We start from the raw sequence: 109,725 nt of genomic DNA on the forward strand, positions 1-109,725 counted from the left end.
GATGTCGCGAGACCTTCCATCGACGCTGCCGCTCCTGCTGCGCGTGCTCATCCAGCTTGGTGGCGGGTTCGCCGTGCTGCTGCCGTGGCCGATCGTGCCGCTGGCGAGGGCGGTCTTCAAGCGCTCCATCGCGCACCTCGTGCTCGACACCGAGGCGAGAGGGTTCGACGCGAGCCTTGCGTCCCTGCGGCAGCGCGGCATACGCCCGGTGGTCGTGCCATTCGCGTCTGCCGCCCTCGGCTCTGACGAGGCAGACCGGGGGCTCGCGACCGTCATGGACCTGCTCGGCCGGGACGGTGTCGATGCCATCTCGATGCGGCTCGCTGCCGTCGCGCCGCCGCCACACCCGTGGGCACACGATGAGAGTGTCACCCGCATCATCGAGCGGCTTGTGCCGCTTTACGAGTTCGCGGCAGCCTCGACCTCGGCGAAGCTCATCACCATCGATACCGAAGACCCCAGACAGCTCGACCTCACCCTGGATGTGTTCGTTGGTCTGCTGAGCAGGCCGGGGCTCGAAGGCTATGAGGGGGGCGTGACGCTGCCAGCGCCGTCGCCCGAGACGTTCAGCGCCCTGCAGCGGCTCACCACGTGGGCGATCGAACGACGGGCGCGCGGCGGTGCCGGCATCCGGCTGCGTCTCGCCGATGTCGAGGCCGACGCGGCGCTCGTGCACCTGCTCGATTGGGGGCTCATGCCGAGCCACACCGACGCTGTGCGACTCATCATCGGGGGCGACGATCTGGTCACCGCCGCATTCGCCTGGCACTTCGCGGATGCACGCGGGGTCGCCGGCAGGCTGGAGATCGAGCGGATGCTCGGTATCGCAGCGGGCCACACCGAGGCCATCGCCCGCAGCGTCAGTGGCGTGGTGCTTTCGACCCCCGTCATCGTGGGCGATCGAATCTCGTCGGCGGTCGGCCCGCTCGTGCAACGCCTTCACCGACTCTCAGGCGAGGCCGGCGTCGCGAAGGTCGACGATGCGCTCGATCGCTTGCGCGCTGCCGTGGCGGCCCTTGACGCGGCTCCCGCGCTCATCGCTACCCCGGAAGCAGCTGACGAGCCGCCGTCTGCCATCCCCCCTCACCTCGATGGCGCGCGCACCGATGTTTCGCACGCTGAGGGCCGCCAGTGGGCACGTCAGGTGCTCGCGCGGGCCAGGAGTTCTGAGGTCGCCGCTGCCGCGCTCGATGAGGCCGTCGTGCGTGACGTGCCGGCGCTTGACACCCTCATCGAGCGGGCCGGGCTCGCCGGCGACGCCTGGGCGGCCCGGAGTGCGGAGGAGCGGGCGACGGTTGTCGGGGAGTTCGCCGATGTGCTGGAAGCCCTGCATGGACGCATCGTCGAGGTGCTGGTGAGTGAGATCGGTGCGACCTTCGCCGAGGCGGATGCTGAAGCGGTGCGCGCGGTCGCGCTCGCGAAGCGCGCCGCCACGCGGGGCAGCGAACTTGCCACAGTCGACCACGCGGAGTTCATTGCGGCAACGACCGTGCTCATCGCCCCTGGATGGTCTTCGCCCATCGCCGACACGGTCGAGGCTGTCTCGATCGCCATCGTCGCCGGCAGCGCGGTCATCGTGCAGCCAGTGCATCAGGCCCGCCGCGCCGCTGCGCTCGTGATCGAAGCGCTGCGGGAGGCCGACGTGCCCGAAGGCCTCGCGACACTGATCGTTCCAGAAGACGCAGCCGTTGCGCGCGCGGTCGTCGCCCACCAAGACGTTGACCGGGTGCTTTTCGCCGGCGACCGAGACACCGCCATGCTCCTGCGGTCGTGGCGGCCCGACCGGCCACCGCTCGGTGACCTCTCCGGCATGGCATCCGTCATTGTCACCGAGAGCGCAGACCTCGAGCAGGCCGCGGGCGACATCGCGCAGAGCGCGTTTGTGCACGGCGGTCAGCACCCGCAGGGCACACGACTTGTCATCCTTGTCGGCGCGGCCGGGCAGTCCGAAGCGTTCCGCCGCCGACTCGCCGATGCCGTGCGGGCGACGCATCCGGCCCCGACGCTCGAGGCCTCGTCGCGCATCGGTCCGCTCATCGCGACACCGCCAGAACGCGTGCGCCGCCTGCTCGCCAATCTTGAGGCCGAAGAGACCTGGCTCGTGCAGCCGGAGGCGATGGATGATCGGCTCACGCTGTGGCGACCGGGCGTGCGCGATGGCGTGGCCGCAGCATCCGCCATCCAGCGCACGGCGGCGGCACCCGTCATCGCCCTCACGACCGTGCCGGATCTTGGCACCGCGATCGACCTGCAGAATGCTGCCCGCGGCGAGGCCGTCGCCATCCACACCCTCGACCTCGACGAGCTCGCGCTCTGGCTCGACTCCGCGGATGCCGGCGCGCTCCACGTGAACCGGCCGACCGTCGGCACTGCCGGCGACGCACTGCCGTCTGGCGGATGGCGCGGCGCCGGCCAACTCAGGGGAGGGCGCGATCGCATCCTCGAGCTCGGCGACTGGGCCCCCGTCTTCGCCGAAGCGGAGCAGTCGGTGCGCATGGACGGCATTGGTGATCAGACGCGCAGGCTCATCGAGGCCGCCCAGCCGTCAATGCAGTTTCTCGAGTTCGACCTCGTGCGGGCCGGTGCCGTGAGTGATGAACTCGCCTGGGTCACCCACTACCGCGACGCGGTCGAACTCCAGGGCCCGCCGAGCGAGCGGAGCGTGGTGCGCTACCTCGCCACACCAACGACCATCCGGCTCTCCACCGGGGTCTCGAGCGCTCAGCTGGTGCGCGTGCTCGCCGCGGCAACGAGGGCGGGCGCACCGGTGCACGTCAGCTCGGCTACGCCGATCCCCGACGGACTGGTGCAGCTCTTCGGGTCACCGCTCTCACCCCTGCGGGTCGGGAGCGTGCTCGTCGAATCAGAGGCGCGTTGGCACGCCCGGGTGCAGTCGGGGGCGGTGAACACGCCGCACGTCAGACTCATCGGCGGCGATGCAGGGGTGCTCTCGACCGTGTTCGCACAGCAACCGGATGTCGCGCTCTTCGCCACGCCCGTCACCACGGCCGGGCGGCTCGAGCTGCTCCCGTTTGTGCGAGCGCAGGTCGTGAGCATGGCCGCAACCCGCTACGGCATGCCAGACCCGATGATCGGGGAGATCGAGTTCTGAGCCGGTGAGGGCGTGCGCGGCTCAGAGCGGGTGTGTGCGGCTCAGTGCGCGTGCGCTGGTGCCGGCGACTTCGCGAGCTCTGGGTGGTGGATGGCCGCGACATCCGGATGCGCGCGGAGCCGGCTCTTGAGCGCGTTCTCACCGTAGGTGGAGAAAAGCGGTTCGCCGTGCGCGTCGGCCGAGACACCGCCCGCTTCGGCGGCGAGCTCGGGCGGCAGGGGGATCGTCGGGATGGTCGCGTCGAGTGCCGGCGCGTAGAAGTACGGCACGGAGATGCGGTCCTGGCCGGGGCCGGGCGAGATTACGCGGTGCACGGTGGCGCGGAGGTAACCTCCGGTTGCCACTTCGAGCAGTTCGCCGATGTTGACGACGAAGGTGTAGGGGAGGGGTGGCGCGTCGATCCACTCGCCGTCTTTCTCCACCTGCAGGCCGCCCTTGCCCTCTTCGACGTAGAGCAGGGTGAGCACGCCGAAGTCTTTGTGGGCACCGACACCCTGCTGGGGGGTGGGGTCATCTTTGCCGGGGTAGCGCACGATTTTGATGAGGGTTGACGGGTCGTGGGCGAATGCCGCGTCGAAGGTGTCGGGGTCGGCGCCGAGCGATTCGGCCCACGCTCGCATGAGGGTGATGGCGACCTTGTTCATGTTCGCCTCCCACTCCGAGACGACGTCGCGGAGGCCGGGGAGGGCGCTCGGCCACTGGTTGGGGCCCTCGAGGGTCCAGTAGGGGGCGACGCCGTCGGCCTTCTCGACGGCGGCGCGCTCTGGCCCGATGTCGATCTGTTCACGCCAGTCGACCTTGCCCTGCGTGAGTTCGCCGCCAACCCGCGTGTAGCCGCGGAAGTGTCGGCTCTTGACGTTTTCGATCTCGAGTTTGTCGGCATCCGGCAGCTCGAAGAACTTGCGCGCCGTGTCGATGACCCCGTCGAAGAGGGAGGTGGGGATGCCGTGGCCCGTGAGGTAGAAGAAGCCGTACTCGTGGGTGGCTTCGCGGAGGTCGCGACGGAAGGCTGCGGCCTCGGTGTCGCCCTGCTGCAGGCGCGAGAGGTCGAGGATGGGGAGCGTTGCCGTTGTCATTCTCCAGTTCTAGCAAGAGGGAGCCGCCGAGCGCGCCTCGATCGGTGACAGCATTTCGGCGGTATCTCGGTGATAACCTCGCTATTCATAAACTTCTTGTTCTAAAACGTTTAGGTAATGAAGTTGTAGGAGGTCTGTCGCCATGGCCGAAAACCCCGATCTCGATGCTGTCTTCGCGGCGCTCGCCGACCCTACCCGCCGCGCGATTCTCGGTCTCCTCCGCGACGACGACGCGACCGTCGGGCAGCTCTCCGATCACTTTCCCATCAGCCAGCCGGCGGTATCGCGGCACCTCGGCGTGCTCGCCGCGGCGGGGCTGATCACCCGTAGGCCGGCAGGCACCGCGACCGTGAGCAGCCTCCACGCTGACCCCCTCGAGCACGCCGCGCGCTGGTTGCTCGAATACGGGGAGTTCTGGGATCGACGCTACGAACCGGTCGAGCCGCTTCTCAAGACCTTCACGACCGACGACGGCTGGATCATCTGACTCGATCGCCCAGCCGGCAGCGACGGGTCGGTGCCTCAGTCGCGCGCCTTCTCGATGAGCTTTGAGAGCACGATCGAACTGCGGGTGTGGTCGACGTTCGTGGCGTCGCGCACGCGTTCGATCGCGCTCTCCAAGCTCTGGATGTCTCGGCTGCGCATGTGCAGGATTGCATCGGCGCTGCCACTCACGGTGCCCGCGCCGACGACATCGGGGATGTCGGCGAGCATGCGACGCAGCTCGTCGGGCGCAACCGTGCCCCGGCAAAAGATCTCGACATACGCCTCGGTGCCGAGCCCCTCGACGGCGGGGTCGACATGGATAGTGAACCCACGGATGACGCCATCGGCGACGAGTCGATCGACCCGGCGCTTCACGGCTGACGCGGAAAGCCCGATCTGATCACCGATATCGCCGTAGCCGGCCCTGGCGTTCTTGCGAAGGTGGCGCAGGATTCCGTGATCGAGATTGTCCATACGCGCACTCTACGCGTCGATGTTGCATCAGAGCGAGTATTTGCGCAGAATTCGTGCGCAAGTTCGCGAAACGTTGCCAGCATCCGCTGTGACACTGGAGTTATGACCCTCACCGAACCGCTCACCGCCGCCCCTGAGCGCCGCGCCTCCGCCCGCACGGTGCTCATGTGCCGGCCAGACCAGTTCACCGTGAGCTATCGCATCAACCCGTGGATGCACCCGGAAGACCCCACCGACACGTCGCTCGCCGTGCGCCAGTGGGAGACACTGTACGCGACCTACATCGGTCTCGGTTTTGATGTGCAGCTCATCGACTCGATCCCCGGACTGCCCGACATGGTCTACGCCGCGAACGGCGGCTTCGTGCTTGACGGCATCGCCTACGGGGCGAAGTTCACGCACCCCGAGCGCCAACCAGAAGGCCCCGCCTACATGGAGTGGTTCGGCGCGGCCGGCTACGACGTGCACAGCCCCGAGCACGTCAACGAGGGCGAAGGGGACTTCTTGCTCGTCGGCGATGTCATCCTGGCCGGCTCCGGCTTCCGCAGCACGACCGCCAGCCAGCGTGAGCTCGCCGCCGCGGTCGGCCGCGACGTCATCGGGCTGGAGCTGGTAAACCCGAGCTTCTACCACCTCGACACGGCGCTCGCCGTAATCGACCCAGACCCCGCACCAGGGGTCGAGCCGACCATCGCCTATCTCCCCTCAGCGTTCAGCGAGGCGAGCCGTGCGATCCTTCGCGAGCGCTACCCCAACGCCATCATCGCGACCGAGGAGGATGCGGCCGTGCTCGGTCTCAACTCCTTCAGTGACGGCCGCAACGTGGTCATCGCCGCGCGAGCCCTCGACTTCGGCCGCCAATTGCGCGAACGTGGCTACACGCCCATCGGCGTTGACCTGTCCGAGCTGCTGCTCGGCGGCGGCGGCGTGAAATGCTGCACCCTGGAGCTGAGACGATGACGACGAACACGACAGCGCATTCGAACACCGCTTCCCGGTCGACCACCGCGATCGAAGCCGAGGCCACGCACTCGCCGCACAACTACCATCCGCTTCCCGTCGTTGTCACCTCTGGCGACGGTGCCTGGGTGACGGATGTCGATGGTCGCCGCTACCTGGACTGTCTCGCCGCCTACTCGGCCGTGAACTTCGGGCACTCGAACGAGAGGCTCGTGGCGGCTGCCAAAGCCCAGCTCGATCGCATCACCCTGACGAGCCGGGCCTTTCACAACGACCAGCTCGGTGTCTTCGTCACTGAGCTCGCGGCGCTCGCCGGCAAGGACATGGTCTTGCCCATGAACACGGGGGCCGAGGCCGTCGAGTCCGGCATCAAAGTGGCGAGGGCGTGGGGGTACCGCGTCAAGGGTGTCGCGGCCGACCGCGCGAACATCATCGTCATGGCCGGCAACTTTCACGGCCGCACAACGACGATCGTGAGCTTTAGCGACGACGAGGATGCTCGAGCCGACTTCGGGCCGTTCACGCCGGGATTCCGCACGGTCGCCTACGGTGACGTCGAGGCCATTGCGGCCGCGATCGACGAGAACACCGTCGCGGTGCTCGTTGAACCAATCCAGGGCGAGGCCGGCGTGCTTGTGCCACCGGCCGGGTTCCTGCCGGCGTTGCGTGCGCTCTGCACGCGAGAGAACGTGCTCTTCATCGCCGACGAGATCCAGTCGGGCCTCGGCCGCACCGGCGCGACCTTCGCGTGCGACCTCGACGGCGTTGTGCCCGACCTGTACCTGCTCGGCAAGGCGCTCGGCGGCGGCATCGTGCCCGTGTCTGCCGTCGTGGGCAACGAAGACGTTCTCGGCGTGTTGCAGCCGGGCCAGCACGGTTCGACGTTTGGCGGAAACCCGCTTGCGGCGGCGGTCGGCACCGAAGTGGTGCGGATGCTCGCTGACGGTGAGCCGCAGCGACGTGCACAGTACCTCGGGGTGCGCCTCCACGCGAGGCTCGACGCGCTCCTCGGTCGGGGCGTCGTAGCGGTGCGCGGTGCCGGCCTCTGGGCGGGCGTCGACATCGACCCCGAGCTGGCGACGGGTCGCCGCGTCTGCGAACTCCTCATGCATCGAGGCGTGCTTGCGAAGGACACGCACGGTTCGACCGTGCGGCTCGCACCACCAATTGTGATCGATGAGGCCGACCTCGACTGGGCTGTCGACCAGCTCGAAATCGTGCTGGCGGAGCTATTGGAGCGACACCCGGCAGCGTAGGCTCGCCGCATGACGGATGCTAGCCCTCGGGACCGACACATCCTGACCCTCACTATGAACCCGGCCATCGATGTGAGCACATCGACGGCCAAAGTTGAGCCCGAACATAAGCTGCGCTGCGGTGCTACCAGGCTCGACCCTGGTGGTGGCGGCGTCAACGTTGCCAGGGTGGCGCGGCGTCTCGGGGGTCATGTCGACGCCGTAGTCGCGCTCGGCGGCCCGACCGGCCAGGCCTACCGGCATCTGCTCGAAGACGAGGGAATCGTGGCGCGAGTCATCCCGATCGCCGAAAGCACGCGTGAGAGCTTCACGGTCGATGAGACCGAGTCGGGCAAACAGTTCCGCTTCGTGCTTGAGGGCCCGAGTCTCAGCGACCGCGAGTGGCATTCCTGCCTGGATGCTCTCGCCGAGCGCATCCAACCCGGCGGATTCGTGGTGGGCAGCGGGAGCCTCCCGCGTGGGGTGCCGGGGGACTTCTATGCCCTCGTTGCCGATCTCGCGGCGGAGCGCGGTGCCAAGTGCATCGTCGACACATCAGAGCCGTGGCTCGCCGCCGCCCTTGAGGCAGGGGTGTTCCTCGTGAAGCCGAGTCGTCGTGAGCTCTCGACCTACCTCGGTCGGCCACTTGAGACAACGGCCCAGCAGGTGGCTGCCGCGAAAGAGCTCGTCGAGCGTGGGGCAGCAGAGTATGTCGCCCTCACGCTCGGCGGTGACGGTGCCGTGCTCGCAGGCCCCGAGGGGGTCATGACCCTGCCGGTGCCGCGGGTGCAGGTGCAGAGCACGGTGGGCGCGGGAGATTCGTTTCTCGGAGCGTTTGTCACCAGGCTGGCGCAGCGCCGGAGCATCCGTGAGGCGTTTATCGGCGGCGTCGCGGCAGGGTCGGCGACCGCGATGACCCCCGCGACTGAGCTGTGTCGTCGCCCCGATGTTGAGCGATTCGAGACCGAATTGGCCGGGGTGCTCGACTCCTAACGCACGCGGATGGGAGGTCAGTCGAAGATGTCGGCGACGATTTCGCTGAGGAACGCGCTGCCGTCGCGGTTCACCGACGACTGGTAGATCCAGACCGAGTCGCGCGCGAAGATGACCTCCTCCTGCCCCGGGTTCGGGGCCGTGTTCTCGCAGAGGTCACCGTCAAGCTCGGCCGAGGTCGTGCAGGCGTATCCCTCGGACTCCAGACCGTCGAGAGCGGATGCCACAGCATCGGGTGTCGCGGACTGCACGAGCAGCAGCATCCCGGCGGCCTCGCCGACGATCCAGTCGCAGCCGAGCGCGAGCGTGGCACCCTCCGGTGCCGGACGCACGAAGCCCTCCGCGTTGCTCTGCAGGGTCATGTCGCCGACGGCTGCCGTGCGCGTCGGCTCCGACGCGAGGGCGGCACAGTCGCTTGGGAGCTCTGGTGCAGTCGCGGCATCCGTCGGGCTCGGCGAGGGCGACGGGCTCGCCGTCACCGTCTCGGTGGCGGTGGGCGTCGGGCTGTCACTCCCGGCGGCGCACCCAGAGAGCACGAGCGTGGCGGCGGCCAGTACGATGAGTGCGGTCGTCGTGCGGTTGATCAAGCGCTCATTCCTCTCGTGGTGACGGGTGTCTCGTGCGATCCTAGGTCGCCTGAGGTAACGGTGTGAGCGCGGGGTCGCCTCCTATGCCTACTATTCGCCTGGACCCACTTTTCGTTGTGGCAGACAAGGAGGCCGCGATGGTCACGTTCGGCATCGAAGAGGAGTACTGCTTCCTCGACCCCACCACGCTCGAGCCGCGTGATGTGAGCCCGGCCGTCTACCGGGCCCTCCGAGTCGATCGGGTCGAGAGCCGCAACGTGCAGCGCGAGTTTTTGCTCAGCCAGATCGAACGGCCGACCCCCGTGTGTGAGACCGCCGAGCAGGCGCTCGCCGACCTGCACGCGTTCCGGCTTCGGCTGAAAGATGCCGCGACTTCTGTCGGCGTCGTGGTGGCAGCGACCGGCACCTACCCGAGGCGTGGCGCCGGCAGCGCTATAACGGAGAAGCCGCGGTACCACCGCGTGCGCGACGAATACCGGATGCTCGCGAGGGACTACTACCTCAACGGGCTTCACATTCACGTGCATATCGCCGACCGGGAGTCGGGGGTGCGCGCGCTCAATGCGCTTCGCAGCTGGATGCCCGTCATCACGGCGCTCGGTGTGAACTCGCCCTATTGGGATGGTGAAGACACGGGCTTCGCGAGCTGGCGCACGATCCAGCTGCAGCGGTGGGCGACTCGGGGCACCCCGCCCCACTTCGTTGATGCCGCAGACTACGCGCGACGGAGCGAACGGGTTGTCGGCGTCGGCGGCACCTTCGATGACGCGCTCATCGCCTGGAACATCCGTCTGTCGAATCATGTGCCGACGCTTGAAATCCGCACCCCCGATGTGCAACTCGAGGCGTGGCAGGCGGTGCTGCTCGGCCTGCTCTGTCGTGGTCTGGTTGCGACCGCGCTCGCGGGGGGTGAGCAGCCGCAGCCGCTCGACCCGGAACTCATCGACGCGGCCGTCTGGCATGCCGCACGCGACGGCATCACGACGACCCTGGTGCATCCACTCACGACCGACCTCGCGCCGGCGCGTGTTGTGGTCGATGACCTCGTCGACTATGCGGCGGAGGCGCTTGCCGCCGAGGGAGACCTTGATCGGGTGCGCGGATGGGTCGCGAGGCTCTTTGAGGAGGGCACGGGTGCCGAGCGCCAGCGCTCCGCCTACGAGCGTGGGGGGCTGCCAGCGCTCGCGGCCCTGTTCCACGGAGCGGTGGCGCCCGACGAGGCGGTCGTGTGAGCACACGGTAACCTCCGAGGCACCGCGTCCGAAACACCGGCGCAACACCATTTGCATAGGGTCACAGCATGGACGGGTTGTTCGACGGGTACGGCAAGACCTCTGCCCAGCGCGCCGGAACCCCGGCCTGGGACGAGATGTTCGACGCCGAAGGCACCGTGCGGCCCGGTTATCGTGAGCTCCATGCGGCCCTAGACCGGATGACACAGCACGAGCTCCGCGGACGCACAGAAGCCCTCGCCAGCTCGTACCTCGCACAGGGTGTCACGTTTGACTTTGCCGGCGAAGAGCGGCCGTTTCCGCTCGACGCTGTGCCGCGCATCCTGGAGCAATCCGAATGGGGTCTCATCTCTGCGGGGGTGCGCCAGCGGGTGCTCGCCCTTGAGGCGTTCCTCGCCGACATCTACGGTGCCCAGACGGCGGTGCGCGATGGGGTGATTCCAGCAAAGCTCCTCACCTCGTCGAGCCACTACCATCGCGCCGCCGCCGGAATCGAACCGCCGAACGGCGTGCGCATCCATGTCAGCGGTGTCGACCTCATCCGTGACGAGCAGGGCACCTGGCGCGTGCTCGAAGACAACGTTCGCGTGCCGAGCGGGGTGAGTTACGTCATCTCAAACCGCCGCGTCATGACCCAGACCCTGCCGGAACTCTTTGTGCAGATGAAGGTGCGCCCCGTGGGTGACTACCCGCAGAAGCTGCTCGCGGCGCTGCGGGCGAGCGCTCCCGCCGGTGTCGACGACCCCACCATCGTGGTGCTCACGCCGGGCGTGCACAACTCGGCGTACTTCGAGCACACACTGCTCGCCCGGCTCATGGGCGTCGAGCTCGTCGAGGGGCGCGACCTCTACTGCGCGGGCGGCAGCGTGTACATGCGCACGACCTCGGGGCCGACCCGCGTCGATGTCATCTACCGCCGTGTTGATGACGAGTTCATCGACCCGCTGCAGTTTCGTGCCGACTCCGTGCTCGGCTCGCCGGGGCTCCTCCTCGCCGCCAGACTCGGCAACGTCACGATCGCGAATGCGGTCGGCAACGGTGTGGCCGACGACAAGCTCGTCTACACCTACCTCCCCGAGCTCATCCGCTACTACCTCGGCGAAGCCCCCATCCTCCCCAACGTCACAACGTGGCGACTCGAAGACCCCGAATCCCTCGCCGAGGTGCTCGATCGGCTCGACGAACTCGTCGTCAAACCGGTTGACGGATCCGGTGGCAAGGGGCTCGTCATCGGCCCCGATGCATCCGCCGCCGAGCTCGCAACACTGCGCACCCAACTCATCGCAGACCCGCGCGGGTGGATCGCCCAACCCCTCGTGCAGCTCTCCACGATCCCGACCCTCGTCGACGATGGGATGCGCGCACGTCACGCTGACCTGCGACCCTTCGCGGTGCACGATGGCCGCGACGTCTGGGTGCTGCCTGGTGGCCTCACCCGTGTGGCGCTGCCAGAGGGTGAGCTCGTCGTCAACAGCAGCCAGGGCGGTGGCTCAAAAGACACCTGGGTGGTGGGGCAGAAACACATCCCAGAATGGCCAGTCGGGCCCGACCGACACGGTGCCAGCGCAACCGGCCGGGGGCATGACCACCGGCAGGACCAAGCTCCGATCGACGAATCCTCCTCGGGGCATCGACAGCACGAACAGCAACAACAAAGTCGGGAGGCACGGCAATGCTGAGCCGGATTGCCGAATCACTTTTCTGGATCGGCAGATACATCGAGCGAGCGGATGGCACGGCGAGCGTGCTCGACGCACACCTGCAGCTCCTCCTCGAAGATCCGTGGATCGATGAGAACCTCGCGTGCCGTTCGGTGCTCGAGGTGATGGGCGCGACGGCGCCTGAGGGGATCGAGGTCACGCGCCAGGATGTGCTCGCGATCCTCGCTGTCGACCGCTCGAATCCGTCATCCATCGCCTTCTCGCTCGGCGCGGCCCGCGAGAACGCGCGGCGGGCGCGGGAGATCGTCTCGACCGAGCTGTGGGAGTGCCTCAATACGACGCGTGCGCGCACGCCCCGCAAGGTTGCCGACGACAAGGTGCACGCCTTCATCAGCTGGGTGCGCGAGCGTTCGGCGCTCGCCGTCGGCATCATCGAATCGGCGACCCGGCGCGACGAAGCCTGGTATTTCTTCACCCTCGGCCGCAGCCTCGAGCGCGCCGACATGACCGCGCGACTGCTTTCGACCCGCTCGCTCACTGAAGACAGTGGGCCGTCGTGGACGACCATTCTTCGCAGCTGCGGTGCCTACGAGTCCTACCTCCGCACGCACAGCGGTGCCCCGAGCGCGGTGAAGGCCGGGGAGTTTCTTGTGCTCGATCGGCAGTTTCCCCGCAGCATCCTTTTCTCGATTTCGCGCGCCGAGCACTGCCTTGCCGAGATCGAGCCGCGGAGCGATTACGGTGCCCAAGACCAGAGCCGTCGCATCCTCGGCCAGATCCGCAGCGAACTCGAATACCGTCCCATCGGCGAAATCCTCGCCGACCTGCCCGGCCACATGGACACGGTGCAGCTTGCGACGAGCGCCGTGTCGGAGCAGGCCAGGCTGCGCTACTTTCCCAACGAGGCGGCACCGAGCTGGGTGGGCGAAACCACATGAACCGGTTACGCGTTCGACATCTCACAGGGTTTCGATACTCTCGCGACGTCGCAGCCTCCTACAACGAAGCGCGGATGTTGCCCATCACGACCGACGGCCAGCTCGTGTTGCACTCCCTGCTCGAAATCCACCCCGCGTCGAGCCAGCACGAATACACCGACTACTGGGGCACCCGTGTGTCGTCGTTTGAGGCCCTCACGGCGCACACCGAGCTCTCCCTCACCGCGACGAGCCTCGTTGAGGTGCGACCGCGCGAGCACGCCCACCCCATCCTCGACTGGGACGGACTCGCCGTCGAAGCCGCCAGGCTTGTCTCCACCGTCGAACAACTCGATCAGCGCCCACGCACCGACCCGCCCGCCGATGTCGTCGCGCTCGCGACGCGGATCGCCGCCGAACACGACACCCCCTGCGCAGCGGCACTCGCCATCTGTCGCACAATCGGCGAAGAGATCGAATACATGAGCGGGGTCACGGGCGTGAACTCGACCGCCGCTGAAGCCTGGAAGCAGCGCAAGGGCGTGTGTCAAGACATCGCGCACCTTGCCCTTGGCGCCCTCCGCTCGGTCGGCATCCCCGCGCGCTACGTCTCCGGCTACCTCCACCCGAAGCCCAACCCGGCGATCGGCGAGACCGTGCGCGGCGAATCGCACGCGTGGGTTGAATGGTTCTGCGGCGACTGGCGGGGCTACGACCCCACCAACCTCATCGACATCGGCGATCGGCATGTGCTGGTCGCGCGCGGTCGCGACTACGGCGACGTGCCGCCGTTGCGCGGCGTCTACTCCGGTGGAGACAGCACCTCGATGTTCGTGACGGTGGAGATCACCCGCGAGGCGTGAACCTCGCTGTCACGATCGCTGTGTGTTCGCCTCGACCACCGCGATCTCGCTTGTCGCGGCATCCACCGTCATGGTCTCTTCGATCGTCGCCGTGCGACCGTCGCCTCGGTAGTGCGCTCGCAGGCGTGGTCGTGAATCGCGGTAGTACCGCACGCGGAGGTTGCGGTACCGCACCATCCACCACAGCGTCACGGCCCCGGCGATGAGCCCCGAAATTGCCGCTACGCCGAGCGCCCAGCGTGGCCCCCACAGGTTCGCGACCCAGCCAACGAGCGGTGCGCCGAGTGGTGTGCCGCCCATGAAGATCGCCATATAGAGCGCCATGACGCGCCCGCGCATGGCCGGCTCGGTGGTCGTCTGCACGTAGGCGTTCGCGCTCGTCATCATCGTGAGCGAGGTGACGCCGACGAGGATGAGGGCCGCGGCAAAGGTCCAATACGTCGGCATGAGCGCAGCGGTGATGCAGGCGAGACCGAAGCCGGCCGCGGCGAGAGCAACCACGCGCATCCGTGGGCGGGTGCGACGTGCAGCGAGGAGCGAACCCGTGACCGCGCCGATCGCCATGAACGACGACAGGAGCCCGTAGTCGCCGGGGCCGCGCCCGAACTCCACCGTCACCATCGTGGAGATGAAGATCGCGAAGTTGAAGCCGAAGGTGCCGACGAGCGACACCATCACGAGCGTCACCATGATGTCGGGGCGACCGCGGACATAGCGAAAGCCGTCGCGGATTTGACCCTTCGCCCGCCTCACGCGAGGCGAGGCGAGGAGGTCGCCTCGCCTCATCGCGGCGAGCGCGATGAGCACGGCGGCAAAGGTGAGGGCGTTGATGAGGAACACCCAGCCCGTGCCGACGATGGCGATGAGGATGCCGGCGAGCGCAGGCCCGATGAGGCGCGCACTGTGGAACGACAGCGAGTTGAGGCCCACCGCGTTCACAAGGTCCTTCTCCGCAACGATTTGCGACACAAAGGCCTGCCGCACGGGGGCGTCGAAGGCGGCGACGATGCCGAGGCCGAGCGCGAACGCGTTGACGTGCCACAGCTCGGCGACGCCCGAGATGACCATGAGGCCGAGGCCAAGCCCGAGCGCGCCCATCATCGCCTGCGTGAGGAGGAGGATCTTGCGCCGGTCGAATCGGTCGGCGACGAGACCCGTTATCGGCAGCAGCAGAAGCTGCGGGCCCAACTGCAAGGCCATCGTCACGCCGAGCGCTGCGGCGTCGTAATCGGTGAGCTCGGTGAGCACGATCCAGTCCTGGGCCGTGCGCTGCATCCAGGTGCCGACGTTGGAGACGAGGGCGCCGATGAACCAGAGCCGGTAGTTGAAGATGCCGAGCGAGCGGAACATGGTTCTCATGTGCGACTCCGCCCGTCGGAGGTCGCGGCGGTCACTCGTGCGCCAGCTTGCGAAGCACGGGGTCGGCGGCCTCGAGCAGAGCGAGTTCATCGTCGCTCAGGGCGGCGAGGCGCTCGCTGAACCACGCGTCGCGTCGACGGCGGGTCTCGTCGATGAGGCCGTGGCCGGCGTCGGTGAGGTCGATGATGACTTTGCGCCGGTCGTCGGGTGATGCCGTCCTGACGAGCAGCCCGGCGGCTTCGAGCAGGTTGACGGTGCGATTCATGGAGGGGGCGGTGACGCGTTCGTTGACGCTGAGTTCGCTGAGGGTTCGCGGGCCGTGAAGGTTCAGCGCGAAGAGCACGCTCATCTGGCTGTCGCCGAGGTCGGTGTCTGCGCGTTCTTGCCGGATGCGTCGCGCGAGACGGGCGATGGTGATGCGAAGGTCGGAATCCATAGGTCTTTAGCATAACAAATTAGCTACGCTAATAAAAATCGACAATGAGCGCTGAGCCGCGGCGCAATACACTGAGACACCACCCCAACGCTGGAGGCACAGTGGTTCGATTCACGGCGATTCGCGCAGAACGCACCTTCGTCGACGCGCACGGGGTCACCATCCACTTCTACGAATGGAAGGTGGGGGCGCCGCGGGGCATCGTGCAGATCTCGCACGGCCTCGGCGAACACGCACTCCGATACGAGGCTGTCGCTCAAGAGTTCGTCGCGGCGGGCTACACCGTCTACGCCGACGACCACCGGGGGCACGGACAGACCGGGCACACCCAGTGGGGCGGAGACCTCAGCAAGCTCGGCAAGCTCGGGCCCGGCGGCCTCGCCGCAACCGTCGAAGGGGTCCGGAGCCTCACCCGGCTCATCCGCGAAGAGAACCCGGATGTCCCGCTCGCCATCGTCGGCCACAGCTGGGGGTCACTGCTCACCCAGATCGTCGTAAACGATCATCCGGAGGAGTACGACGCCGTCGTGCTCACCGGCACCGCCTATCGCACGCCCCGGCACATGAACGGCGGCGACCTCAACGCACGACACCAGCATCTGGGCTCGACCGGGTATGAGTGGCTCAGCCGCGACCCCGCCGTGGCAGAGGCATTCGCGGCCGATCCGCTGGCGTTTTCGGCATCCGCCATCAAGCAGTTCGGCCTGCGGGATGCGCTGCGGCTGTTCGGCAAGCCGGGCCGGGACCTCGCTCACGACGTGCCCCTGCTCATCCAGGTGGGCGGCGACGACCCCTTTGGCGGCGAACACAGCGCCGAGCTGCTCGCCCAGGCGTACATCAGCCGCTCGGGGCTGACGGATGTCGAGCTCATCGTCTACCTCGAGGCTCGCCACGAGGTGTTCAACGAGACGAACCGCGACGAGGTCATCGCCGACACGATCGAGTGGCTCGGCCAGCGCCTGCCGGAGCACGCGGGGGAGTAGCCATCGATGACGGCTCAGCCCGAGCTGCTCAGTGCGCCACTCGAACAGCTGGTGTGCGCACCGCGCGTCAGCCACACCCTTGACGCCTGGGTCGATCCAGAGCACCTCTTCGTGGCGCTCGCCGAGTCGTCGCCGCATGCGTTCTGGCTCGATGCCGGGCCGGATGCCGAAGCCGGGTGGTCATACATCGGTGACCTCGAAGGCACGGATGGGGTTGTCGCGCGGAGCGAACCCGATCGCGGTGTCGTGACCCTCACGCAGCCCTCCTCTGGCCGAGTGTGGGAGTCGAGCGAGTCGCTCCTCGAGGTGCTTGCGGGGGGACGCAATGAACCAGCGGGCGAGGCGCCCGCCGTGCTCCGGTGGGCGGGGTGGATCGGCTACGAAACGGGGGCGCGCCTCGCGGGGCTCCCGCATGCTCCCGTCGGGGCCGCCGATTCGGTGATGCTGCATTCACCGAGGCAGGTCGCCTTCGATCACCTGCTCCGTCGCATCCACGTTTCGGTCGTGCGTGGAGACGAAGCGTGGTTCCAGCGCGTTGCTTCGCTCGTCGCTGTGCTCGGTGCTGTGCTCGTGGGCAGCGCGACAGAAGCGCCCCCGGCGGCACCGGTTATCGCGGCCGCGCGGCCCCGCCATGCGCCGGATGAATACCGTCGCATGATCGAGCAGTGCCGCGAGCGCATCGCCGACGGCGACGCCTACCAACTCTGCTTGACGAACCGCTTCGAGACCGTGACAGACGAAGCTCCCCTCACGGTCTACCGTCGGCTTCGGCGCATCAACACGACACGCCACGGTGCCTTCATCCGCTCCGGCGATCAATCGCTGCTGAGCTCGTCACCCGAGCTTTTCCTCTCGCTCACCGCGGAGGGGGAGGTCACGACCAGGCCCATCAAGGGCACCCGTCGCAGGGGTGCGGATGCGAGTGAAGACGACCGTCTGCGAGCCGAGCTTCGGGGCGATGAGAAAGAGTTGGCCGAGAATCTCATGATCGTCGACCTCATGCGCAATGACCTCGCCGAGGTCTCGGTGTTGGGGTCGGTGGCGGTGAGCTCCCTCTTTGAGGTCGAGGCGCATCCGCACGTGTTCCAGCTCGTGAGCACGATTGTCGGGCAGCTTCGCGATGACCGAACGCTCGGTGAGCTGCTGGCACGGTCGTTTCCGGCGGGGTCGATGACGGGGGCGCCAAAACTCGCGGCCATGCGCATCCTTCACGAGCTTGAACGGGGTCCGCGCGGAAGCTATGCGGGTGTCAATGGGTACATCGCCGCTGACGGTTCCGCTCGGCTGGCGATGACCATCCGGAGCATTGTGTTCGAGGGGCGCCGCGTTTCGATCGGCGCCGGCGGCGGCATCACCGCACTCTCTCGCCCAGACTTCGAGATCGACGAAGTGTTCACCAAGAGTGCGCCCATGCTCGCCGCGCTCGGGGCCCAAGAGGCGACACCTTCTGGGCGTTAGGCTTACCTAACAACGAGAGGGGCACGGATGCACGGCGAGTACAAGGTTCCCGGTGGCAAGCTCGTTGTCGTCGACCTCGAGGTCGAGCAGGGGCGCATTGCGAACTTCCGGCTCGCCGGCGACTTCTTCCTCGAGCCAGACGACGCCCTCCTCGACATCAACCGGGCGGTCGAGGGGCTGCCCCACGACAGCGACTCGGCGACGATCGCCGCCGCCATCCGCGCCGCCCTGCCGGAGGGCACCCAGATGCTCGGCTTCAGCCCGGAGGCGGTCGCTATTGCGGTGCGCCGTTCACTCGCGCGCGCGAGCACCTGGACCGACTACGACTGGAAGTTGCTGCATCCAGGCCCCCTGTCGCCCCACATGCACCTCGCCCTCGACCAGGTGCTCACTGAAGAGGTGGGCGAGGGGCGCCGTGGGCCGACCCTGCGCATCTGGGAGTGGAATCAACCGGCGGTCGTCATCGGCAGCTTCCAATCACTGAAGAACGAGGTCGACCTCGATAACGCCGCGAAGTACGGCATCGAGGTCGTGCGGCGCATCTCGGGCGGCGGGGCAATGTTCATGGAGGCCGGCGGCATCATCACGTGGTCGCTGTATGTGCCTGGCGACCTCGTGCAGGGCCTCACCTTCGCCGACTCCTACGCGTTTCTCGACGAGTGGGCGATCGTGGCGCTGAAGTCGCTCGGCATCGACGCGAGCTACCAGCCGCTCAACGACATCACGAGCCCCCAGGGCAAGATCGGCGGTGCCGCGCAGAAGCGCCTCGGCAACGGGGCCGTGCTGCACCACGTCACCATGAGCTACGACATGGACCGTGATCGCATGGTCGAAGTGCTGCGTATCGGTCGCGAGAAGATGAGCGACAAGGGCACCGTGAGCGCCAATAAGCGGGTCGACCCGCTCAAGACCCAGACGGGCCTCAGCCGCGACGCCGTCATCGAACGGATGCTCGGCACCTTCACTTCGCTCTACGGGCTCAGCCCTGACGAGCTCACGTCTGAGGAGCTCGCGAAGGCCGAGACGCTGGTCGAAGAGAAGTTCGCCACCGAGGCGTGGCTGCGCCGGGTGCCGTGACCGAGTCACAGCAGAGATCGGCACCGCGCGCGACCGCCTCCCGGCGTGCGCGGGCGATCACGCTCGCCACCGTGCTCGCGGCAACTCTCGTTGGTGGAGTGCTGCTCTCAGCGAATGTCGGCCAGCTCGCCGTCGCACCGAGTGACGTGCTCGGCTCGCTCCTTCGGGCGATCGGCATCGATACGGCACTGGCGCCCGCCGATCCCATCGTCGAATCGACCCTCTGGGCGGTGCGGTTTCCGCGACTCGTCCTCGGGCTCGTCGTCGGCGCGGCGCTCGCCGTGGCGGGTTCCGTCATGCAGGCGATCTTCGGCAACCCTCTCGCCGAGCCCGGCGTCGTCGGTGTCTCCTCCGGCGCCGCGCTCGGTGCCGCCGCAGCGATCGTGTTCGGCCTCACCGCCTTCGGCAGCTGGACGGTTGCGACCCTCGCCTTCGCTGGCGGCCTGCTCTCGGTGCTGCTCGTGTACTTCGTCTCCCGCGCGAGCGGCCGCACCGAGGTCGTCACCCTTCTCCTCACCGGCATCGCCATCAACGCCTTCGCCGGCGCAGGGCTTGCGCTGCTCATGTTTGCCGGCGACAGCTCCAGCCGGGAGCAGATCGTGTTCTGGCAGTTGGGGTCGATGAACGGGGCACGCTGGCACGAGGTCGGCATCGTGGCATCCGTCACCCTCGTCGGCGTAATCGCCGCGATCGTGCTCGCCCGGCGTTATGACCTGCTCGCCCTCGGGGAGCGGGCCGCCAGGCACCTCGGGGTCGATGTTGAGCGCCTCCGCATTCTCTCGATCCTGATCGTGGCGCTGCTCACAGGCGTCGCGGTCGCCTTCTGCGGCATCATCGCGTTTGTCGGGCTCGTCGTGCCACACATCATCCGCATGGCGATCGGCCCCGCCCACCGCCCCCTCATCATCGCAAGCGCGATCGGCGGCGGCGTGCTCATCGTCTTCGCCGACGTGCTCGCCCGCACCCTCATCGCGGGCGCCGACCTGCCCATCGGCATGCTCACCTCCCTCGTGGGTGGGCCATTCTTCTTCTACCTGCTCTACCGGGCCCGCAAGCAGAGCGGGGGGTGGGCATGATGCGCCAACACCGGGCGGGCGACGTGTGCATCGAAGCGCGCGGCATCGTCGTGCACGCCGGCGGCGGACGCATCGTCGACGAGGTGACCCTCTCGATCGTCGCGGGGGAGGTCATGGCCCTCGTCGGCCCGAACGGTGCCGGCAAGTCCACACTGCTCGGCGTGCTCGCCGGCGACCGGCACCCAGACCACGGCGAGGTGCGCTACGACGACCGGCCCATCGGCGAGTACACCCACCTCGAACTCGCGCAGCGCCGGGCCGTGCTCACGCAAGAAAACACCGTGAGCTTTCCGTTCCGCGTCGCCGAAGTCGTCGAGATGGGCCGCAGCCCCTGGGGTCGCGCCGGCGACTTCGACCGCGACCGCACCGCAATCGCCGCCGCCGTCGCCGCCACGGATGTCACCCACCTCCTCGACCGTCGCTACACCGAACTCTCGGGCGGAGAGAAAGCCCGCGTGTCACTCGCGCGCGTCCTCGCGCAGCAGACCGACGTCGTGCTGCTCGACGAGCCGACCGCCGCCCTCGACCTGCGGCACCAAGAGGAGGTCATGCGCACGGCGCGAGTGTTGGCATCCGAAGGCACAGCGGTCGTGGTGGTGCTGCACGACCTCTCCCTTGCGGGCGCCTATGCCGATCGCGTGGCGCTGCTCGCCGAGGGTCGACTCGTGACGGTCGGGTCACCCGAGCAGGTGCTCACGGCCGAGATGGTCGGCGCGGCATACGGGCTCGAGGTGCGCATCGTCACCGAGCCGGGCACCGGGCGACCGCTCGTGCTGCCGGTGCGCGGGGCCGAACGGTGAGGCGGGTCGGCGCCCTCGTGGCAGTGCTAGCGCTCGCGCTTACCGGATGCGCCGCCACCCCCGAGGGGAGCGGCGAGACGACCACCGTGCAGGTGGCGATGGTGGAGGGCCGCTACGTGCCCGACGTGATTGAGGTGCCGCGCGGCGACCGTCTCGTGATCGAGCTGCGCAACGATGACGCCGATCTCCACGACCTCGTGCTCGAGACCGGGCCCGCCACGGAACGCTTCGGGGAGGGCGGGAGTGAGCGCCTCGACGCCGGCGTGATCAGCGACGACGTGGAGGGGTGGTGCTCGATTCCCCCGCACCGCGAGATGGGCATGGTCTTGAGCATCGTGGCGGTCGACTGACGGGCACCCCTGCCTCTGCGAAGATGGGCATGTGGATGCCCCGTGGACGCCTGACTCACCGAATCTCGTCATCCACGGCGACAACCTTGAGGTGACGACCGCACTGCCGGACGAGTCGTTCACGCTCGTGTACCTCGACCCGCCGTTCAACACTGGTCGCAGCCAGACGCGTCAGTCGACGACGAGCGTGCGCAGTGCCACGGGGGGAATCACCGGTTTCAAGGGCCAGCAGTATGAGCGCATCCGCGGCGACCTGATGCAGTACGACGATCACTTTGAGGACTACTGGTCGTTTCTCGAGCCGCGACTCATGGAAGCGTGGCGGCTGCTCGCCGACGACGGCACCCTCTATTTGCACCTCGACTATCGCGAGGCGCACTACGCAAAAGTGTTGCTCGACGCACTGTTCGGCCGCGAGTGCTTTCTCAACGAGATCATCTGGGCCTACGACTATGGGGCGAAGTCGAAGAGCCGGTGGCCGACGAAGCACGACACGATCCTGGTCTACGTGAAGAATCCCGCGACGTACCATTTCGACTCCGAGGCGGTCGACCGGGAGCCGTACATGGCGCCGGGCCTCGTCACGCCGGAGAAGGTCGCACGCGGCAAGCTGCCGACGGATGTCTGGTGGCACACGATCGTGTCGCCGACCGGCCGCGAAAAGACCGGCTACCCGACGCAGAAACCCGCAGGCGTTCTGCGCAGGATTGTGCAGGCGTCGTCGCGGGAGGGCGACTGGGTGCTCGACTTCTTTGCTGGCTCCGGCACGACTGGGGCAGTGGCGGGGGGTCTTGGCCGCCGCTTCGTGCTCGTCGACCGCAGCGCCGAGTCGATCGAGGTGATCCGTGCGCGGCTCGAGCGGGCCGACATCCCGTTCATCGTTCCCGTCGGTTGACCCGCCGTCGCTCAAACGGAGCTGCGCTCGATGAGGGTCGTGGGGATGATGGTGCTCTTGGGCACATCCTCGCCGTCGATGAGCCGCACGAGCACGTCGGCCATGGTCGAGCCCTGCAGCACGGAGGGCTGGTCGACGGTCGTCAACGGCGGCAGGGCGTTCTTCGCGTAGTAGTCGTTGTCGATGCTCACGACCCCGACCTCGTCAGGCACTCGGATGCCAGCGGTGCGGAGCGCGTGGAGGGCGCCGGAGGCCATTTGGGCGCTCGCCGCGAAGAGCCCATCGAAGGGGATGCCGCGGTCGAGGAGACGCTGCATGGCCGCCTCGCCGCTCGGCGGCGTGAAGTCGCCCTCCTCGTGGAGGTCGGCAGCGAGCCCCGCCGCGGTGAGGGCTTCGCGCCAGCCCTGCACGCGGTCGAGCCCTGACGCCATGTCGTGGGGGCCGCTGATGGTGGCGATCCGGGTCTTGCCTCGGTCGATGAGGTGCTGCGTGGCGGTGCGAGCGGCGGCGACGTTGTCGACGTCGACATAGTAGGTTTCGGTGCTGCCGTGGCTCATGGGGCGGCCGCCGAAAACAACGGGCATGCGGCGTGAGAGCTCGACATACGCCTGGTCATCGCTGTGGTGCGAGAGGATGAGCGCCCCGTCGACGTTGCCCCCCTGCAGGTAGCGCCGGGTTTTCTCCGTCTCGGTTTCAGAGGCGATGAGCAGGCTCAGTGTGTATTCGGTTGTCGCAAGCTGCATGGCGACGCCCTGGATGACGGAGGCGAAGTAGGGGTCGGCGAAGAACTTCGCGGTGTTCTCTGGTATGACGAGGGCGACCGCGTGGGTGCGACGACTGGCGAGCGATCGCGCGGCACGGTTGGGCACGTAGCCGAGCTGGTCGATCGCCGCGGTGACGGCGGCAATGACATCGGCGGTGACGTTGGGGCTGCCATTGACCACGCGCGACACGGTCGAGCGGGAGACGCCGGCGACACGCGCCACCTTCTCGAGTGTGGGAGTGCCGCTATCGAAGTCGATGGTCACAGCACGCCCCCCTTTCTTGCGCCGGCGTTGCGTGCCCCCAGTCTAGGCGCGCACGCGCGCATGCTCGGCGATGATTGCCGCATACTCGTGACCGCTGTCTTTTATGGTGCGCACCTGGGTGGTGTAGTCGACGTGCACGATGCCAAAGCGTTTTTCGTAGCCCCACGCCCACTCGAAGTTGTCGAGCAGCGACCACACGAAGTAGCCACGGACATCCGCCCCTTCGGCGATGGCGTCGGCGATCGCGGCGACGTGCGCGCGAATGTAGTCGGCGCGGTCGGGGTCAGCGACGCGGCCGTCGACCACGGTGTCGCCGTCGTAGGCTGCACCGTTCTCGGTGACGTAGAGCGGCGGCAGGGTCGGATACTCCCTGCCGAGCCGCACGAGCAGGGTGCGGAGCCCGTCGGGGTTGACCTCCCAGCCCATCGCGGTGCGGGGCAGGTCGCGACTCGGAAAAGTGAGGTGTTCCGAGCCGACGAAGGGTGATGAGGTGGGGCGCTCGGTCGGCCGGAGCCCGGCAGGGGTGCCAGCCGGCAGCGGATGCCCGCTCACGTTGTCGTCGTGATAGTGATTGACGCCCAAGAAGTCGAGGGGTGCAGAGATGATGTCGAGGTCGCCTGGTTGGATGCGCTCGGCTAGCCCGAAGTCGCGCACGTCATCGAGCAGGTCGACGGGGTACGCGCCGAGGAGCAGCGGCTCGAGGTACATGCGATTCCAGAGGGCGTCGAGTCTCCTCGCCGCCTCGAGGTCGACGGGGTCGCTTGGGTCGTGGGGCACGGCATTGGTGAGGTTGAGCGTGATGCCGACCTGCAGCTCGTGGCCGGCGCGGGCGCCGAGCTCGCGGAGGGCGCTCGCGGCAAGTCCGTGGCCGAGATGCTGGTGGTGCACCGCGGCGAGCGCAGCGCGCGGGTCTTGCAGGCCCGGAGCGTGTTCGCCGCCCGCATAGCCGATGAGCGAGGAGCAGAGCGGCTCATTGAACGTGGTCCAGTGGCTCACGCGGTCGCCGAGCACGTCGTGCACGGCGGCGGCGTAGTCGCGGAACCGGTAGGCGGTATCGCGGTCGGCCCAGCCGCCCTTCTCTTGCACCGCCTGCGGCAGATCCCAGTGGTAGAGCGTCAGCCACGGCAAAATCCCGGCGTCGAGCAGGTCGTCGACGAGCCGACTGTAGAAGGCGAGACCCTGCTTGTTCACGTCGCGGTCGCCGGGCTTGATGCGCGCCCAGCTGGTCGAGAAGCGGTACGACTGGAGTCCGAGCTGCCGCATGAGCGCGACGTCCTCACGGCTGCGGTGATAGTGATCAACAGCGAGCTCGGGAGTGTCACCACCGGCAACCGCGCCGGGAACGCGAGCGAATGCATCCCAGATCGAATCCTCTTTGCCGTCATCATGGGCCGCGCCTTCGATCTGGGCGGCCGCAGTGGCCGACCCCCACATGAAGTGTTCGGGGAAGGCTCCGGCGTTGATTGTGTGTGGCATCTAGCCCTTCACTGCTCCTTGCATGATTCCTGAGATGAGCTGCTTGCCTGCGAGGAGGAACAGCACGAGGAGGGGGATGGTCGAGAGGATGGCGCCGGTGAGCACGATCGAGAAGTCGATGTAGTAGCCCGATTGCAGCTGACCGAGCGCGACCTGGAGGGTTGGGTTGTTGGGCAGCACGAGCATGGGCCAGAGGTAGTCCGTCCAGGCGGTCATGAAGGTGAAGAGTCCGAGGATGGCCATGGCGGGTCGCGCGGCAGGCAATCCCACATTGATGAATGTCACGAACATGTTCGCCCCATCGACGCGGGCAGCCTCAATGAGCTCGTCCGGGATGACATCGATGAGGTACTGGCGCATAAAGAAGACGCCGAAGGCGGTCACGAGGGTGGGCACGATGACGGCGCCGAGTTCGCCAGTCCACCCCCACTCGCGCATGAGGATGAAGAGGGGGATGATGCCGAGCTGCGTTGGGATGGCCATGGTTGCGATGACGCCGACCATGAGTCCGTTGCGTCCTTTGAAGCGAAGTTTGGCGAACGCGTAGCCGGCGAGGGTCGCAAAGCTCACGACCGAGATGGTGATGATCGACGACACGATGAGGCTGTTGGCGAGCGCCTGCCAGAACGGGATCGCGTCGAACACAGCTGCCGCATTGCTCCAAAAGTTGCCGCCGGGGATGAGGGGCGGCCACGCCGAGCCGAGTGCCTGGTTGTCGCGGGAGCCGATGACGAAGGACCACCAGAACGGATAGGCGGAGCCAAGCAGCACGACACAGAGGATCGCGTAGACGAACCAGCCGGGACGCCGATCGAGGCCGAGCGAGCGGCGCTTCGGTGCGCGGCCACCCCGGTCCCCACGGCCGGGGCTCTCGCGGGGCGGTTCGTCGGCCGATGTCGCAGCGGGGCGGGCTGGCTCGGTGCGGCGCTGTGCTGCGCGGATGCGCTGTGCTGCGCGGATGCGCTGTGCTGGTCGGATGCTCATAGCTTTGCGTCCTCTGCGATGGAGCCGGGGGTGGTGACGGTGTGCTCAGCCGGTTCGCCGTTCGGCCGCCGCCTGAGCCTGCGCCGCGGCCGCCCGTCGCTGCCGGTCGCGATGCGCCGCGAGAGCATGAAGTTGATGAAGCCGATGACGATAATGATGAGAAAGAGAAGCCAGGCGATGGCGGCCGCCTCGCCGAAGTTTTGGCGGAAGAACGCCATCTCCCAGAGGTAGAGCACGGTGGTCTGGAACTGTCGGTGCGAGCCGCCGACGCCGCCCGCCGTTGCGGGGTCGAAGAGCCGCGGCTCGGCAAAGATCTGCAGGCCACCGATCGTCGCGGTGATGATGACGAAGATCATGGTGGGGCGGATGCTCGGAATCGTGATGGACGTGAAGCGACGCACGGCACCAGCACCGTCAAGCGCGGCGGATTCGTGCAGCTCACGCGGCACCGCCTGCATCGCGGCGAGGAGGATGAGGGCGTTGTATCCGGTCCAGCGCCAGTTGACCATGGTGGCGATCGCGAAGTGGCTCGCGAAGGTGTCGCGATGCCAGGCGATGGGTTCGAACCCGAAATTCTGCAACAGGTTGTTGATGAGGCCGTAGTCGTCGCCAAAAAGGTTGCTGAAGATGATGGCCACAGCGACGGGGGTCACGACGTAGGGCAGCAGCACGCTCATGCGCCAGAACGTCTTGCCGCGGATGTTGGTGTCGAGTACGGCGGCGATGATGAGGGCCGCCGTGAGTTGCGGGATCGCCGAGAGCAAAAAGATGCTGAAGGTGTTGAACAGGGAGTTCCAGAAGAAGCGGTCCTCGAGCACTGCCCTGAAGTTGTCGAGGCCGACAAACTCGCCCTGACCCTTGAGCAGATGCCAGTCATAGAGCGAGACAACAAACGTGTAAATGAGCGGGAACAGCCCGACGAGCGCGAACAGGATGAAGAAGGGGGCGATGTAGAGATACGGCGACACCTTCACGTCGAGGCGGCTCAACCGCTGGCTTCGCGTCAGTGTGCTCATGGCATTGCTCTCGCTTCGGGGAGGGTGGTGGGGTGGTGGGGGGGGGGGAGGGGGGGGNAGGGGGCGATGTAGAGATACGGCGACACCTTCACGTCGAGGCGGCTCAACCGCTGGCTTCGCGTCAGTGTGCTCATGGCATTGCTCTCGCTTCGGGGAGGGTGGTGGGGTGGTGCGCGGGCCCCCGACGTGCGGGGGCCCGCGCATACTGCGTTCGGGCGCTAGTAGCTACTGCTCGGTATTCGCTACTTCGCGGCGTCGGCTACTGCTCGACGAGCTCGTTGAGCAGCGTGATGGCCTCGTTCCAGGCCTCCTCGCCGTTCTTCGTGCCTTCATCGACCGACTTCAGCGCTGGGCCGAAGACGTTCTCCTGGATGAGCGAGTCATCCGGACCCTTGAACTGGGCCACGACGCCTTCGGCGCGCGAGGCGAGGATCGAGCCGACGGGAGCATCGTTGAAGAACTCGTTCGGGGCGGCATCGGCAGCGAGCTGCTCCTGTGCCTCGGTCGTCGACGGGAACGTGCCAGCGGCCTCGAACTGCTTGACCTGCTGCTCGGGGGCGGTGAGCCAGGCAGCGAGCGCCGCAGCTTCCTCAGGGTGCTCGGATGACGTCGGCACGGTCAGGAATGCGCCGCCCCAGTTGCCGGCACCGCCGGGAAAGACATCAGCGAAGTCCCAGCCGGTGCTTGCGTCGCCGCCGCCGGCTTCAACCTGACCCTCGACGACACCGAGCATCCAGCCGGGGCAGACGAAGGTGGCGAAGGTGCCATCAACGAAGGCCTTGCCCCCGCCCCAGTCCCAGGCTGCCTGGTCGGCCGAGAGGCCGGACTGTGCGGCGTCGGCGAGCTCGAGGAACGCTGACTTGAGCTCGGAGTTGTCTTCGACGTTGAGTTCACCGTCGGCCGTGTAGTAGCCCTCGTCGAGCTGGTTTACGATCGAGTTCCAGACGAAGCCGGAGTGGTCGAACCAGGCCTTGCCGGTCGCGTCGTAATACTGCTCGCCCAGCTCGAAGTACTGCTCCCAGGTGGCGTCGTCTCCGCCGAAGAGCTCCGCGACGGATTCGCGATCGCTCGGCAGGCCAGCGGCCTCGAAGAGCGCTCCGTTGTAGCAGAGCCCCGTCGGGCCGATGTCGGTGCCGTAGCCGATGATGCGGCCATCGGCGTCGGTGCCCTGCTCGAGCTTCCAGTCGACCCAGCGGTCCGAGATGTCGTCAGCACCGTATTCGCGGAGGTCGACGAACTGGTCGGAGACTTCTTGGATGGCACCGAGCCATCCCTCCTCGACCGCGACGATGTCGGAGAGACCGGAGCCGGCCGCGAGCTTCGTGAACGCGTCGGTGCGGGCGTTGCCGCCCGTGTCAATGTTGGTGGCGTTGATGGTGATGCCGGGGTTGGCGTCCTCGTACTCCGCGTAGAGGTCGTCGTATCCGAAGGTGCCGAACGTGGTGATGGTGAGCTCGATGTCCTCGCCATCGGCGCCTCCGGCTGACGATGAGCATCCGGTTGCGACTAGTGCGAACGCTGCGGCGCCGGCGACGACTGCAGCGGTGGTGCCACGTGAAAGTTTCACGGTCACTCCTTTGTGTGCGTGGTGGGTTTGGGCGCTGAGAGCGCTCCCAAACCGGGGTCGTGGGAGCGCTCCCAACGAATCGAGCCAACCCTAGGGACGCAAAATCACTGTGTCAATAACGAATTCGCGCGCCCACGAAAAACCCCAGTTCAGGGGGAGGAAAATTCTTGGGAGCGCTCCCACGCTGGCGCCCAAAACCCCGCCAAACCACCGCCCAATACACTGTGCACGTGACCACGATGCAACACGCCCGCGGGCCTTCGCCCGCCGCCCGCCGCCGCAGAACGGTTGCCGCGATCATCACCGTGATCGCCGTCGCGGGCGCCACCGTTGTCGGTGTCGCGTGGTGGTCGGACGCTCACGAAGATGCGTTGACCGCGCAGCCGGCAGCGTCTGCGTCATCTTCGAGCACGCCCACAGCGTCGCCGAGTGCCACGCCCGCCGATCCCGACGAAAAGCCGAAGTCATTCTTCAACCGCAGCCTGCATTCGATCGACGACGCAAACAGCATCTGGGTCGTCAGTGACAAGCTGCGCCCGCTCAACCCGATCGACTATGTGCCGCAGGATCTCGTCACGGCGAATGTGCCGTATACGGCAAACGCGCTCCTTAGGGCCGAGGCCGCCACGGCGCTCGAGCAGATGTTTGCTGCTGCCCTCGCGGAGGGCGCCGGCCAGCTCGCGGTGCAAAACGCCTACCGCTCATACGAAACGCAGACGTCGCTGCACAACCGTCTCGTCGGGCAGCTCGGCCTCGAGCGCGCACGGGCGCAGAGTGCCGTTCCCGGCTACAGCGAACACCAGACTGGGCTCTCGGCCGACATCATCGCTTCGCCGCAGGTGTGTTCGATCGAAGCGTGCTTCGGGGAGACGGCGCAGGGCGTCTGGCTCGCCCAGAATGCATGGCGGTTTGGCTATCACCTGCGATACCCGGCCGACAAGACCGAGATCACCGGGTACATCTACGAGCCCTGGCACTTCAGGTATGTCGGACTCGAACTCGCCGCCGAGCTCAACGCGACCGGCATCACGACGCTCGAAGAGTTCTTCGGTCTGCCGGCCGCGCCCGACTACGCGCCAGGCGTTTAGGCCGAGCCCGCGAGGGTCTCGTCGACGATCGCCTTCGCCTCCCGCTGCACGCGCTGCAGGTGCTCCTTGCCCACGAATGATTCCGCGTAGATCTTGTAGACGTCTTCGGTGCCGCTCGGGCGGGCTGCGAACCACGCGTTCTCGGTGACGACCTTCACGCCGCCGATGGCCGCGCCATTGCCGGGCGCCTCGCTGAGCTTCGCCGTGATGGGGTCACCCGCAAGCTCGGTCGCCGTGATCGCATCGCCGGTGAGCTTCGACAGCGCCGCCTTCTGCTCGGTGGTGGCGACAGCATCCGTGCGCTCATAGACGGGGTCGCCGAACTCCTCGACGAGCTCGGCGTAGAGCTGCGATGGCGTCTTGCCGGTCACGGCGAGCATTTCGGCAGCGAGCAGGCACAGCAGGATGCCGTCTTTGTCGGTCGTCCAGACGGTGCCATCGAGACGCACGAAGCTTGCACCAGCACTCTCTTCGCCGCCGAACGCGACCGAACCGTCGAGCAGTCCCGGCACGAACCACTTGAAGCCGACCGGCACCTCGCGCAGCTCGCGACCGAGCGAGGCGGCGACCCGGTCGATCATGGTGCTCGACACGAGCGTTTTGCCGATCGCAGCATCCTTCGACCACTGCGGGCGGTGCTCATAGAGATATTTGATGGCGACGGCGAGAAAGTGGTTGGGGTTCATGAGCCCGCCGTCGGGCGTGACGATGCCGTGACGGTCGGCGTCGGCGTCGTTGCCGGTGAGCAGGTCGAAGTCGTCTTTGTGCTTCACGACGGATGCCATGGCCGACGGCGACGACGGATCCATGCGGATCTTGCCATCCCAGTCGAGGGTCATGAACGCCCACGCGGGGTCGACGACGGGGTTCACCACCGTGAGGTCGAGGTCGTAGCGCTCCTTGATGGCCGCCCAGTAGTTCACGCTCGCGCCACCGAGCGGGTCGGCACCGATTCGAACGCCCGCCCTGCGGATGGCCTCCATATCGATCGCATTCTCAAGGTCGGCGACATACGCGCCGCGGAAGTCGTAGGTTGCGACCGCGGTGGGCTCGGCCATAAGCACATCGGCGTTGCCGCCGGCGATGAGTTCGTTGGCGCGCTCGGCGATCCAACTCGTCGCATCGCTGTCGGCCGGGCCGCCGTGCGGCGGGTTGTACTTGAAGCCACCGTCGCGGGGCGGGTTGTGGCTCGGCGTGATGACGATGCCGTCAGCAAGGCCCGGCCCGCTGTTCTTGTGCTGCGACCCGACCGTCGGCCCGCTGCCGTTGTAGTGGAGGATCGCATGCGAGAGCGCCGGGGTCGGCACGTAGTCGGCAAACTCGTCGACCCGCACATCGATGCTGTTGGCGACGAGCACCTCAAGCGCCGTCGTCTCGGCCGGGCGCGAGAGGGCGTGCGTGTCACGGCCGATGAAGAGGGGGCCGGTGATGCCCTGGCTGCGCCGGTAGTCGACGATCGCCTGCGTGATGGCAGCGATGTGCTGCTGGTTGAACGCGGTGTCGAGCGACGAGCCACGGTGGCCAGAGGTGCCGAACACGACGCGCTGACTTGGCACCGTGACATCCGGTGTGAGGGCGTAGTAGGCATGGATCAGCTCGGCGACGTCGATGAGGTCGCTGGGCTCGGCGGGGGTTCCAGAGCGGTGGTTCATTCCTTTACTGTGGCCCACAAATAGACTCTGTGCCATGCCTGATTTGAAGCCACACGAGACCTTCAGCTATTTGGGTCCTGCTGGCACCTTCACGGAGGCCGCCCTCGCGCAGGTCCCCGAGGCGGTCGGAGCGACCTGGCGCCCCGTCAATAACGTTGGCGAAGCGCTGCGCGATGTGCTCGACGGGCGGAGCACTGCTGCGATGATCGCGATCGAAAACTCGATCGACGGCGGGGTGAGCGCCACACAGGATGCCCTCGCGACGATGCCGGGGTTGCGCATCATCGGCGAGTATCTCGTCAACGTGAACTTTGTGCTCGTGGCGCGGCCGGGCACCACTCTCGCCGACGTCAAGGTCATCAACGCGCATCCGGTCGCCTACGCGCAGTGCAGCGTGTGGCTCGGCGCACACCTGCCCAACCACGCGCACATTCCGGCGTCATCGAATGTCGCGGCGGCCGCATCCCTCTTCGACAATGGCACAGCGGATGCCGCAATCGCCCCGCCCGGCATCACCGCCCACCACGGGGTTGAGGTGCTCGGTGCTGAGATCGGCGACAACCCCAACGCGATGACGCGCTTCGTGTTGGTGAGCCGCACGGTGCCGGTGCCGCCGCGCACGGGCGCCGACAAGACGAGCCTCATCGCCGAGCTGCCAGACGACCAGGCCGGCCGCCTGCTCGAAATGCTTGAGCAGTTCGCGACCCGCGGTGTCAACATGAGCCTCATCGAGTCTCGGCCGATCGGTGATGCCCTCGGTCGCTACCGCTTCGTGATCGACCTCGAGGGGCACATCCTTGACGAACGGGTTGCCGACGCCCTGCTCGGTCTCAAGCGTTTCAGCCCCAACGTGATCTTCCTCGGCTCGTACCCGCGGGCCGACCGACAGAAGCCCGTCGTCGTGACGCGATACGAAGACGCAGCGTTCACTGATGCCCGCGACTGGCTTCGGGGGCTCATCGCTGGCGAACCGGCGAAATAGCCGGGGAGAGGCAGACGTGAGCGACGAGACGAATGTCGACCCGAGGTTCCCTGCCGCCTTCCAGCGAGGCTACAGCGGCGGTGCAGAAGAGGGGTTGGCCCAGCGAAGCGTGATCGGTGCCCCGCCAGCCGCGCAGCGTACCGCTCAGCCCGGCGCAGTCGCCGAGACGGGCAGCGAACCGGAGCCGGCTCCTCAGGAGGCGGCGGCACGCGATCGCGCAGAGGTCGAGCACCCCGAACCGCGGCCAAACCCCTTCGTGATCGTGTTGTGGGTGCTTTCGCTCGGGCTGACGCTCGGCGGCACCGCACTGGTCGTCTGGGTGCAGGGCGGCTCGTACGGCTACTCGGCCGACTTCGAGATCACCTACAACGTCGTGTTGATGCAGACGGTCTACATGCTCGGTGCCCCGATCGTCACGGCTGGTCTCCTCGGCATCATCGGCCTGCTCTTCTGGCACGCGGCAGCGTGGCGTCGGCGCGCGATCGCCGAGCGCTCGCAGCCCTCATGATCGACTGCCACCACTTCGACGCCCGCCGTTGCCGCTCCTGCGCCCTGCTTGAGCAGCCCTACCCCGCGCAGCTCGCGGCGAAGCAGCAGCAGGTGCGCAGCCTCCTCAGCGCGCAGCGCGGGCTCGCCTGGCTGCCGCCAGTGCGGAGCGCCGAAATGGGCTTTCGCAACAAAGCAAAACTCGTCGTGGCGGGTTCTGTCGCACACCCGACCCTCGGCATCCTCGACCGTGAGGGGCTCGGCGTCGACCTGCAAGACTGCCCGCTCTACCCAGACGAGCTCAGCGGATGCTTCGGAGCGCTCGCCGAGTTCGTCACGCGCAGCGGGCTCGAACCCTATGACGTGCCGGGTCGGCGGGGCATGCTCAAGTACTTCATCGTGACGGTGTCGCCGGATGCCGAACTCATGCTCCGCATCGTCGTCGCCCACGAGCGCGCGGTCGAGGTGGTGCGGAGTCAGCTCGGTTGGCTCCAGGCGGTCGTGCCGACCCTTGCGGTCGTGTCGGTGAACATCCACCCGGAACACAAAGCCGTGCTCGAGGGGGAGCGTGAGATCGTGCTCAGCGAACGCGACACCCTGCCGATGCGACTCGGCGCTGCTGTTGGCGGCACCAACGCCACCGGCATCGAGTTGCAGCTGCGCACCCGCAGCTTCTTTCAAACCAACACCGAGGTTGCGCGGGCCCTCTACGCGCAGGCGGTCGACTGGGTCGACGACATCGCACCCGCGTCGCTGTGGGACCTCTACTGCGGGGTCGGCGGCTTCGCGCTGCACTGCGCCGCCCCCGGCCGCAGGGTCGTCGGCGTCGAGACGAGCCCCGAAGCTGTTGAGAGTGCGCGGGCGAGCGCCGCGGCATCCGGCATCGACGCAGAGTTCTGGGCGGCGGATGCCACGGCCTTCGCCACTGAGGCGGTGGCAGCGTCACCAGAGCTCGTCATCGTGAACCCGCCGAGGCGCGGCATTGGCGCCGAACTCGCCGAGCTGCTCGAGGGGTCGACCGTGCAGCACGTCATCTATTCGAGCTGCAACGCTGAATCGCTTGCCCGCGATCTTGCCGCCATGCCGTCATTCACGGCTCGGCGGGGGCGGGTGCTCGACATGTTCCCGCACACGAAGCATTACGAAGTGATGGTGCTCCTCGAGCGAACTGCTGCCTCAGGGGCAGGCGCTTAGGAGTCCACCGGCACCCGAATGGTGATGCCGCCGGGAAGCACGGTCGCCTTCAACGCGACGGCCGTGCCGAATTCGTCACCATCGAGCTCAAACGGCTCGGGCCGATTCAGGCGTGCGACAAACGTCGCCCCCTTGACGTACCGAAGCGTGCGCACCTCTTTGGTCTTGCTGAGGAACTTGCGACCCACCTGCGTGCGCCGCAGCACACCGTTCTCCCACACGATCTTCACCCAGATCTGCAGCCAGCCGATGATCCCCTGCGGTCGCAGCGCGACGACGTCGAAGATGCCGTCATCGACGGCCGCCTCCGGCAGGAGCAGGATGTTGCCGGGCAGCGAACCGCAGTTGCCGACGAGCACGGTGTGGGCTGTCATGGTGCGAGCCGGCGAACCGTCGACACTGAAGCGCATGCGTAGGCGGGTATTGCCGCGGAGCGAACGCACGATCGCATCGACGTAGGCGAGCCAGCCGACCTTCTTCTTCAGCTCAGGGTTGGTGTTCGCAATCATCTGCGCATCGAGACCGACACCGGCCATGACGAGGAACATGAACTTCTCGCGGGAGCCATCCGGTCGCTCCGCCACGAGCTCACCGAGGTCGATGGCGCGATCCTTGCCGGTGAAGGCTGTTTCGACCGAATGCTCAAGGTTGTCGAGCGTGAGGCTGAGGTTGCGGGCGAGCAGATTGCCGGTGCCGGAGGGGAGAAGGGCGAGCCGAGCATCCGTCGTATGAATGCCTTCGGCGACACACCGCACGGTGCCATCGCCACCAGCCGCCATCACCACACTGGCGCCCTGCGCCACCGCATCTTTTGCCTGACCGATGCCGGGATCGTCTTCTGACGTCTCGAACCAGAGCGTCGGCTCCCACCCGGCAGATTCCTCGGCGGACTTCACGACCGCGCGGAGGGCGTCGATGTCGACCTTGATGGGGTTGTAGACGACGGCTGCGCGTCGCGGTGAGGTGGCCACGCGTCCAAGGTACGACATGGCGCGCCCGAATAGACTGGGAGTGTGATCGACCCGCAACTGCTTCGTGACAACCCCGACGCCGTGAAAACCTCCCAGCAGGCTCGCGGCTCGTCCGTCGACCTCGTTGATGACGCCCTCGATGCCGACCGGCGTCGCCGCAGGGCGATTGCCGAATCCGAGTCGCTCCGCGCCGAACAAAAGGCCTTCGGCAAGCAGGTGGCGCAGGCGAAGGGCGAAGAGAAGCAGGCGCTGCTCACCCAGGCACAGCAGATGGCGGCGCGCGTCAAAGAGCTCGCGCAAACGGCGACGGATGCTGAGGCCGACTTCACCCGCATCGCGGGCGCCATCCAGAACCCCATTGTCGATGGTGTGCCCTCCGGCGGCGAAGAGAACTTCACGACACTGCGCGAAGTGGGGGAGCGGGCATCGTTCGACTTCGAACCGCGTGACCATGCCGAACTCGGCGAACTGCTGGGTGCGATCGACATCCCACGCGGGGTGAAGGTGTCTGGCAGCCGCTTCTACTTTCTTCGTGGTGTCGGTGCACGCCTCGAGCTGGCCCTCATGAACATGGCCCTCGACAAGGCGATTGCCGAAGATTTCGTGCCGCTCATCACCCCGACCCTGGTGCGGCCTGAGGTCATGGCCGGCACCGGGTTCCTCGGTGAGCACTCGGACGAGATCTACTACCTCCCCGCCGACGACCTCTACCTCACGGGCACAAGCGAGGTCGCGCTCGCCGGCTATCACGCCGACGAGATCCTCGACCTCAGCGATGGCCCCATCCGCTACGCCGGGTGGTCGACCTGCTACCGCCGCGAGGCGGGCTCGGCGGGCAAAGACAACCGCGGCATCCTGCGCGTGCACCAGTTCAACAAGCTTGAGATGTTCAGTTACGTGCTCGCCGAGGATGCCGAAGCCGAGCACGACCGTCTCGTCGCGTTCCAGGAGGCGATGCTGCAGGCCTGCGAGCTCTCCTACCGCGTCATCGACGTGGCCGCCGGCGACCTCGGTTCGAGTGCCGCCCGCAAATACGACATCGAGGCTTGGGTGCCGACGCAGGGCACCTACCGCGAGCTCACGAGCACGTCGAACTGCACCACCTACCAGGCCAGGCGCCTCGACATCCGCACCCGCACCGAGTCGGGCAGGACGACGCCGGTTGCGACACTGAACGGCACCCTCGCGACGACGCGCTGGTTGGTCGCGATCCTCGAAACCCATCAGCAGGCGGATGGTTCGGTGCGCGTGCCCGCCGCCCTGCAGCCATATCTCGGCGGCCTCGAGGTGCTGGAGCCGGTGGCCCGGTGAGCGAACCCTGGCTCGTCGTCCTCGACGTCGACGGCACCATCCTGCTGCAAGACGGGGTCGTGACCGATGCGGTCACCCGCGAGGTCAAGCGCGTGCGCGATGCCGGCCACGAGGTCATGATCGCGACGGGCCGTGCCGTCTCGATGACCCTGCCGATCATCAAGATGCTCGGCATCACCCCCGAATACCTTGTCTGCTCCAACGGCGCCGTGACGATGCGTCGCGATCCGGCAGCCCCGAACGGCTACACCAGGGCGCACCTCGAAACCTTCAACCCGACGAGCGTGCTCACCGCCATCCACAACCGGCTCCAAGGTGCGAGCTTCGCGGTCGAAGATGAAGACGGCCACTATCGCTATGTCGGCGATTTTCCGAATGCCTCACTCGGCATCTCGAGCACACAGGTGCCGTTCGAGCAGCTGCTCGGCCTCGAAGCGACCCGCGTTGTCGTGCTGTCGTTCGAGCACGACCAGGAGGAGTTCCTCGGCATCGTCGAAGAGATCGGCCTGCACAAGGTGAGCTACAACATCGGATGGACGGCGTGGCTCGACATCGCCCCAGACGGTGTCAACAAGGCCACCGGCATGGAGCGCGTGCGCGAATGGCTCGACTGGCCGCGCTCCCGCATCGCCGCGGTCGGTGACGGGCGCAACGACATCGAGATGCTCGAATGGGCCGCCACCCTCGGCCGCGGTGTCGCCATGGGGCAGGCGCCAGACGAGGTAAAAGCCGTCGCCAACGAGGTGACCGGCAACGATCTTGACGACGGTCTTGCGACGACGCTCGCCAGCATCCGCTAGAAGACTTCGAGCATCCGTTAGAATCGGGCTTCGGGGGATACTCCGGGAGGGCTGTCCGAGCGGCCGATGGAGCCAGTCTTGAAAACTGGTGGGCAGAAATGTCTCGTGGGTTCGAATCCCACGCCCTCCGCCACATCGCAGTTGCACGACAGCACGAATGGGGTCCAGTGAGCCGCACACCCACGACACGGCGCGCGCCCAGCGTGATCGCGCAGCACGGTCGACTGCGACGGCCCAACACGATGGTCGGCCTGCTCAAACTCATCGGCGCGGCACTCGTCGTCGTGCTCGTCAGTGGTGTTGCCATTGCGAGCATCACGGTGCAGCAGATCGAGGGCAGCATCACCTCGGTAGCCCTTGTCGGCGAAGAAGACGGCCCGCCACCCGACCTGAGCTCATTTGAGGGTGGCTTCAACGTGCTCATCGTGGGGAGCGACGTCTGCGAGGCGGAGGGCGGATGTCGCGATCGCCAAGCCGAACTCAACGACGTCAACATTCTCGTGCACATCTCCGCCGACCACAGCAACGCGACCATCGTCAGCTTTCCGCGCGACCTCGTCGTGCCCATCCCGTCGTGCCCGCGCGAAGACGGCGAGGGCAACAACTCGGCGATGAGCGCACGCCCCCTCAACGAGGCGCTCTACTACGGCGGCCTGCCGTGTGCCGTGCTCACGATCGAAGAACTCACGGGGCTCGACATCCCATTCGCCGCCATGATCACCTTCAACGGTGTCGTCAACATGTCGACGGCGGTCGGCGGCGTCACGGTCTGCACGACCGGCCCGCTCATCGACCGGCAGGCTGGCATCAACCTGCCGAGTGCTGGCGACTGGACGCTCGAAGGTCACGACGCGCTCGCGTTCCTCCGCAGCCGCTACGGTGTCGGCGATGGCAGCGACCTCGGCCGCATCAGCACCCAGCAGGTGTTCATGTCTGCGCTCATGCGCAAGGTCACCGAGGATGGGGTGCTCAACGACCCGACAACCCTGTACCGCATCGCCACCGCCGCGACCCAGTCGATGACACTCTCGAACAGCATGACCAACGTCTCGACGCTCGTCTCGATGGCCGGGGTGTTCCGCAATATGGATCTCGAGCGCATCACCTTCGTGCAATACCCGTCGACGACCGGCGTCGGTGGGGTGTACGAGGGCAAGGTCGCGCCCATCGAGAGCGTTGCGCGCGATCTCGTCGAGGCACTGCAGGCGGATGTGCCGTTCACCGCCGAGCGCACAGGGGTTGGCTCTACCGACAACCCGGACGCCGAGGCGAGCACTCCTCCCGCCGAGCCTGAGGCCGAGACGCCAGCCGACCCAGACGCTTCGGCCGCACCAGAAGCCTCAGCCGAGCCCGAAGCCTCAGCCGACCCGGAGCCGCAGGTGATCGAGGGGCTGCTTGGCCAATCCGCAGCGCAGAACACGTGCGCGAAGGTCAACAACTAGGCGACTCCGGATGCCCCGTGGGGGCCGTGCTCGCTCGAATCGGTTTGTCGCGAGTGTGCCGCTATGATTGTCGACGTACTGGAGACGTCGCATAGTCCGGCCGAGTGCACCACCCTGCTAAGGTGGAGTCCCCTTAAGGGGACCAGGGGTTCAAATCCCCTCGTCTCCGCAGTTGCCCAGCGGATGGGCGCATGACACCCTTGGGCGACCATGCGATTTCTTGAACGTCCTCCAAGGTTCTTGTTCTTTACCGGCAAAGGCGGGGTCGGCAAGACCTCGGTCGCCTGTGCGACGGCGGTGCATCTCGTCTCTGGGGGCAGCCGGGTGTTGCTGGTGAGCACGGACCCGGCCTCCAATATCGGCCAGGTTTTCGGCATTGCCATCGGCAACACGATCACGGCCGTGACCGAGGTGCCGGGGCTCTCCGCCCTCGAGATCGATCCGGAGCAGGCGGTCGAGGCTTATCGCGAGCGCATCATCGCACCGATCCGCGGCATGCTGCCCGAGCCGGAGGTCGCCGGCATGGTTGAGAGCCTGTCGGGGTCGTGCACGACCGAGATCGCCTCGTTCGACGAGTTCACGAACCTGCTCACTCACGACGACACGTATGGCCACTTTGACCACATCATCTTCGATACCGCACCAACTGGGCACACCATCCGGCTGCTGCAACTGCCGGGGTCGTGGACCGACTTCCTCGCTACTGGTGGAGACGCTTCCTGCCTCGGCCCGCTCGCCGGGCTCGAGAAGCAGAAGGCGACCTACGCGGCAGCCGTCGACGCGCTCACCGACCCCGCGCGAACCAGGCTGGTGCTCGTGGCTCGACCCCAGACATCCGCCCTCAACGAGATCGAGCGCACGTTCGCCGAGCTCGCGACCGTGGGGATGGTCGACGCGCATGTCGTCATCAACGGAGTGCTTCCGTTGGCCGCCGGTGATGAACCGATCGCCGTCGCCCTGCGGAGTCGGGAGACCGCGGCGCTCGCCGCCATCCCGCCAACAGTGGGAACACTGCCTCGCGAGACGATCCAGCTGAAGACCGGCAATCTCGTAGGCCTGGGGGCCTTGCGGATGCTGTTCGCTCCATCCGAACCTGCCGCCGTCGGCGACAACGCAGACGTCGACGAAGACGCATCCGTGCCCGTGCCCGTCGCGCCGCTCGCCGACCTCGTTGCCCAGATCGAAACGGATGGCGCCGGGCTTGTGATGTGCATGGGCAAGGGCGGCGTTGGCAAGACCACAGTGGCGGCCGCGATCGCTGTTGCGTTGGCGCAGCGCGGCCATGAGGTCCTGCTGACGACGACCGACCCGGCCGCACATCTCACGGAGACGCTCGAGGGCTCCGTCGACGGGCTTACGGTGTCGAGGATCGATCCCGTGAGTGCCCTCGAGCAGTACCGCACCCACGTGATGGCGACCAAGGGAAGGGACCTCGACGAGGAGGGGCGCTCGGCGCTCGCAGAAGACCTCATGTCGCCGTGCACGGAGGAGGTCGCCGTCTTTCAACAGTTCTCCCGCGCCGTGCACGAATCACGACGCAAGTTCGTCGTCATCGACACGGCACCAACGGGCCATACGCTCTTGCTGCTCGATACCGCTGGCTCGTACCATCGCGAGATCGCACGCCAGATGGGGGAGGCGAACCTCGGCTTCACGACCCCCCTCATGCGGCTGCAGGACCCGGCCCAGACCAAGGTGATCCTTGTCACGCTGCCCGAGACCACGCCAGTGCTCGAGGCAGAGGGGCTGCAACGCGACCTCGAGCGGGCGGGCATCCACCCGTGGGCGTGGGTTGTGAATAATTCGGTGGCCGCCGCCGGCCCGCGCTCGCGATTCTTGCGCACGCGGGCCCGCGCCGAACTCGAACAGATTGCGCGGGTCGAGCAAGTCGCTCATCGCAGCGCGATCATCCCGCTGCTGGCGGAGGAGCCGATCGGGGTTTCCCGCCTCTCGGCGCTGGTCGGGGACGCGTCATGAAGTCATCGCTCACACCCAAACCGACGCGCGCGCTCGTCGTATTCGAGACGTTGTGGGGTAACACGGAACAGGTCGCCCGCGCGATCGCGCACGAATTGAAGAAGCGGATGCCGGTGGAACTCGTCGAGGCGGATGCGGCGCCGACCGACGTGACCGGGTTTCAGCTCGTCATCGCCGGCGGGCCGACCCACGCGTTTTCGATGACACGACCGAGCACGCGGCGTGGCGCCGTAGAACAGAACAGTGCGCCGAATGCTCCGGAGCGGGGCATCCGTGAGTGGTTGGCGTCGTTGCCGACCCTTGACGCACCAATCCGCGCTGCCGCCTTCGACACCAGGGTCAATGCCCCGCGTCTGCCGGGGTCGGCGGCGAAGGCCATCCGGCACGAGCTCCGGTCACTGGGCTTCGACACGACGGTGAAGGCGAAGACCTTCCGGGTGCACGACTACGCTGGCCCGCTTATCGACGGGGAGATCGAGCGGGCAGGCGAATGGGCACGCCAACTCTGAGGCGTTCGCAGCACTTCTCTCATCTACCTCGTGCTGTGGCTTCTCATGCCGAGCGACGAGCTCTAGCGCGAGACATAGTCGATACTGTCGGTGACGCACGCGGCCCCGGAGAGCGCTGGTGTCTCTCCGGGGCCGCGCAATGCGAATCAGTGTTTCGTGCCTGGAATCAGTACCCTGGGTCGATGTCCGCCGCGTTGGACGGGTCGATGTAGATGCCCGGCACGGTGACGAAGTTCGATTCGAGAGTTCCGCCCTCGAAGTGGGTCGTCATCCCGGCCATCAGCTCATCGACCGCGGTGTCCCAGTCCTGCATCGCCGTCGCGGCGAAGGGGCCACCGCCGGCGATGATCTCGTTGATCGCGCCCATGGTGTCGGCACTGACGACCGTGACATTCTCGCCAGATTCGGCAACCGCCTGGAAGGCGCCGAGGGCCGCTGGTGCCCACCCGGCCCAGACAGCATCCACCGTGCCGGGGTTGGCCTGCAGGTAGTCCTTGACGTGGGCGAGCGAATCGTCGAGCGATTCGCCGATGTGGGCCACTTTGTGCACGTCGACCACGTTGGCGCCCGCTTCGGCGAGCGACTCCTCAAGGATCGCGGTGCGGGCCGAGATGGTCAGCGAGAGGTCGAAGCTGATGAGCGCGATGTTCTTGCCCTCGAGGTCGCCGAGCGCAGACTCGAGCCCCTGGAACGACAGCGCAGCGAGGTCGGCCTGGTCGGAGACCACATCGAGTGTGAACACGTCGTTCTGTTCCGGATCACCATCGATCGCGAACACTGGGATCTCGGCATCGTTCGCCGCAGTGATGCCGACGTTCGAGGCGCGCGGGTCAAAGCCGGCCAAGAAGAACGCGTCGTAGTCCTGGTCGACGGCGGTCGTCATGTAGCTGTTGAGCGCGTCGTAGTCGTCGTTGGTCGTGTTGAGCTGAACTTCCCAACCGAGCGCCTCTGCTTCGGCCTGGAACTGGTCGACGACGTACTTGATGGCGGGGCTCGCGTAGCCGGCGCTGAAGGCGGCGACCCTGATGGTGTCGTCACCAGAGTCATCCCCAGAGCCGCCGCCCGACGAGCATGCGGAGAGTGCGAGAACGGATGCGGCGAGTACCGCTCCGAGTGCGAGTGCTTTGCGTTTCATTAATGAGCCTCCATTGATCATTGGTGATTGCGGGTGCGTACAGCAGAGAGAGCGACGGCAGCGATGATGATGAGCCCAGTGAGTACCTGCTGAACGTATGAGTCGACGCCGACCGTGTTGAGCCCGTTGCTCATGACGCCGATGATGAGCACGCCGACGATGGTGCCGGGAAGGTTCGCCTGGCCGGAGCGCAGCATCGTCATGCCGAGGAAGACGGCGGCGATGGCGAACAGCATGTAGTTGTTCGCTGTGGTCGGATTGGCATTGCCGAGGCGGCTCACGAGGATGATCCCGCCGATCGCCGATCCGAGACCAGCGACGCTGAACGCCACGATCCGGGCCATGGGCACCCCGATGCCAGACAGCCGCGCAACCTCAGCGTTGCCGCCGACGGCATACCATCTGCGCCCCTGATTGGTGAAGCGGAGCACAACCCAGACGAGGAGGGCGAGGCCCACGGCGAAGAAGATCGGCGCCGGGATGCCGAACGGCCGACTCTGGCCGATCACGAGAAACTCCTCGGGGAGGCCGTAGACCGTGGTGCCGTTGGTCACCACGAAGGCGAGCCCGCCGACCGTGGTCATTGAGGCGAGCGTCGCAATGAAGGGCGAGAGCCGCAGACCTGCGACGAGGGCACCGTTGAACACGCCGACGGCGATTCCGGTGAGGATGCCGAGCACGATCGCGAGAGGAATAGACACCCCCGCCACGAGGGCAACCGCGACGACCGCACCACTCAGCGTCGCATTCGCGCCAACCGAGAGATCAAAGTCACCCGCCACCATCACCACGGTCTGCGCCGTTGCGATAATCGCGAGGATGGCGACCTGTTCGAGGATGTTTCGCAGGTTGCTCACCGTGAGAAACACCTCAGGCTTCAGGATGCCGAAGAGGGCGATCAGCGCGATGAGGGCGATCAGCGTGCCGCCCTGTGCGAGCGTGCGGCCCAGGTTGCCGAGCCGAAGCCTGGCGCTCGCGGTCTGGATTTCGGTCATCAGGAGGCCCTTCCGTAGAACTGTGCAATGAGCGTCTCGTGGTCGGCATCTGCCGCACGAAGCTCGGAAACTATGGAGCCGTCTCGCATGACGAGCACCCGGTCAGCAAGGCCTGTCAGTTCGGGCAGGTCTGAGCTGACGATCACGACAGCGGTGCCCTCTTCGGCAAGGCTGCGAATGCGGCGGTATAGGTCGGCGCGAGCGCCGACATCGACACCCCTGGTCGGTTCGTCGATGAGCAGCACCCGTGGTGAGCGGGCAAGAGCCTTTGCGAGCACCACCTTCTGTTGGTTGCCGCCCGAGAGCTCACCGGCGGCCTGCTTGGGGCCGCGGGCACGGATGCCCAGCGAGTCGATCGAGGCGCGCGCGAGCTCGGTCACCCTCCGCTCCGAAACGAATCCGGCGGTGCTGACCGCCGGGAGATTTGCGGTCGCGATGTTGTCTTGGATCGACGTGCCGAGGCTCACGCCCTCGCTGCGACGCTCCTCAGGAACGTAGGCGACCCCCGCTGCGAGAGCACCGCCAACTCCGCTGCGCACCGGCGTTTCGGCTGGCACGCTGACCGTGCCGGAGGTGCGGCGCTGTGCCCCCGCGAGGAGTCGCAGCAATTCACTGCGCCCGGATCCGGCGAGCCCGCCGATGCCGACGATCTCGCCCATCCGCACATCCAGATTCGCCTCGCGCACCCTCGCGCCAGTGAGGTCCTTTGCTCGCAGCACGACCTCGCCCACGGCTGTCGCCCGGTCTGGATACAGCTCGTCAGGTTCGCGCCCAACCATGGCGCGGATGACATCATCGACGGTTGTGCCCGCGATCTCGCCAGTTGCGACGGTGCTGCCGTTGCGCATGACGGTGTAGCGGTCGCAGAGCTCGAAGACCTCCTCGAGCCGGTGTGAAATGTAGAGGACGGCGACACCTTGGTCTCTGAGCGAGTTCAATACCTCGAAGAGCCGAGCCGACTCGACGTCCGTGAGAGCCGCCGTTGGTTCGTCGAGGATGAGGACCCGCGCCTGTCGTTGCAGCGCGCGTGCCAGCGCGACCATCGTCTTCTGCACTGGTGAGAGCGAACCGGCGAGACGGTCGAGTGGGATTCGCTGCCCCAGGCGCTCAAGCTGCTCGCCCGCGATGCGTTTGACCCCACTCCAGCGCACAAAGCCCGCGGTGCTCGGCGAGTGACCTCCGAGCAAAATGTTCTCCGCGACGCTCAGCGTCGGAACGATTGCGACCTCCTGATAGAGCGCAACGATGCCGGCCTGAGCGGCCTGGTGCACAGTGCGGAAGCGCACAGGCTCGCCGTTGACCTCGATGGTTCCCGCATCGGGCGGAAGCAGCCCGGTGAGGATCTTGATCAGTGTTGACTTGCCGGCACCGTTTTCGCCGAGCAGCGCATGGATTTCGCCTGCGCGAAGCTCAAGTCGCGCATCCTGGAGGGCTCGCACCCCATCGAATCGCTTTGCGATGCCGTCGACGGTGACGACCGCTGAGGAATTGTTCACAGACGTCCTTGTCGTGGTCTTACTAGTCGGGTCGCTGCACTATATCGGCAAGAATCGCTGGATGTCACTTCATCGGCACCCCGTGTCAGCTCAGGTCGAGGCAGCGATGTGCGCCCCCCAGAGTTGCGTGGGAGCGCTCCTTACCTTGCGGATGCGAGGCTCAAATCTCAGCGCAACTCTCCCGGCAGGACTTCGGTGCGTGTAGGCTGAATTTGCTGAACGGTTTCGTATCTTCGAGGCGTTCAGTCATGTGTTTGTGCACGAAATTCGCGATACACAACCGTTCTGACGATACTCAGACGATACAGACGAGGATTTTTATCAGGATGACAAAAGTCAAGCCAAAATCCGACGCTGTTGTGCCGCGTTCTCGCGGGCTCGAGCGCAAAGAGGACATCCAGCGAGTCGTCCTCGAACTTGTCGCGGCCCACGGAATCGAAGGGGTCACGATCGACGCGATCGCCGCAACGGCGAAGGCGTCAAAGGCCACGCTCTACAGCCGCTGGCCCACAAAAGCTGACTTGATCCGCGGAGCGATCGAAATGTCGTTCGGCGGCCAACGACCGCACGACCCGGGCGACCTGGGCGGACTTCGGCCAGAACTGCACGTCGTGCTTGAAGCGGCCGCCTCGATGCTGCGCGACAATCGCCGACTCATCATTGCGCTCATGGATGGCGCTCAGCGCGACGAGACGGTGTTTCGTCTGATGCGTCAAGAAACCCAGGAGAACGTGCGCGAGGCAACGCAGCGTCCGATCATGCGGGCAATTGCCCGCGGTGAGGTCGGCCCCGAAGTCAACCTCAACCTGGTTCCCGACGTCGCACTGCCGATCATGCATCACCGTGCGATCTGGAACGAGCCGATCGACGATCAGTTCCTCAACTCACTCCTCGACGACATTCTCATGCCTCTTGCGACAGCGACCGCGACAAACGCGGCAAAGCCCGCCGCTGAGATCACTGCGGCGAAGCCGGCCCCCGAACTCACTGCAGAGTAGCCGAGATCACTGCAGGGGAGCGGGGGTTCTCCTGCCGCCAGTCGCAAGCATTGCTGTGACGAGTTGTTGGGTGTAGCTGTGCGACGGCGAGCGCACGACGTCGTCGGCAAGACCAGTCTCGACGATTTTGCCCTGCTGCAAGACCGCGATGCGATCGGACATGTACCGGACCACCTCAATGTCGTGGCCGACAAAAAGCAGGCTCACCCCGGTCGCGCGCTGGATCTCGCGCAGCAGATTCAACACCTGTGCTTGCACCGACACATCGAGTGCCGTCACTGGTTCGTCGCACACGACGAGCGATGGCTCACTCATCATCGCTCTGGCGATGGCGATGCGCTGTCGCTGCCCGCCAGAGAACGCGGCCGGAAAACTGTCTTCGATACCGGGTGGCAGCCCCATGCGGTCGAGCAGTCTGAGCATCCGCTTCGTTGCGTCTGGACTATTGCGAGGCAAGCCCTCGAGAAGGGCGGTGCGGATGCGCTTCACCGGGTTGAGCGTGCTGTTCGGGTCTTGAAAGACCGCACGGATGTCTGAGCCATATGCCCGGCGACGCCGCGGGCTCAATGACGCGAAATCGACGCCGCGGTAGATGATTCGCCCAGACGTGATCGGCACGAGGCCGAGGATCGCCCGCCCGATGGTCGACTTGCCAGAGCCTGACTCTCCGAGCAGTCCGAGCGTCTCGCCCTCGGCGATCTCGAAGCTCACGCCATCGACCGCCCGGTGACGCCGCCGCCCGGAACCATAATCGATCGTGAGTTCTTCGACGGTGAGCAATGGTGCACCGGTCATCGCAGGACCTCCGCTGGTGTGGCAAGGACTTCATCAACGAACAGGCAGCGACTGGACTGCTCGTCCGTGACCGGGATGAGCGGAACGGGGGCCTCCCGGCAGGTGGGGCGAGCGATCGGGCATCGAGCCGCAAAGCGGCATCCGACCGGCCACGATCCGGGTGGGGCGACCTGCCCTGGGGTCGAGACGAGCGGCAACGAACGATCGGCGTCAGCACGGGGTCGGCACGCGAGCAGTGCCCGACTGTATGGGTGTGCGCTCTGCTCCAGGAGCTCTTCGACCCGACCCTCTTCAGCAACCTGCCCGGCGTACATCACGACGGCACGGTCGCAGAGGTGGCCGATCACTTCCCAGTCGTGGCTGACGATGAGCATCGCCATGCCCATCTCGCTCTGCAGGGAGCGAAGCAGGTCGAGCACCCCGAGGCGAATCGACGCGTCAAGGGCAGTCGTGGGTTCGTCAGCGATCAGCAGGTCCGGCTCACCGGCGATCGCACGAGCGATGGCCACACGCTGCGCGAGCCCGCCAGAGAGCTCGTGAGGATAGCGCCGTGCAATGGTCTCGGCATCTTTGATCTGCACTCGCCGGAGCAGCTCAAGAGCGCGAACCTTTGCTTCGCGGCGGCTCACCTTGTGGTGAAGACGAATGACCTGGGCGAGCAGGGCACCGACGCGCATGGTTGGCTCAAGTGTTGCCATGGGGTCTTGGAAGACGTAGCCGACCGACCCGCCACGATAGGTCTGGAGCGCCTTGCCTTCGAGCTCGAGCACGGCTTCTGACCGAAACCGCACGCCGCCGCCGGTTGTCCGACCGGCGGCGGGGAGGATTCGCGCAATTGAACGGGCGACAGTCGACTTGCCACACCCGGATTCGCCGACAAGCCCGACAGCTTCACCCGGACCGATGTCGAGGCTGACTCCCTCGACCACGAGCACCTCTCGTGCCCCCGCGGTGTAGGTCACGTCAAGGTTGCGCACCGAGACGAGCGCAGCGCCTGGTTCGACCGTCGCGGGTCGTGCGGTCACGGTCTTGCGCCGTGCCGCCCCCGCCCACGGGTCGACCGTGGCTTCGCGGAGCGAGTCCCCGAGAATGTTGAGCGCCAATACCGTGAGCGCGACTGTGGCGCCGGCGACGATCATCGGCCATTGCGAACGCGAGAGCACGAGCACGGCGTCTTGGATCATGCCGCCCCAGGTTGGCTCTGGCGGCTGCGGGCCGAAGCCGAGGAAGGCGAGGCCGACAGTGAAGGAGATGCCAACGCCCGCGAGGAGCGTTGCCTGCACCAGTACAGGGCCGATGACACGCGGGAGGATGTGGGTCGCCATGATCCGCGCGGGCGAGAGCCCGGCGACACGGGCGGCATCGACGAAGTTCTCTCGCCGAATAGCAATCACCGCTCCACGAATATTGCGAACAACCGGGGGGCTCATGAGCACACCGAGCAGCACCATCGCGAGCCAGAACATGTTGTCGAAAACGCTGAGGATGACGATGGTCATGATGAGCACCGGCATGGCGAGTCCGATGTCCGCAATGGTGGTGACAACTCGATCCCACGTGCCACCGCGATACCCAACGAGGATGCCGAACGGAACCCCAAGCCCGAGCGCCACGATCAGCACGAGGCTTGCGTAGCCGAGCGAAGGAATGCCCCCGTGGAGCAGGCGGCTGAGCAGGTCACGCCCCAGCTGGTCCGTGCCTAAGGGGTGGGCGAGGCTGGGGCCAGCGAGTGCATTCAGCAGGTCGTTCTGATTTGGGCTCGGCAACGACAACACGGGCGCGAGCAGGCAGGCGGCAATTATGACGAACAACACCGCGCCCGAGACGATTGCGAGCGGCCGACGAATGAGGCGGGCGAAGGGGCCGCGAACGCCTTTGGCGCGGGGAACGGCGAGCGATTGAGTCAGCGTCATGCGTGCCTTGCCTTCGGGTTGAGCCAGCCGTACAGAAGCTCGAGAACGATGTTCACGATGACAACGCCAAGGCCGATGACCACGACGACGCCCTGCACGAGGGGATAGTCACCGGTGTGTGCCGCGCTGACCACCAACGTGCCGAGGCCGGGGAGCGAGAAGACCGTTTCGGCGAAGACGGTCCCGCCGATCATGGCGATGAAGAATACGCCGACCATGGTGACGATCGGGATCGCCGCGTTTTTGAGCACGTGTGCCCAGATGATGCGGGTCTCAGACATTCCGTCTGCCCTGAGTGCGGCAACGAAGTCTTTTGACAACGCCTCCTGCATCGAGTCTTTTGTCTGCTTGGCGATGCCCATCATCGGGGCGGCAACAAGTGTCACGACGGGGAGGACAAGCGATCGCGCCCAACCTTCGAGTGAGTCATCCGGCTGCACATACCCGGTTGCCGGCAGCCACGCCCTCTGGAGTGCGAACCAGGCGATCAGCAAGAATCCGAGCCAGAACGGTGGGATTGCCGAGAGCACCACTGCGGCCCACTCGAGAACCCGGCTCACCCAGCCGCCGCGAAGCGCTCCGAGCATGCCGATGAGCACTCCGCCGATCGTCGAGATCACCAGTGCGATCAGCACGAGGCTGAGCGTCACCCCGATGCGCTGCCCGATGGTCGCGGCCACCGGCTGTGAGGTGAGCAGCGAGTTGCCCAGGTCGCCCTGGAGCGCCGCGGTCAACCAGTTCCAGTACTGCAGCAGGAGCGGATCATTCAGCCCGAGCTGTTCTCGCACCTCGGCAAGTCGCTCAGGTGTGACCGCGTTTCCGAGCACCGCGGCCGCCGGGTCGCCCGGGGCAATCGCGATGAGCAAGAAGGTGAGAAACGAGACGGTGAACAGCAGCGGCACAGCAAGTGCCAGCCGCCCGAGGAGCAGTCGCATCATTGGCGGGTCACCCTCAGTCTTCCGTGACGTAGGTGTCGTACGGCTTCGGAGGCACAGGGACGAGCTGTGGCGCTCGATTCAGGCTGTACTTCGTCTCGAACGAGACGGGCTCATCCGGTCGACCGGGCCCATTCGGGATCGGCGGTTCCGGCGGCGGCGGGGATGTGAGGATGCTTGTGCCAACCTCGCTCGCCCAGGTCTGGTAGACGTGCAGGTGCCAAATCTTCCATCCGGCCTCGGTCTTGATGAAGTCGACCGAATAGGTGCACCAGTACCAGAATTCAATGCGAGGGCTGTCTTCGACCCAGAAGAACCGGTGTGCCTCATGGCCGGGTGAATTCCACACCGCTTTTGCGGTCTGCCCGTCACCTGCCACCTCGATGACGGGCGTGGTGAGGGTGTGCTCGACGAGCTCTCCGCGCCGGTCGGGCTGCGTGAGCTCCTTTTCGAATGTGACGCCGAAGCAGCGATACGCAGCATCGCGACCGCGCCAGATTCCGGCTGGCATCTCGATGAGGAGATCGTCGACATCGGCAAAGAGTTCGACGATGTCGGCGTTCTGGTACGCAGAGTGAAGATACTCATACGTCCCCATGATGTTCTGCACGGCCTGGACTGCTTCGAGACGCTCAATTCTCAGCAGCAGATCTTCGTTGATCAATGCTTCTCGCTCCTAATACAGCGCGTCGGCGTGGCCGCCGAGGCTCTGACCCAATAAGACCCTGCCGGCCAGCAGCTGTGCGTGCCGTCCATCGAGTGTCGTGTGGTTCCGCATCACCAGGGTATTCCTCGCCATGCGGTCGTAGTCGGTGCCGTCCCGGAGAACGCTCGCACCGGCGGCCTGAATGATCGTGTCGACCGCGTTGAATGCTTCAACGCCACTCGCTGCGACGTCGAGATTGAGCCGAGCGCGCTCCGCCATCGACGGCTCTTCGCTTCCGGGCGCATAGAGACGTTCGGTCCTTGCGACCGCGTCGTCGAGCAGCAGCCTCGCAACGTGCGCCTGCTGGGCCCCAACCCCGTACGCGGACTGGGTTTCAGGCTCCTCAAGGTACGGAACACTGCTCGCCGGGCGAACGCGCTTGCCCATCGCCGCAGGAAAGAGGTCGAGTGCACCCTCAGCCGTGCCGACGGCAACCGCGCCGTGAATGAGCGACAGCACCCGGTACATCGGGTACTGGAGGGCATCGTATGACGGGTAGAGCGAGGCCCCATCATTGTCACGCGATGAGTAACGGATGAAATCGGTCACCCGGTGTGTGGGAATGAACACATCATCGAGGGCGAAGTCATTCGACCCGGTTGCTCGCATCCCAGGCACGTGCCAGGTGTCGTGAATCTCACCCTCGCTGACCTTCGCAACGACGGCGAGCGGACCGTGCTCACCGGCTGCAGCGACAACCGCCCAGTTGGAGTGGAGTATTGCCGACGCGAACCGCCAGCGCCCGGTCACCCGGTATCCGCCGGCGACAGGAACCGCCGAGCCAGGGGGAGCCGCGACCGCGGCAGCCAGCCCGGGGCTGCTGCTGAAAATCTCCTCCTGCGCCTCAGCGTTCAGCCGCGAGAGCAGCCAGTTGTGCGAGATCAGGAAGGCGGCGACCCAGCCGGCAGAGGCGTCGCCGCGAGACAGGGTGCGCACAATGTCGATGAACGCCCCGAAGCTGATCGCTGAACCACCCGCCTCGACCGGTCGCATCGCCGTAAAGAACCCGGCGCGCTCGAACGCGTCAATGACCGAATCGGGGAGCCTGCGGAGCGCCTCCGCTTCGGCCGCCGTTTCGCGCAAGAGCGGAATGAGCTCTTCTGCGCGGGCGAGGAGGGTTGCGGCATCCGGGAGTGCAACGGTGTTGGCTGACATGATCGGCGTCGTCTCGTCGTTGAGGGCTTAGGGAATGCTCGGCAGGCCGCCGGCGAAGGTCGGGTCGATCGTACGACCGAGCGCGTCTTTGCCGGTGAGCTCCGCAAGCGGGTCGAATCGGATGGCCCCGTGCGATGCAAGCATGCGCAGGTCGCGGTGGGCGCGCTGAATCGGATTCGACATCGACGCCACCGAAGAGCCGAGTGCCTCCTCGAGGTCGGCGATCGCATCCCGGCAGAGCCTGATCGAGAAGACGAGCTCCATGTGCAGCCGTGACGCCTCGACCGGCGACAGGTCGAAGCCTTCGGCGGCCAGCACGTCGATTCCCTCGGCCACCCGCTGCACGACAGCGCGGGCGGTGTCGATCGCGGCCTGAGCGCGACCAGCGACGATCTGCGTGCCGGGGGAGTCGGCGATCGACGGGTACGGGAGGTTGAAGGGCGTGCGCTTTGGCGCCGTGCCGAGAAACGATTCGAGCGAACCCTCAGCGAGGCCGAGCGCAGCGGCCGCGAGATTGAGGGTGATGACCACCACTCGAGACTCTGCACCCCACGTGAACTGCGGGCCGCTGAAGCGGTCGCGAAGCCCATTCATGCGGTCGGACATCTCTTGGAGGTCGAAGAAGCGATCAGCCGAAATGTAGACCTCGTCGTCGGCAATGATGGAGTTTGAGCCGGTTGCGGACATCCCGCTGACATTCCAGTCCTTGATGATGCGACAGGATGATGCAGGCAAGAGGGCAAGGCCTCGGCCCGGCGTGCCGTCAGCTCGCTCAAAGTCTGCGCCGACCATGAACCAGGCTGCCGTGCTGCTGCCGGTGCCGAAGCCCCACTTGCCCTTCACTTTCCAACCACCGGGAACCGAGCGCGCTGCACCGACCTGACGGGCGAACACCGAGGCGCCCACCAACCGTGGGCCTGGCACATCCGCGGAGCTCTCGAAGATCTCACGAACCGTCTCGTCGGAGTACGCCAGCGCCAGGTTGTGGTTTGTCGCCGCGGTGCCGGTCAGCCACCCAGCAGAACCGTCGCCCCTGCTCACCGCCTGGATGACCTCTGCGAGGTCCCTGGCGCCGAGTGCAGTGCCACCATGCTCGATTGGCGTGCCGAGATCCCACACGCCAATCTCCTTGAGGCGACCCGTGACGTCGTCAGTGAGCGCGCGCAACCGCTCGGCTTCGGGCCCCTGCCTCTGCATTTCGGGCACGAACTCAAGCAATTCGTCCCGCATTCTGCGGGCGGTGTCGGTCAGTGTTGCACACGGCGCGAAGGCCTCAAGGCCCGACGTTGCGGTTGCGATCTCGGTCACGGTTCTGCTCTTTCTCAGTTCGGAAGTGTCATTGCATCGCTGTGGCGATGACGAGTTAGGGCTTGACGGATCCCGGCGGCGGAGAAGCCGCGCTCCAGTGCTCCGTCATGCGCCCGCCGCCAACACGGAACATCGTTGGGATGTTCTTGCGGCCACCGTCTGGCGTCAACGACTCCAGCAGCAGCGCGGCGATGTCGTCTTCGACAACGACAGCCACGGGCATCGGCGGCCACAGGTCGATACCGGCATTGGCTGCGCCCTTGAAGAATGCGGCCAGTGGCGCCCGACCGTCTGTGAGATGCGCATCGTGCTGCTTGTAGCCCTCATCGATGAACTTCTCGAGGAGTGCATCGATGTTTCCCGGAATGTCGCCGGTCGCCACCACTGCGGCCATCTCGCGCTGGAACTCGACCGCGAGCCGCTTCACCTCGCGCGTGGCGGGATCGTCAGACTCGATGAGACGCTCGATGAAGGCTTCATCAGTGATCCACGTCCGAAAGAATGCCGGGTCATGGATCGTGGCGAGGGGGCCTGCGAACGAGTACGGGGCGGAGGCCGCCGGCGTGCCGGCGACCCCCTCAGTTCCGTTCAATTTCCGCTCCACGACTCGCCAGCGTTCGGCGAGTACGGGTTCGGTTCTGCGGTGACGTAGCTCGTCGCGACATTCTCGACGCCAGGCTGAACGACCGTGATCCTCGGGATCGACAGGATGGTCACAGACCACTGCAGCTCATCGACCGCGGTGGTCACGTCCTTGAGCAGCTCGTCCTGCTCCTCGACGGGGGCTGCGGTGGCTGCGGAGACCGCATCACTCACATTGCTCGGCAGCGCCTCGGCCTTGGGGTTGAGCGGCGCAACGCCCGTCATGCTGCTCGTGACGAGCGTGAAGACGCTCTCGCCGGGCTCGGTGTAGATGTACGCCTCGAAGCCGCCGCCGCCGAGAATCTTGCCCATCAGTGCGGTGAAGGGGTCATCGTTCCGCTCAAGCGCCACCGTGATGCCGATGGCTTCGAGCGCACCTTGCACGGCGAGGCCGAGGAGGTTGCCGGGGTCGCTTGCGGAGGGCGACGTGATGGTCAGTTCGAACCCATCGGGGTAGCCGGCTTCTGCGAGCAGCTCCTTTGCCTTGTCAACGTCGTAGGCGTAGGGGTCTTCGCTGGTGTAGCCACCGACGCCTTCGGGTGTCGCCGAGCTTGTCGCCGTTGCGAGGCCTGCGTAGAGCGACGTGTTGATGTCGTCGCGCGGCATTGCATAGGCAATCGCCTGACGAACTCGAACATCAGCGAGCGGCCCCGTGGTGCGGTCGCCGAACACGAGCATTGCTGTGCCGGAATCACCGATGCCGAGCGCGCCCTTCGAGACCGTCAAACCGGCGTCTTCTGCACTCGCCGCGAGCGGCGCCAGCAGCGAGACTGCGTAGGTGACCTGTCCACTGGTCACGGCATTTCCGAGCGCCGTAGCGTCGGTGAACGGCTTGATGACAACCGAGTCGTAGGTCAGTGTGTCTGGAGCGAAATAGTGCTCGTTGGGCACGTACGTGTACTCGGTGCCGTTCGTCGACTGCTCCGGGTCGAGCACGTATGGTCCAGCGCCCTGTGTCGTCGTGTTGAGCGAGTCGGGGTCTGCTGTGCCTGCCTCGGAGGCGATCATCGCGAAGGCGCTGTCCTGGTAGAGCAGGCTCAGCGCGTATGACTCTGGCACGGCCATCTTGAAGTCGAGCTTGACGGTCAGCTCGTCTGTCGCCGAAACGGACGCGATCTGCGCGCCATATTGCGCGAGCTTGGCGGACGGTGTGGTCAAGAAGCGCGTCATCGAGGCGACCGTGGCATCGGCCGTCACCGCGGTGCCGTCGCTGAACATCGCGTCGTCACGAAGCGTGAACGAGATCGACATCGAGTCTTCGGCGAACTCCCACGATTCCGCGAGGTAGGGGCCGAACTCGCCGTCAGGCGTCTGGTACAGCGGGGTCGCATACGCGAACTGGTTGTAGGTCGGCAAGTTCGAGTACACGGGATCGAACTTTCCGACATCCTGCGTGACGCCGACCGTGAGGACGCCCCCCTCGCTGGAGGCGTCATCGGACGAGGTTCCTGTGCAGCCGACAAGCACGAGGGCCGTGCTTGCGACGACGGCGATCCATGAGGCGCGGCGTCGCGACGACGAGCCCGGGTCCGCCCGGTGTAGTGACTTCATTGTCTACTCCAAGTTTGGTGATGAAGGGGTGCGTGATCCACTCGCCTTGAGGGACCTTCGCCAGTGTACTGTACCGAATCGTTCTGTCTAGCTACAGAGACGAACTCCCGCAAAAATTCGCTGATCTCTCTGATTACAATGGCAAGCGGCGCTCCACGCGCCGAGCGCTTGACGTTAGCGTACTCTTTCGTATCATTCCCAAAGGAGCAACGATGCCCCAATCTTCAGACCAACTGAGCGCCAATAAGCAGGTTGTGCTCGACTACTTCCACGATGTTGTTGCCTCGTTCGACGTGCGTCCGCTCGCGCGATTCATCGCGGACGACTTCGAGTTGCACGGTGCCGACGATCTCGTCGGAATCGACGCATTCAGGGGCATCCTTGAACGTGACTTCGAGGGCCAGCCGCCCCTTGATCCGGCGGACGTGAAAATGTTCCCGCCGGCCTTTGTTGTTGCCGAGGGTGATCTCGTCACGATCGCCTTCTACATGCCGATGGCCGACCCGCAGGTGGAGGGGGGGTCGTACGACTACTACGGCCTCAACACGTACCGCATAGCCGATGGGCTCATTGCCGAGCGGTGGACAAACGAGCACCGCTACGCGCGACCGCAGTTTCTGCCAGAGATGGCGTTCGGCAAGGAGCCGACCGCGCCACAGCATGTCGGTGAGACCGACCTCCAGGCAAACAAGAGCCTCGTTGCCGACTTCTACGCCAAGGTCTTCGGCCCGCTGGATACGGATGCCGTGAAGGATTTCGTCGCCGAGGACTACTTCCAGCACGTTTCGCACATGCCGCAGGGCCGAGCGGGGCTAGAAGCATTCGTCGCCGACCTGGCATCGCACGCACCCGCCCTCCCTGCGGGCGCCGAGCCTCCCGCCCAGCCCGCCCCGTCGGTGCTTCACGCCGAGGGCGACATGGTCGTTATCGCTGCTGAGTTGCCGCAGCCGTTGCGTGACGGCACGGGCGGCACCTGGAACTACTTCGCCTACGACGTGTATCGCGTCCGCGATGGCAAGCTCTCTGAGCACTGGAGCGGGATCGACAAGTATGCCCGCCCGGAACACGGTTGAGTCGCGTCGCGTCACCGCGAGCAAGCTCCGGTTCCTTGCGAATCAGACAATCTCTAGGTACGGTACCGTATCGTACCCATTAGGCAAAGGAGTCGACATGAGCAAGGCACAGGGGCAGGCGGCCGTGGCGGCTGTCGAAGCCGATTCGGTCTCCCCGGCAGGCGAAACCCTGTCGCTGCCAGCCGGGGTCACCGGTGAGCAGTTCAAGCTGGCGTTCCGAAACCATCCGGCGGGTGTCGCCGTGGTGACCGCCGATGCAGGGGACGGCCCAGCGGGGCTCACGGCGACGAGCGTGTTCTCCGCAAGCGCCGAGCCGCCACTCTTGATCTTCTCGCTGTCATCGCTCTCGTCGAGTGCGCCGACCATTGCCGCCGCCGACACCGTGGTGGTGCACCTTCTCGGCGCAGGTCAGCGCGAGATCGCGACGCGATTTGCGACCAGCGGGATCGATCGTTTTGCCGACGCATCCTCGTGGGATCGTCTTGCCACCGGCGAGCCCTACCTCGTCGATGCGCAGGTTCGACTCCGCGGGCGAATCATCGACCGGCTCGCCGCCGGGGGCTCGACCATCGTCGTTGTCCACGTGATCGACACCCACGTCGAGCCTGAGGTCAATGAAGCACCGCTTGTCTATCACAATCGAACCTGGCATCAACTCGGCGACGCGTCGATGTTGAACGACTAACACCAACCCCAACGAAAGCGCTCTATGTCAAAGCTCCTCATCATTATCGCCAGCACTCGCGGAGACGTCCGTGCCGGCAAGCCGATCGGCGACTGGGCGACCGAGGTCGCCCGGGCCCACGCTAATTTCGCCGAGATTGAGGTCGCAGACCTCGCCGAGATCGATCTCCCGTTCCTCGACGAGCAGAAGTCGCCGAGAATGGGCAGCTACGACAAGGACCACACCAAGGCGTGGGCTGCCACGGTGGACAGCGCGGATGCCTACCTCGTCGTCACGCCCGAGTACAACTACGGCCCGCCGGCAAGCTTCATCAACGCGCTCGACTTTCTCTTCTGGGAGTGGACGTACAAGCCTCTCGGGTTCGTCAGCTACGGCGGAATCGGTGCTGGCCTCCGCTCGGTGCAGGTAATCAAGCAGATCGTGACGACGCTCCGAGTGATGCCAATCGCGGACGGCGTCGCAATCCCGTTCGTCATGAAGCAGCTCTCCCCGAACGGATTCGAAGCAAACGAGATGCAGGTGGGAACCCTCCACCAGCACCTCGACGAGCTGCTCCGCTGGGCGAATGCACTCGAGCCACTGCGGGCCCAGGTGCCAGAGCTTCGCAAGATCATGCCGCCAGGAGCCCCGCCCATGGCGCCGCCCGCAGGCGGCCGTCCCTGACGTTGAAGACAAAAGGACCGGGATGGCTGAAATGCCATCCCGGTCCTTTTCGTTGTGCCTGCGTACTACGCGGGAGGCCCTTCCACCACGCCGAACAGGGCGGCGCCCTGCTGGGTCCACGCGCTGTCGTTGAGCGTCGCATGTTGCGAGAGGGTGAGGATGTCGCGGAGCCGCCGCTGGAGCGGTGCGCCGTCGAAGATGCCGCGAGCGCCATAGGTGCGGAAGCAGGTCTCCACGACGTCGATGGAGGCATCAACGGCCCACGCACACGTCGCTGACGCTGTCGTCAGCAGCGCCATGAAGTCGGCGTCGGCGTCGAGGTCACGGAGTGCGGATGCGTCTGCCCGGATGAGGGCTCGCGCTGCGCGGAGCTTGGTCGCGACCTCGCCGATGCGATTCTGGGCGACGGGATCCGCCGCGATGCTGGTGCGGGCAAAAACCCTGGTGCGGCCGGCCGCAGCGTCGGCGAGGTCATCAATGGCTCCCTGGGCGACCCCGATCGCGATGGTCGCGAGTTCGTAGCCAAACTCGATCAGCGGGTACCGGGTGATGCCCTCGATGCTGGGCGTCGCGGTCGAGAGATCGAAACTCAGGTCTTGCGGAACGAAGACGCCGTCGAGCGTGAAGTCTTGGCTTCCGGTACCGCGCATGCCGAGCGTGTGCCAGGTGTCGATCACCTGGGCCGCATCTTTCGGCACGACCATCGCTCGCATGACCGGCTGGCCGCCGGGGCCGCGAACGGGCTCGCCATCCTTGATGAGTGCGCAGTTGGCGAAGAGGTAGTCCCAGTTGTCGCAGCCGCTCGCGAAGCCCCAGCGGCCCTCGGCCCGGTAGCCTCCCTCGACGAGTTCCGCGCGACCATTCGGAGCGAACGACCCGCCGATCGTGACGTCGGCGTCCACTGCGTGGAGACGCTCGAATGCCTCGCTCGAGAGCCACGCCAGCACGGCGGGACTCTGGATGCCGATCGTGGTTGCCCAGGCGAGCGACCCGTCAATCGTCGCCAAGGCTTCAATGACGTCGAGAACTCCTGCGGAGCTTGCTTCGAGCCCGTCATGGCTCGCAGGGAGGAGCAAACGGTAGACGCCGAGCTCTCGAAAGCGCTCGTGGAGGTCTGCGGGCAGGCGGCGCCCCTCTTCATATTCGGGCACGCGCTCGCGAAGCTCATCGCTGAGCTCGCGCAGTGCAGCGAGCACCGTGACGGAGTTGATCGTTGTGTCGGTCAGGCTACTCATCGTTCGGTCGCTTTCCGGATGGCATCGTCGCCACTCCACGATTTGAATCTACTAAACGAAACGGTATCGTACATTTAGCTCATCGAGAATTGAGGGAGAACAATGAAGTTGCTCATTACCGGTGCGTCCGGACAGCTTGGCCGGGCCACAGCGGATCGCCTGCTTGAGTCGATCGATCCGCGCGACCTCATCCTCACCACACGCTCGCCCGAGGGCCTGTCCGACTTCGCGGAGCGCGGCGTCGACGTTCGCGAAGCAGACTTCGCGCGACCCGATACGCTCGCCGCAGCGTTCGCGGGGGCCGATCGGATGCTCCTCATCTCCACCGACGCGATCGGACAGCGAGAGCAGCAGCATCACGCTGCAGTCGACGCGGCGCGCGCGGCTGGGGTCTCGTTCATCGCGTACACCTCATTCCCTTCGTTCGGGCAGGGGGACTTTCTCTCGGCCGAGCATGCCGCAACCGAAGCGATGATTCGGGAGAGCGGCATGGCCTGGTGCATCCTCCGCAACTTTCCCTACGCCGACAACGAAGTTCGAGCGATGGGTGAAGCGATCGAGCGGGGTGAACTCGTGACCAACACCGGCTCAGCGGCGACAGCATATGTCGCCCGCGTCGACTGCGCGGCCGTCGCGGCGGCCGTGCTCGCCGGTGATGGCCACGACGGTCAGGTGTACGACGTGACCGGGCCCGAACTCATCGATGCAACCCAACTGGCGCAGACGTTCGCCGCGGTGGGCGGTGGCGCTGTCGACATCCGTCACGTTGATGACGAGGGGCTCGCACACGACATTTCGAGCAGGGGTGGCCCGCCGTTTCCTGTCGCCCTGCAGATGGTCGGCGCGATCGGCCGTGGCACGCGAGACGGCGTGTTTGCCGTGCAGAGCGACGTCGTCGAACGACTCACCGGCGCGCCAGCGACACCGCTGAGCGCCGTGCTGAGGAGCGCGCGAGCAGCGAACTGATCCTGGCGCCGGCTACGCCGTCACAAAGGTGTTGCGGATCTCCCCGATGCCCTCAACCCAGGTCGTGAGCACTTCGCCCTGCTGAAGGAACCGCTTCGGTTCACGCGCGTTGCCGACGCCGCCGGGCGTGCCGGTGAAGATGACATCGCCGGGCTGCAGCTCGAGCACGCCAGAAAGATGCTCGATGATCGTCGGGATCGAGAAGAGCAGGAGCTCGGTGCGCCCGTCCTGCATCACTTCGCCGTCGATCGCGCAGCCGAATCCGAGATTGTTCGCGTCATCGAACTCGTCGACTGACACGAGCTCGGGCCCGATCGGACTAAACCCTGGAAAGGACTTGCCCAGGCTGAACTGGGGTGGGATTGCGGCCAGCTGCAGCAGACGCTCGGAGAGGTCCTGGCCGATCGTGAGGCCCGCCACGTGATCCCACGCATTCTCTTTGGAGACCTTGTAGGCCGGTTTGCCGACGATGACGACGACCTCGGCCTCCCAATCGGTGTGTCCGCCCTCTGGGAGCACGACCTCCGCGAACGGACCCGTGATCGAGGTGGGGAACTTCGTGAACACTGCGGGCACGGGGGAGACGCCAACTGGGCTCTCGTCGACATGCGACTTGTAGTTCATGCCAATGCCGAAAACCTGCTGGGGGCGCGGTGCCGGTGCACCGAAGACGGCGCCGTCGCGCAGCGGTGCGCCGCCGGATGCAGTGGATGCCCACTCGGTGAACGCAGCCCACTCTCTGTAGAGCGCCTGAAGGTCGGAGGAGAAGCGGCCCGCGCTCGCCTCGGCGACGTCGAGCCAGCCGGTCTCGGTCTTGAGGCTGGCGCGGTTGTCAATACTCGCAATACGCATGGGGTTGCATCTCTCTTAGGGTGTCAGCGGCCGAGCAGCGCGCAGCCGGCGGTCGTCATCAGGGTCGGCATGTTGCCGTCCCACTGGTTCAGCCAGTACATGTCTTCGGGATCCCAGACGAACGCCTCGCGCTCCTTGTCATAGATCCGCTCCAGGTCGGTGTAGAGCTCGATCACGCCGCCATTGGGCTCCTGGTAGTAGGCCGCGATGTTGTGACCGGCGCCGTGTCGGACGGGACCCCAGATGAGACGGGATCCGAGGCTGGCGAGTCGATCGCCGAGGCGACCGAGGTCCGCGATCGACTGGGTCTCCCACGCGTGGTGGTGGAGTCCGGTCCAGGTGCTCTCGATCAGCGCGATGCCGTGGTGATCGGGGTTGCAGCGGAGAAAGAAGCCCTGCGAGACGCCGATCCGGTCAGAGACACGGAAGTCGAAGACATCGACGAGGAACTTCGCGAAGGCGATGGTGTCTTGCACCCGTACGGTGAAGTGACCGAGGCGATCGGGGCCGAATCCGCCAGGACGGATGTCCCACCGGGTCGGGCCGAGATGCACATGAAAGGTGAACCCCTCGGGGCCGATGAACGCGAAGCCGGCCTCGATGAAGTCCTCGAAGGGCTGTTCCGCGATGACGCGGTAGCCGCCCCGGTCGACCTTCTCCCGAATCGCGTGCAGTTCATCCGGGTTCGGCGCGATGAGACCGAAGTGGTCAGCGCCGTCAGTGTCGGAGGCCGTGTAGACGAGGTCACGCGTGCCGGTGCCCGAACCGAAGTAGGCCTTGGTCTTCGTCACTTCGACGGGCGTGAGGCCGAGCACCTTCTCGGCATTGTCGATCGAGGCGCGCAGGTCACGCGTCGCCAACGAAACGTAGCCGATCTCTGAAATCGTTCCGACCGCCATGGTGCTCTCCTCATCCGACGCGGCCGAAACATCGGCCATGGTGCCTACCTAGCAAACAGCGGCCACTGTATCCAGGGCGACGATCGCGAGCTTGCGCGGCTTCCGTTATTCGGAAACGTGCGCGGACGGAGCATCCGATACGGCATTAGATGAGTAGCGATCCAACCGCGGGTCGAGATTCGATCAAGGGAGCACCATCATGGCCTTCGTCTGCAGCGCAACATGGACCGCCAAGCCAGGGGAGGAAGAGACCGTTCGTCGCGCCCTCGAGAACCTCTCGCCCGCCTCGCGCGACGAGCCTGGCAATGTCTACTACCAGGCCTACCAGAGCCCCGAAGAGCCCAGCATCTTCCGCATCTTCGAGGTGTACGTCGATGAAGCTGCCTTCAAGGCGCACGGCACCTACCCGCATTTCGAACAGTGGGCCCTCGGACAGGCGATCCCCGCGCTGGAGACCCGTCAGCGCGAGTTCTACGAGACCTTCGACTTCTAACATGCGCGTCGCTCGGTTTCGAAACGGCGACGCGATCCGCGCCGCGATCGTCGAGGGGGAGACGCTTCGTGCGCTCCCCGTCGGGACTGAGGTCCTCGACGTGCTGAATGCTTCCGTGGCCGAGCGCGAAGCGCTTGCTGCGCTCGCAGAAGCACCAATCCCGCTCGTGCGTTCAGCGCTTGTCGCCCCGCTCGACCCGAAGGCGATGCGTGACTTTGTCGCATTCGAACGACATGTCGAGGGCGTGAACTCGAGCGTCGGCGGCGGCAGCGCTGGGGTTCCCGAGGCGTGGTACGAGGCGCCGGTGTTTCTGTTCATGAACCCCCACTCGCTCACGGAACCCTTCGCCGACATTCCCATGCCGCCATACACGGGGGCGCTCGACTTCGAACTTGAAGTCGCGGCGATCGTGGGCACGAAGGTGCGCGATGTCTCGCCGGACGAGGCCGAATCGCACATCGTCGGCTACGCGATCCTCAACGACTGGTCCTCCCGCGACGTTCAGCGCAGAGAAATGCAGATCCATCTTGGGCCGAGCAAGGGAAAAGACTTCGCAAACACGCTCGGCCCGTGGATCACGACCCCCGATGAGCTTGAGCCGTGGCGAGTCGGGGACCGCTACGACCTCACGATGCGAGTGAGTGTGAACGGCGAGTACATCGGCGGTGACAGCCTCGCGACGATCGGCTGGAGCTTTGCAGAGCTGCTTGTCCACGCATCCCGTGACGCCTGGGTCGGCGCCGGAGACGTGCTCGCGACCGGCACGGTTGGCGGTGGTGCGCTCGCGGAATGGTGGAGTCGCCGCGGCGAACAGACACCGCCCCCTCTGCAGGTCGGCGACGTGGTGACCATGGAGATCGACGGTCTGGGGATGATCGAGAACCGGATCGTCGAAACGACGAGCCCTGGGCACCGGGCGCCGAGCGCGCGTCGTCTGGACAGCAACCTCAGTTAGCGGCGACCGCACCGATTCGACGCGCCGTCACAAGAATCGACGGCACCTGCAGCTGCGCCGACTGCTGGGGAGCCAAGGTCAGTGAGACCGCTCCGATGATGCCGAGACGCCCTCGAATCGGGGCGGCGAGAATCGTGCGACCACCAGAGTCGCGGTCCGATCGCAGTGCCACCCCATCGCTGCGCGCTTGCCGCAGTTCGCGATCGAATGTGCGGGCGTGTGCAGGGCTGAGCGTGGCGCGTCGAAGCGCCGCGACCTCTGGCGGGAGCAGCGCGAGGATAGCGATTCCTGCGGCTGATGACTCAAGAGCGAGCCGTTCCACGCGACCGCTCCATTCTGTCGGCGGTGCATCGGGTGCGGAGAGTCGTTCGATCACAACAAGCGCGTCGCCGATAAATCGCGTGAGCTCGACCGTCGCGCGACTGACCTCGCGGAGGTCGTGGAGGTAGCGAGACGCGAGCAGGCGAACGCGTTCGACTGGCTCAAAGTGGCGGCCAAACTCCCACAGCCGTTCTCCGATCCGCAGGCCTCCGTCGTCGAGACGTTCGATGACGCCTTCGACGATGAGTTCGGCGCACAAACGGTGGGTTGTGGTGAGCGGAAGTTCACTTGCAATGCTGAGCTCACTCAGTGTCAGGGGTCCGGCCGCATCGCGGAGCTCATCGAGCACGCGCATCGTTCGAGCGATTACCGACATCGCGTCCTCCGCGGCGCTGTGCAGCTCACTCGGTGCTGCCATCCGGCGTCAGTTCGACCACGCTCCGCATAGTGCCATCGAGATGCTGCCGGAGTATCGCAGCGGCCTCGCTCGCCCGGCCGCTGAGTGCGAACTCAAGCAACTCGAGGTGCTCCTTATCGACGGTCGCCCGCCGCTCCTCGGTCATCGCGGCCGTCGACAGCTCACGATAGATCTCAGCCTCGTCGCGCAGTGAGCGCACTTCGGCGAGGAGTCGCTCGTTGCCGCACTCCGCGCAGAGGGCATCGTGGAATGCGGCGTGGGCCTCACGCCATCGTGGGGCCAGGCCGGGCCCGCGCGTGCCGGCGGCGGCGGCTTCAAGCTCTCGGTAGGTTGCGCGAAGCCGCTCGGCTGCCTCGGTGGTGGCGTTCAACGCCGATAGCCGCACTGCTTCGCCCTCGAGAAGCTGCCGCATCGCCGTGAGCTCGCGCAGGTCCTGTTGTGACGTGGTGACAACATGAAAGGCTCCCGTTGCCGACTCCCTGACGAGGTTTTGCTCGACGAGGCGGAGCAGCGCTTGCCGCACATCGCTCATCGCGACATCGAGTTCTTCAGAGAGTTCGGCGAGCACGATCTCGTGCCCCGTCCGGAATCGCCCGCGGACAATTTCTGTCTGGACCGATTCTGCAATGCGAGCGACTCCAGCGCTGCGCGGCCCGTTCCAATTCATGACCACGACCCTAGTCGATCAGCGGATGCTCGCTTCCACTATTCGGAATCGACTGGCTCGCGCAGGTGGCGACGCGACAGGATGGGGCTGTGCCAACAACACCGACCGCCGCAGAGCTGTTCTCTCTCAAGGGAACAGTCGCTGTAGTGACGGGAGCGACATCCGGGCTGGGGTTGGCCGCAGCCGAAGTGCTCGCCTCGGCAGGTGCCACGACGGTGCTGAGCGGGCTCGCTCAAGAGCAGCCGGAACGCGTCGCGGCCGAGCTCGCCGCGGAGGGGCTCCTCGTTGTCGGCCGTGTCTGCGACGTCTCGAGCTCGGATGAACTGCGTCGCCTCGTGGAGTGGACTCTCGCCGAGTACGGGCGCATCGACACCGTGTTCGCAAACGCTGGCGTCTCGCTTGAAGATCACCCGAACGGCATGTCGAGCGATGAGCAGTTCGACGCGATGTTCGACATCAATGTGCGCAGCGTTCTTACGCTCGCTGATCTTGCTATTCCGCAGATGGCCGAGCGAGGCGAGGGGTCGTTCATCATCATGTCGAGCCTGGCCGGCATTCGTGGCAACGCGAAGATCAAGCTGTATGGGCTGACGAAGGCGGCGAATGCCCAGCTCGCCCGCAATCTCGCCGTGCAGTGGGGCCCGAATGGCATCCGGGTGAACTCGATTGCCCCAGGGGTGATCAAGACGGAATTCGCCAAAGCGATCACCGAGGGTCCTGGCAGCGAGCGTCGCCTTGCCAAAACGCCCATGCGGCGCTTTGGCGAGCCGTACCACGTGGCTGGGACCGTGCTGTGGCTGGCGTCGAAGGCCGGTTCATTCACGACCGGACAGAACATCATCGTCGACGGCGGCACCGTCATCGGCGACTAAACCCCTGGGAGGGTGACCATGCACGGTCGAACAGTCATGCTTCGCCGCTATCGGCTCGCGCCCGGCACCTCCGAGAAGTTTCTCGCCTGGTGGCAGTCCCATATCCCTGCGCTGAGGGCCGAATCGGGCTTTACCATCGACAGCGCGTACCTCGATCGCGAGGCCGAGACATTCACCTGGGTGCTCAGCTACCCCGGTGATCGGGCGGCATTCGATTCCGCCGATGCCGAGTACGCGGCCCGACCCGAACGTGCCGCGGCCCTGGCACTTGCGCCGCCGCTCGTCGATGTGATCATTGAATTTCCTCAGCGCGTTCTCTAATTCGCACGCACCAACCTCAGGAGTCAAGCATGGCAATTGCGACGACGAACCCGTTTACCGGCCGCACCGAACGCACGTTTGAACCGCATGACGAGGCGGAGGTCGAGCGTCGCATCGCGGCGGCGGCAACCGCGTTTGAGGCGCTACGCGACACAACCTTCCAGCAGCGTGGGGAGTGGATGCGTCGTGCCGCAGCGCTCCTGGAGGCCGACGTTGAGCAGGTCGCGCGACTGATTACGCTCGAGATGGGCCGGCCGATCACGGCGTCGCGCGCTGAGGTGCTGAAGTCGGCTCGCGGCATGCGCTACTACGCCGACCACGCAGAGACGTTCCTCGCTGCGGAATCGCTGCCCGATCCGACCGCGGTGGGCGCATCCGCCGCCGGCACTCGCTATGAACCAATCGGCGCCGTCTTGGCGGTCATGCCCTGGAACTACCCGTTCTGGCAGGTATTGCGGTTCGCGGCGCCAGCACTCATGGCCGGCAACACTGGCCTCTTGAAGCACGCCTCGAATGTGCCGCAGGCCGCGCTCTACCTCGACACACTGTTCGAACGCGGCGGATTTCCCGCCGGTGCGTTCCACGCCCTGCTCATTCCCGCTTCGGGCGTTGAGCGGGTCCTGCGAGACCCTCGCGTCAAGGCAGCCACGCTCACCGGCTCGGAGGCGGCCGGGCGCGCGCTCGCCTCGATCGCCGGGAGCGAGGTGAAGCACGTTGTGCTCGAACTCGGCGGCTCCGATCCGTTCATCGTCATGCCGTCGGCGGACCTGGACAAGGCCTCCAGTGTCGCGGTCGTCTCACGGAACCAAAACAACGGCCAATCGTGCATCGCGGCGAAGCGGTTTATCGTTCATACGGAGGTGTACGACCACTTCGTTGCGCAGTTCGGTGCGAAGGTCGCCGCACTCACGGTGGGGGACCCATTCGATGAGTCGAGCGATGTGGGCCCGATTGCAACGCTTTCCGGGCGTGACGAGATTGCCGCACAGGTCGACGACGCCGTCGCCAACGGTGCCCGCGTGGTCACCGGTGGCAGCATCCCAGATCTTCCAGGGTGGTTCTACCAGCCGACCGTGCTCGAGGGCATCACGAGCAGCATGCGACTGCATCTCGAAGAGGCCTTTGGCCCGGTCGCCACCGTGTATCGGGTGGAGGATCGTGACGAGGCCCTGAAGGTTGCGAACGGCACCACGTTCGGCCTGAGCTCTGCTGTGTGGTCGGCTGACGCGAACGAGCAGGAGTGGTTCGCTCAGCGCCTCGAGGCCGGCGCCGTCTTCATCAACGGGATGACGGCGTCATTCCCGGAGCTCCCCTTCGGCGGCTCGAAGGATTCTGGCGTAGGCCGCGAACTCGCGGCCGCCGGAATCCGTGAATTCTGCAACCTCAAGACCATCTGGAAGCGCTGAGGCCATCACGCGCTGAGCGCAGAAAGCACTGGGCGCCCAGTGCCATTAGCACTGAGCGCCCAGCGAGAGATCAGTTCGCTACCAGACGACAAGCCCTGCCGGCCCATCGGCCCCGGTGATGAAGCTCTGGTTCACCTCAGTGCCATCGAGCAGCGCTCGACCGATGGTGCCGTTGTTGTTCGCCCAGTAGATGTACTCACCATCGACGCCGACTCCGCCAGAAAAGTCGACTCCCTCAATGAAGCTGAAGTCGACTTCGGTGCCGTCGATGTTCGCCCGACCGATCGTGTTGTCCTTGTTGTTCGACCAGTAGAGGTAGTCGTCGTCAACCGTGAGACCCACTGGGAGCGGCGAGAGCACGGCCCCGCTCTGGGCGCCCGTATTGATCATGAAGTTCTCGTTCACGTCGGTGCCGTCGATGTTCGCTCGACCGATCTGACTGGCGACATTCGACCAGTAGATGTAGTTGTCGTCAACGGCGATCGCGTTCGGCATGCGAATGCCAGCGTCGAACTCGATGAAGGTTTCGTTGATGTCGGTGCCGTCGAGGTTCGCGCGACCGATCGTCATGGTGCCGTTGTTGGCCCAGTAAATGTACTCATCATCGACGGCGACGCCGACAGCAAAGTACACGCCGGAGTCGATGAAGGTCTTGTCAACGTCGGTGCCGTCGAGGCTCACTCTGCCGATCGTGTTTTCGAAGACATCGGTCCAATAGATGTAATCGCCTCCGGCAGCCATCCCGCTCGCGAAGTTGACGTCCGTCACGAACTCGTGGTTGACCTGCGTGCCGTCGAGCGTTGCGGAGCTGAGCGTGTGGGCGGTCGCCATGAGCGCATCGGTCTTCTCGATGCCGTGGTTAGCCCAGTAGATATGTGTCGCATCGCGAGGCGTCGAGTCGGTCTCTGACTCCGGCGGCGTCGTTTCCGCGCTCGGTGGCGTCGACGTCTCTGCGCTCTCTGAGCTACAGGCGCCGAGCGAGGCCGCGAGCAATAAGGTTCCGGCAAATGCTGCGAGTCGTTTTGAGAGGCGTGACGCGCGCGCGCCTGCAATTGTGCCGGTCATTGTTTCTTGATTCCTTTCGACTGTGAACAGAGACACTGCACTGCTCACCGCACCGCGAGGCCGGCGGGGGCGTCGGCGCCGGTGATGAAGCTTTGGTCTGGGTCGCTGCCATCGAGTTTGGCCCGCCCGATCGTGTCGCTGTTATTCGCCCAGTAGATGTACTCGTCATCGACGGCAACGCCCGCCGGGAAGTCTGCTCCGGGGAGGAAGTTCTTGTCTGCCTCAGTGCCGTCGATGTTTGCTCGGCCGATCGTGCCGTCCGTCATGTTCGACCAGAAGATGCTCTCGTCGTTCACCGTGAGGCCGATGGGGACTGGCGAGAGCACGGTTTCGCTCTGGGCTCCCGTATCGGTGATGAATTCCTCGTTTGCCTCGGTGCCGTCGATGTTTGCTCGGCCGATTCCGTTGACCCAGTTGCTCCAGTAGATGTACTCGCCGTCGACGGCGATACCGTTCGGGACCTGGATGCCCTTGATGAAGAATCCGTCTGCCTCGGTGCCGTCGAGGTTGGCTCGTCCGATCGAGTTGGTGCCGTTGTTCGCCCAGTAGATGTACTCATCGTCGACCGCGATTCCGTTGGGAAGGCGGATGCCGTCGGTGACGAACTCAAGGTTCGCCTCGGTGCCGTCGAGTTTTGCCCGGCCGATCGAGCTCTCTTCGATGTCGGTCCAATAGATGTAGTCTCCGGAGACCGCCAGGCCGCTCGGGAACGTGATGTCCGCGAGCAGGTCTTGCTGCACTTCGGTCCCGTCAATGTTTGCGACACCGATCGTGTGGGCCGTCGCCATGAGGGCTTCGTTCTGGTGGATGCCATTGTTGGCCCAGTAGATGCTGGTTGCGACCTCGGCAGCATCGTCGCCGCTGGTGTCTCCACCTTCCGCGCTGCAGGCCGCGAGCACGAGGGCCGCCAACACAGAGGTCGCAACGGCGAACGATCGGAGCGTTTTCCGGGTCCGGCGCCGAGGAGCGCTCGAGCCGGATCCGGCCCGGACAGGCCCAACAGTAGACGCTGGAGAACGGAGACTCATCATTGATTCCTTTACTTCGATGCGGGGGCAGTTCGTTGGAGGGGGAGTGGTGCCACGACCGGGACGTGTTCGGGCACGCAGCAGGCGCTCCGTGCCCGAACACGCAGTGACGGAGGGTTACGGCGCTGGGACCGCGGCGGAACCGTCGCTCGGCATCGGGGTGCCATCCGCTGCAAGCACCGTCCACATGCCGTCGCCAAAGTTGCTCGACAGGCCGTGGCCGAGCGCGCTGCCGGGGGTGTCCGCTCCGAAGGTGTAGAGCGGCTGACCGTTGATGGTCAGCTGGTTGATTCCATCGTGGTCCCATTCGCCCATCGTGGCGCTCACTGCGGGGTTGAGCTGCGCTTCTCCCGGGTTGCTGATCACGGGCGGCCAGAAGCCGGTGCATGCCTCATCGATGCAGATCGGGTTTTCGGTGCTGTCGCCGCTGAGCACGTACATCGCGGATCCGGCGTCGTTCACGATAATCGACGCGGTGCTGCCGTCGGCCATCTCGACATCGGCGACGAGCAGCTCCAGGGTCGGTGTTGGTGCCGGCGCTTCGACGGGCGGCGCCGCGGGCTCTGAAGCTTCGGTCGGCGAAGCTTCAGTCTCCGTGCTTTCCGGCTCTGACGTGCAGGCGGCAAGGCTGAAGGCGAGTGCGCTCGCGAGCAGTACTGCGAGCACGGGACGTTGGATGTTCATCATTGCTTTCTTTCTCCACTTCGTTGTGATTACAAGGGCAAACGGGAAGACTCCGGCATGTTCGAGCTAGCGGTAGACCCCTGGTTCGACCACGCCGGCGTAGTACATGAAGTTGGCGTGGGTGTAGTCGCGACTTCCCGCGATCTGGGTGCTGCGGTTTGCCCCGTACTTGAGACTTGAGCCGAGGAAGGGGGTGAAGTCCGGGTCCTGGTTGAGGTAACTACGAGCGTTGTCGCTCATGAGGCCGACCAGGGTCTCAGTCGTGATGCGCCCACCGACGGGTCCGAGTGTCAGACCATCGGCGGCGATGTCGGCTTCCGCCAGTTCGTAGTACCACATGGGTGTCTTCGTCGCGAAGTCCGCGTAGACACTGCCGATCTCCTCAAGATCTTCTTTCGCCAGGGCATCGACGCCCATCTCGCGGGCGACCGCCTGGCCAGACGGGAGTGCCCAGGTGAGCACCCGGAGCAGGTCCCGCTGCGGCAGCACTGTGAACTCGAGCTCGGTTCCAGGGATAGCGGGGATGGGAAGGGTGAAGAGCACGCTCGGGTTCTTCGGGTTGATCTGCCGGTTGTTGATGACCTGGCCATCCCCGAAGTCAAAGAATGACTGCCAGCCGAGGTAACGTCGCGGCGCGGCGTAGCCCCCGAGCATGTCGTCGCGGTCGAAGGTGTTCATATCGAAGCGCCCGGAGGGGAGCGCGGCGTTGAAGCCGAGGCCGTAGAACGGCGCCTTATTGGGGTCTGAGCTGGCGCCGGTGCCGCTGGAGAAGTTCGCGCGGTACGCGGAGTCGGCCTGGGCGTGTCCGAACTTGAACGATGCGGAGTTGAACTCGATCGGCATGTAGGCATTGCCCGACGGCGGGTTGTAGTACTTGTTGCCGTTCTGGATCACGTCGTCGACAACGGACTGTCCGACAACCTGCGGGAGGTACTCGTTAATGATCAGCCAGTGGTAGTGCCACAGGATGATCTCTTTCGCCACGAGATGACGTTCGTTGACGTTGGACAGGTCCGCATCGCGCGCGGTGGGGAACGGCGACAGGTCGATGTCGTTCAGGTCATCGAGAACCTGGTTGTACGCCATCATGTACGCGGCCGTCATGCCTTCGAGCGTGAGCGTCTGCACGTTGCGGCCGTCGGGGAGCAGCGTCTTGTAGGAGCCATCGGCGTTGGCGGTGTGGGCAACGGTCTCGTACACGCCGCCGCTGCCGATCTTGATCTTTGCATCGCCAGACTCGTAGAGGCCATTCGAGTTGCCTGGCCCCCGGCCGAAGATTCCGTCGAGGTCAAGTGCTGGAGTCTGCTCGTTCGGGGTGAGGAGCGGGTTCGCGGGTGCGCCCAGCACGGAGGTCGCATCGAACGAGATGTCGTGCGTGATGAACTGGCCGAAGAACGTCGTGCCGACCGTTTGTGTCGGGTTGAACGGGTTCCTCCCGTGCGCGTTGGTCGCCGTCGGGCTGCCGTTGACGGCGGGGTCGAACAGCAGGCGCTCCGGCGAGACGGACAGGTCATCGAGAGCATCCATGATGCCGCCCTGCTTGCCGACCTCAAGCAGCGCTTGGCGGACGGTGTCATCGGGGTGCGCGAACGGATCCGAACGCAGACTCGGAAACATGATGCCGAACTTGGTGGCGTTCTCTGGAACTCCGCGAGCGGCCGTTGCGGCAAGCGTTTGCGCGGGGGTCGCGGTCGGTGTTCCGCCGCCGAATCCGCCGTTCGATGCAACGGCGGCGACTCCTGCCCCAGCTGCCGCGACACCGACACCCGTTACACCAACGATCTTGAAGAAATCTCGACGAGATGATTTCTGCTTCGTCTGCTGCGAAGGTTCGTCTCCACCTTCTGGCGAACCTGCGTTCTTGTCTTCAGCAACCATTCTTCGGATCCTCCTTGATCACGTTCTTCTTGAAACTCGCGCACGCACAAAGGGCCTCGGCGCACGCGGCACGGGCGTCTTCGCCCTGCCAACTCTGAATATTCGACACGGTACGGATTCGTCTGCCCGAATATTGGAGCAGACGCTATCACACTGTGTCAGTCACCCAAAGGGCTCAAGCGCCGTCGGAGCACTTGAAAACCGCCCTTATGGTACCGTACAGTACCGTTTGTGACGGGCACGAGGAAGTGCCTAAACCCGAGAGCTCGAGCATGCGAACATGCTCGCCAGTCGGGGTCGCGAGACTAAGGGAGCAAACATGAAGAAGTTCCGAATCCAGCGACGCCGCAAGGGAAGTCGGATGCTGGCTGCCGCGCTGGCATTGGGGCTCGTTGCCTCGCTCGCGGCATGTAGTTCCGCTGAAGGTGGCGGCGGAGATGCTGTGGGCGATCGAATCTTCTGGACCAACAGTGGCACAGAGGTCGGCGTGCCCACCCGCGACGAAGGCGTCAATTCCATCGGTGGCGCAAACCTTGACGGCACGGACGTCAATGCCGACTTCATTACCGGAGCCAGCTTTCCGATCGGGGTCGCAATCCAGGGTGAGTTCATCTACTGGAGCAACGGCGATCAGAACACGATCGGCCGTGCGAAGCTCGACGGCACTGAGGTGGACCAGGAGTTCCTGACCGGGCTGAGTTCTCCGGCGGGTCTCGCCGTCGATGACGAGTACCTCTACTGGACCAACGCCAGCCACAATACGATCGGACGTGCGACGTTCGACGGCGAAGACGTGAACGACGCCCTCGTCTCTGGAGCCAACTTCCCGAACGCTGTGGCCGTCACCGGCGAGCACATCTACTGGGCCAACAACGGCAACAACACAATCGGTCGATCCAACCTCGACGGCTCTGAACCAGACCAGGAGTTCATGACCGAGGTGGATTCGCCCGCGGGCATGACGATCACCGACGAGTATCTCTACTGGACCAGCCGCACCGCCGGCACCGTCAGCAGGTCAAGCCTCGAAGGCACCGACGTGGAGCTCGACCTCATCACGGGAGCCAACACGCCAGCGGGTGTGGCGATCAGCGGTGAGTATCTCTACTGGACCGACAGTGACGGCCTTATCGGTCGAGCGAACGTCGATGGCAGCGACCCAGATCCAACGTTCATCAGTGACGCCGACGGGCCTGGCGCCTTGGTGGTGTTGGCGGGGTAAGACCAGAGCAGAAGCGTTCGGGCCGCGCTATCAACCGCGACCCGAACGCATTTCTGCTTCCGCTGCATCCGAGTTGCCGTCACCGCCGCGGCGTGAACCCTCGCAGCCGCAGGCTGTTGCTCACGACGAAGACACTCGAGAGCGCCATGGCCGCACCGGCGATCATGGGGTTGAGCAGTCCGACCGCGGCGAGGGGGATCGCCGCGACGTTGTAGGCGAACGCCCAAAACAGGTTGCCCTTGATGGTGCTGAGTGTGCGGCGCGAGAGACGGATGGCGTCGGCCGCCGACCGCAGGTCGCCAGCGACAAGTGTGAGGTCGCTCGCCTCGATCGCGATGTCGGTGCCGGTGCCCATCGAGAGTCCGAGGTCGGCCTGCGCGAGCGCGGGCGCATCGTTGATGCCGTCGCCGACCATCGCGACGACGTGCCCCTCCGCCTGCAGGCGTGTGATGACATCTGCTTTATCGCCGGGCAGCACATCGGCGATGACCTGCTCGATGCCAACCTCCGCCGCGACCTCGCGGGCCACCGCCTCGTTGTCGCCCGTCAGCAGTATCGGTGTGAGCCCGAGGTCCTTCAGGGAGGCAACCGCTTCGGCGCTCGTCGGCTTCACAGTGTCGGCAACCACCAGCACGGCGCGCGCCTGCCCGTCCCAGCCCACCACGACCGAGGTGCGGCCGGCGGATGCCGCGTCCCGCTGCGCTGCGGCGAGGCGCTCGCCGAGTTGCAGGCCCCAGTCGGCGAGCAGTGACACCCGGCCGACGACGACGGCGTGACCGTCGACGACCCCCTGCACGCCGCGCCCCGACACATTCTCGAACGACTCGACCGGCGGCACCTCACCCTGCGAGGCGGCGGCGTCGGCGATCGCGCGGGCGATGGGGTGTTCCGACGCGGCCTCGAGGGCACCTGCCAGCCTCAACGCCTGCTCCGGGGTGGTCGACTCGTCGGTGATGACGTCGGCCAGTGACATCCGCCCGGTGGTGACGGTGCCGGTCTTGTCGAGCACGATCGTGTCGACACGGCGGGTTGATTCGAGCACCTCTGGGCCGCGGATGATGATGCCGAGCTGCGCCCCACGCCCGGTGCCGACGAGCAGTGCGGTGGGCGTGGCGAGCCCGAGCGCGCAGGGGCACGCGATGATGAGCACCGCGACGGCCGCAGTGAACGCGAACTCGGGGGTTGCGCCCGAGAAGAGCCAGACCGCGAGCGTGACGGCGGCGATCACGAAGACGATGGGCACGAAGATGCCCGAGATGCGGTCGGCGAGGCGCTGCACCTCGGCTTTGCCCGATTGGGCGCGCTCGACGAGCCGCGCCATGTGGGCGAGCTGCGTCTCGGCGCCAACGCTGGTGGCACGCACGACGAGGCGCCCGCTCACGTTGGTGGTGGCGCCGACGACTCGGTCGCCCTCGTCGATGTCGACCGGCACCGATTCGCCCGTAAGCATGCTGCGGTCGACGGCGGATGCCCCGGCCACCACCACCCCGTCGGTCGCGATCTTCTCTCCGGGCCGCACGACGAACTCGTCGCCCACAGCGAGGGAGCCCACCGGCATCCGCTCTTCGCGACCGTCACGCAGCACGGCGACGTCGTTCGCGCCGAGGTCGAGCAGCGCTCGGAGTGCGGCCCCGGCCTGCCGCTTGGATTTCTTCTCGAAGTAGCGGCCGGCGAGCACGAACACGGTGACGGCGGCGGCGACCTCGAGGTAAATGTTGCCCGAGCCGGAGGTGGGTTCGAGGGTGAGTTCGAAGCCGTGGGTCATGCCGGGCATGCCGGCGTGGCCGAAGAAGAGGGCGTACACCGACCAGGCGAGGGCGGCGAAGGTGCCGACCGTGATGAGGGTGTCCATGGTGGCGGCGCCGTGGCGCAGGTTCACCCAGGTGGCGCGGTGGAACGGTGCTCCGCCCCACACGACGACGGGCGCTGCGAGCGTGAGCGAGAGCCACTGCCAGTAGGTGAACTGCCACGCGGGCACCATCGCGAGCACGACGACCGGCAGTGCGAGCAGGGCGCTCACGATGACGCGCGTGCGCAGCGAGGCGAGCTCGCTGTCACTCGCGTCGGCGAGGTGGTCGGCATGCGGGTCGTGCTTGGTGTGCTCGGGGGGCGGTGGCAGCTCCGCCGTGTAGCCGGCCTTCTCCACCTCGGCGATGAGCGCCGCCGGGTCGAGCGTCGCGGGAAACCGCACGCTCGCCTTCTCGGTCGCGTAGTTGACGGATGCCTCGACCCCGTCGAGCCTGTTGAGCCGCTTCTCGATGCGGCCCGCGCAGGAGGCGCACGTCATCCCCTGGACGGCGAGGTCCAGGTCGATGCTGGCGGCTCTGGTGTCAGTCATGATGCGTTGTCACGCTCCTGTCGGGGTGGTGCCGAGCTCGTAGCCGGCCTCATCGATCGCGGCGGCGATGGCTTCCGCATCGGGGGTGCCGTCGCTCTCGACGCTCACAACACCCGAGGGCAGGTCGACGGCGACGTTTGTCACGCCCGCGATCTTCGACACCTCTTCGGTCACGGAGGCGACGCAGTGCTGGCAGGTCATTCCATTTACGCTGTATTCGGTCTTCATGTGGACGACGATACCCCCATGGGGTATAAATGACAAGGACGGCCGACGAAAGGATGCACCGTGCACGGGTACAGCGACAACAAAGAGCAGCTGCTCAAACGCCTCAGGCGTGCTGAGGGTCAGGTCCGCGGCATCCACCGCATGGTCGAAGAAGACACGTACTGCATCGACGTGCTCACGCAGGTTTCCGCGGCAACGAGCGCCCTCGAAACCGTTGCGCTCGCGCTGCTCGACGACCACCTCAAACACTGCGTCGCCGAAGCAACGCGCGAGGGCGGCCCCGTCGCTGACGCGAAGATCGCCGAAGCGTCCGCCGCGATCGCGCGGCTCGTGCGCTCCTGACGCCGTCGCCGGTTGGTTTCGATACGCTCGCTGGCGCTCGCTACTCAACCGGCGCTGGTTGAGTAGGCCCGCGCCACCCTCGCTGGTTGAGTAGGCCCGCTAGGGCCGTATCGAAACCCACCCCGTTCGAACTCCCTCCGACTGGCTGGTATAGTCATCCAGTCGGGTTTCGCCCCGACATGCGCCCGTAGCTCAATGGATAGAGCATCTGACTACGGATCAGAAGGTTAGGGGTTCGAGTCCCTTCGGGCGCACTTCTCCGAAGCGATCCACTCGTGTGGGCAGCTTCCCTGGTTGTCCGGGCCCGTTTGGTCTTCTCCATTGCTCTTTCCTTTCTTGTTGAGAGTGGGTCGACGTGAGCGCTGTCTCTGGCTGACAGCAACCGTGACAGCAACGCGGCCCGGTCATTCGCCTCGGGGGCGGCGGATGTCTTCTTGCGCGCCGCGGGCTAGCTCTCGCATGGAGGCCGCCCACTTCTCGTGCTCGCGCCGCCGCGCGTCGGGATCAGTGTCGGTCAGGACCACCACGACGAGGTAGGGCGTGCGGAACGCGCGATGTGCCAGCCGTGCCCAGGCGGCGGGATCGTCTGCGAAGCGGAGTTGTCCTGTCGGCTCATAGCTCGCGCGGATCCGAACCTCGAGGATCGACAACCGACCACGGCCTGACCTCAACCTTCTCCTGTCGTGGTGCTCGCACGCGGCTGGCGACGTTGCGGCTGATGTACTCCTCTCGCACCGCCTCGGCGAGCATGGTGCGCAGCACAGCATGGGGCAGTTGCACAGTGCGTGCGGAGACTCCCGTCGCGCCCACTGCACTCTGCAGCCGTCGCACATCCGCCGGTGTCAGCCGGTCGAGCCGAGAATCGGCACCTCCGGGTACGGGTGCCGCTCGGTCGAGCACGTGCATGGTGGCCTTTCTCTTCTTTCTGATCTCTTCTTCCTGGAGGGGATTCAGTTCGCGGCGGCGGGCAGCGCGCTCATGAGCAGTTGGCTTCCCGCGAGCTGGCTCAGGAGGAACTCCCGATCGCTCTCGCCGCGCACCACTCGGAAGTAGACGATCCCGAACGTCAGCCCCATGACCGCGTCGACAATGACGTCATCCGTGGCGACACCGATCCGGGCGAGTGCATTCGTGATGAACTCCCGAAATTTGCGTATGTACGCCTCTGTGCTTGCACGAAGAGCGGGGTTTCGTGATGCTTCGAGGAGGATGTGTGTCTCGAACGCGGTCATTTCGGGGTCCGCGTCGGTGGAGCGGACGACGGAGTCCAAAAAGTCGCCGAGGGTCTGTGGTTCGCGGAAGTCGTCGAACAGCGTAGAGAACGCGAGTCCAAGGGCTTCATCGAGAATGTGGTCGATGGATTCGAAATGGTGCTGGATGGCACCGTGGCTCACCCCGGCCTCGGCGGCAATCCGTCGGTAGCTGAGACTACGTGTTCCTTCGTTGGCGACGAGTCTGATCGTGGCGCGGATGACGGCTTCGCGGCCGTCGCCGAATGCGATCCGGCGGCTTGATGACATAACGGCCTGCCTCAGGTCAGATGCACTTGCGGTTCTGTGCGTGCATGTCCCTCAGGTTAAGCCATGCCGACCTCGTCGAGTTGGGCAAGGCCTACAGCCGGGCTGCGAGGGGATTCACGACCGAACGTCGGCGTGAATCCCCTCGCGGCGAGCAGCTACTGCAGATTTTCGCGGAACGTGGTCCCCGCGTAGGTGGACGGAGATGCGCCCCGGGCCTGCAGATACGGGGTGAGTTCCTCGGTAATGCGTCGGACGTGCTCCCCCTGCGAGACGGGCAGCGTGCTCATCGTGCGACCGCCACGAAGCATGAGTCCGTCGCCTCCGACCTCATCCATGAGGCGGATGAGCGATTNAGTTCCTCGGTAATGCGTCGGACGTGCTCCCCCTGCGAGACGGGCAGCGTGCTCATCGTGCGACCGCCACGAAGCATGAGTCCGTCGCCTCCGACCTCATCCATGAGGCGGATGAGCGATTCGCCCACCTTCTCGACGGGGCCGTGGAAGGGGCTTTCGGTGCCGACGAGTTCGTATCGGATCAACGATTCGCGGAAGCTGAGCCCTTCCTGCGCCATGCGCTTGAAGTCGTTGACAACGGTTGTGATGCCCGTCTCCGGCCAATCGAGCGGGAAGGGCTGGTGCGGGTCGAGGGCGTCGATGTCGCCGTTCAACATGAACCCCCACCGTTCCTTGATCATCTCGAAGTAGTCGTCGGAAATGGTGTTGACGTCGTAGTCGGGGTCATCGTCATGGGTGATGAAGGCGTCCATGTCGTAGAAAACCTTGATCGTGCCCGGGTCCCGTCCGATGGCTGCGGCGCGAGCGCGGATGTCATCCCGGAACTCCTTCATGACCTCGACGTCCCCTCCAGCCGACGAAGCGAAGATGACATCGGCGTGCTGTGCTGCGAAGGCGCGACCCTCCTCCGACGCGCCTGCCTGCGCGAGGACCGGGCCTCCGCCCGGTCCGGGGAATCCCATCAGCGGTCCGCGGGATGCGAAGTATTCGCCGGTGAAGTCAACGGTGTGCACCTTCGCCGGATCGGCGTAGACCCCGGTTGCCTCGTCCCGGACCAAGGCTTCGTTGGGATAGGAGGCCCAGAGCTGCTTGACGAGGTCGAGGTACTCGTGCGCGCGCCGGTAACGCTCAGGGCCGTTGGGGAGGGGCTCATTCCCGAAGTTGAGTGCCTCCAGGTCGTTGCTCGAGGTGACGATGTTCCACCCGGCGCGACCTCCCGAGACCACGTTGAGCGTCGACATGAGGCGTGCGAGCAGGTAGGGCGGGTAGAACGCCGTCGAGGCCGTGGCGATGATGCCGATGCTGTCCGTGTGGCTGGCAATCTTCGCGACCAACGGTAGCGGATCGTACTTTGGTGAGTTGACACCGTAGGTCACCGGCCGGGTGTGATCGCCCGCGGGGCCCCCGATCGCCTGCAAGTTCTCGAAGAAGAGGAAGTCGAATCGTGCGGCTTCGAGTTTTTGTGCCCAGTCGACGAAAACGTCACCCGTCCACCAGTCCCCGCCGAAACTCCGGTCGGTCAGCGAGTGCCATCCGGGAGGGGCAAATTCGGTGATCATCGCGAGTCGGAACGGTCGTGTCATGGTGTCCTCATTTCTTTGTGGCCGTCGCGCACGGATCGGCGCGACGTCGTTCGCAGGGGGAGATACGGTCTTTCGCGGAGGCTTAGGCGATGCTCCGGAACTGGGAGTCATGGAACACGAGGGCTTGGCGTTCGTGGTGCGCGCTGGCAGTGACGAGTTGCAGCACCACGATGTCGTGGTCGCCGGCCGGGTGGATGGAGTAGATCGTCGCCTCGAAGGTGAGCGCCGCGTCGGCGAGAAGAATCGCTGACTCGGAGCTCGCGTGCCGTTCTACTCCGGCCCACCGAATCGTCTTATCGCGCGACGCGAGCTGCCTGCAGAGCGCCGCTTGCTCGTGCGCAAACACGGAAATGCCCAACCGTGGGGCGGATTGGAGTCGTGGCCAGGTCGTCGACGTGTGTTGAACGGCGAACATCACCAGAGCTGGCTCGAGCGAGACGCCCACGGTGAAGCTTGACGCCACGAGAACGCGTTCTTCACCATCGACCCAAGCGGCGATTGCCGCGACTCCGGAGGGGAAGCGAGCCAGTACTCGACGGAGTTCGGTGCTATCGATGGAGGACCTATCGGACTCAGACTGCACGGTCAGCGACCTTTCTGTTCTAGACGAGCGCGGACGTCATTGAGCGCGGCATGGCGGATGCCGAGGGCGTCCAGGCGGTTGCGCAGTCAGCGCGTCGCGGACGGGATGCTGTAGACAAAGAATTCAATGGTGGGCGCGAGTACCTGGACGGTGTATTCCGAGCCGGCGACGAGAGCGATGCTTTCCCCGGGGCCTACTCGATACGTGTCGCCACCGATTTCGGTGTACTCCAAGAGCCCCTCCAAGACGGTCAGAGAGTTGTCGAGTTCGATGACGCCGATGTGAACGACGTCGGGCATCTGCTCGGGGTTCGCGAACCAGTAGCCAGCGGCCAGGTCTTCCCTTCCGTTGTCTCCGAAACGCCGCAGGTACTGGACGCGGGTTGCTCCATCAACGAACGGCTCGCTCAACGCAAGGTCCGGTTTGGCGAAAAAGGTCATGAATCCTCCTGCTGAAAGGTCTGCGCCCGAGAGGAGGCGCTGCACTCCAAACATTACGAAGGTAATGTTTCAAAGCGATTTCGAAGGATACGCATGCACGTTACGAATACGACAGTTCAAGCGAGCGCGTCTACTTGTCTCGCCACATATGTCCTGCCGGCACTAGCGACGCAGTCAGCGCGCGGCTGTCGTGGTCAGTCCCGAGCAGTACGAGCGACTGATTGAGGCGCTCGAGGATGCCGAGGATGTCGCCGCGTTCGATGAAGCGATGGCGGAAGAAGGCCCTAGCATCCCGTGGGCGCAGGTGAAGGCCGATCTGGGCTGCTCGTGATCTACCGGATCGAGCTGCGCCCGGCTGCGGTTCGCGCTCTGAGACAGATCGACCACCAAGACCGGGAGCGGATCCGTGGTGCGATCGCGCTACTCGGCGAGAAGCTTCGTCCTCCCGGTGCGAAGGCTCCGCGTGGGCGTTCGGGTAGGCGCGTGCGCATCGGCACCTACCGCATTATCTACACCATCGACGATGACGTTCTCATCGTTGCGGTGATCGCTCTCGGCCATCGGCGTGACGTTTAGAGCGCTGAAGCGTGCCCACCGCGTGCCCACGAGTCACCCTCAACGGGATCGAAGGTGGTGCTGATCGACTCCGGCTCAAGAACCGCATGAATCCGCGGTTTCTGATCGATCACCATCCTGAAAACAGCACGAAGTAGGGTTCGATTCCCTTCGGGCGGGATGCGCGAGCTGATCGCTCGCGGTGCGCCCTCGAGGTCTCACCGCTCGCGGTGGGGGAGGACGAGGTGGCGCTGCTCGATGCGGCGAGTGCCGACTCCTCGACGCAGGCGGTCTCCTGGAACGGTCTGCTGGCGGCGCTGGTGGTGCTCGGCCTGCTCAGTTCGCGCCGATGCCCCCATCGCGCACATTCGTGCGCAGCTTGTTGCACAGCGCTTCGAGCTGCTCAAGCTCCTCGTCGTTCAGCGCCGATCCCACGTGATCGCTGATCGACTGCATGTGAGCAACGGCGACCCGACGAAAGAGGCTGAAGCCCTCGTCGGTGATGGCGACGATGACGCCGCGGGCATCCGTGGGGTCCGCGCACTTGGTGATGAGTCCGCGTGCGGCGAGGCGATCGACGAGGCGGCTCACGCTTGGCTGCGTGATGAGCAGGTCTTCGACAAGGTCGCGGATGCGCAGGGCCCGGCCCGGGTGCCGTGTCAGGTTGAACAGCACGTCATATTCGACAAGCGATATCTCAGGCGTCCGGAATTCGGCGTTGAGTTGACGCATCACGGTGACTTGCGCCCGAAAGAGCGACTCCCACGCCGATACGGCGGTCGACTTCGATGTCATCGGGGCCCCTCTCGTGCCAAGTCAAGAATAGGGCCGGAGGGGCGGGTGCGCCGCTTAACGGATTGAGGGCCCGTCGTAGAGGCTTACGACGGGCCCTCTCCCTTGCACCAAGAGTGTCCTGCAATCACATTCCGCGGGAGCTGCCACAGCAAACAACTTCCGCTGCATCAGACTCTATAACGGTTAGGTAACAGCGCGCTAGTTACCAAACCGTTATTTTTCTGCAAGTTTGCTGTGCATCGATGTCGTGCCCGACAGTGCGCTGCACCAGGTCAGGCCACCGCCCGGCGAACAAGCTCGCTGATCGCCTTCTCGTCTGCAGCGCTGAGTCGGCTCACGGCATATGACGTTGGCCAGAATCCGCCGTCGTCGAGGCTTGCAGCGGTGCTGAATCCGAAGGTCGAATACCGCTCTTTGTCATCGGCGCCGCTGCGAAAGAAGCACACGATCTTGCCGTCTTTGGCCCACGCCGGCTGGCCGTACCAGAGCTTTGCGGCGAGTTCCGGCGCAGCATCCGTCACGAGCTCGTGGAGGCGTGCTGCGAGTGCGGCGTCGGCAGGTGCCATCCCGGCGATCTTCGTCAGCACGGCCGACTGATCCGCTGCCGCCTTCTTCGCGCCTTTGCCCCCGCTAGCCTCAGCCTTAAGTTCCTTCGCGCGCGCCTTCATCGCGGCGCGCTCTTCTTCTGAAAACCCTGTTTCGGTCGTGCCCGTCATGTCTGCTCCTCGATCGGTGAGTATCGGATTACCCCACCATAAAGGCGTGCAGTTATCCGATACTTCTTGATTCCGGATCGATCGAGAGGTTCTAGAAGCGGTCGGGCGACGGTGTGCTGGTGTGCTGCACCGAGACGTCCGCGTGGCGGTCGAAGCGGTAGCCGACGCCGCGCACAGTGCGCACAATCTCGTCGTAGCCACCGAGCTTCGAGCGCAGGCGGCGCACGTGCACGTCAATGGTGCGCTCGTTGGGTGCATCCTCGTCGTCGACGCCCCAGAGGCCTGAGATGAGTTCGGCGCGGTCGATCGTGCGACCCTCGCGAAGCACGAGGTACTGCAGCAGCTCGAACTCCTTGTACGTGAGGGGTGCGATGTCGCCGTCGAGGACGACCCGCTTGCGCGAGAGGTCCACGATGACGCCGCCGCGAGACTCCGGCTCGATGGTCGCCTCGTCCTGCTGACGGTGCTTCGCGAGCGCCGCTGGGTCTTGCAGCGCGAGCCGCACCACGTCGACATCGCGACCGCCGACGCCCTGCGGGGCGAGCGCGACCGCCGCGTAGGTTTCTGCGCTCGGTACGAGTTGCTGCGTGAGCGTCTTCAGTGCCTCAACGATGGCACCAAGGTCGGTGCCTGCGGCGGCAGCCTTGAGCTCATCGACGCCGACGTAGAGCACGAAGCCGCGTGCCTCGGTGCCCTCGGGCACGGCGCGCAGGCGACGGGGAGCGGATGCTGCAGCCTCCGGAGCCGCCGTGACAGCTGGTGTCGTGGTCGGCGCCAGGTTCAGCGCGGCATCGGTGGTGGTGGGACGGGAAAGGTCGTATGCAAGTGACATTGGTCGAATTCCTTCGGAGGGGTGAAGGGCCTCTAATGATGAGGGTGTGATCCTTCGGTGACTTCAGGTGTGCGCTGAGGATGATCGCCCCGCTATGAGGGGGAGGTCACCCGGAGTTCTGGCTCATAGCAACGCCGCAACAGCAGCGGGCTGGGTGAGGGCGAACTCGGCGGTTGAGTGCCGGGTTAGGCGCACATTCGACAACACATCGCGCTGCGTGCCAGCATCATGCCGGCATTCCTCGAAGCCCCAGAAGAGGTCAAGGTGCGCGCGAATGGAGTCATGGGCTCAAGTATCGGTGAGAGAGGGGCAAAAAGGCAAGTCGTGCCGCGAGAAAGTGCCCGACGGTGGTTAGACCGTGCCGTAGAGACGATCGCCGGCGTCGCCAAGGCCCGGCACGATGTAGCCGTGCTCGTTGAGGCGCTCGTCGAGCGCACCGAGCACAATCGTGAGGTCGCGACCCTCGGTGGCCTTATCGATGGCGGAAAGACCCTCGGGGGTGCCGAGGAGGCAGATCGCCGTGACATCCTGTGCACCGCGGTCGAAGAGATAGTTGACGGCGGCGAGCAGCGACCCACCCGTCGCGAGCATGGGGTCGAGCACGAAGCACTGCCGGTTCGACAAATCGTCTGGCAGCCGCTCGGCATAGGTGGTCGGCTCGAGCGTCTCCTCATTGCGCACCATGCCGAGGAACCCGACCTCGGCGGTTGGCACGAGCTTTACCATGCCCTCGAGCATGCCGAGGCCGGCGCGCAGGATGGGCACGACAAGGGGGCGAGGGTTCGCGATCGCGAGCCCCGTCGTCTCGGCGACCGGGGTCTGGATGGTGAGCGGCACAGTGCGAACGTTGCGTGTCGCCTCATAGGCGAGCAGCGTCACAAGCTCTTCGGTGAGGGCGCGGAAGGTGGGGGAGGCGGTGTTCTCGTCGCGCAACACGGTGAGCTTGTGCGTGATGAGCGGGTGGTCGGCAACGTGAACTCGCATACGCTCAAACCTAGCCGAGGAGCACCGTGTCGAGTGAAGGGTGAGGAGTGGACGTGAACAGCCCAGCCGCGAATAGCCCCGCCGCCTACGCGGAGCGGATGCGCGAACTCATCGCCGATGCGGAGCTCGCCGCCGCACACGCCGACGTACCAGTGGCAGCGGTGGTGCTCGCCGCCGACGGCAGCGTCATCGGGCGTGGCCGCAATGAGCGCGAACTGCGCCAAGACCCCACAGCGCACGCCGAGATCCTCGCGCTGCGGGCGGCGGCGGATGCCACGGGCGACTGGCACCTCGAGGGCACAACGCTCATCGTGACACTCGAACCGTGTGTCATGTGTGCCGGGGCGATCCTCGCCGCACGCGTGCCCGTCGTGGTGTTCGGTGCGTGGGACGAGAAGGCCGGGGCATCCGGCAGTGTGCATGACCTGCTGCGCGATCGGCGGCTTCCGTATCGCGCTGAGGTCTTTGCGGGGGTGGAGGCGGAGGCGTGCGCTGCCCAGCTCACGGCCTTCTTCGAGCGACTGCGGACGTCAGTCGAGGCCGCGGATGACGAACACGTCGGTTGACGGGTTGGCATCTGAGGGCTTGCGATAGATGTCGGGCTCGATGTAGATGACGCGGGCGGCAGGCACGGCTTCGCGGATGGCGGTCTCGACCTCGTCGATGCTCTCGGCAATGTCGGTCATCCGCTCCTTTGGGGCGAATGCGACCTTGGCGCCGACGAGCATTTCGTCGGGGCCCAGGTAGAGGGTTTTCATGTGGATGAGCGACTCGACCTCGGGGTGCGCGTTGATGGCATCGCGGATCGCATCGGTGTCGCCAGCGGAGGCACCTTCGCCGACGAGCAGGCTCTTCGTCTCGATGCCGAGCACGACGGCGACGAGCACGAGCAGCAGGCCGATCGCGATCGTTCCGATGGCATCCCACATCGGGTCACCGGTGAGGATGGTGAGGCCGACGCCCGCGAGGGCGAAGACGAGGCCGAGGAGCGCCGCGACATCCTCAAGCAGCACGACGGGCAGTTCTGGTTGCTTCGCCCGGCGCACGAACTGCACCCACGTCTGCTTGCCGCGCACAAGGTTCGACTCCCGCACGGCGGTTCGGAGCGAGAACGATTCGAGCGTGATCGCGATCAGCAGCACCACGATGGGCAGCCACGGCACCTCAAGGGGGTGCGGGTGCGTGAGCTTGTTGACGCCCTCATAGAGGGAGAACACGCCGCCGACGCTGAAGAGGATGATCGAGACGACGAAGGCGTAGACATAGCGCTCGCGGCCGTAGCCGAACGGATGCTCGATGTCGGCTTTCTTCTTCGCCTTGCGCCCGCCAAGCAACAGGAGGGCCTGGTTGCCCGCGTCGGCAACCGAGTGCACACCCTCAGCGAGCATGGCGCTCGAGCCGGAGAAGAACCAGGCGATGAACTTGGTGATGGCAATGCCCGTATTCGCGAGCAGCGCCGCGATGATTGCCTTGCTTCCGCCGGTAGCGCTCATGCGATCAATCCTAGGATGCTGCCATGACAGATTTCCCTCCGACGATCGCTTTCCTCGGTGCCGGCTCCATGGGCTCCTCGATCCTCCGGGGGCTCCTTGCAGACAGCGGGTTCGCCGCCGCCGACATCCGGGTGACGAACCGCACAGATACCAGTGCCGCAGCCCGCTCGTGGCCGGCATCTGTCACCTCGCTCTCGCTTGAGTCGGATGCCCGTGCGAATCTCGTCGCCGTCGATGGTGCCGACATCGTCATCATCGGAGTCAAGCCGGGGATGGTGGCCGACGTGCTGCGCGAGATCGGGCCTGCCCTTGCGCCGGGCGCCGTCGTGGTGAGTGTCGCTGCGGCGGTGTCGATCGCCGCGATGGAGGCGGTGCTGCCGTCGGGCACGTCGGTCGTGCGCTCGATGCCGAATACGCCGACGGCGGTCGGGCTTGGCGTGACGGCGCTCAGCCCCGGCGAGCATGTCGATGATGCGCAGTTCGCGAGCGTCATGGCCCTTTTCGAGGCGGTCGGGCTCGCGCTCGTGGTGCCGGAGGGCCGCATGGAAGCAGTGACCGGGGTCTCCGGCAGCGGCCCCGCGTACGTCTACTACCTGGTCGAGTCGTTCATGCGGGGTGCCGAGGCGCAGGGCTTCTCGGCCGACGAAGCCGAGCGCCTTGTCGTGCAAACCTTCACCGGTGCGCTCGAAATGCTTCGCGTCTCCGGCAAGTCCGCAGAGCAACTGCGCCGCGACGTCACGAGCCCCAACGGCACGACGGAACGCGCCATCACGGTGCTGCAGGATGCCGACCTGCCGGCCGTGCTCACGGCCGCCGTCGAAGCATCGGCCGCCCGTTCGCGCGAAATGAGCGCTGGCGGCTGAGCCAAACCAGGCCTGCGCTGAATCAGGCCTGCGCCGCGAAGCGCTCGATATCGGCGGCGTTGCCGCTCACGATGACGAGGTCGTGGTTCGAGATCATAGTGTCGGCTGTGGCGTAGGTGAAGTCCTTGCCGGGGGACTTGATGCCGACCACGGTGAGCCCGTACTTCTTGCGCACCCCGGACTCCGACAGCGTCATCCCGCGGATCGCCTTCGGGGGGTACATCTTCACGATGGCGAAGTCGTCGTCGAACTCGATGAAGTCGAGCATCCGGCCCGAGACGAGGTGGGCGACGCGTTCGCCGGCTTCGGCCTCCGGATAGATCACGTGATTAGCGCCGATGCGCGCGAGGATCTTGCCGTGTGACTGGCTGATCGCTTTCGCCCAGATTTGGGGAATCTTGAGGTCAACCAGGTTCGCCGTGATGAGCACGCTCGACTCGACGGATGATCCGGTCGCAACAACCGCGATCGAGAAGTCTTGCGCACCGATTTGCCGGAGTGCATCGATGCTGCGTGCATCCGCCTGCACCGTGTGGGTGACGCGCTCCGACCATTTCTGCACGAGCGCCGGATTGGTGTCGACCGCGAGGACCTCGCGGTCGAGCCGGTCGAGCTGGCCGGCGGTTGCCGCGCCGAATCGGCCGAGGCCGATGACGAGCACCGGGGCGTCGTGGGGGATACGGTCAACCAACGATGGGCCTCTCTTCCGCTCGCCTGAACAACTGTCGGCGTTGGGAGGCCGCCAAGGCGGCGGCCAACGTCACTGTACCAACGCGACCGGCCCACATGGTGGCCGCGAGGGCGTACTTGCCGGGGTCTGGCAGCGTTTCGGTGAGACCGGTGCTCAGGCCAGAGGTCGCAAACGCTGAGATGACGTCGAAGAGCACGAGATCGAGCGGTGCCTTCGTGAGGTGCAGGATGAAGATGGTTGCGCTCGCGACGATCGTCGCGCCCCACAGGGTGACACTCACCGCGAGTCGAAGCACATCGGTGGGGATGCGGCGGTCGAAGACCTGCATGTCCTCGTCACCCTTGGCTTCGGCGAATGCCGCGAGAAAGAGCACGGCGAGTGTTGTCACTTTAATGCCACCGGCGGTCGAGGCCGAGCCTCCGCCGACGAACATGAGCATGTCGAGCACGAGCAGGGTGGAGCCATTGGCCGCACCGATGTCGATGGTGGAGAACCCACCCGAGCGCGACATCACCGAGATGAATGTCCCGGTCAATGGTTTCGACAGCGAGTCCTGACTGCCCAGCGTGGCGAGGTTGTTCCACTCGAGCAGTGTGATCGCGATGGCGCCGAGAAAGATGAGGCCGATGGTCGTGGTCAGCGTGAGCTTGACGTGCACCGACCAGCGCTTCGGGCTGCGCCAGCCGCGAGCGAGCGCGAAAATCACAGGGAACCCGAGGCTGCCGAGAAACACGGCGACGGCGAGCACGGAGAGCATCCAGGGGTCTCCGACGAATGGCCCGAGCCCGTCGGGATTCGGTGTGAAGCCGGTGTTGGTGAAGGCCGACGCCGCGTAATAGAAGGACTGCCATACAGCGGTCCACCCATCGAAGCCGGCGACGAGCAGCCGCGGATAGATGATGGCGGCGACGATGAGCTCAATGATGAAGGCGCTGATCGCTACCGTTGCGAGCAGCGAGCCGATTTCACCGAGCCTGATCGCCTGCGACTCCGAGACGGGGCCGTGGTGGATGCGGGAGGGGTTGGTGTCGCTTGCCGCCATGAGGCGGGCTCGCAGCCCGAGGCGCCGCGACACGACGAGGCCCATCAGGCTGGCGACGGTGAGCACCCCGATGCCGCCGACCTGCAACCCCACCAGGATCGCAATATTGCCGAAGAGGCTCCAGTGGGTGCCCATGTCGACGACCGTGAGGCCGGTGACACAGATGGTCGAGACCGCGGTGAAGAGGGCGTCAGCAAACGAGGTCGACTGATCTTCGGCGTGCGAGATGGGGAGCATCAGCACGATGGTGAGGATGACAATGAGCGTCGTGAAGACGAGGATCGCGAATCGCGCGGGCGAACCGGTGGCGAACGCGTCGAACGCGTCGCGGAATCGGCCACTAGCACTCGCGCGAGTCACGGGCTTCGTGCGCATTCGTCCCTAGTCCCCTCCCGCGTCGGCGGTGGCCCCGCAACAGCTTGCCATGGTACTCCTCGGCCAAGCCCATTAGCCTGTTGCCATGGCGGATATTTTTGGGGTGATAGCGGATGCGACCCGCCGCGAACTCCTGCACATACTTCTCGAGCGCTACTCTGCAATAGATAACCCCGGCGGGGACATCAGCGTCGGCGATCTCGTCGAGACCCTCGGGCTCACCCAGCCAACCGTCTCCAAGCACCTGAAAGTGCTGCGGGATGCTGGCCTTGTGGCTGTCCGCGAGGTCGGTCAGCACCGCTATTACCGGCTCGAGTCGGCCCCCCTTGAGGTCGTTGAAGACTGGCTCCTCCCGTTTCTCGGCGCAGGCTATGACACGGATGCCGCGGCTGAGGTCGCACACGGCGCCACCACGTTCGCCGCGTGGTCGGGTGCGCCGCTGCCGGCACCCCTCCGTCGGGCTGGCGAGACACTGCACCATCCGGCCGAGGCGGGCACCGCGATGGGCCGTGCTGTGGCCGATGCGACGCACGGTGCGCGCCACCGTTTCGAGGAGGCATCCGAAAACCTCGAGCGCCGGGTGCTTGAACCGATCAAGAAGAAGCTCAAGAAAGACTGAAGTCGCGCCACGCCGCAGCCCTGTGTTCGATGCCGCGACATGCGCTGTATAGACAATCAGTCACATCTACCCCTAGAGTGGCGTTTCAGCACTCCAGTCACACCCGCACCGAGTGCTCTGCATGAGGGGTATTCGATGTCACGCGATCTTTCTGACGTGAAATTCTTGACGGTGGCCGAGGTCGCCGACATGATGCGCGTATCCAAGATGACCGTGTATCGACTCGTGCACTCCGGAGAGCTGCCCGCCATCCGCTTTGGGCGATCATTCCGCGTTCCAGAATCCGCCGTGCAGGCCGCAATCCAGTCGCATATCGCCGACGTCGGCTGACTCCAGCGCTGTCAACTCGCCTCGCCGAATCTCGGCTACACTGTCGAGAGGCATTTTTCCGCGGTTCTGAACGGACCCGGTCGACCGTTCACGAATCAGTGAAGCCAGAATTTATGAGGTGCGTATGGGTTCAGTAATCAAGAAGCGTCGCAAGCGTATGGCGAAGAAGAAGCACCGCAAGCTGCTTCGCAAGACGCGCCACCAGCGACGCAACAAGAAGTAGCAGCGTCGCACCGCGACGTTGCTCCGGCGACAATCGCCACTTCGCAAACGCCAGGCATCACGCCTGGCGTTTCTGCGTTGCCGAGCGTGCTCTGCCTCGCGCCCAGACGCTCTGCCTCGTGCCTAGAGTGGTGACATGACCGAGCTCACACTGCTCATCCGACCGGGGTGCCACCTGTGCGACGACGCGCGGGAGACGGTCACCGGCGTGCTCGCTGAACTTGCGGCCGCGGCATCCGGGGTCGTGGCGACACTGGAGGAACGCTCGATCGTCGACGATCCGGCGCTGCTCGACCGCTACTCCGAGGAGATCCCGGTGCTGCTCATCGACGGGAGCGTGCACAACATCTGGCGCATCGACCCCGACCGGCTGCGTGCCGCGCTGCTCGCCACCGTCTGAACGAGGCCCACCGCTTGAATGAGGCCTAGTGGCGCTTCGCCGCCGCCTCGGCCTCAGCGCGTGACTCGTAGACAGGCTCATCGCGCACGAACACAAGGCGCTCCTCTGGCGCGACCAGCAGCAGGTCTTCAGATTCCTCGGCGGTGTCGAAGTCGGATGCGGTGAGCGGTTCGCCGCCGAGATGCACCGTGACAAGGCCACTGCCGGTCTCGAGTGCATCAACCTCAAGGGCGGGGAGCGGCTTGCCGTGGCGTTCGATGAGCTGGCCGATCGCCGCACCGATGCCCTCGCTCGACTGCATGAGCGCCTTCTCGTCGATGACCGTGTAGTCGTAGCGGGCTCGCACCGTGAGGGTGAGCTCGTCGGCGCCGTCAGACTCGTCCGGCTCTTCGGCCTCGTCGAACAGCTCGTCGAGGGCGTCGCCGTATGCACCGACCGCCTCCCACAGTTGTCGGTCGGTGTCTTCGGCCTCGCGCTCGCTGCCAGACCCGGCCGCCACGACATCGATGTGTCGACGGAGAATCTCGAGGAGGGCCTCGCCGGACTCGATGGCGGGGGTGCGTGCGGGATCGTTGCGGCTCATGCCGCCACGCTAGCATCGTGCCCGAGTCGCCCACCGTGCTCGACCTCGGCGCGAAGCAGGCCTCACCCGATTTTCACAGCCCACGTTGCAGGCTCGGGGCGTAACGTCCGGAACATGACGAATCTCATCCACTTCACCATTGCTACAGAAGCCGAGAAGAGTGCCGACTTTCGGCGCGTGCTCTGGACGGGCGAGCACACGCAGCTCGTCATCATGACGATTCCCGTCGGCGGCGAGATCGGTGCGGAGACGCATCCGGAGAACGACCAGATTCTCACGATCGTGAGCGGCACCGGCGAAGCCACCGTCTCGGGGCAGAAGCGCAAGCTCGCACAGGGCGACCTTGTCGTGGTGCCGGCTGGACACCACCACAATTTCGTCAACACGGGCCCCAACCCGCTCGTGCTCTACACGGTGTACGGGCCCGCCGACCACGCCGACGGTGCGGTGCACGCCACGAAAGAAGAGGCCGACCGCCTTGAGGAGGCAGGCAAGGACGAGCCGCCGGCATTCGCCGAGTAGATCGTCACGGGGCAGACTCGCAGGGTTCGCCCTTAGGGTGGGCCGCTGTCATGACTTCGACCCGCCACCCACAGCCTGATGGACAGCCCCGGCCTGATGGACAGCTACAGCGCCGCGGGCGCCGCCGCGCCGCGCAGGCTTCCACGTGGACCGGCATGCTCGCGACGCTGCCATCGCCGGGCTCGCGCCTGACGGGTCACGCGCGCCGTGGCATCCGCCCGGGTGCATTTGCCGGGCTGGGAGTCGCAGCGCTTGCCATGGTGCTCGTGATGGCGGTCGCGGTGTTCCCCAATCTGGCGGGCACTGCCGCGGCCGACACGAGTGCTGCACCGGCGGCGCAATCGTTGGAGATCGTCACCCCGGCACCGGTCGAGCCGACCGTCCGTGACAGCTACGCGGCGACGCCGGGGGTTGACACGTATGTCGCCGGCGGCACGAACCGTGACTGGGCGAGCCTCGTGCTGCTCTATGGCGACTGGCCGGTGACAGAGAACAACGTCACGGTGATTTTGCGGTGGATGCGACAGGAGAACTACGTGAAGAGCTGGTGGAACCGCAACAACCCGCTCAACAACGGGTGGGGTTCTGGCGGCGGTGGGGGCCTCGGCTCGTATCCGAACCTCCGGGTCGCGGCGCAGAATGCCGCCGAAGCGCTGCATACGCCGCCCGGCTATGCGGGCATCCGCGACGGCTTTGCCGCCTCAGCCGCGACCGAGGTCACCGAGGCGGCGATCTGGGCGTCGCCATGGGCGACCAGCCACTACAACAACGGTGCCCACTGGCACTACGACCCGGTCGAGATCATCAAGGCCCCGGCCGAAGCCTGGTAGGTGCGCCCTACGGCAGCAGGCGGTTCGGCCCGCGGAACAGGTACGTGGTCTCGCGCAGGTTCGGCAGCCCGAGCATGAGCATGAGCACGCGTGAGAGACCCATGCCGAAGCCGCCGTGGGTCGGCACCCCGTAGCGGAAGAAGTCGAGGTAGAAGTCGAGCTCTTCGGGGTCGAGACCCTTCTCCTTTGCCTGCTCGATGAGCACATCAACGCGGTGCTCGCGCTGGGCGCCCGTCGAGATCTCGACGCCGTTGTAGATGAGGTCGTAGCTCTTGGTGAGCGACCCGTCGCCCTCGTGACGCATGTGATAGAACGGCCGGATGCTCGAGGCGTAGTCGGTGAGAAAGACAAAATCGTGCCCAAACGTCTCTTTGACGTAGGCGGCGATCTGGCGCTCACCCTCCGGGTCCATGTCGTCGTCGGCGCGGGGAACCTCGTAGCCGCGCTCGGCCACGACGCGCTTCGCCTCGGCGAGCGGGATGCGGGGGAACGGGGTCGTCGGCACCTGCAGCTCGAAGCCGAAGAGTGCCTCGATCTCGGCACCATGCTTCGCCTTGACGGCGGTGATGCCGGCGACAAGCAGCTCTTCGTGCATCCGCATGACGTCGTCGTGCGAGTCGATCCAGCTGATCTCGGCGTCCACCGAGGTGAACTCGGTCGCGTGACGTGAGGTGAACGAGGGGTCGGCGCGGAAGGCAGGTCCAATCTCGAAGACCTTGCCAAAGCCGGCCGGCTGCGCCATCTGCTTGAAGAACTGGGGGCTCTGGGCGAGGTAGGCCTTGGTCTCGAAGTACTCGACCTCGAAGAGCTCGGCGCGGGATTCGCTCGCGCTCGCCATGAGCTTGGGGGTGTGGATCTCGATGAAGTCGTTGTCGATCCAATAGGTGCGCCACGCGTGCTCCAGGGTCGTCTGCACCTTGAAGACGAGCGAGTGCTTCGGCACGCGGAGATCAATGAAGCGCCAGTCCATGCGCTTGTCGATGCCGCTGTCGTCGGCGATCGGCGTCTCGGGGATGGCCTGTGACACGACCTCGAGCGCGTCGAGCTTGATCTCGACGCCGCCGAGCTTGACGCGCTCGTCGTGCTTGAGCTCACCCGACGCGGTGACGAAGCTGCCCTGGCTGAGCCCGGAGATGGTCTCGGCCACCGCATCCTCTGCCGGCGTGCCATCCTCGTTGAAGATGCGCGGGTGCACGAGCTGCACGGCGCCGGACTCGTCGCGGAGCACGACGAACTGCACCTTCTTCTGGTCTCGCACCGTCTCCACCCAGCCGGAAACAGAGGTGGGGCCGTCGGATGCTGCGGCCAGGTTCTTGATGAGGGTGCGTTCAGTCACGCGCTCAAGTGTAGTTCCGTCGGTTGAGTAGGCCGCCCGCGGCCGTATCGAAACCCTCTGGATCACGGTCTGGTTTCGATACGGCCCTGGCGGGCCTACTCAACCGGCGGTGGAGCGAATCCAAAGGTGACGCCTGCCTAGACTGGAACCGTGCCTGCATCCCTCATCCACCTCGTGCGCCACGGTGAGGTGCACAACCCGGAGGGCGTGCTCTACGGGCGCATCCCCGGCTTCCACCTCTCCGAACTCGGGCACCGCATGGCGGAGATCGCCGCAACGTCGCTGGCCGAGCATCCGGTGGCTGCGCTCTATGCATCGCCGCTGCAGCGGGCGCAGGAGTCGGCCGAGCCGTGGTCGAAGCAGTTCGGCCTCGAGATCACAACCGACGAGCGTCTCATCGAACCGACGAACCGTTTTGAGGGCAAGACCTTCGAGTTCGGCCCCAAGGTGTTGCTCCGCCCCGCATCGTGGCCCTTGGTGGTGAACCCGCTCAAGCCGAGCTGGGGCGAACCGTTCGCGAGTGTCGCCGACCGCATGCTCGCGGTGCTCGAGGATGCGTGGAACTCGGTTGATGACGGCGAGATTGTCATGGTGAGCCATCAGATGCCCATCGTGATGGTGCAGCGCTACGTCACGGGCCGCAAGCTCTATCACGACCCCCGCAAGCGGCGCTGCAGCCTCTCAAGCATCACGACGCTGACGCGTGAGGATGACGTCTTCGTTGAGACCGGCTACACCGAGCCGGCAGCGGCCTTGCTCGCACAGGCCGCCGATTTGGGGGCGGTGTGACGATGCGCGCGACTCGATGGCGCCGCGCCGTGCTCGTCGCGGCGGTGGCTGGTCTTGTGCTGAGCGGATGCACGAGCGACGAGCTTGCCGAGCAATACGGCAACGGCGGCTCCGGTGGAACAGAGTCGGTTGACGGCACCATTCTCGAAATCCCCGCGGAGTCGCGCGCCGAGGCGCCAAGCTACAGCGGCATGACCGATACCGGCGTCGAGGTGTCAAACGATGACTACGCCGGCCGTGTTGTGGTCGTGAATTTCTGGTACGCGGCGTGCGGCCCCTGCCGCGCCGAAGCCCCAGATCTCGAATCGCTGTACCAGAAGCACAAAGACTCCGGCGTGACGTTCATCGGGGTGAACACGATCGATCAAGCCGACACGGCGCTCGCGTTTGCGCGCACCTACGGCATCACCTACCCGTCGATCATGGACGCCGACACGGGTGAGGTGCGCCTCGCGTTCGCCGGCCAGGCGTCGCCGGCCGCCGTGCCAACGACCCTCGTGCTCGACAAAGAGGGCCGCGTCGCCGCGCGCTTTCTCGGGCAGATCACCGCGCCGTCGAATCTCGACACGGTGATCCGCGAGCTCGTCGCAGAGGAACTGTAGTGGGCATCGGCGAGATCGTCCTCAGCGGCAACCTTCTCATCGCCATCCCGCTCGCCATCCTCGCCGGGCTCGTTTCGTTTGCCTCACCCTGCGTGCTGCCCCTCGTGCCCGGCTACCTCGGCTATATCGGGGGCGTCGCCGAGGGCTCCGATACGGATGCCGGCCGCCGCCGCTCCCGCAATCGCCTGCTGCTCGGGGTGCTGCTCTTCGTGCTCGGTTTCAGCGTCGTGTTCGTCACCTTCGGCCTGCTGTTTGGCGTGGCCGGACTCCTGCTTGAGCGCTGGATGGATCTCATCACCCGCATCGCCGGTGTTGTGATTATTGTGATGGGGCTCGTGTTCATGGGCCGGTTTGCCGCGATGCAGCGCACCGTAAAGCCGCGATGGCAGGCCGCCACCGGGCTCGTCGGTGCCCCCTTTCTCGGCATCGTCTTCGGCCTCGGTTGGGCGCCGTGCATCGGCCCGACACTCGCGGCCGTACTCGCGTTGAGCCTCGACGGTGGTTCGCCGGGGCGGGGTGCGCTCCTCGGTGCCGCCTACTGCCTTGGCCTCGGCATCCCGTTCCTGCTCGTCGCCCTCGGCTTCGGCTGGGTTTCCGGCTCGGTGGCGTGGCTCAAGCGCAACATCCGTGTGGTGAACCTCATCGGCGGCGGGATGCTCGTGCTCATCGGCGTGCTCATGGTCTCTGGTCTCTGGACCCGGTTCACATCGACCCTGGGGTCGGTGATCGGCAGCTTTGTCCCGGCCATCTGACCACATCGACAGCGCGGCACCAACGCCACGCGGCGACGACGTGAACCAGCCAGCACTCGGCTTCGTCGGCATGCTGCGATTCTTTTGGCGCCAGCTCACGAGCATGCGCACCGCCCTTGTGCTCTTGCTCCTGCTCGCCCTCGCGGCGATCCCGGGGTCGCTCGTGCCGCAGCGTTCGGCCGACCCCAACGGTGTCGTGCAGTACTACACCGACTACCCCGATCTTGCCCCCGTGCTCGATGCGGTGCAGCTCTTCGACGTGTTCAGCTCCGTCTGGTTTTCGGCGATCTACCTGCTGCTCTTCGTCTCGCTCATCGGCTGCGTCATCCCGCGCACGAGCCACCACCTGAAGGCGCTCCGCACGCCCCCACCGAAAACGCCGGCACGCCTGCAGCGGCTCGAGACCTACCGCGCGGGCCGCGTGGAGGGTGTCACCGCGGCATCCGCCATCGAGTCGGCGCGATCGATGCTGCGCCGCTCCGGCTATCGGGTGCGGGTCTTCGAGTCGGCTGGCACGCATTCGGTGTCGGCCGAGCGCGGGTATTTGCGCGAAACCGGCAACCTTGTCTTCCATACCGCGCTCATCGGGGTGCTCGTCTCGGTGGCCCTCGGCAGCGGCTTCGCCTACAACGGCCAGAAGGTGGTCGTGGAGGGTGCACCCTTCGTCAACGTGCTCAACGACTACGACAGCTTCGAATCCGGCAGCTTCTTCGACGAGTCGACACTGCCGCCCTACCGCCTCACGCTCAACGACTTCTCGGCGAGCTACGAGATGGAGAACGTCAACGCGTTCGGGTTTGCGAGCAACTTCAGGGCGGATGTCACGGTCTACGAAGACGACCAAGACCCGTATGAGGCAGAGGTGCGGGTCAACGAGCCGCTCAACATCATGGGGCTCGACACCTACCTCGTTGGCAACGGCTATGCGCCGCACATCACGGTGACGGATGCCGACGGCAACATCGCGTTCACTGGCGCCGTGCCGTTCATCCCGCAAGACGACAACCTCACGTCGCTCGGCATCATCAAGGTGCCGGATGCCCTGCCAGAGCAGATCGGCATGCGCGGCTTCTTCTATCCGACGGCGGCGGAGCTCGACACCGGCGCCCTCACCTCCACCTTTCCCGACCTGTATGAGCCCGTGCTCACCCTCAATGTGTACACGGGCGACCTCGGCATCGATGACGGCACCCCGCGTTCCGTGTATTCACTCAACGTCGATGACATGACTGAGATCGTCGGCGGCGACTCCGGCCTCGATTCGATCGTGCTCACGCCGGGCGAGTCGTACACGCTGCCAGACGGACTCGGCACCGTGACCTTCGACGACATGACCGAGACGTCGCCGAGCAACGAATCGGTGTTGAGGTTTGCCTCATTCGATGTCCACTACGACCCCACCGCGGGCTGGGTGCTCTTCTTCGTGATCCTCGTCATCGGGGGGCTCATCACGGGGCTCTTCGTGCCGCGGCGTCGCGTCTGGGTCAAAGCGGTCGACGACGATGGCGGCATCCGTCTCGAGTATGCGGGCCTTGCGCGCGGCGACGACCCCGGTCTCGATGCCGCCGTTGGCGGCCTAGCTGAGCGTCACAGTGCGGCGCTCCGGGATACGATGAACTGATGGCTGCCACGCTCGATTCCTACTCGCTTGTCGCGATCTATTCGGCGATGGCGGTGTACACGCTCGCGTTCATCCTCTTCACGATCGACCTGGCAAAGCGCTCGGCCAACACATCGAGCGCTGCAAGCCAGCTTGCGATGACGGAGGGGCAGCTCGCGAATGCCGGTGGGGCGTCAACGACTGCGACGGCGACACTCGAGCGCAAGGCCGTGGCGGCACCACAACCTCGCTACGTGTTCGAACGCGTCGCCTTCGCGCTCACCGTGCTCGCAACCCTCGTGCACGTCGGCGCTGTGGTGCTGCGCGGGGTCGCGCAGGGCTTCGTGCCGTGGGCGAACATGTTCGAGTTCTCGCTCACCTCCTCGGCCATCATTTCGGTCGTCTTTGTCCTGCTGCAGTTCTGGCAGAACCTCAAGTTTCTTGGGGTCTACATGACCGGCTTCGTGCTTATCTCGCTCGGCGTCGGCACCGTCAACTTCTATGTGCCGGTCAAGCCGCTACCCGACGCGCTCGATTCGGCCTGGCTCGTCATCCATGTTTTCGTCGCGGCACTCGCGACAGCGCTCTTCGCGATCGGCGCGGCGCTCTCACTGCTCCAGCTGCTGCAGGCGCGGCGCGAAGCGGGCGGCAAAGGCCTCGGCTTTCTCCGCACCCTCCCCAACGCCTTCAAGCTCGAAAACTCCGCCTACCTCGTCACCGTCGTCGGCTTCGTCTTCTGGACGTTCACCCTCGTCGCCGGCGCCATCTGGGCCGAACGCGCCTGGGGTCGCTACTGGGGCTGGGACACCAAAGAGGTGTGGACGTTCATCATCTGGACGATCTACGCCGGCTACATCCACGCGCGGGCAACCCGCGGTTGGCGCGGCGCCCGCTCGGCCTGGCTCGCCCTCATCGGTTTCGCCTCAGTGATCTTCAACTACACCGTCGTCAACCTCTTCTTCAAGGGACTGCACAGCTACAGCGGGCTGTAGGTCTCGCCGCTGGTTGAGTAGGCGCTTCAGCGCCGTATCGAAACCTCAACAGCCGTCGCTGCCTAGCCCTCGAGGTGAAGGGTCGCTTTCAGGCGTCTGGCGAGGCGGTAAAGCTCTTCGAGCAGTGGTGGCCAGTTCTGCACCGTGGCGCGGATGCTCTCGACCGAGATGATGCGAGGTTTGCCACCTGCGGCGAAAATCGTCGCCATGGCAAGGCCGTCGCGATGGATGAACGTCTCCCCGTCACTCAGATCGGCGACAGTCACGGGCAACTCGTCGCCGGTGAGGAAGCCTGCCGCGCTGAGTCCCTCCGCGACTATCGAGGGCTTGAGCGCCCGAAAGCGTTGCCAAGTGCCTTCGTCTGAGTATGTTGCACCGCGGTGGATCTCGAGCTCGCCGCCGTCGAGGTCGTCGAGTGAGGCGGGCTCCTCGATCTCGGGCTCGTCAAAGACGGGCGGTATGCGCACAGGGTCATCCAGGGGGACGAGCGGTCGGGCGGCATACGGAGCGAGCACGGAGGGACGACGCGACTGGTCGGAGGTCGACAGGCTGCGTGCGATCACGCTGGCAAGCAACGTCCGCATCGTGGCAGGATCCCGAAATGTACCCTGGATGACTCCCGTAGCCCGGATGAAGATCACCGGTACCCACACCATGTTTCGGGACGGCACCCACACCCCAGGAGCGTGGTGGTCGGAGGAAGGAATTGTGCCAATGATGTCGACGTTCACTTGCCATCTCGCACCAGGGTCGGCACGCTCCACCACCAACTTCACGTAGTGGGCGAGCGACTCACGAAGAGGATCGGCGACTGTGTACTCAGTCCCGGGAGGCACACCGGGCATTCCCTGATCGGTGAAGTCCACGACCCAGCGCCAGAGCGGTACGAGGCTCTCGAGGCTCGCATCCAACTCATCTAACGGACCATCAGTGGCGGCGATCCAGTGCGCCAGGTCCGTCAGCAGCGCGTCCTCCCGACAGATGACATAGTCGCAATACCGCCGAGCTTCATCTAGCGACAGTTCCGGGAATGTACGGTTCACGATGGTGTCCCCCTCGCTCCGGACTTTACACACGCAATGCACGTGGCCGCTGCAGCGGAGCGCGCCCGGCGCAGGCGGCCGGCTTGCTACCCATCCATGTGGAGGTCGGCGCCGAGTTGTGCGGCGAGACCCTTGAGCTCCCGGAGTAGGGGTCGCCAGTTGTGTCGCGTCGCGTTGAAACTCTCTATCGCGATCACCCGCACCTCACCACCGGATGCGAAGACTGTCGCTGTGGCGAAGCCGTCACGGTGAAGGAAGTCCTCATTGGTGTCGAGGTCGCTCTCGCTCACCACCTCTTTCGTCGAGGAGCGGAACCCGGCTGCGGTCAGCCCCCTAGCAACCAGGGATCGGTCAAGCGGGGGAAGGGACTCCAACTCCTCGGCACCGCTGGCACCGCGGTGAATCTCCAACTCACCGCCGTCGCCGTCCTCATCCGCCTCAGATATCTCCACAGGGAGCGCATCGAACTGCGGCGGCACTCGGATTGGATCATCATGAGCGACGAGCGGTCGGCTGGCGTACGGCGTAAGCATGGACGGGCGGCGTGACTGGTCTGAGGCCGGAAGATGGCGACCAATCGCGAATGAGAACCAATCCCGGAGGGAATCGCTGCCCCTGAAATGGCGGAAGCCCGACGCGACACTCTGCACTGGCACCTTCGGAACCCATACAGCGTCGAGCGACGGTAGCCACAAGCCGGTCGCGTGATGATTGAAGTATGTCTCGCCGCGGGCGGATCGCTCGTGTTTGACCTCCCATCGAGTCTGTGGCTCGATTCGCTGCACCACGAACTTGATGTAGTGGGTGAGTGGGCGACTCAGGAGTACGGGATCCAATGCTGGGGCATCTCGGTCAAGAACATCGAGGGCCCAGACCCACAATGGCACGAGACTCGCGACGCCCGCATCGAGCTCGTCAAGCGGCCCGTCAGTGTCACGAACCCAGTGCGCCAGATCTGTGAGGAGCGTGTCTTCGCGGGCGATCACATAGTCGCAGTACTGGCGGGCTTCCTCTGGCGACCACATGGAAGACGGCCGGGTCACGATGTTGATCCAACCACGCTTCTACGCCTCGGCGGCGAGCAGGGCGTGGCAGCGGCGCAGGCGCTCCAGCCACCAGTCACGGCGGTCGTCGGATGCCGCGTGCCGGTCGAGCAACGCCGCACTCACCTCGATGCGGCGCACGGGCACTGCACCGTCGACCGGGGTGAGCGGGGCATCCGTCACATCGGCGGCAAGGAGTGCGGCGGTGCCGAGCCCGCAGTCGTAGTCGAGCTGGGGGAGCGCGGCGGCGAGGTGCGCGCCCATCGAAAGCCCGATGCTCGTGTCGAGTGCGCTTGACACCACCACGGGGAGCCCCGCCGCGCTCACAATGCGTTCGGCGGCGGTGATGCCGCCGAGGGGTTGCGCTTTGATGACGAGGAGGTCGGCGGCCCCCGCCCGGGCAACCGCGAGGGGGTCGCTCGCTTTGCGCACACTTTCGTCGGCGGCGACAGGGATGCCCATGTATTTGATGCGGGTGCGGATTTGCGCCAACTCTTCGACGGTGGCGCACGGCTGCTCGACATACTCAAGATCGAACTCTGCGAAGGCGTGCACGGCACGTTCGGCCTCATCGACCGTCCACCCGCCGTTGGCGTCGACGCGGATGCGACCCTCCGGCCCGAGATAGTCGCGCACCGCTTTGACCCTGGCGACATCGTCCGCGAGGGTGTGCGCCGGGTCGGCCACTTTGAGTTTGACGGTGCGGCAGCCAGCAAAACGGTCGAGTATTTCTGCGACGCGGGCGGGCTCCACGACGGGGAGGGTGGCGTTGACGCGCACACTGCTGCGGAACAGGGCAGGCTCGTCACCCCACCCGAAGTCGATCGCGGCGGCCAGCCACGCGGCCGCTTCGGCATCGTCGTACTCGACAAACGGTGAGAACTCGGTGGCGCCGCGCGGCCCTTCGAGGACGAGCGCTTCGCGCACGTCGATGCCGCGGAATGTGGTGCGCAGAGGCAGTGCGACCACTCGCGCCGTTGCGAGGAGGTCGTCGATCGTGGGGAGCATGCACACAGTCTGGCAACATCAGCCTGCATTCTCGGTGTGGAATAGGCTCGCGTCATGAGAATGCGCACCCGACAACTGCCAGGCATCCTCTCCGTCATCCTCGCGGTCGTTGGGCTCGCCGTGGTGGTTGTCGCCATCACGATGGCGGCGCCCGCGTCGGCCACCGAAACGTCGTGGGCGGTCGCATCCGTGCTCGCCTGGGTGGCGAACGGCCTCACCGCTGCTGCCGTCGTGCTCGGCCTGGTCGCGCTCATCGGCAGCTTCGGCCGCTGGTGGGGGCTCGCGGGCATTGTGGTTGGTGTGCTCTCGAACCCGTGGCTACAGGTCGCCGTGTTCTCCGCGCTCGACTGAGGCGACGGTCTTGCCCGGCCACACGTCGGCTGGGACAGACGACACCATCAACATGTGTACACAAGCGCTACAAATGCTACTATTACCGCATGGACACAATATCGAGCGAAGTTACGACGCGCGAGCTGCGCAGTCAACTCTCTGATGTGCTCGGCCGCACGATGTATGCGGGCGAGCGCATCGGTGTGACCCGCAACGGAAAGCTTGCCGCTGTGATGGTCAGCGTGGCGGATCTGGAAGCGCTCGAAGAATTCGAGATGGCGCAGGACGTAGCTGCGTATCGTCAGGCCAAAGAGTCCGACGACGGCACCAGGGTTGCACTTGACGAGGTGCGTTCAGACTTCGCGTCGTGAGCTATCGCGTTGAGTTCACCGCTGCTGCTGCACGGCAGGTGAAGAAGCTTCCGCGGCCTACGCGTGATCGCGTACTCGACGCGATCGGGGAGCTGGCGGAAGACCCGCGGCCTCACAGAGCAATAAAGCTTGTTGGGGAGCAGACAGCTTGGCGGATCCGCATCGGCGACTACCGAGTGATCTATGACGTGTTCGATGCGGAACTGACCGTCACTGTCGTGCGGGCTGCGCACCGCCGCGAGGTCTACGACCGCTAGCGCCGACCGTAGGCTGGGCTCATGACCGACGTCTCTGAACTGTTCGACTCATCGCGGTGGGTGCTCGCGCCCGGCGCCGAGTCGCTCACCGACATCACATACCACCGCGACACGACGGGGCGGGTCGCCCGTGTCGCGTTCAATCGGCCGGAGGTGCGCAACGCGTTCCGCCCGCACACGGTCGATGAGCTCTACCGCGCCCTCGATGACGCACGGCAGAACCCGCGCATCGGAGTCGTGCTGCTCACCGGCAACGGGCCGAGCGCAAAAGACGGCGGGTGGGCGTTCTGCTCCGGCGGCGACCAGCGCATTCGGGGCCGCGACGGCTACAAGTACTCGGAGGGCGAGACCGCGACGGGCATCGACGCCGCGCGCTCGGGCCGCCTCCACATTCTTGAGGTGCAGCGCCTCATCCGTTTCATGCCAAAGGTGGTCATCGCGGTCGTGCCCGGCTGGGCGGCGGGCGGCGGCCATTCGCTCCACGTCGTCTGCGACCTCACGATCGCGAGCGAGGAGCACGGCCGCTTCAAGCAGACGGATGCCGACGTCGGGTCGTTTGACGCTGGTTACGGCAGCGCCTACTTTGCGCGGCAGATCGGGCAGAAGAATGCCCGCGAGGTCTTCTTCCTTGCCCGCGAGTACAGCGCGCAGCGCGCCTACGAGATGGGTGCGGTGAATGCGGTTGTGCCGCACGCCGAGCTTGAGGCGACCGCGCTCGACTGGGCGGAGGAAATCCTCACGAAGTCGCCCACTGCGATCCGGATGCTGAAGTTTGCCTTCAATGCTGTTGATGACGGCTTGGTCGGCCAGCAGGTGTTCGCGGGGGAGGCCACACGGCTCGCCTACGGCACCGATGAGGCCGTCGAGGGCCGCGATTCGTTCCTCGAGAAGCGCGAACCGGACTGGTCGCCATACCCCTGGCAGTACTGAGCCGGTCGTGCGCGAGCTGAGGGTCGTCGATGCGGGGGATGCCCGCGGGGTGCTCGAGGCGCTCCGCGGGGCACTCGCTGGCGGCCCGGCGATCGTGCCGAGACCCGCGGATGCTGCTGCGCCCGTCGATCTGCCGGCCCGCGTTCCCCAGCGCATCGCCCTCGTCGTGGAGACGAGTGGCAGCACTGGTCGCCCGAAGCGGGTCGCGCTCACCGCTGACGCGCTTCTTGCGAGCGCGGCGGCGGCCGACGCGGCGCTCGGCGGCCCCGGCCAGTGGGTGCTCGCGCTCCCGGCGCACTACATTGCGGGGCTCAACGTGCTCACGCGGTCGATCGCCGCGCAGACCGACCCCGCCGTGCTCGCTGGCCCGTTCGAACCTGTTGCCTTCGCGGCAGCGGTGCGACGCCTCGACCCCGGCCAGCGTCACTACGTCTCGCTCGTGCCGACGCAGCTGCAGCGGCTCATCGAGCATCCTGAAGTGCATGAATCCGTGCGGGGGCTCGACGCCATCGTGGTCGGCGGGCAGGCGATGCCGCGGGCGGTGCTCGATTCGGCGCTCGGGCTCGGGTTCAGGGTCATCCGAAGCTATGGATCGAGTGAGAGTTCTGGTGGTTGCGTCTACGACGGGGTGCCGCTCACCGGGGTGGGGGTTGCGGTTGTCGATGGCGAGGTGGAGCTTTCGGGGCCGACCCTGGCCGAGGGCTATCTCGGCGATACGGAGCGAACGGATGCTGCATTCGTCATGCGCGACGGCGTGCGTTGGTATCGCACGGGTGATGCCGGCGAGCTCGGCGCGGGGGGCGACGGCGCTCTGGTGCTCCGCGTGACCGGTCGCCTCGACGATGTCATTGTTTCCGGGGGTCTCAAGGTGTCGCTTGGGGCGGTTGAGCGTGTGGTGCAGGAGCACGCCGGGTTCGAGACGGCGTTGGTGGTGCGCGCTGCCGACGCTCGGTGGGGTGAGGTTCCCGTGCTCATCACGACGGGGGCGACGGGTGGCGACTTCGACGCGGTGCGGGCCGATCTCGGTGCCCGGCTCGGCCCGGCGGCGCGGCCAGCCCGGATGCTGCGCCTCGACACACTGCCCACCCTCACGTCGGGAAAGCCCGACCGGGCCGCCCTCACGGCGCTCGCGGCCAGCACAGACACCATAGAATCCTGAGGTGGCCAGACAGCGCAGTGCGAAGCAGCAGAGGATCGATCCGAGAAAGGTCGCTGCGGCGGCACGAAGCGGCAAGCGGCCGCTCCCGCCGCAAGCCAAGGTGAAGCCGGCGACCGCATCGGATTGGATCGCCGGGGCCAGGCTCCGCACCCTCCCACTCGCCATCTCGCCCGTCCTGCTCGGCACGGCCACCGCATACTTTTACGCGCCCGAGGCCGGCTGGCACTGGGTGCGGGCCTTGCTCTGCCTCGCGGTTGCCGTCTCCCTGCAGATCGGCGTGAACTTCGCGAATGACTACTCCGACGGCATCCGCGGCACCGACGCCCACCGCGTCGGCCCAGCGAGGCTCGCAGGCTCAGGGGCGGCGAAACCTGAGACGGTGCGGGCGGTCGCCTTCGTCTTCTTCGGCCTCGGGGCACTTGCCGGTCTCACGGTGATTGTGCTCAGTGGGCACTGGTGGCTCATCGCCGTCGGCGCCGCCGCGCTGGTCGCCGCATGGTTCTACACCGGCGGCAAGCATCCGTATGGTTACTACGGTCTGGGCGAGCTTGTCGTCTTCGTCTTCTTCGGCCTCGTCGCGACGGCCGGCACGATGTACGTGCAGGTCGACACGGTGTCGTTCGAGGCATGGTTGCTCGGTGTTGCCGCCGGACTGTTCGCGTGTGCCGTGCTTGTTGCCAACAACATGCGCGACCTCGAGCAAGATCGTCTGTCGGGCAAGCGCACCCTCTCGGTGCTCATCGGCATGACGGCCTCCCGCGTGCTCATCGTTGTGCTGCTGCTCGCACCGTTCGGCATCCTCGTGTTCTTTGCGTTGCTCTTCACGCTCGCGAAGTACGTCTTCTTTGCGCTGCTCATTGCCGTGCCTGCCGCGATCATCGCGAGCACCGGCAGGACGCCGGGCGAGTTCGTGCTCGTGCTCAAGCTTGCGAGCATCACCTCGCTCGTGTTCGCGCTCGGCCTCGGGGCGGCGATCGTCTTCTAGGCGAGCGGCCCTTAGCGGGCCTCGTCGTTTGCCGCGTTCTCGGCGTCGGCATCCGGATCGACAGTGCCGCGCTCTCGGCGCTGTTGCAGGTCGAGCGCGAGCGCGTCGCGGGTGCCCTTGAAGAAGAGGTACGAGATCGAAAACGAGATGAGCATCGCGAAGATGGCCGACACCCACCACAGCTGATCGAGCACCATCAGGATGGCGAAGATTCCGGCGAAGAGCCCGAGCCGGAGGAGTGTATAGAGCAGCCAGAGGTGCGAAGTTTTCACATCGCGAGTCTACGCACGCGACGCTGGCCGCCAGTCGGGAGCCCGCGGCCCCGGTCGGCCCGCCCCCGTGCCCAGCTCCCGCGGGGCCCGCTGGCGTAGACTCAGGCCATGCGCGCCTTCCTTCCCCTCCTTGGCGGGGCACTCTTGGTGGCCTTCTGGGTCTATGCGCTCGTCGACTGCATCCGCACGGACGAGTTCCGTGCCAGGGGGCTCCCCAAGGGTGCCTGGATTTTTGTCATCATCATCCTTCCGCTCATCGGTGCCCTGCTGTGGTTCACGATCGGCAAAGAGCGGATGCCGAAGGCTGGCACGAACGGCCCGCGCTCGACACGGCCCCTTTACCCCGACGATGACCCGGCGTTTCTCCGCCAGGTCGGCACCGAGACGGAGCGTGAGCAGCGCATCCGTGACCTCGAAGAGAAGCTTGCGCAGCTCGATGACGATGAGGGCGCGAAAGGCTCGGGCGACGAGCCGAAGGGTTCAAGCGACGAGCCGAAGGGCTGATGCGCGGCGCGAGCCCGGCGACCGAGTTTTCGATCGGCCTGCTGGCACACCTCGTCGGTCTCGGCGTGCGGCACATCGTCGTCAGCCCTGGTTCACGATCGCAAGCACTCGCCCTCGCTGCGGCGGCGCTCGAGCGTGCCGACCGGGCGCGGCTGCATGTGCGGATCGACGAGCGCTCGGCGGCGTTTCTCGCGCTCGGCCTCGCCGCTGAATCAGACACCCCCGTGGTCGTCATCACGACCTCGGGCACCGCGGTCGCGAACCTGCATCCCGCCGTGCTCGAAGCCCATCATTCCGGGGTGCCCCTCATTGTTATCACGGGCGACAGGCCGGCGGAACTCCGCGGCATCGGCGCGAACCAGACCACCGTGCAGCACGGCATCTTCGGGCCTGCCGTGCGGTTCACGCGCGACGTCGATGCGCCCGCGTTGGAGCATCCGGATCTCGACGGTGCCGAAACGCTCGCCCGCGAAGCGTGGTCGGCGGCGACAGGGCATTCGGATGCCCCAGGGCCCGTGCACCTCAATATCGCGTTCCGCGAACCCCTGTCGGGGGCTTTGCCGTCCGGCGCCATCGACGTGGTTGCGGCTCCACTCGCCGCACCGGGACCGCGAGCTCCGCTCGCCCTCACCGCCGCGCCACACACGGTCGTCATCGCCGGCCACGCGGCCGGGGCAGAGGCCGAGGCTGCCGCCAGGGCGCTCGGAGCGCCCCTCCTCGCCGAAGTCTCGAGCGGCGCCCGCTTCGGCCCGAACGTCGTCGCCGCCTACCGTGAGCTGCTGCGCGATGACGAATTCGGCGGGCGCGTGGAACGCGTCATCCTCTTCGGCCATCCGACACTGTCGCGCGAGGTGCCGGCCCTCATCGAACGCGACGGCGTACACACGATTGTGGTGCGGGGCCGGGCGCCGGAAGGGTACAACCCCGGTCATCGGGTCGCCGAGTTCGTCGATGCCGTGCGGGTCGACGGCGAGCCCGACCCCGACCGGTCGTGGCTGGGACGCTGGGTGCACACGAGCCGGGCCCTGATCGAAGCGAGCGACGACGCCCCCGTCATTGATGCGCCGGACGCGGTCGATGGCAGCGTCACCGCTGCGTTCCAGCGGCAGACCCTCGCGGCACTCCGCGCCCCCATCTCGCGCCGCGCCCTTGCCGACGCCGTGTGGCGCGCCACCTGGCCGCACGACCGACTTGTGCTCGGCTCCTCCCGCCTCATCCGCGAAGTCGACCGGGTCGTGCCGGGCAAGAAGATCCGCGTGCACGCCAACCGGGGCCTCGCCGGCATCGACGGCACCGTCTCGACCGCGGTGGGCGTCGCGATCGCGAGCCAAGACCAGACGGATGTCGCGGGCACGACCCGCCTCCTCCTCGGCGACCTCACCCTCCTGCACGAGCCGGGCGGCCTGCTCCTCCCGCCGGGCGAAGCGCGCCCCCGCGTGCAGCTCATCGTCGGCAACGACGGCGGGGGAACCATCTTCGACGGGCTTGAAGTCGCCGCGACATCCGACCGCGACGCCTTTGACCGTGTGCTGTTCACGCCGCACAACGTCGACCTCGCCGCCCTCGCTGCGGCCTACGGCTGGGACTACGTGCGGGCGACGACCCGCAGCGAACTGGATGCCGCGCTCACCGGTGCACCCGGCCCGGTCGTCATCGAGGTTCCACTCGACCGCTGAGCCCCTCGACCGCTGCCGCAGGAAGAACTGCTGGTGTCAGCGTGTGTTGGTCGCGGCAAGGAGTGGGGCACCGGCAGGGTCGAGGAATGATTGGCGGATCAGCTCGATGGGCTGATCCACGAAGTGACTGTATTTCACAGCTTCGTACGGTTGGCCAGTCGAGGGGAACAACGCTTTCGGGGTGCCGTTGATCACGAGGGCGCGCAGTGGTTCGCCGTGTGGCCCGGTGGAGGAGACGGGTTCCAGCGTTGCACCGTCGGCGATATCTGGCAGGGACGCCGGAAGAAGAATGCTTGAAAGCCTGCGATACGCGCGGACGCTGGGCCCGAGTTGCACCGTGAGGAAGCGCACCACCTCGGCAGGATCCGCCAGGATGACCTCCAGGATTTCGTCTTCGGCCCGCTCGGCGCGCGTCACTGCGAAGCCCTCCTCGAAGGGACGCACAAAGATGCGGATTTCTCCGCCCCGATCCGAAACCTTCACCGCTCCTGGCGACTCCTTGACGTAGAAGCTAGTTAGTGCGGCCCATTCCCCCAACTCATCTTGGAGGTACTTAATGAGTAGGTTCAGTTCGTTTTGCATCGTCCAGTACTCCTATATCTTTCAGCGCTTGCACGGACGCAATTTCTCCGTCGGGATCCCAAACTCTCACTTGAAGTGCTCCGCCGGGGCGGCCGAACGCAGGAGCGACTTCGGCGACTTCGATGCGGTAGCGGGCTGGCAGGGTGCCGGTGAAACGGTACTCGAAGTACGGCTTAGCGAATGTGCTGACCCGTCGCCCGCATCGGGAGTCATGACTGACAACAACTCCCCGACCCTTCGTGGACAAGCACGAAATCCCGTGAGATTCTGAACCGCGAGACGATTGGCCGTTCAAGCTTCGGGAGCGGGTCTGGCTGCCTAGTGCCTCAACTCCGAAAGAGTGGAGGCGACCTGAGGCGACGACGTCTCGACGGTGCCCGCCCCGGAACTCCCTTGGCTGCGTGCGCCAAGAATGCGCACGGCCTCCGACGGGGAGACGCCTTCGGCTTTCTGCAGTTGCAGCAGCTGCATTCATGCAATCTTTGCGCTTTGTCCGTCCCTCCCAGCCGAAGCGACGGGCGCGAAGCCAGCTGCATTCTCTGTGTCTGAGAACCAGAGGTACCCAAGCAGAATCTCGCCAGTGCTGACCCGAAAGTAGGTCACGGGCCCTTCCGCGCTGACGGCGAAGCGGTCGGGGGCGTCAACGACGTTGAAATGGAGGTCTTCGCTCTTCCAGCCCTCACCAGTTGCGGCTTGGTCACTCATGGGATCACCTCACCGTAGATCTGATAGTTGCCACTCGAGTTGAGGACGACTCAGTCTACACGGTACCGCGTTCCGCGGCCCAAGAGGACTTCGCGTTCCGATGCACCGAATGCCGACACCCTCTCCATGTCCAGCGCCGGATACCCCTCGGGCACCTTCAAATGGAGGTCTTCGCTCTTCCAGCCCTCAGGGCTCGACCAACCTGTCAGCCCCTCAGACCGGAGTTCCCCGATTCCAGCCTGGCTTCTGGATCAGAAGCTCATCATGCTCGTGGTGTCGGCACTCCTCAATGAAGGCGACGGCGGCGACCGGGTCAGCAAGCAGATGCGCGTACTGCGCCTCCGTGAGCTCGTAGTACTCCTCGTAGTCGGCGACTCCGATGCTCACCGGCAGCGACGCGTAGCGCTTTCCCGAATCGAGGTCTGTGCCGAGCGAGTATCGGTCTTCGCGCGAGAAGAATTCATCTTGAGGTTTCATGGGTTTGCAGGATACGCAGAACTCGTTCGTCCTGTTTAGCTTGATACGGGACCGCGCCATTGTCAGATGCAAGCCGAACCGGTGGTGCCGGTTTCGCGCTTCCTCCCCGCGACCACCTCGCCCAGATGAATCGATTCGTTCCGTTCTTGGACCGTGACGAAGAGGGGATGGCCCAGCGGATCGAGGAGCGACTCCTGAATGTCGGTGAGCGAGTGACGCGCGTACAAGGCGAAAGCGATCGCTGAAGTCTCGTCGCCAAGCGGAAATGCTGCAACCAGATGGACTCCGTCGTCCAGCCAACCCAGGTGAATTGCGTTTGAATCAGAATCCAAAGTGAAGCCGGCCGGAACGTCCCGGCGAAACGGATCCACTGGGGGGATCACGAATTGCGCGCCGGCGGAGGCGCGTATGTCGGCACCGACGGTAAAGGTGAGGTATTTTTCGATGACCTGGAGACTCGGGCTCCACATTTCAGTGCGAAGCCCTGACTTGTCTGCACGAGTGAGGAAAACGAAGCGATCAGGCTCCTCCCGGACCATGATGCCATCGAACTGTGTTGTTCTCAGGTCGAGGGCATTTGGTTCGGAAACCGTCGGCGCTGTGAGTCCGGCGCGCGCAATCCACCTGGCCGTCGCCTCGCTCAGCCGAATGCTCATACTATGACGCCCTTCGTAAGTAGCGATTGCACGGTGGCGCGCTGGCCGGATTCGTTGACCACGTTCACTTGGGTTCCTCCTCCGTCACGCCCGTAGGCGGGGGCGACCTGGGATATCTCTATCTTCCACCCGGTTGGGAGATAGCCGGTGAGGGTGAATTCGTTGTAGGGCGAGGTTCGGGCTCCGGGGAGCAGGGCGCGTTCATTGAAGGTGCCGCCACCGATGCCGAAGTATTCACCGCTTGTTCCTCCTACTCGGTCGATGCGGTTGCCGAACAGTTCGATGAACTTGGTCATGTTGTGGGTTCGTATCTGGGTGCCGGGAACCGCACCATCGTTGGGCGCCAGCCTGATAGACCCGTCTGGCTGAAGGTATCGTTGCGCCCAGCCGTCCGCGGTGAGCGTGTTGCCATCGAGGTCGTGACCGAAGACCTCGTTATCGTCGTAGCCGATTTTGCGCACTCCTTCGCTCACATTTGCGGGATCCTCATTGACCAGGTATCTCTGATCCCAGTGACCATATTGATCTTGCGGTCGCCCGTAGTCTGCCTCAACATGGTGGGGAACAACCCATTCCCAGTCGGCGTCGAGCGGGCGCGAGCCGACCGCCACTTCCTGCAGGGTGTCGCCGGCATTGGATGCGGTCCCGGAATCATCCGGGACGGTGCCGCCTGAGCGTGGTGGCACCGCGAGGCTTTCTGGCTCGGTGCCGTGGAGTGAACCATCCCCTGCACCATCGCTATCACCGTTGCCGGAGCGTTCGAGTGTGGTGCTGTTGCCAGCTTCAAGCGTGGTGGTGCCGCCGCTGGTGGTGTCGGTGGCGCGCAGGGGGGTGAGGTTCGACGGTGTTGCGGTGGGGATCTCGCCCAGGGTGTCGCTGCGGGCGAGGGTTCCTGCGCTGCCGGTGAG

General features: G+C 65.7%; 118 protein-coding genes and 3 tRNA genes (2 of these 121 cut by a window edge). 63 read left to right on the plus strand and 58 right to left on the minus strand.

Features of this window, described 5'->3' with window-relative positions; genetic code table 11:
* A protein-coding gene (locus ACY48M_RS11330; protein ID WP_462820386.1) for a proline dehydrogenase family protein crosses the window boundary here: on the plus strand, positions 1-3,112 show its 3' portion. 227 nt of this gene lie to the left of the window's left edge; 3,112 of the gene's 3,339 nt are visible here — the last part of the coding sequence; its start codon lies off the left edge, out of view; it ends in the stop codon at positions 3,110-3,112.
* A gap of 41 nt (positions 3,113-3,153) precedes the next feature.
* Here ACY48M_RS11330 and ACY48M_RS11335 read toward each other — a convergent pair whose 3' ends face one another.
* Positions 3,154-4,188, minus strand: coding sequence for an isopenicillin N synthase family dioxygenase (locus ACY48M_RS11335; RefSeq protein ID WP_462820387.1), 1,035 nt, complete (start codon positions 4,186-4,188; stop codon positions 3,154-3,156).
* 142 nt (positions 4,189-4,330) lie between these two features.
* On the opposite strand from ACY48M_RS11335, the gene ACY48M_RS11340 reads away from it, so the two are divergent.
* Positions 4,331-4,675, plus strand: a complete 345-nt coding sequence (locus tag ACY48M_RS11340; RefSeq protein ID WP_462820388.1) for an ArsR/SmtB family transcription factor — start codon at positions 4,331-4,333, stop codon at positions 4,673-4,675.
* Between the two features lie 35 nt (positions 4,676-4,710).
* Here the strand turns inward: ACY48M_RS11340 and ACY48M_RS11345 are convergent, their stop codons facing one another.
* On the minus strand, positions 4,711-5,148 hold the full coding sequence (locus ACY48M_RS11345; RefSeq protein WP_462820389.1) for an Lrp/AsnC family transcriptional regulator: 438 nt from the start codon (positions 5,146-5,148) through the stop codon (positions 4,711-4,713).
* Between the two features lie 102 nt (positions 5,149-5,250).
* On the opposite strand from ACY48M_RS11345, the gene ddaH reads away from it, so the two are divergent.
* Genes ddaH through ACY48M_RS11360 form a run of 3 tightly spaced genes read left to right on the plus strand, consistent with a single transcriptional unit; the run spans position 5,251 to position 8,336 of the window.
* Entirely contained in the window at positions 5,251-6,108 is an 858-nt protein-coding gene (gene ddaH, locus ACY48M_RS11350; protein WP_462820390.1) for a dimethylargininase, read from the plus strand.
* Positions 6,105-7,364: an ornithine--oxo-acid transaminase gene (gene rocD, locus ACY48M_RS11355; RefSeq protein WP_462820391.1), complete on the plus strand. Its 1,260-nt coding sequence runs from the start codon at positions 6,105-6,107 to the stop codon at positions 7,362-7,364. The genes ddaH and rocD overlap by 4 nt, the downstream gene beginning before the upstream one ends.
* A 9-nt stretch (positions 7,365-7,373) precedes the next feature.
* Complete coding sequence (locus ACY48M_RS11360; protein WP_462820392.1) at positions 7,374-8,336, plus strand: 1-phosphofructokinase family hexose kinase; 963 nt, start codon at positions 7,374-7,376, stop codon at positions 8,334-8,336.
* Between the two features lie 17 nt (positions 8,337-8,353).
* On the opposite strand, the gene ACY48M_RS11365 is transcribed toward ACY48M_RS11360, so the two are convergent.
* A complete protein-coding gene (locus ACY48M_RS11365; RefSeq protein ID WP_462820393.1) occupies positions 8,354-8,923 on the minus strand; it encodes a hypothetical protein in 570 nt (189 codons plus the stop codon).
* 137 nt (positions 8,924-9,060) lie between these two features.
* Here ACY48M_RS11365 and ACY48M_RS11370 point away from each other — a divergent pair, with 137 nt between their 5' ends.
* The 4 genes from ACY48M_RS11370 to ACY48M_RS11385 all read left to right on the plus strand — a co-directional run bounded on the left by ACY48M_RS11370 (position 9,061) and on the right by ACY48M_RS11385 (position 13,596).
* Positions 9,061-10,155, plus strand: coding sequence for a carboxylate-amine ligase (locus ACY48M_RS11370; RefSeq protein ID WP_462820394.1), 1,095 nt, complete (start codon positions 9,061-9,063; stop codon positions 10,153-10,155).
* Between the two features lie 68 nt (positions 10,156-10,223).
* Positions 10,224-11,834 (plus strand): circularly permuted type 2 ATP-grasp protein, encoded by a 1,611-nt coding sequence (locus ACY48M_RS11375; RefSeq protein WP_462820395.1) that lies wholly within the window; start codon positions 10,224-10,226, stop codon positions 11,832-11,834.
* On the plus strand, positions 11,828-12,754 hold the full coding sequence (locus tag ACY48M_RS11380) for an alpha-E domain-containing protein (protein ID WP_462820396.1): 927 nt from the start codon (positions 11,828-11,830) through the stop codon (positions 12,752-12,754). Before ACY48M_RS11375 ends, ACY48M_RS11380 begins: the two co-directional genes overlap by 7 nt.
* Positions 12,751-13,596, plus strand: coding sequence for a transglutaminase family protein (locus tag ACY48M_RS11385; RefSeq protein ID WP_462820397.1), 846 nt, complete (start codon positions 12,751-12,753; stop codon positions 13,594-13,596). Before ACY48M_RS11380 ends, ACY48M_RS11385 begins: the two co-directional genes overlap by 4 nt.
* 9 nt (positions 13,597-13,605) lie before the next feature.
* Here the strand turns inward: ACY48M_RS11385 and ACY48M_RS11390 are convergent, their stop codons facing one another.
* Together ACY48M_RS11390 and ACY48M_RS11395 are read right to left on the minus strand one after the other, a co-directional pair.
* Positions 13,606-14,955: an MFS transporter gene (locus ACY48M_RS11390; protein ID WP_462820398.1), complete on the minus strand. Its 1,350-nt coding sequence runs from the start codon at positions 14,953-14,955 to the stop codon at positions 13,606-13,608.
* Between the two features lie 31 nt (positions 14,956-14,986).
* Positions 14,987-15,391: a MarR family winged helix-turn-helix transcriptional regulator gene (locus ACY48M_RS11395; RefSeq protein WP_462820399.1), complete on the minus strand. Its 405-nt coding sequence runs from the start codon at positions 15,389-15,391 to the stop codon at positions 14,987-14,989.
* A gap of 44 nt (positions 15,392-15,435) precedes the next feature.
* Here ACY48M_RS11395 and ACY48M_RS11400 point away from each other — a divergent pair, with 44 nt between their 5' ends.
* Genes ACY48M_RS11400 through ACY48M_RS11430 form a run of 7 tightly spaced genes read left to right on the plus strand, consistent with a single transcriptional unit; the run spans position 15,436 to position 22,030 of the window.
* Complete coding sequence (locus tag ACY48M_RS11400) at positions 15,436-16,374, plus strand: alpha/beta fold hydrolase (RefSeq protein WP_462820400.1); 939 nt, start codon at positions 15,436-15,438, stop codon at positions 16,372-16,374.
* Between the two features lie 6 nt (positions 16,375-16,380).
* On the plus strand, positions 16,381-17,832 hold the full coding sequence (locus ACY48M_RS11405; protein ID WP_462820401.1) for an anthranilate synthase component I family protein: 1,452 nt from the start codon (positions 16,381-16,383) through the stop codon (positions 17,830-17,832).
* 27 nt (positions 17,833-17,859) lie between these two features.
* Positions 17,860-18,909, plus strand: a complete 1,050-nt coding sequence (locus tag ACY48M_RS11410) for a lipoyl protein ligase domain-containing protein (RefSeq protein ID WP_462820402.1) — start codon at positions 17,860-17,862, stop codon at positions 18,907-18,909.
* Positions 18,906-19,985: a FecCD family ABC transporter permease gene (locus ACY48M_RS11415; protein WP_462820403.1), complete on the plus strand. Its 1,080-nt coding sequence runs from the start codon at positions 18,906-18,908 to the stop codon at positions 19,983-19,985. Before ACY48M_RS11410 ends, ACY48M_RS11415 begins: the two co-directional genes overlap by 4 nt.
* A complete protein-coding gene (locus ACY48M_RS11420) occupies positions 19,982-20,785 on the plus strand; it encodes a heme ABC transporter ATP-binding protein (protein ID WP_462820404.1) in 804 nt (267 codons plus the stop codon). The genes ACY48M_RS11415 and ACY48M_RS11420 overlap by 4 nt, the downstream gene beginning before the upstream one ends.
* Before the next feature lie 17 nt (positions 20,786-20,802).
* The gene (locus ACY48M_RS11425) at positions 20,803-21,135 is read left to right on the plus strand and encodes a cupredoxin domain-containing protein (RefSeq protein WP_462820405.1); all 333 of its coding nucleotides are present in this window, start codon (positions 20,803-20,805) and stop codon (positions 21,133-21,135) included.
* A gap of 31 nt (positions 21,136-21,166) precedes the next feature.
* Positions 21,167-22,030: a DNA-methyltransferase gene (locus ACY48M_RS11430; protein ID WP_462820406.1), complete on the plus strand. Its 864-nt coding sequence runs from the start codon at positions 21,167-21,169 to the stop codon at positions 22,028-22,030.
* 11 nt (positions 22,031-22,041) lie between these two features.
* On the opposite strand, the gene ACY48M_RS11435 is transcribed toward ACY48M_RS11430, so the two are convergent.
* From ACY48M_RS11435 to ACY48M_RS11455, 5 genes are all read right to left on the minus strand, one after another.
* Entirely contained in the window at positions 22,042-23,058 is a 1,017-nt protein-coding gene (locus ACY48M_RS11435; protein WP_462820407.1) for a LacI family DNA-binding transcriptional regulator, read from the minus strand.
* 42 nt (positions 23,059-23,100) lie between these two features.
* Entirely contained in the window at positions 23,101-24,534 is a 1,434-nt protein-coding gene (locus ACY48M_RS11440; protein ID WP_462820408.1) for a GH1 family beta-glucosidase, read from the minus strand.
* Positions 24,535-25,518 (minus strand): carbohydrate ABC transporter permease, encoded by a 984-nt coding sequence (locus tag ACY48M_RS11445; RefSeq protein ID WP_462820409.1) that lies wholly within the window; start codon positions 25,516-25,518, stop codon positions 24,535-24,537. It lies immediately after the preceding gene.
* On the minus strand, positions 25,515-26,534 hold the full coding sequence (locus ACY48M_RS11450; RefSeq protein ID WP_462820410.1) for a carbohydrate ABC transporter permease: 1,020 nt from the start codon (positions 26,532-26,534) through the stop codon (positions 25,515-25,517). Before ACY48M_RS11450 ends, ACY48M_RS11445 begins: the two co-directional genes overlap by 4 nt.
* 259 nt (positions 26,535-26,793) lie before the next feature.
* The gene (locus ACY48M_RS11455; RefSeq protein WP_462820411.1) at positions 26,794-28,101 is read right to left on the minus strand and encodes an ABC transporter substrate-binding protein; all 1,308 of its coding nucleotides are present in this window, start codon (positions 28,099-28,101) and stop codon (positions 26,794-26,796) included.
* A gap of 239 nt (positions 28,102-28,340) precedes the next feature.
* Here ACY48M_RS11455 and ACY48M_RS11460 point away from each other — a divergent pair, with 239 nt between their 5' ends.
* Complete coding sequence (locus tag ACY48M_RS11460; RefSeq protein WP_462820551.1) at positions 28,341-29,189, plus strand: M15 family metallopeptidase; 849 nt, start codon at positions 28,341-28,343, stop codon at positions 29,187-29,189.
* Here ACY48M_RS11460 and pgm read toward each other — a convergent pair.
* Positions 29,186-30,841 (minus strand): phosphoglucomutase (alpha-D-glucose-1,6-bisphosphate-dependent), encoded by a 1,656-nt coding sequence (pgm, locus tag ACY48M_RS11465; RefSeq protein WP_462820412.1) that lies wholly within the window; start codon positions 30,839-30,841, stop codon positions 29,186-29,188. The two genes, ACY48M_RS11460 and pgm, sit on opposite strands and share 4 nt — an antisense overlap.
* Before the next feature lie 34 nt (positions 30,842-30,875).
* Between pgm and pheA the strand changes: the two genes are divergently transcribed.
* From pheA to rlmC, 3 genes are read left to right on the plus strand one after another with little or no spacing between them, the layout of a single operon-like run.
* Complete coding sequence (pheA, locus tag ACY48M_RS11470; RefSeq protein ID WP_462820413.1) at positions 30,876-31,823, plus strand: prephenate dehydratase; 948 nt, start codon at positions 30,876-30,878, stop codon at positions 31,821-31,823.
* Between the two features lie 16 nt (positions 31,824-31,839).
* Positions 31,840-32,331, plus strand: a complete 492-nt coding sequence (locus tag ACY48M_RS11475; protein ID WP_462820414.1) for a hypothetical protein — start codon at positions 31,840-31,842, stop codon at positions 32,329-32,331.
* Positions 32,331-33,503, plus strand: coding sequence for a 23S rRNA (uracil(747)-C(5))-methyltransferase RlmC (gene rlmC / locus ACY48M_RS11480; RefSeq protein ID WP_462820552.1), 1,173 nt, complete (start codon positions 32,331-32,333; stop codon positions 33,501-33,503). The genes ACY48M_RS11475 and rlmC overlap by 1 nt, the downstream gene beginning before the upstream one ends.
* Here rlmC and ACY48M_RS11485 read toward each other — a convergent pair.
* Positions 33,500-34,474 (minus strand): diacylglycerol/lipid kinase family protein, encoded by a 975-nt coding sequence (locus ACY48M_RS11485; RefSeq protein ID WP_462820415.1) that lies wholly within the window; start codon positions 34,472-34,474, stop codon positions 33,500-33,502. The two genes, rlmC and ACY48M_RS11485, sit on opposite strands and share 4 nt — an antisense overlap.
* 42 nt (positions 34,475-34,516) lie before the next feature.
* Between ACY48M_RS11485 and serS the strand changes: the two genes are divergently transcribed.
* From serS to ACY48M_RS11520, 7 genes are all read left to right on the plus strand, one after another.
* Positions 34,517-35,785 (plus strand): serine--tRNA ligase, encoded by a 1,269-nt coding sequence (gene serS, locus ACY48M_RS11490; protein ID WP_462820416.1) that lies wholly within the window; start codon positions 34,517-34,519, stop codon positions 35,783-35,785.
* Positions 35,782-36,585, plus strand: a complete 804-nt coding sequence (locus ACY48M_RS11495; RefSeq protein ID WP_462820417.1) for an HAD family hydrolase — start codon at positions 35,782-35,784, stop codon at positions 36,583-36,585. The genes serS and ACY48M_RS11495 overlap by 4 nt, the downstream gene beginning before the upstream one ends.
* A gap of 45 nt (positions 36,586-36,630) precedes the next feature.
* Positions 36,631-36,718: transfer RNA gene (locus tag ACY48M_RS11500), tRNA-Ser, on the plus strand.
* Positions 36,719-36,752: 34 nt separating this feature from the next.
* Positions 36,753-38,027 carry an LCP family protein gene (locus ACY48M_RS11505; protein ID WP_462820418.1) on the plus strand — a complete coding sequence of 425 codons (1,275 nt, stop codon included), beginning with the start codon at positions 36,753-36,755 and terminating at the stop codon, positions 38,025-38,027.
* Between the two features lie 80 nt (positions 38,028-38,107).
* Positions 38,108-38,196 (plus strand) — tRNA-Ser (locus ACY48M_RS11510).
* 41 nt (positions 38,197-38,237) lie between these two features.
* Complete coding sequence (arsA, locus tag ACY48M_RS11515) at positions 38,238-40,004, plus strand: arsenical pump-driving ATPase (protein ID WP_462820419.1); 1,767 nt, start codon at positions 38,238-38,240, stop codon at positions 40,002-40,004.
* Positions 40,001-40,513 (plus strand): flavodoxin family protein, encoded by a 513-nt coding sequence (locus tag ACY48M_RS11520; protein ID WP_462820420.1) that lies wholly within the window; start codon positions 40,001-40,003, stop codon positions 40,511-40,513. The genes arsA and ACY48M_RS11520 overlap by 4 nt, the downstream gene beginning before the upstream one ends.
* 166 nt (positions 40,514-40,679) lie before the next feature.
* Here ACY48M_RS11520 and ACY48M_RS11525 read toward each other — a convergent pair whose 3' ends face one another.
* The 3 genes from ACY48M_RS11525 to ACY48M_RS11535 are packed head-to-tail and all read right to left on the minus strand — an operon-like array spanning position 40,680 to position 44,139.
* On the minus strand, positions 40,680-41,648 hold the full coding sequence (locus tag ACY48M_RS11525) for a sugar ABC transporter substrate-binding protein (protein ID WP_462820421.1): 969 nt from the start codon (positions 41,646-41,648) through the stop codon (positions 40,680-40,682).
* A 17-nt stretch (positions 41,649-41,665) separates the two neighbouring features.
* Complete coding sequence (locus ACY48M_RS11530) at positions 41,666-42,643, minus strand: ABC transporter permease (RefSeq protein WP_462820422.1); 978 nt, start codon at positions 42,641-42,643, stop codon at positions 41,666-41,668.
* Positions 42,643-44,139, minus strand: coding sequence for a sugar ABC transporter ATP-binding protein (locus ACY48M_RS11535; RefSeq protein ID WP_462820423.1), 1,497 nt, complete (start codon positions 44,137-44,139; stop codon positions 42,643-42,645). Before ACY48M_RS11535 ends, ACY48M_RS11530 begins: the two co-directional genes overlap by 1 nt.
* A gap of 326 nt (positions 44,140-44,465) precedes the next feature.
* Here ACY48M_RS11535 and ACY48M_RS11540 point away from each other — a divergent pair, with 326 nt between their 5' ends.
* Positions 44,466-45,137, plus strand: a complete 672-nt coding sequence (locus tag ACY48M_RS11540; RefSeq protein ID WP_462820424.1) for a TetR-like C-terminal domain-containing protein — start codon at positions 44,466-44,468, stop codon at positions 45,135-45,137.
* A gap of 6 nt (positions 45,138-45,143) precedes the next feature.
* On the opposite strand, the gene ACY48M_RS11545 is transcribed toward ACY48M_RS11540, so the two are convergent.
* From ACY48M_RS11545 to ACY48M_RS11580, 8 genes are read right to left on the minus strand one after another with little or no spacing between them, the layout of a single operon-like run.
* Positions 45,144-45,932, minus strand: coding sequence for an ABC transporter ATP-binding protein (locus ACY48M_RS11545; RefSeq protein ID WP_462820425.1), 789 nt, complete (start codon positions 45,930-45,932; stop codon positions 45,144-45,146).
* A complete protein-coding gene (locus ACY48M_RS11550; protein WP_462820426.1) occupies positions 45,929-47,845 on the minus strand; it encodes a dipeptide/oligopeptide/nickel ABC transporter permease/ATP-binding protein in 1,917 nt (638 codons plus the stop codon). The genes ACY48M_RS11545 and ACY48M_RS11550 overlap by 4 nt, the downstream gene beginning before the upstream one ends.
* A complete protein-coding gene (locus ACY48M_RS11555) occupies positions 47,842-48,783 on the minus strand; it encodes an ABC transporter permease (protein WP_462820427.1) in 942 nt (313 codons plus the stop codon). Before ACY48M_RS11555 ends, ACY48M_RS11550 begins: the two co-directional genes overlap by 4 nt.
* Before the next feature lie 13 nt (positions 48,784-48,796).
* Positions 48,797-49,444: a nuclear transport factor 2 family protein gene (locus ACY48M_RS11560; RefSeq protein WP_462820428.1), complete on the minus strand. Its 648-nt coding sequence runs from the start codon at positions 49,442-49,444 to the stop codon at positions 48,797-48,799.
* Between the two features lie 12 nt (positions 49,445-49,456).
* On the minus strand, positions 49,457-50,641 hold the full coding sequence (locus ACY48M_RS11565) for an acyl-CoA dehydrogenase family protein (RefSeq protein ID WP_462820429.1): 1,185 nt from the start codon (positions 50,639-50,641) through the stop codon (positions 49,457-49,459).
* Positions 50,642-50,668: 27 nt separating this feature from the next.
* Positions 50,669-51,949 carry an acyl-CoA dehydrogenase family protein gene (locus tag ACY48M_RS11570; protein WP_462820430.1) on the minus strand — a complete coding sequence of 427 codons (1,281 nt, stop codon included), beginning with the start codon at positions 51,947-51,949 and terminating at the stop codon, positions 50,669-50,671.
* Between the two features lie 55 nt (positions 51,950-52,004).
* Positions 52,005-52,541, minus strand: a complete 537-nt coding sequence (locus ACY48M_RS11575) for a nuclear transport factor 2 family protein (RefSeq protein WP_462820431.1) — start codon at positions 52,539-52,541, stop codon at positions 52,005-52,007.
* On the minus strand, positions 52,538-54,142 hold the full coding sequence (locus tag ACY48M_RS11580; RefSeq protein ID WP_462820432.1) for an ABC transporter substrate-binding protein: 1,605 nt from the start codon (positions 54,140-54,142) through the stop codon (positions 52,538-52,540). Before ACY48M_RS11580 ends, ACY48M_RS11575 begins: the two co-directional genes overlap by 4 nt.
* Positions 54,143-54,354: 212 nt before the next feature.
* On the opposite strand from ACY48M_RS11580, the gene ACY48M_RS11585 reads away from it, so the two are divergent.
* The 3 genes from ACY48M_RS11585 to ACY48M_RS11595 all read left to right on the plus strand — a co-directional run bounded on the left by ACY48M_RS11585 (position 54,355) and on the right by ACY48M_RS11595 (position 56,563).
* Positions 54,355-55,215 carry a nuclear transport factor 2 family protein gene (locus ACY48M_RS11585; protein ID WP_462820433.1) on the plus strand — a complete coding sequence of 287 codons (861 nt, stop codon included), beginning with the start codon at positions 54,355-54,357 and terminating at the stop codon, positions 55,213-55,215.
* Positions 55,216-55,312: 97 nt separating this feature from the next.
* Entirely contained in the window at positions 55,313-55,900 is a 588-nt protein-coding gene (locus ACY48M_RS11590; RefSeq protein ID WP_462820434.1) for a flavin reductase family protein, read from the plus strand.
* A 24-nt stretch (positions 55,901-55,924) separates the two neighbouring features.
* Positions 55,925-56,563, plus strand: coding sequence for an NADPH-dependent FMN reductase (locus ACY48M_RS11595; protein WP_462820435.1), 639 nt, complete (start codon positions 55,925-55,927; stop codon positions 56,561-56,563).
* Positions 56,564-56,628: 65 nt separating this feature from the next.
* Here ACY48M_RS11595 and ACY48M_RS11600 read toward each other — a convergent pair whose 3' ends face one another.
* Positions 56,629-57,798, minus strand: coding sequence for an acyl-CoA dehydrogenase family protein (locus ACY48M_RS11600; protein WP_462820436.1), 1,170 nt, complete (start codon positions 57,796-57,798; stop codon positions 56,629-56,631).
* 102 nt (positions 57,799-57,900) lie between these two features.
* Between ACY48M_RS11600 and ACY48M_RS11605 the strand changes: the two genes are divergently transcribed.
* On the plus strand, positions 57,901-58,764 hold the full coding sequence (locus tag ACY48M_RS11605; RefSeq protein WP_462820437.1) for an NAD(P)H-binding protein: 864 nt from the start codon (positions 57,901-57,903) through the stop codon (positions 58,762-58,764).
* Positions 58,765-58,776: 12 nt separating this feature from the next.
* Here ACY48M_RS11605 and ACY48M_RS11610 read toward each other — a convergent pair whose 3' ends face one another.
* Both ACY48M_RS11610 and ACY48M_RS11615 read right to left on the minus strand, forming a co-directional pair.
* Complete coding sequence (locus ACY48M_RS11610) at positions 58,777-59,616, minus strand: fumarylacetoacetate hydrolase family protein (protein ID WP_462820438.1); 840 nt, start codon at positions 59,614-59,616, stop codon at positions 58,777-58,779.
* A gap of 23 nt (positions 59,617-59,639) precedes the next feature.
* Positions 59,640-60,554, minus strand: coding sequence for a VOC family protein (locus ACY48M_RS11615; protein ID WP_462820439.1), 915 nt, complete (start codon positions 60,552-60,554; stop codon positions 59,640-59,642).
* A gap of 160 nt (positions 60,555-60,714) precedes the next feature.
* Between ACY48M_RS11615 and ACY48M_RS11620 the strand changes: the two genes are divergently transcribed.
* The gene (locus tag ACY48M_RS11620) at positions 60,715-61,008 is read left to right on the plus strand and encodes a putative quinol monooxygenase (protein ID WP_462820440.1); all 294 of its coding nucleotides are present in this window, start codon (positions 60,715-60,717) and stop codon (positions 61,006-61,008) included.
* 1 nt (position 61,009) lies between these two features.
* Complete coding sequence (locus ACY48M_RS11625) at positions 61,010-61,963, plus strand: fumarylacetoacetate hydrolase family protein (protein WP_462820441.1); 954 nt, start codon at positions 61,010-61,012, stop codon at positions 61,961-61,963.
* On the opposite strand, the gene ACY48M_RS11630 is transcribed toward ACY48M_RS11625, so the two are convergent.
* The gene (locus ACY48M_RS11630; RefSeq protein WP_462820442.1) at positions 61,956-62,660 is read right to left on the minus strand and encodes an IclR family transcriptional regulator; all 705 of its coding nucleotides are present in this window, start codon (positions 62,658-62,660) and stop codon (positions 61,956-61,958) included. The genes ACY48M_RS11625 and ACY48M_RS11630 overlap by 8 nt on opposite strands.
* A 25-nt stretch (positions 62,661-62,685) precedes the next feature.
* Positions 62,686-63,369 (minus strand): GntR family transcriptional regulator, encoded by a 684-nt coding sequence (locus ACY48M_RS11635; protein ID WP_462820443.1) that lies wholly within the window; start codon positions 63,367-63,369, stop codon positions 62,686-62,688.
* 89 nt (positions 63,370-63,458) lie between these two features.
* Between ACY48M_RS11635 and ACY48M_RS11640 the strand changes: the two genes are divergently transcribed.
* The 3 genes from ACY48M_RS11640 to ACY48M_RS11650 are packed head-to-tail and all read left to right on the plus strand — an operon-like array spanning position 63,459 to position 65,968.
* Positions 63,459-64,241, plus strand: coding sequence for an SDR family NAD(P)-dependent oxidoreductase (locus ACY48M_RS11640; protein ID WP_462820444.1), 783 nt, complete (start codon positions 63,459-63,461; stop codon positions 64,239-64,241).
* Between the two features lie 18 nt (positions 64,242-64,259).
* Positions 64,260-64,562, plus strand: a complete 303-nt coding sequence (locus ACY48M_RS11645; RefSeq protein WP_462820445.1) for a hypothetical protein — start codon at positions 64,260-64,262, stop codon at positions 64,560-64,562.
* 29 nt (positions 64,563-64,591) lie between these two features.
* A complete protein-coding gene (locus ACY48M_RS11650) occupies positions 64,592-65,968 on the plus strand; it encodes an NADP-dependent succinic semialdehyde dehydrogenase (protein WP_462820446.1) in 1,377 nt (458 codons plus the stop codon).
* Positions 65,969-66,046: 78 nt separating this feature from the next.
* Here the strand turns inward: ACY48M_RS11650 and ACY48M_RS11655 are convergent, their stop codons facing one another.
* From ACY48M_RS11655 to ACY48M_RS11670, 4 genes are all read right to left on the minus strand, one after another.
* The gene (locus ACY48M_RS11655; protein ID WP_462820447.1) at positions 66,047-67,033 is read right to left on the minus strand and encodes a DUF5050 domain-containing protein; all 987 of its coding nucleotides are present in this window, start codon (positions 67,031-67,033) and stop codon (positions 66,047-66,049) included.
* 44 nt (positions 67,034-67,077) lie between these two features.
* Positions 67,078-67,947, minus strand: a complete 870-nt coding sequence (locus tag ACY48M_RS11660; RefSeq protein ID WP_462820448.1) for a DUF5050 domain-containing protein — start codon at positions 67,945-67,947, stop codon at positions 67,078-67,080.
* A 231-nt stretch (positions 67,948-68,178) separates the two neighbouring features.
* Positions 68,179-68,745 (minus strand): COG4315 family predicted lipoprotein, encoded by a 567-nt coding sequence (locus ACY48M_RS11665; protein ID WP_462820449.1) that lies wholly within the window; start codon positions 68,743-68,745, stop codon positions 68,179-68,181.
* A gap of 66 nt (positions 68,746-68,811) precedes the next feature.
* The gene (locus tag ACY48M_RS11670) at positions 68,812-70,623 is read right to left on the minus strand and encodes a peroxidase family protein (RefSeq protein ID WP_462820450.1); all 1,812 of its coding nucleotides are present in this window, start codon (positions 70,621-70,623) and stop codon (positions 68,812-68,814) included.
* Positions 70,624-70,942: 319 nt separating this feature from the next.
* Here ACY48M_RS11670 and ACY48M_RS11675 point away from each other — a divergent pair, with 319 nt between their 5' ends.
* A complete protein-coding gene (locus ACY48M_RS11675; RefSeq protein WP_462820451.1) occupies positions 70,943-71,845 on the plus strand; it encodes a virginiamycin B lyase family protein in 903 nt (300 codons plus the stop codon).
* A gap of 79 nt (positions 71,846-71,924) precedes the next feature.
* Here the strand turns inward: ACY48M_RS11675 and ACY48M_RS11680 are convergent, their stop codons facing one another.
* Both ACY48M_RS11680 and ACY48M_RS11685 read right to left on the minus strand, forming a co-directional pair.
* Entirely contained in the window at positions 71,925-74,183 is a 2,259-nt protein-coding gene (locus tag ACY48M_RS11680) for a heavy metal translocating P-type ATPase (RefSeq protein ID WP_462820452.1), read from the minus strand.
* 9 nt (positions 74,184-74,192) lie between these two features.
* Positions 74,193-74,411 (minus strand): heavy-metal-associated domain-containing protein, encoded by a 219-nt coding sequence (locus ACY48M_RS11685; protein WP_462820453.1) that lies wholly within the window; start codon positions 74,409-74,411, stop codon positions 74,193-74,195.
* A gap of 60 nt (positions 74,412-74,471) precedes the next feature.
* Between ACY48M_RS11685 and ACY48M_RS11690 the strand changes: the two genes are divergently transcribed.
* The gene (locus ACY48M_RS11690) at positions 74,472-74,753 is read left to right on the plus strand and encodes a metal-sensitive transcriptional regulator (RefSeq protein WP_462820454.1); all 282 of its coding nucleotides are present in this window, start codon (positions 74,472-74,474) and stop codon (positions 74,751-74,753) included.
* 181 nt (positions 74,754-74,934) lie between these two features.
* Positions 74,935-75,007, plus strand: a tRNA-Arg gene (locus ACY48M_RS11695).
* 358 nt (positions 75,008-75,365) lie between these two features.
* Here ACY48M_RS11695 and ACY48M_RS11700 read toward each other — a convergent pair.
* From ACY48M_RS11700 to ACY48M_RS11720, 5 genes are all read right to left on the minus strand, one after another.
* Complete coding sequence (locus ACY48M_RS11700; RefSeq protein ID WP_462820455.1) at positions 75,366-75,659, minus strand: hypothetical protein; 294 nt, start codon at positions 75,657-75,659, stop codon at positions 75,366-75,368.
* Positions 75,660-75,703: 44 nt separating this feature from the next.
* The gene (locus ACY48M_RS11705; RefSeq protein WP_462820456.1) at positions 75,704-76,273 is read right to left on the minus strand and encodes a TetR/AcrR family transcriptional regulator; all 570 of its coding nucleotides are present in this window, start codon (positions 76,271-76,273) and stop codon (positions 75,704-75,706) included.
* Between the two features lie 283 nt (positions 76,274-76,556).
* The gene (locus ACY48M_RS11710) at positions 76,557-77,981 is read right to left on the minus strand and encodes an NtaA/DmoA family FMN-dependent monooxygenase (protein ID WP_462820457.1); all 1,425 of its coding nucleotides are present in this window, start codon (positions 77,979-77,981) and stop codon (positions 76,557-76,559) included.
* The gene (locus ACY48M_RS11715) at positions 77,953-78,453 is read right to left on the minus strand and encodes a flavin reductase family protein (RefSeq protein WP_462820458.1); all 501 of its coding nucleotides are present in this window, start codon (positions 78,451-78,453) and stop codon (positions 77,953-77,955) included. Before ACY48M_RS11715 ends, ACY48M_RS11710 begins: the two co-directional genes overlap by 29 nt.
* Before the next feature lie 86 nt (positions 78,454-78,539).
* Positions 78,540-78,893, minus strand: coding sequence for a cupin domain-containing protein (locus ACY48M_RS11720; RefSeq protein ID WP_462820459.1), 354 nt, complete (start codon positions 78,891-78,893; stop codon positions 78,540-78,542).
* A 190-nt stretch (positions 78,894-79,083) separates the two neighbouring features.
* Here ACY48M_RS11720 and ACY48M_RS11725 point away from each other — a divergent pair, with 190 nt between their 5' ends.
* Complete coding sequence (locus ACY48M_RS11725; RefSeq protein WP_462820460.1) at positions 79,084-79,224, plus strand: hypothetical protein; 141 nt, start codon at positions 79,084-79,086, stop codon at positions 79,222-79,224.
* Positions 79,221-79,469, plus strand: coding sequence for a type II toxin-antitoxin system RelE family toxin (locus tag ACY48M_RS11730; protein ID WP_462820461.1), 249 nt, complete (start codon positions 79,221-79,223; stop codon positions 79,467-79,469). Before ACY48M_RS11725 ends, ACY48M_RS11730 begins: the two co-directional genes overlap by 4 nt.
* A gap of 315 nt (positions 79,470-79,784) precedes the next feature.
* Here ACY48M_RS11730 and ACY48M_RS11735 read toward each other — a convergent pair whose 3' ends face one another.
* From ACY48M_RS11735 to upp, 4 genes are all read right to left on the minus strand, one after another.
* Positions 79,785-80,243 carry a MarR family winged helix-turn-helix transcriptional regulator gene (locus tag ACY48M_RS11735; protein WP_462820462.1) on the minus strand — a complete coding sequence of 153 codons (459 nt, stop codon included), beginning with the start codon at positions 80,241-80,243 and terminating at the stop codon, positions 79,785-79,787.
* Between the two features lie 272 nt (positions 80,244-80,515).
* Complete coding sequence (locus tag ACY48M_RS11740; RefSeq protein ID WP_462820463.1) at positions 80,516-80,959, minus strand: DUF1801 domain-containing protein; 444 nt, start codon at positions 80,957-80,959, stop codon at positions 80,516-80,518.
* A 91-nt stretch (positions 80,960-81,050) separates the two neighbouring features.
* Entirely contained in the window at positions 81,051-81,791 is a 741-nt protein-coding gene (locus tag ACY48M_RS11745) for a winged helix-turn-helix domain-containing protein (RefSeq protein WP_462820464.1), read from the minus strand.
* Between the two features lie 351 nt (positions 81,792-82,142).
* Positions 82,143-82,775, minus strand: a complete 633-nt coding sequence (gene upp / locus ACY48M_RS11750; protein ID WP_462820465.1) for a uracil phosphoribosyltransferase — start codon at positions 82,773-82,775, stop codon at positions 82,143-82,145.
* Between the two features lie 98 nt (positions 82,776-82,873).
* Between upp and ACY48M_RS11755 the strand changes: the two genes are divergently transcribed.
* Entirely contained in the window at positions 82,874-83,341 is a 468-nt protein-coding gene (locus tag ACY48M_RS11755; RefSeq protein WP_462820553.1) for a nucleoside deaminase, read from the plus strand.
* Here the strand turns inward: ACY48M_RS11755 and ACY48M_RS11760 are convergent.
* Positions 83,306-84,268: a cation diffusion facilitator family transporter gene (locus ACY48M_RS11760; protein WP_462820466.1), complete on the minus strand. Its 963-nt coding sequence runs from the start codon at positions 84,266-84,268 to the stop codon at positions 83,306-83,308. The genes ACY48M_RS11755 and ACY48M_RS11760 overlap by 36 nt on opposite strands.
* A 23-nt stretch (positions 84,269-84,291) precedes the next feature.
* Between ACY48M_RS11760 and proC the strand changes: the two genes are divergently transcribed.
* A complete protein-coding gene (proC, locus tag ACY48M_RS11765) occupies positions 84,292-85,131 on the plus strand; it encodes a pyrroline-5-carboxylate reductase (RefSeq protein ID WP_462820467.1) in 840 nt (279 codons plus the stop codon).
* A gap of 22 nt (positions 85,132-85,153) precedes the next feature.
* Here proC and ACY48M_RS11770 read toward each other — a convergent pair whose 3' ends face one another.
* Both ACY48M_RS11770 and ACY48M_RS11775 read right to left on the minus strand, forming a co-directional pair.
* Positions 85,154-85,822, minus strand: coding sequence for a potassium channel family protein (locus ACY48M_RS11770; protein WP_462820468.1), 669 nt, complete (start codon positions 85,820-85,822; stop codon positions 85,154-85,156).
* Complete coding sequence (locus ACY48M_RS11775) at positions 85,815-87,239, minus strand: TrkH family potassium uptake protein (protein ID WP_462820469.1); 1,425 nt, start codon at positions 87,237-87,239, stop codon at positions 85,815-85,817. The genes ACY48M_RS11770 and ACY48M_RS11775 overlap by 8 nt, the downstream gene beginning before the upstream one ends.
* Before the next feature lie 85 nt (positions 87,240-87,324).
* On the opposite strand from ACY48M_RS11775, the gene ACY48M_RS11780 reads away from it, so the two are divergent.
* From ACY48M_RS11780 to ACY48M_RS11795, 4 genes are all read left to right on the plus strand, one after another.
* Positions 87,325-87,858, plus strand: coding sequence for an ArsR/SmtB family transcription factor (locus ACY48M_RS11780; protein ID WP_462820470.1), 534 nt, complete (start codon positions 87,325-87,327; stop codon positions 87,856-87,858).
* Positions 87,859-87,993: 135 nt separating this feature from the next.
* Positions 87,994-88,188 carry a helix-turn-helix domain-containing protein gene (locus ACY48M_RS11785; protein ID WP_462820471.1) on the plus strand — a complete coding sequence of 65 codons (195 nt, stop codon included), beginning with the start codon at positions 87,994-87,996 and terminating at the stop codon, positions 88,186-88,188.
* 124 nt (positions 88,189-88,312) lie between these two features.
* Positions 88,313-88,411 carry a 30S ribosomal protein bS22 gene (locus ACY48M_RS11790; RefSeq protein ID WP_003792170.1) on the plus strand — a complete coding sequence of 33 codons (99 nt, stop codon included), beginning with the start codon at positions 88,313-88,315 and terminating at the stop codon, positions 88,409-88,411.
* A 135-nt stretch (positions 88,412-88,546) separates the two neighbouring features.
* On the plus strand, positions 88,547-88,810 hold the full coding sequence (locus ACY48M_RS11795; RefSeq protein WP_462820472.1) for a glutaredoxin family protein: 264 nt from the start codon (positions 88,547-88,549) through the stop codon (positions 88,808-88,810).
* Positions 88,811-88,835: 25 nt separating this feature from the next.
* Here ACY48M_RS11795 and ACY48M_RS11800 read toward each other — a convergent pair whose 3' ends face one another.
* Entirely contained in the window at positions 88,836-89,393 is a 558-nt protein-coding gene (locus ACY48M_RS11800) for a hypothetical protein (protein WP_462820473.1), read from the minus strand.
* A gap of 114 nt (positions 89,394-89,507) precedes the next feature.
* Here ACY48M_RS11800 and ACY48M_RS11805 point away from each other — a divergent pair, with 114 nt between their 5' ends.
* Entirely contained in the window at positions 89,508-89,915 is a 408-nt protein-coding gene (locus ACY48M_RS11805) for a cupin domain-containing protein (protein ID WP_462820474.1), read from the plus strand.
* Between the two features lie 50 nt (positions 89,916-89,965).
* Positions 89,966-90,745 carry a hypothetical protein gene (locus ACY48M_RS11810; protein WP_462820475.1) on the plus strand — a complete coding sequence of 260 codons (780 nt, stop codon included), beginning with the start codon at positions 89,966-89,968 and terminating at the stop codon, positions 90,743-90,745.
* A 7-nt stretch (positions 90,746-90,752) separates the two neighbouring features.
* Here ACY48M_RS11810 and aspS read toward each other — a convergent pair whose 3' ends face one another.
* Positions 90,753-92,081 carry an aspartate--tRNA(Asn) ligase gene (aspS, locus tag ACY48M_RS11815; protein WP_462820476.1) on the minus strand — a complete coding sequence of 443 codons (1,329 nt, stop codon included), beginning with the start codon at positions 92,079-92,081 and terminating at the stop codon, positions 90,753-90,755.
* Between the two features lie 150 nt (positions 92,082-92,231).
* On the opposite strand from aspS, the gene ACY48M_RS11820 reads away from it, so the two are divergent.
* From ACY48M_RS11820 to ccsB, 5 genes are read left to right on the plus strand one after another with little or no spacing between them, the layout of a single operon-like run.
* Positions 92,232-92,870 (plus strand): histidine phosphatase family protein, encoded by a 639-nt coding sequence (locus ACY48M_RS11820; protein WP_462820477.1) that lies wholly within the window; start codon positions 92,232-92,234, stop codon positions 92,868-92,870.
* 2 nt (positions 92,871-92,872) lie between these two features.
* Positions 92,873-93,472 carry a TlpA family protein disulfide reductase gene (locus tag ACY48M_RS11825; RefSeq protein ID WP_462820478.1) on the plus strand — a complete coding sequence of 200 codons (600 nt, stop codon included), beginning with the start codon at positions 92,873-92,875 and terminating at the stop codon, positions 93,470-93,472.
* The gene (locus ACY48M_RS11830) at positions 93,472-94,224 is read left to right on the plus strand and encodes a cytochrome c biogenesis CcdA family protein (protein WP_462820479.1); all 753 of its coding nucleotides are present in this window, start codon (positions 93,472-93,474) and stop codon (positions 94,222-94,224) included. The genes ACY48M_RS11825 and ACY48M_RS11830 overlap by 1 nt, the downstream gene beginning before the upstream one ends.
* 40 nt (positions 94,225-94,264) lie before the next feature.
* Complete coding sequence (gene resB / locus ACY48M_RS11835) at positions 94,265-95,845, plus strand: cytochrome c biogenesis protein ResB (RefSeq protein WP_462820480.1); 1,581 nt, start codon at positions 94,265-94,267, stop codon at positions 95,843-95,845.
* Positions 95,845-96,816 (plus strand): c-type cytochrome biogenesis protein CcsB, encoded by a 972-nt coding sequence (gene ccsB / locus ACY48M_RS11840; RefSeq protein WP_462820481.1) that lies wholly within the window; start codon positions 95,845-95,847, stop codon positions 96,814-96,816. The genes resB and ccsB overlap by 1 nt, the downstream gene beginning before the upstream one ends.
* Before the next feature lie 62 nt (positions 96,817-96,878).
* Here the strand turns inward: ccsB and ACY48M_RS11845 are convergent, their stop codons facing one another.
* From ACY48M_RS11845 to ACY48M_RS11855, 3 genes are all read right to left on the minus strand, one after another.
* The gene (locus ACY48M_RS11845) at positions 96,879-97,859 is read right to left on the minus strand and encodes a hypothetical protein (RefSeq protein WP_462820482.1); all 981 of its coding nucleotides are present in this window, start codon (positions 97,857-97,859) and stop codon (positions 96,879-96,881) included.
* An 86-nt stretch (positions 97,860-97,945) separates the two neighbouring features.
* Positions 97,946-98,902, minus strand: coding sequence for a hypothetical protein (locus tag ACY48M_RS11850; protein ID WP_462820483.1), 957 nt, complete (start codon positions 98,900-98,902; stop codon positions 97,946-97,948).
* 21 nt (positions 98,903-98,923) lie between these two features.
* Entirely contained in the window at positions 98,924-99,910 is a 987-nt protein-coding gene (locus ACY48M_RS11855; RefSeq protein WP_462820484.1) for an o-succinylbenzoate synthase, read from the minus strand.
* 54 nt (positions 99,911-99,964) lie between these two features.
* Between ACY48M_RS11855 and ACY48M_RS11860 the strand changes: the two genes are divergently transcribed.
* The 6 genes from ACY48M_RS11860 (at position 99,965) to ACY48M_RS11885 (ending at position 103,945) form a co-directional block, all read left to right on the plus strand.
* Positions 99,965-100,261, plus strand: coding sequence for a hypothetical protein (locus ACY48M_RS11860; protein WP_462820485.1), 297 nt, complete (start codon positions 99,965-99,967; stop codon positions 100,259-100,261).
* Positions 100,262-100,350: 89 nt separating this feature from the next.
* Positions 100,351-100,614 carry a type II toxin-antitoxin system Phd/YefM family antitoxin gene (locus ACY48M_RS11865; RefSeq protein ID WP_462820486.1) on the plus strand — a complete coding sequence of 88 codons (264 nt, stop codon included), beginning with the start codon at positions 100,351-100,353 and terminating at the stop codon, positions 100,612-100,614.
* Positions 100,611-100,871 (plus strand): type II toxin-antitoxin system RelE family toxin, encoded by a 261-nt coding sequence (locus ACY48M_RS11870; protein ID WP_462820487.1) that lies wholly within the window; start codon positions 100,611-100,613, stop codon positions 100,869-100,871. The genes ACY48M_RS11865 and ACY48M_RS11870 overlap by 4 nt, the downstream gene beginning before the upstream one ends.
* A gap of 21 nt (positions 100,872-100,892) precedes the next feature.
* Entirely contained in the window at positions 100,893-101,801 is a 909-nt protein-coding gene (locus ACY48M_RS11875; RefSeq protein ID WP_462820488.1) for a 1,4-dihydroxy-2-naphthoyl-CoA synthase, read from the plus strand.
* 7 nt (positions 101,802-101,808) lie between these two features.
* A complete protein-coding gene (locus ACY48M_RS11880) occupies positions 101,809-102,960 on the plus strand; it encodes an AMP-binding protein (protein ID WP_462820489.1) in 1,152 nt (383 codons plus the stop codon).
* Position 102,961: 1 nt separating this feature from the next.
* Positions 102,962-103,945, plus strand: a complete 984-nt coding sequence (locus tag ACY48M_RS11885; RefSeq protein WP_462820490.1) for a 1,4-dihydroxy-2-naphthoate polyprenyltransferase — start codon at positions 102,962-102,964, stop codon at positions 103,943-103,945.
* An 11-nt stretch (positions 103,946-103,956) separates the two neighbouring features.
* Here the strand turns inward: ACY48M_RS11885 and ACY48M_RS11890 are convergent, their stop codons facing one another.
* Positions 103,957-104,217, minus strand: coding sequence for a DUF4229 domain-containing protein (locus tag ACY48M_RS11890; RefSeq protein WP_462820491.1), 261 nt, complete (start codon positions 104,215-104,217; stop codon positions 103,957-103,959).
* 108 nt (positions 104,218-104,325) lie between these two features.
* Between ACY48M_RS11890 and ACY48M_RS11895 the strand changes: the two genes are divergently transcribed.
* Positions 104,326-104,721: a PLD nuclease N-terminal domain-containing protein gene (locus tag ACY48M_RS11895; protein ID WP_462820492.1), complete on the plus strand. Its 396-nt coding sequence runs from the start codon at positions 104,326-104,328 to the stop codon at positions 104,719-104,721.
* The gene (gene menD, locus ACY48M_RS11900; protein WP_462820493.1) at positions 104,721-106,397 is read left to right on the plus strand and encodes a 2-succinyl-5-enolpyruvyl-6-hydroxy-3-cyclohexene-1-carboxylic-acid synthase; all 1,677 of its coding nucleotides are present in this window, start codon (positions 104,721-104,723) and stop codon (positions 106,395-106,397) included. The genes ACY48M_RS11895 and menD overlap by 1 nt, the downstream gene beginning before the upstream one ends.
* A gap of 36 nt (positions 106,398-106,433) precedes the next feature.
* Here the strand turns inward: menD and ACY48M_RS11905 are convergent, their stop codons facing one another.
* The 6 genes from ACY48M_RS11905 to ACY48M_RS11925 form a co-directional block, all read right to left on the minus strand.
* Entirely contained in the window at positions 106,434-106,979 is a 546-nt protein-coding gene (locus tag ACY48M_RS11905; RefSeq protein ID WP_462820494.1) for an Imm61 family immunity protein, read from the minus strand.
* 471 nt (positions 106,980-107,450) lie between these two features.
* A complete protein-coding gene (locus ACY48M_RS11910) occupies positions 107,451-107,684 on the minus strand; it encodes a hypothetical protein (RefSeq protein ID WP_462820495.1) in 234 nt (77 codons plus the stop codon).
* A 50-nt stretch (positions 107,685-107,734) separates the two neighbouring features.
* Positions 107,735-107,845 carry a hypothetical protein gene (locus tag ACY48M_RS13140; RefSeq protein WP_472850180.1) on the minus strand — a complete coding sequence of 37 codons (111 nt, stop codon included), beginning with the start codon at positions 107,843-107,845 and terminating at the stop codon, positions 107,735-107,737.
* Positions 107,846-107,897: 52 nt separating this feature from the next.
* Positions 107,898-108,161: a hypothetical protein gene (locus tag ACY48M_RS11915; RefSeq protein ID WP_462820496.1), complete on the minus strand. Its 264-nt coding sequence runs from the start codon at positions 108,159-108,161 to the stop codon at positions 107,898-107,900.
* A gap of 62 nt (positions 108,162-108,223) precedes the next feature.
* Complete coding sequence (locus ACY48M_RS11920) at positions 108,224-108,817, minus strand: Imm61 family immunity protein (protein ID WP_462820497.1); 594 nt, start codon at positions 108,815-108,817, stop codon at positions 108,224-108,226.
* Positions 108,814-109,725, minus strand: partial view of a glycohydrolase toxin TNT-related protein gene (locus tag ACY48M_RS11925; protein ID WP_462820498.1) — the 3' portion only. It continues 1,188 nt past the right edge of the window; 912 of the gene's 2,100 nt are visible here — the last part of the coding sequence; its start codon lies beyond the right edge, outside the window — the gene reads right to left on this strand; its stop codon occupies positions 108,814-108,816. Before ACY48M_RS11925 ends, ACY48M_RS11920 begins: the two co-directional genes overlap by 4 nt.

It is taken from the genome of Homoserinimonas flava (assembly GCF_054969005.1).

Bases quoted from the DNA above. Each gene is read 5' to 3' on its own strand.
- ACY48M_RS11910 (WP_462820495.1), bottom strand. From the start codon at position 107,684: ATGAGTGACCAAGCCGCAACTGGTGAGGGCTGGAAGAGCGAAGACCTC.
- ACY48M_RS11670 (WP_462820450.1), bottom strand. From the start codon at position 70,623: ATGGTTGCTGAAGACAAGAACGCAGGTTCGCCAGAAGGTGGAGACGAA.
- ACY48M_RS11790 (WP_003792170.1), top strand. From the start codon at position 88,313: ATGGGTTCAGTAATCAAGAAGCGTCGCAAGCGTATGGCGAAGAAGAAG.
- ACY48M_RS11825 (WP_462820478.1), top strand. From the start codon at position 92,873: ATGCGCGCGACTCGATGGCGCCGCGCCGTGCTCGTCGCGGCGGTGGCT.
- ACY48M_RS11590 (WP_462820434.1), top strand. From the start codon at position 55,313: ATGAGCAAGGCACAGGGGCAGGCGGCCGTGGCGGCTGTCGAAGCCGAT.
- ACY48M_RS11785 (WP_462820471.1), top strand. From the start codon at position 87,994: ATGTCACGCGATCTTTCTGACGTGAAATTCTTGACGGTGGCCGAGGTC.
- ACY48M_RS11755 (WP_462820553.1), top strand. From the start codon at position 82,874: ATGCGCGAACTCATCGCCGATGCGGAGCTCGCCGCCGCACACGCCGAC.
- ACY48M_RS11410 (WP_462820402.1), top strand. From the start codon at position 17,860: ATGCACGGCGAGTACAAGGTTCCCGGTGGCAAGCTCGTTGTCGTCGAC.
- ACY48M_RS11805 (WP_462820474.1), top strand. From the start codon at position 89,508: ATGACGAATCTCATCCACTTCACCATTGCTACAGAAGCCGAGAAGAGT.
- ACY48M_RS11395 (WP_462820399.1), bottom strand. From the start codon at position 15,391: ATGGATTCCGACCTTCGCATCACCATCGCCCGTCTCGCGCGACGCATC.
- ACY48M_RS11625 (WP_462820441.1), top strand. From the start codon at position 61,010: ATGCGCGTCGCTCGGTTTCGAAACGGCGACGCGATCCGCGCCGCGATC.
- ACY48M_RS11795 (WP_462820472.1), top strand. From the start codon at position 88,547: ATGACCGAGCTCACACTGCTCATCCGACCGGGGTGCCACCTGTGCGAC.
- ACY48M_RS11545 (WP_462820425.1), bottom strand. From the start codon at position 45,932: ATGACCGGTGCACCATTGCTCACCGTCGAAGAACTCACGATCGATTAT.
- ACY48M_RS11745 (WP_462820464.1), bottom strand. From the start codon at position 81,791: ATGTCACTTGCATACGACCTTTCCCGTCCCACCACCACCGATGCCGCG.
- ACY48M_RS11675 (WP_462820451.1), top strand. From the start codon at position 70,943: ATGAAGAAGTTCCGAATCCAGCGACGCCGCAAGGGAAGTCGGATGCTG.
- ACY48M_RS11855 (WP_462820484.1), bottom strand. From the start codon at position 99,910: ATGCTCCCCACGATCGACGACCTCCTCGCAACGGCGCGAGTGGTCGCA.
- ACY48M_RS11600 (WP_462820436.1), bottom strand. From the start codon at position 57,798: ATGAGTAGCCTGACCGACACAACGATCAACTCCGTCACGGTGCTCGCT.
- ACY48M_RS11685 (WP_462820453.1), bottom strand. From the start codon at position 74,411: ATGAAGACCGAATACAGCGTAAATGGAATGACCTGCCAGCACTGCGTC.
- pgm (WP_462820412.1), bottom strand. From the start codon at position 30,841: ATGAACCACCGCTCTGGAACCCCCGCCGAGCCCAGCGACCTCATCGAC.
- ACY48M_RS11905 (WP_462820494.1), bottom strand. From the start codon at position 106,979: ATGCAAAACGAACTGAACCTACTCATTAAGTACCTCCAAGATGAGTTG.
- ACY48M_RS11335 (WP_462820387.1), bottom strand. From the start codon at position 4,188: ATGACAACGGCAACGCTCCCCATCCTCGACCTCTCGCGCCTGCAGCAG.
- menD (WP_462820493.1), top strand. From the start codon at position 104,721: ATGCGCGGCGCGAGCCCGGCGACCGAGTTTTCGATCGGCCTGCTGGCA.
- ACY48M_RS11635 (WP_462820443.1), bottom strand. From the start codon at position 63,369: ATGAATTGGAACGGGCCGCGCAGCGCTGGAGTCGCTCGCATTGCAGAA.
- ACY48M_RS11780 (WP_462820470.1), top strand. From the start codon at position 87,325: ATGGCGGATATTTTTGGGGTGATAGCGGATGCGACCCGCCGCGAACTC.
- ACY48M_RS11620 (WP_462820440.1), top strand. From the start codon at position 60,715: ATGGCCTTCGTCTGCAGCGCAACATGGACCGCCAAGCCAGGGGAGGAA.
- ACY48M_RS11540 (WP_462820424.1), top strand. From the start codon at position 44,466: ATGACAAAAGTCAAGCCAAAATCCGACGCTGTTGTGCCGCGTTCTCGC.
- ACY48M_RS11760 (WP_462820466.1), bottom strand. From the start codon at position 84,268: ATGAGCGCTACCGGCGGAAGCAAGGCAATCATCGCGGCGCTGCTCGCG.
- ACY48M_RS11915 (WP_462820496.1), bottom strand. From the start codon at position 108,161: ATGAAACCTCAAGATGAATTCTTCTCGCGCGAAGACCGATACTCGCTC.
- ACY48M_RS11595 (WP_462820435.1), top strand. From the start codon at position 55,925: ATGTCAAAGCTCCTCATCATTATCGCCAGCACTCGCGGAGACGTCCGT.
- ACY48M_RS11865 (WP_462820486.1), top strand. From the start codon at position 100,351: ATGGACACAATATCGAGCGAAGTTACGACGCGCGAGCTGCGCAGTCAA.
- ACY48M_RS11655 (WP_462820447.1), bottom strand. From the start codon at position 67,033: ATGACCGGCACAATTGCAGGCGCGCGCGCGTCACGCCTCTCAAAACGA.
- ACY48M_RS11630 (WP_462820442.1), bottom strand. From the start codon at position 62,660: ATGTCGGTAATCGCTCGAACGATGCGCGTGCTCGATGAGCTCCGCGAT.
- ACY48M_RS11735 (WP_462820462.1), bottom strand. From the start codon at position 80,243: ATGACATCGAAGTCGACCGCCGTATCGGCGTGGGAGTCGCTCTTTCGG.
- ACY48M_RS11605 (WP_462820437.1), top strand. From the start codon at position 57,901: ATGAAGTTGCTCATTACCGGTGCGTCCGGACAGCTTGGCCGGGCCACA.
- ACY48M_RS11650 (WP_462820446.1), top strand. From the start codon at position 64,592: ATGGCAATTGCGACGACGAACCCGTTTACCGGCCGCACCGAACGCACG.
- rocD (WP_462820391.1), top strand. From the start codon at position 6,105: ATGACGACGAACACGACAGCGCATTCGAACACCGCTTCCCGGTCGACC.
- ACY48M_RS11380 (WP_462820396.1), top strand. From the start codon at position 11,828: ATGCTGAGCCGGATTGCCGAATCACTTTTCTGGATCGGCAGATACATC.
- ACY48M_RS11565 (WP_462820429.1), bottom strand. From the start codon at position 50,641: ATGTCAGCCAACACCGTTGCACTCCCGGATGCCGCAACCCTCCTCGCC.
- ACY48M_RS11860 (WP_462820485.1), top strand. From the start codon at position 99,965: ATGAGAATGCGCACCCGACAACTGCCAGGCATCCTCTCCGTCATCCTC.
- ACY48M_RS11525 (WP_462820421.1), bottom strand. From the start codon at position 41,648: ATGAAACGCAAAGCACTCGCACTCGGAGCGGTACTCGCCGCATCCGTT.
- ACY48M_RS11585 (WP_462820433.1), top strand. From the start codon at position 54,355: ATGCCCCAATCTTCAGACCAACTGAGCGCCAATAAGCAGGTTGTGCTC.
- ACY48M_RS11615 (WP_462820439.1), bottom strand. From the start codon at position 60,554: ATGGCCGATGTTTCGGCCGCGTCGGATGAGGAGAGCACCATGGCGGTC.
- ACY48M_RS11875 (WP_462820488.1), top strand. From the start codon at position 100,893: ATGACCGACGTCTCTGAACTGTTCGACTCATCGCGGTGGGTGCTCGCG.
- ACY48M_RS11810 (WP_462820475.1), top strand. From the start codon at position 89,966: ATGACTTCGACCCGCCACCCACAGCCTGATGGACAGCCCCGGCCTGAT.
- ACY48M_RS11445 (WP_462820409.1), bottom strand. From the start codon at position 25,518: ATGAGCATCCGACCAGCACAGCGCATCCGCGCAGCACAGCGCATCCGC.
- ACY48M_RS11440 (WP_462820408.1), bottom strand. From the start codon at position 24,534: ATGCCACACACAATCAACGCCGGAGCCTTCCCCGAACACTTCATGTGG.
- ACY48M_RS11700 (WP_462820455.1), bottom strand. From the start codon at position 75,659: ATGCACGTGCTCGACCGAGCGGCACCCGTACCCGGAGGTGCCGATTCT.
- ACY48M_RS11345 (WP_462820389.1), bottom strand. From the start codon at position 5,148: ATGGACAATCTCGATCACGGAATCCTGCGCCACCTTCGCAAGAACGCC.
- ACY48M_RS11340 (WP_462820388.1), top strand. From the start codon at position 4,331: ATGGCCGAAAACCCCGATCTCGATGCTGTCTTCGCGGCGCTCGCCGAC.
- ACY48M_RS11665 (WP_462820449.1), bottom strand. From the start codon at position 68,745: ATGAACATCCAACGTCCCGTGCTCGCAGTACTGCTCGCGAGCGCACTC.
- ACY48M_RS11610 (WP_462820438.1), bottom strand. From the start codon at position 59,616: ATGCGTATTGCGAGTATTGACAACCGCGCCAGCCTCAAGACCGAGACC.
- upp (WP_462820465.1), bottom strand. From the start codon at position 82,775: ATGCGAGTTCACGTTGCCGACCACCCGCTCATCACGCACAAGCTCACC.
- ACY48M_RS11385 (WP_462820397.1), top strand. From the start codon at position 12,751: ATGAACCGGTTACGCGTTCGACATCTCACAGGGTTTCGATACTCTCGC.
- ACY48M_RS11555 (WP_462820427.1), bottom strand. From the start codon at position 48,783: ATGATGCGACTGCTCCTCGGGCGGCTGGCACTTGCTGTGCCGCTGCTG.
- proC (WP_462820467.1), top strand. From the start codon at position 84,292: ATGACAGATTTCCCTCCGACGATCGCTTTCCTCGGTGCCGGCTCCATG.
- ACY48M_RS11405 (WP_462820401.1), top strand. From the start codon at position 16,381: ATGACGGCTCAGCCCGAGCTGCTCAGTGCGCCACTCGAACAGCTGGTG.
- pheA (WP_462820413.1), top strand. From the start codon at position 30,876: ATGCCTGATTTGAAGCCACACGAGACCTTCAGCTATTTGGGTCCTGCT.
- ACY48M_RS11400 (WP_462820400.1), top strand. From the start codon at position 15,436: ATGAGCGCTGAGCCGCGGCGCAATACACTGAGACACCACCCCAACGCT.
- ACY48M_RS11895 (WP_462820492.1), top strand. From the start codon at position 104,326: ATGCGCGCCTTCCTTCCCCTCCTTGGCGGGGCACTCTTGGTGGCCTTC.
- ACY48M_RS11390 (WP_462820398.1), bottom strand. From the start codon at position 14,955: ATGAGAACCATGTTCCGCTCGCTCGGCATCTTCAACTACCGGCTCTGG.
- ACY48M_RS11740 (WP_462820463.1), bottom strand. From the start codon at position 80,959: ATGACGGGCACGACCGAAACAGGGTTTTCAGAAGAAGAGCGCGCCGCG.
- ACY48M_RS11680 (WP_462820452.1), bottom strand. From the start codon at position 74,183: ATGACTGACACCAGAGCCGCCAGCATCGACCTGGACCTCGCCGTCCAG.
- ACY48M_RS11360 (WP_462820392.1), top strand. From the start codon at position 7,374: ATGACGGATGCTAGCCCTCGGGACCGACACATCCTGACCCTCACTATG.
- ACY48M_RS11775 (WP_462820469.1), bottom strand. From the start codon at position 87,239: ATGCGCACGAAGCCCGTGACTCGCGCGAGTGCTAGTGGCCGATTCCGC.
- ACY48M_RS11705 (WP_462820456.1), bottom strand. From the start codon at position 76,273: ATGTCATCAAGCCGCCGGATCGCATTCGGCGACGGCCGCGAAGCCGTC.
- ACY48M_RS11720 (WP_462820459.1), bottom strand. From the start codon at position 78,893: ATGACCTTTTTCGCCAAACCGGACCTTGCGTTGAGCGAGCCGTTCGTT.
- ACY48M_RS11645 (WP_462820445.1), top strand. From the start codon at position 64,260: ATGCACGGTCGAACAGTCATGCTTCGCCGCTATCGGCTCGCGCCCGGC.
- ACY48M_RS11530 (WP_462820422.1), bottom strand. From the start codon at position 42,643: ATGACCGAAATCCAGACCGCGAGCGCCAGGCTTCGGCTCGGCAACCTG.
- ACY48M_RS11460 (WP_462820551.1), top strand. From the start codon at position 28,341: ATGCAACACGCCCGCGGGCCTTCGCCCGCCGCCCGCCGCCGCAGAACG.
- ACY48M_RS11420 (WP_462820404.1), top strand. From the start codon at position 19,982: ATGATGCGCCAACACCGGGCGGGCGACGTGTGCATCGAAGCGCGCGGC.
- ccsB (WP_462820481.1), top strand. From the start codon at position 95,845: ATGGCTGCCACGCTCGATTCCTACTCGCTTGTCGCGATCTATTCGGCG.
- ddaH (WP_462820390.1), top strand. From the start codon at position 5,251: ATGACCCTCACCGAACCGCTCACCGCCGCCCCTGAGCGCCGCGCCTCC.
- ACY48M_RS11375 (WP_462820395.1), top strand. From the start codon at position 10,224: ATGGACGGGTTGTTCGACGGGTACGGCAAGACCTCTGCCCAGCGCGCC.
- ACY48M_RS11580 (WP_462820432.1), bottom strand. From the start codon at position 54,142: ATGAAGTCACTACACCGGGCGGACCCGGGCTCGTCGTCGCGACGCCGC.
- ACY48M_RS11520 (WP_462820420.1), top strand. From the start codon at position 40,001: ATGAAGTCATCGCTCACACCCAAACCGACGCGCGCGCTCGTCGTATTC.
- ACY48M_RS11450 (WP_462820410.1), bottom strand. From the start codon at position 26,534: ATGAGCACACTGACGCGAAGCCAGCGGTTGAGCCGCCTCGACGTGAAG.
- arsA (WP_462820419.1), top strand. From the start codon at position 38,238: ATGCGATTTCTTGAACGTCCTCCAAGGTTCTTGTTCTTTACCGGCAAA.
- ACY48M_RS11920 (WP_462820497.1), bottom strand. From the start codon at position 108,817: ATGAGCATTCGGCTGAGCGAGGCGACGGCCAGGTGGATTGCGCGCGCC.
- ACY48M_RS11800 (WP_462820473.1), bottom strand. From the start codon at position 89,393: ATGAGCCGCAACGATCCCGCACGCACCCCCGCCATCGAGTCCGGCGAG.
- ACY48M_RS11550 (WP_462820426.1), bottom strand. From the start codon at position 47,845: ATGACGCTGACTCAATCGCTCGCCGTTCCCCGCGCCAAAGGCGTTCGC.
- ACY48M_RS11370 (WP_462820394.1), top strand. From the start codon at position 9,061: ATGGTCACGTTCGGCATCGAAGAGGAGTACTGCTTCCTCGACCCCACC.